The following is a 115,343-nucleotide window of genomic DNA, read 5'->3' on the forward strand; positions in this document are numbered from 1 at the left end:
GCTGGAAAAAAACTTTTGAAGAATTAAAGACAGGCGTTTGGGGCGACTGATTTTTCAGTTAAAAAAATCTTTTGGAATTTCTGATTCAATTATAATTTTTTCTTTTGAAACCGGATGCACAAATTCCATTTTTCTTGCGTGAAGTTTTATTCTGTCCGATTTTATTCCGCCGTAAAGTTCATCGCCCGCAATTGGAAGATTCACACTTGAAAGCTGAACTCTTATTTGATGTGTCCGCCCTGTGTGCAGCTGGCAGTCAATTTGAATAAAACCGTTTTTTTCTGAAATTATTTTAAAGTCAGTTTTTGCAAAAAGTCCGCCTTTTGATTCTGGAACAATTCCCATTTTGCAAGCTGAGCTTTTTGGTGAAATTCGCGCGATGAAATTTTCAACTGTGAATTCTTTTTGTTCGGGAAGTTTTCCAGTGCAGACCGCTCTGTAGATTTTTTTTATTCCGCGGGTTTTAAACATTTCAGAAATGTCTTTATTTACGCTTCGGCTTTTTGTGAATAAAAGAATTCCGCTTGTCTCTCTGTCCAGCCTGTGCATTATTCCAACGTATGGCGGATTTCTAAGAGCGGGATTTTTCTGCCACAAATATTTTACTGCGCAGTCGTGGGCATTTTTTCTTTGACCTGTAATTGTCTGCTCGGTCGGAAGAAAAGGCGGCTTGTTTATTGCGATTAAATATTCATCTTCAAAAAGAACATCGTTTTCTGTAAGTTCGAAATCTGCATCTTCCGGCTGTTTTTCAAAAAAGAATTTTTCCTTGTTAAGCAAAATTTTTATTGCGCTTCCAGAATTTATTTTAAATGAAGGAATTCTGCATTGCCTTGAATTTATGTAGACTGCGCCGGAAACAATTAAGCGCCTGATTTTGCTGTTGGAAATTTCGCCTTCAAGGAGCTCTGGAATTTTCTGACGAAGAAATTCGTTTAAAGTTTTCTTTTCGTATGCCGTCCAAGTTTTTTCAATCATCGTTTTATAATAAACTTCATTTTGAATAAATTCAATTTCCGCCGAATTTTAATTTACAAAAAAAATGCAAGGTTTTATAATCTTCGGATATGGAAAAGCAAGAAAATTTAAAGCTTGGAGTTTGCTGGATTTTATTTTCCGCATTTGGATTTGCGGTAATGGGACTTTGCGTGCGTTTGGCAGGAAACCTTCCTTTTGTTCAGAAAACTCTTTTTAGAAATCTCATTGCGTTTTTTGTTGCTTTTTCAACTTTGTGCATGAAGGCAAAAAAAGACAAGTCTGTCCTTTACGTTCCGCGTGGAGCTTGGAAATTTTTGCTTTTAAGATCGGCAGTTGGTTCTCTTGGAATTTTCGGAAACTTTTACGCTTTAGGTTTTATGAATATTTCTGATGCCGCTATGCTGAATAAAATGTCGCCGTTCTTTGCAGTTGTTGCAAGCATTTTTATTCTTGGTGAAAAACCGAATTTAGTTTCTGCATTTTCATTGATTGTTGTTTTTGCCGGTTCGCTTTTTGTCATTAAGCCTACATTTGATTTTGTAAAAGTTTTTCCAGCTCTGTTTGCTTTTGTCGGCGGAATGGGAGCAGGCTTTGCGTCTTGCTTTGTAAGAAAACTTCATTCGTATAATGTTTGCGGCGATCTTATAATTGTGTTCTTTTCAATTTTTTCGAGCGTGCTTGCAATTCCATTTGTTTTCTTTTTCCATGCGCCTATGACTTTGTTTCAAGTTCTGATTTTGCTTTGCGCTGGGCTTGGTGCCGCTTGCGGTCAGTTTGGAATGACAAACGCTTACTTCAATGCGCCGGCTTCAAAAATTTCAATTTATGATTATTCGAATATTGTTTTTGCAGGAATTCTTGGATTTGTTTTTCTTGATCAGATTCCGGACGTTTTTAGCATTGCAGGATATTTTATTATAATCGGAACTGCAATTCTTGTTTTTATTTACAATTCAAAAAATGTGGCTAAAAGTCAGGCTGGAAATTAGCAGGGCGTTTTGCTTTCCGCAAGGGATTTTAAAATCGATTCCATTACTTTAAAGCTTGCCGGAGTCAGAGAATCTATGTTGTCATTCTGTGTGTGGAAAAGTCGCCAAGTGTAGGGCAGGTGCTCTTTGTATGAAAAATCCGGAATGTTTTCTGCAAGGCGTTTTTGCTTTGAAGATTCCCTGTTCATTACCGCGTCTTCAAGAGATTTGTCGCTGTTGATTTTTCTTGCATAAAGCGAAGCTTCTTCTGCTGGCAAAAGTGTAATTGCGACTGCCGGAATTCCGCAGGCAAGAAAAGATGCGTTGTCGCTGTACGGAACTGGAAGCGTCATCCATCTGCCGTCTGTGGCGCGTTTTAAAATATTTTGTGTTCTTGTGTAAAGGTCATTGAACTGCGATTTGAATTTTGCAGAAGCAAGAGAGCTTAATCCGCTTTTTGAAAGAATCGGAATTTCACCGCGTCCGCAAGCATCAAAAACATAAACATCATCGTTTGTAATTCCAAGACGCTGAAAAGTTTTTGCAATTCCAAATGCGCCTTGGTTTGTTACAGTCCAGCCAAGCTCTTCTCCGTCTGTAAAAAAAATTCTTACATTATGGAATGAAGGATAATTTTTTAGCCACACTGCCCAGTTCATAAGCTGCCAGTCAGCTGCGCTGTTGTCGTTTGCGCCAGGACTTTCTGGAACTCTGTCATGGTGGGCAATTACAGTTTTTATTTTAAACTGAGAATTATAGCTTGAAGAGCCGAACTGAACTAAAATGTGATTCTTTCCGTCTATTACAACACGGTTGGAAGTTACACCGCGGCTTTCAAGCCATTTCTGTATAAAGTCCGCTCGGTTGCAGTCTTGAGCTAGATATTCTGAAAACTCATTCGGAAGGAATACCATGATGTTCTAGTAGTCTCCGTTTCTGCGACAATCGTTTGAACCGAATCTTCTTCCGCCGTCTCTTGAAAATCCTGAACGCTCACGAGGCTTTTTTTCTTCTGCATAGTTTACGCGGATTTTGCGTCCGTCAACTTCTTTTCCTGCAAGCTCAGCGATTGCCTTGTCTGTTTCCGCAGAATCTTCCATTTCAACAAAGCCGAAACCTTTTGACTGGTTTGTGTCGCGGTCAATTATGATTGTTGAAGAAACAACATTTCCGTAAGCAGAAAACAATGAGCTTAATGTGTCTTGTGTTGTTGCGTAGCTCAAGTTTCCAACGTAAAGTCTTTTTGACATAAATAATTCCTTGCAGATTCTCAAAGCCTTGGCAAGGAATCATGCAATATTAAAATACTATGGAAAAAATGCGCTGTCAAGTAAAATTGCTTTTGGTAAATTTATCCTGTTGATTTTTAGCATTCTGTGTTATAATATCTTTTATATGAAGAAAGAAGAATTTTATGATTTGCTGGAAAGTATTCCAAAAGCCGAGCTTCATGTTCACGAGGAAGCTGTTTTAAGCAGGGAAACCGTAAAGAAAGTTTATAAGCGTAATTTCAATCAGGATATGTCAGATGAGGAATTCAACTCTCTTTTTGAATACGATGATTTGACGGGCTTTCTTTCTTCCTTTATAAAAATCCAGTCTTACTTTACAAACATAAATGACTTTGAATATATGTTCAAGGATTTTGAAGATTACTTAGACAAAAACAATATTGTCTACTGCGAAACTTTTTTCAGCCCGACTTCTCATTTAAAGAAAGGCTGGAGTTTCCACGACATGATTAGCATTGTTCAAAAAAACATTGAGCGCATAAAGAAAAATTCCGGGCGCACTGTAAAACTCATTGTTGATGTGAGCCGCTCATTTGGCGTTGAAAACGCAATGAAAAATCTGGATCTTGTGCTTGCTGAAAAAAATCCTTATATAGTTGGAATCGGGCTTGGCGGAGATGAAAAAAAAGGACCTGCCGCGGAATACAAGGATGTTTTTGTAAAAGCAAAAGAAAACGGACTTCATGTTGTAACTCATGCCGGAGAAAGCTGCGGCGTTTTTTCTATGAAAGACAGTTTGGAACTTTGCAAGGCTGAACGTCTTGGCCACGGAATCGCCGCTGCTCAAGATGCTGATTTTATGAAGTATCTTGCGGAAAATAAAATCCCGCTTGAAGTTTGTCCTACGAGCAACATTTTTATCCTAAAAGAATTTAATGGCGATATGAAAAATCATCCTGTAAAAAAACTTTACGATGCAGGAGTTTTTGTTACGCTGAATACAGACGATCCTACATTCTTTAAAGTTTCGCTTATTGATGAATACTGGAATATTTACAAAGATCAGAATTTCTCCTTGGATGAAATAAAAGAAATTATCAAGAACGGCTACAAGGCTGCTTTTATTTCCCAAGAAGAAAAAGACAGTTATTGCAAAAATGTTGATGCTGCATGGGATGATTGGTTTAAGAAACATCCGGGGGCAAACTAATAGAATAATCTGAATTTTGTTAGTGGCATTTTAATATTGTTGCCGTGCACTTCATAAGACTGATATGCACGGCAATTTTTTTGTCATTTCTTAATTTTTACAGTAAAATTAATCTTGGTTTCTTTTCCTTGCCAGTCGGTTATCTTTAGAGTTCCTCTTCCGGCTGTGCCAGTTGTTTTTACGTAAATGCCGGACATTCCGCCTTTAAGAGAAACTGCTTTCGGTCCGATTAGCTCAATTGCGCCTTCCGCTTCTGCAATTACAGCTTCCTGCATAAAAGGCTGAAGATTTCCGTTTTCATCTTCTGCCCGCAAATGAACTTCTGCAACATCATAAGTTTCTTCTTCTATTAAAACTGTGCGGTTGACGTTCGCTTTTAAGCTTGCGTTCTGGCACATTGACTTTACTAGAGTTTTTACAGTCTTGCCGTTTTTAATCGCTTCAAATTTATAAGAAGAAGATTCTCCGCCCCAGTTGCCTATGTATTTTCCAAAGAGCGCGATTAGTTTTTCTTTTGAAATAACGCGCATTGCAAAAAGTTTTGCGGCTTCCAGTTTGTACTTTGCCGGAAGATTGTTCTGTCCGAATTTTTTTATTGCAAAAATCAGCTCTTTTATTTTTTCACTGTGCTTTGCGGAAATTCCTTCTTCGTCGATGAGTCTGTTTCCAATTATGTCGTCAACACGAATCGGTCCGTGCGCAAGATTTTTAAACGGTGAATCAGATGCTTTGAATTCCTTTATAAAAATGTTGTTTACAAAAAGCTTTACGGAATCAGCGTTTGTAAAAATCCACAGGTCGCCTAAAAGTCCTTCGTTGTACTCTCCAATGCTCATGTTGGAATTTACTTCAATAAAATCCCCGGTAAAATCTTCCTGGCTTTTATAGACTGCCGCTGCCAGCTTTGGATTTCTAAACATATCCATTACGCCATGGTAGCAAATTCTGTCCCCGGAACCAAATTCCTTGTGAGTGTTGTAGTCGAATGCGCACCATCCGCTTGAGCCTGCGCAGTCATCGTGCAATGCAACGCTGTCAAGAACAGTGGCGTGCCTTATTGCGTGCTCGGTTCTTCTTTGCTCTGTGTCGAATGACTTTGTTGGGAACATGTGGCCAGAATGTTCTGTTACTAAATATCCGCCGTGGCTTTTTGTAATTTTGATTTTGTCTAGGCTTCCGGCGTTTTTACCAGAATGGCTAAAGTCGTTGTAAGTATACACGTCTTCCAGCAAGTTGCTGTTCTTAATGCATCTTACGCCACTTGTTGGACGAGTTGAATCTATTTTGTGCGCAAGGAAATTTGTTGCCTTGTAGAATTCATCATCATCTTTGCTTTCGTTTATTCTTACGCCCCACATAAATACTGAAGGATGATTTCTGTACTGCGAAATCATTTCATCTTCGTTTTCTAGTGCCTGCGCTTTCCAGGCATCGTCTCCAATGTGCTGCCAGCCTGGAAATTCCGTGAACACAAGAATTCCAAGCTCATCACATCTGTCTATAAAATATTTGCTTTGCGGATAATGCGAGGTTCTTACATAGTTTACGCCAAGCTCAAATTTTAAAATGTCGGCGTCTTCTTTCTGAATATTCTTTGGCATTGCGTATCCCACATACGGGTATGACTGATGTCTGTTTAGTCCGCGAAGCTTTATTTTTTTTCCGTTGAGATAAAATCCAGTTTCGTCAAATTTTATTTCCCTGAATCCGAATCTTACAGTTTTTTTGTCTGCAATTTTTCCCTTTGGATTTATAAGCTCCGTAACAAGATTGTAAAGAACCGGCTGCTCAAGTGTCCAGGGATGAACTGGCTGTGCGTCTGCCGCAGTAAGAATTTTGTTTCCCGGAACTCCTGTGTTTATCTGCGCCACTACAGAACTTGAGCTTTCAACTCGCTGAACAATTGAATATCCTTCCGCGTCAGAAGAATTCAAAGTTATTTCTGTTTCAAAATGGCTCGCCTTGGTTTTTATAAAAATGTCTTCTATATAAATAGGATTTTTTATATCAAGGTAAACGTCTCTGTAGATTCCTCCGTAAGTCATGTAGTCGATTACAAATCCAAACGGCGGAATGTTTAAAGACTCGCGGCTGTCCAACTTTAATGCAAGCAAGTTGTTTCTTCCTGCCGGCAAAAGTGAATCCGTCAAGTCAACTGTAAAAGCCGTGTAGCCGCAGCTGTGCCTTGCAAGAAATTTTCCGTTTAAAAAAACATCGCATTGATGAGCCGCGCCTTCTATTGTAAGAAGAATTTTTTTTCCTGCCCATTCCTTTTCTGTCTTAAAAATTTTTCTGTAAACGCTCAGCTTTTGATATGAGCTTTCGTCGAATCCGTTAAAAGGAGTTTCGCAAACCGAATGCGGAAGTCTTACCTGCTCGAATTTTCCTCTGTATTTTGAATCTAGCATCTTTTCATTGAATGACGGAGAAAATTCCCAGCCGTTGTTAAAATAAATTCTATCTTTCATTCTTTCAGTCTATTCAAAAGAATTTTTATCGTCAAGGTTGAAACTGTCAGTTTAATTGTAAAAAAGTCGCTTGTTTTGCGACCTTTTATGAAAAAAGGTTCTTATAATTTGTAAAAAATCGCTTCTTTCCTCTTGACAAAAGTCGGGGGGGGGTAGAATGAAGTTATATTATTTTTATTGGAGGGCTTTTATGAAAAAGCTATTGGTTGCTGGGTTTTGTCTTTTGGGAGTTTTGTGCTTTATGCAGGCGCAGAATGTTGACTGGAAGAACTATGGAGCGGGAATTGAGGAAGGAGATTTTATTGTCCGTGGCGACATTGGATTTTCTAGGCACTGGAAAAGTTTGCCTTATGACGGCTCTATGAAAGTTCCGTATCTTGAAGCTTCTGTTGAGTACACAAAAAAACTTGGCGGGCTTCCTCTTGGATTCGGCGGATTCATAGGATATTCTCAAGACAAGATGAAAGAAAGCGCTTCAGTTGCTGGTTGGGTTGATGCTCCGGATATTGAATGGAAAGGCGAAATGAATTACATCAATTTGGGTGCGCTTGCAAATTATCATATTCAAGTTCCTGTAGAAAAACTTGATGTTTATGCCGGGCTTCGTCTTGGACTTGAATTCTGGAACTGGAAAGTTGATTACAAGCAACCTGTTCTCGTATCAATTTGGGGTAACGATGGCAGTCTTGACAACCAGTGGTATGAAACTAAGAAAGAATCAATCAAAGAGAATGGAACAAATTTCTATGCGGGAATAAACTTTGGAGCTTCATATTTCTTTACTGAAAAATTCGGCGCGAATATTGAAGTAGGTTATCCTTCACTTATAAAAATCGGCGGAACTGCAAAGTTCTAGAATTGAAAATTCTGCGCCTTTACAAACCGTGTTTTTTTACGATTTTTTTTATATCAGTTTTTAAAGCGCGCAGGATTTCAGATTCAATCAGCTTTAGTTCTTCCGCGGAAACAGAATCATTGCTTGAGTCTTGCGGCATATAAAGTCTGTAAGGCTCAACTTTAAGTGCCGATGCGATTTTTTCAACAAATGAAAGAGAAGGAAAACGTTTCTTTGTTTCAATCTGCCCGATGTAGGAAGTGTCTGTTTTGCAAAGTTCCGCAAGTTTTTCCTGAGTTATGTTCTGCTCTTTACGGAATCTTTTCAGATTGCTAATAAATGTGTCTTGTAAATCCATTATTTATATTCTAAAAGCTACTTTTTTCTTTTTGTATATGCTTGACGCTAAATGAAACTGTGGTTTAATATATGCTATAGGCTAATAAAATGTATATTTTCTACTAAGCAACTAATTAAAAGGAGGTTAAGAATGGGTGAAATAACATTTTTTATGACTCAAATGTGTTATGAAAAAGCAAAAGCTATTTATCCACATTCAGAAATGATAAATAATGTTGCAAAACATATTTCTTCAGAAATAAATATGAATGTTGGCTCTGCGAGAGATTATATAACGGATTTCTTCCTTATGAGAAATGGGAAGCCTTTGAAACATGCGATGAGTGAAAGTGCAGCGAAATATTATTTTGAATGTATTTACAATGATTTTGGAGAGGATGCATTGACTAGTGCATTGGATTCTCTCCAATTTTACTTAAATTATGATAAACAAAATCATCCTGGATTACAGGACTTAATTAATCGTTTTAGGGAAAATAAATAAAAAATATATTCAGTAAAGAATATAAAATAATGGAGGTTTTATATGAAAATGAAAATTTTGGTTGTGGCAATGGCGATGAGTTTGCCTTTTGGAATGTCTTTGTTTTCACAGAGTGAAATGGATGAGGAAAAGCCGGCAATAGAACAAAAGGCTTCGTCTGACATTGAAATATTGCAGACTGCAAATTCGCTCGCAAAATATGGGTACGAAAATAATTCTGCTTCTGCTCTTATTGAGGCTGCTGAAATTATGGCTCAAGTTCCTACTCAAAAACTTGATGCAACTGTAGAAATTCAAGGTGAAAAATCAAAAGACGGAAAGGCAGCAAGTGAGTCAGGATATACAGCTGAAAAACTGATTGAAGATGCAAAAAAACTTGTTGGTAAAGACAAAACTTTTGCAAATTGGATTAAAAAAGTTGAAAAGCTTATAAAATCCAGCAATACGAGAGGCGCTGTTGGCGGTCCAAAATATCAGTATAGCTGGGCTTATGGATACAATGGAAAAACACAATTCAATGTTCCTTTTTACGCGAATTCTTTTGCTGAAATTTATGTGGAATCAATTGATTACGCCGACTTGGATTTGTATGTTTATTATGAGAACTGGAATTTTATCGCAAGAGATACAAGCTATAATATGAACTGCTATGTCAGCTTTTACCCTCGCTGGACTGGACGTTTTTATGTAATCGTAAAAAATACTTCAAAGTGGGATAGCTGCTTCCAGATTTTTACAAACTAGCCTATTTTATAAATATTTACAGCCAGTAAATTTTATTGGCTGTATTTTTTATTTATAACATAGCTAATTCACATTTTATAACGGAGAGTATATGCGGAGTTTTAAGAAATTTATTTTGCTTTTAATTTTTGCTCTTAACGCGGCTACTTCATTTGCGCAGAACCAAAAAACAGATTTTGAGGTTGCGAATGAATATTATGATGCTGGAAAATATGAAGAAGCTATTAATTATTATGAAAGAAGTCTGCAATTTGACATTAAGAAGTATGGAAGCAATCATATTTACATTGGTATTGATTATTATTGTATAGGTTTTAGTTATTTACGGCTTAATAAATATAATGATTCTATTGAAAATTTTAATCAAAAATTGCAATATCAAATTGCACTATTTTTTGAATTTTTTTTTCAAAGCCTGTAGATTAAGTCAAGTTGCTCATTGAAAAGTTCTTCTGGAGTCTTATAGCCCAGTCTTTTTCTTGGCAGTCCGTTTATCAGGTCTTCAATTCTCTCAAGCTCTGCCTCGGAGATTTTGTTGATGTCTGTACCTTTTGGGATGAAACGTCTTAAAATTCTGTTGTGCCGCTCGTTGATTCCTCTCTCGTATGACGAGTACGGATGCGCGAAGTATATTTTTGTGCCTTCATTTTCAACCTCCGCAAGCGATGCAAACTCAAGGCCTCTGTCCGATGTCAGCGTCCTGAATATTTTCTCTGGGTTTTCTCCAAAGTCTGAGAACAGCCGCTTGATTTCCGAATTGACCGCACTGGCTGCCTTCGCTGGAATCTTCCGCGTTATGTAGAAATCCGTCTTGCGCTCGGCGAGCGTCAGGACGACAGCGTTCTTTCCTTTCTTTTTTCCGATTACAGTGTCGATTTCCCAGTGTCCGAATGTGTTCCGTGTTGCGACTTCCGCTGGCCTGTTTTCTATGCTGTTTCCCAGCCTCATCTTTCCTGTTCTATTTTTATGGATGTGTCTTTTCCGTCTCAGGCTTTCAGGCAGGTCTGAGACTCTCACTTCCATAATTCCTTTGTGAATCCAGTTATAGAGCGTTTTTGTGCAGACTGAATTTTTCTTTGTGAAAAATCGTTCTGTTTTGAGCCTTCCGGCAGAGGCATCCACCGACCATTTTTTCAGAGGACTTGAAAAATCGCTTTCAACACATTTTATGAACTCCGCGCATTCACGGAATTTTCCGGTTCTGTGGCAGCTAGTGCGGTTTGCCTCATATTTTTCCTGCCCTGTTTCCGCGCGGTAGCACAGGCGGCGGCTTCTGTACATTTTCTTTGAGCCTCTTCTGATTTCGTTCTTGATAGTGTTGTACGCGCAGCCTATCTCCTTTGCGATTGAGTAGACCGTGTGTCCGTCCTTGAGCCTGAGCTGGATGAGCGTGCGCTCGCAGATTGTCAGGTGCTTGTTTCTGACGTGTTCAAGTGTGTATTTCATTCTGGCAGATTCCTTGTCGGGCTGGCTATACAGCTGTCAAAAGAATTTGCAGGATTTTGTTATTCTCCGAGCCTAATGTTTCGCCGCATATCAATGTCCGATTCGTTTAAATAAGCACAATAACCTTGATATGTCAAACTGTTTTTTCAAGATGAGAAATGAGGGCTTATGGAAAACTCGCCGTGCTTAGGCACGGGCGGCATCTGGAAGTGCCTCTGAGTTTCCTACAAGCCTTGATGTTATTTACGACCGACACGGGGTGAGTTCATTTTTTCTTCTTTTTCTCAAACACTGGCTCAATTTCCCATGAGTTCTCTTTGTTCAGGATGAAGCGGCACTCGTAGCTTCCGCCGTCTTTCTTCGTGCATTTTTTAAGAGAAGTTTTTTTTCCCTCGCATAAGGCCTTTATGTCTGACTTTGTGAATTTTGCTCCGCGTGTTTCTTTCCATAGCGACTTGAATTTGCAGCCGTCCTTGTAGCCTGTGCAGAACCAGCTTTTCTGGCTTTCCCTGACAGGCTTTCCGCAGACTGGGCATTTGATTTCATCCGCCGTGATTCCTGAGCGGTCGATTTTGATTTCAGTGCTGACAGCCTGCCTCACAAAGTCCTTCATTTTTTTCTCGAAGATTTCAGGATTTTCCGCAAGATCTTTTTCCCATTGAGTTGTCGCTGAGATGTCGGCGACCTGTTTCAGCGCGGAATTTCTCAAAGCTGCAAGGAGCGTCTCGCCGAGCTTTGTGCAGATGAAATTCTTGTTCTGGACTTCAATGTATCCGTTCGCTGTGAGTTTCGGAATGAATGTGTGCCGTGTTGCCGGAGTTCCAAGCCCGACAAGTCTTTCGTTTTGCTCATCATGAAGCGGCTCGTGTCGGTCGGGCTTCGGTTTTTCCATGAACGAGAGAATGCTTGCCTCGTTGAAATATTTTGGAGGCTTGGTCCATTTTTCTTTTGTCTCAATTTCTGAAAGGACAAGCGAGTTCCAGTCGATTCCGTCAAGGCACTGAGCCTCGTTTTCTGTTTCTTCACTTTGAACCGACACGTGTCGGTCGGACAGTATGTCAGAAAACTTTTTCCAGCCAGGCTCAGTTGTCTTTCTTCCTGAAATTCTGAAAGTTTTTCCTTCTGTTTCAAGAATATAGACCTGCTGGATATATTTTGCCTCTGGGAGAAAGGCCGCCATGAAACGCTCAAGAATCAGAGTGTAGACGTTCATCTGCTTCTCGCCTGCGTTTTCAGGAAGGGCTTTCAGCGGAATCAGGGCGTGGTGGGCTTCGAGTTTTTTGTCGTTGAAGCACCTCTTGTTTGATGCTGAGAAATCCTCGCATTCGGCAAGCTGCCTGTATTTAGGATATGCTTTGCAAAGCTCGTCAAACACATCGCGGCAAAGTCCTGTGTTTCCGCTTCCCATGACTTTGGACGGAGTGCGCGGATATGAAACGCATTTCAGGTCGTCATATAGCGACTGGATTATTGAGAGCGTCTCGTCTGCGCTGTAGCCGAAAAACCTGAACGCGTCTTTTTGCGCTGAGTTCAGGTTGTAGAGTTGCGGCGGCTCAACGGATTTTTCCTCTTCCTTTTTTTCTTTCAAGATTGCTTTCTTCCCGGCACATTCTTTCAGTTTTCGGCTTCTTGAATCGTCCGGGAATTTTGTCGTGCTGTTTTCAAAATATATTCCTGCGCAGCCTGCGTTGCTTGAACCGACACGTGTCGGTCGGAATATTCCATAGTGTTCAAAGTATTTTTGGCTTTTGAAATTCCTGATTGCGTCGCATCTTTCCGAGATTGCGCTTAGAATCGCTGTCTGGACTCTGCCGACTGGGAGCTTTTTGTTTGCGGCGCGGCTTATGTATCTTGAGAAGTTCATTCCTACAAGCCAGTCCGCGTGCTGCCGTGCGAATCCTTGCGCGGAGAGCGTGTTGTATTCTGCAAGCGGCCTTGCGTTTCTGATTCCGTTCTTTATGACTTCCGCAGTGAGAGCTTGCGAAACCCAGAACCTTTTTATCCTGCTGAAGTCTGTGATTCCTGCCATCATAAGGCATTCCCTTGCTATGACTTCTCCCTCGCGGTCTGCGTCGGTAGCAATCAGGATTTCATCGTTGCGGTGCTTTTTCAGAAGGCTGATTACAACCTTGGTTATTTCTGTTGTCTTTGGATTTGTTCGGTAGCCGAATCTGTCCGGAATGACTGGAAGATATTCGGAAGTGTAGTGTTTCGGCTCTTCCAGACTGAACAGATGACCCTTGCCGCTTGCGATTGTGATGTCGCCGCCGGAATATATTCCGCCAGTTTTCCTGCATGAGAGCGCGCTGGCGAATTCCTCTGCGACATTCGACTTTTCTGCGATGATAAGCATATTGAACTCCTTCGGGCGGGCAGAAGTTCAGTTCAATTTATAGACTGATATTCAGGATTTTTCAAGGGCAGGTGTGTCCGCTGCTGCTGTTGAACCGACACGTGTCGGTTCGTCTTATGAAAAAAAAGAAGTTTTTCCGATAAAGTCGTGCATTACAAGTCATTAGAAGAATTTTCTGAAAAAGAGCCGTTATTGAAAAGAGTGGAAATGAGCAAAAGAGAGAAAAGAGTAACTCTTGGACGCAAGATAAAGGTTTGTGCTACAAGCCGTGCTATTTTGTTTCCAGTTCTGGAATTATATGTATTACGTGCGTTTTTTGTGTAATGCGGCTGTCTGTTTTCTTCTATAATTGGCTGTGTAGTACGGCTGATTTATGTTGCATTTTTACATGAGATTTTTGAAATTTGTTTTATTGTGAGAAATATTTATACATTGACAATATATTTCTATAATGACATATTTATTACAGGTTTAGACGTGAAAATATATGTCATTGGTGGAAAAAAATGTATTTTTCAAAAAAGAGAAAGTTGTTGATAGCTCAGGTGATAAAAAATTCGCCGGATTTGCTGTGCAGGATTTCTCTTGATGCCGGATGGTGCGGACTTCAGGAAACTGTGGAGATGGCAGATATAATGTTCCGCGCCTGGAGAATATGGAGCAACAGCCGATGGTCTTTTTTCAGCAAGAAATATTCCGGCATTTTGAGAAAATTTCATGTGGATTATGACATCGACAAAGGAATGTGCAGGCCTCGATTCCGTCTTCTGGTTTTGGCTAAGCCTGATAATAAAAATGAAGAATGGCAGCTCAGAAAAAAAATATATTTGAGCTGGTATTCAGTCTGGAGTTCTGCGATGAGGAATTCTTCCGATGTCAGCGTCAATGTTGAATTTTTGGATAAGAAAAATGCAATGGAAACTGTTGAGAATTTCTGCAATCTGAATATGTTTGAAAGCTCTTCCGTAGATAATGAATTGATTGGAATTGAAAAGCGGATAAGGCAGAACCACCGCACATTTTCTGCTGGCGGAATATTCAGAAAAGCACTGAACCGACACGTGTCGGTCGAGGAGAAAAATGAAAATAACAGAAAATGAAATTCTTAATGCCAAATGTAATAACTGCGAAAGCGCATACCATGAATACGGAAAATTGTGCCCATGGCGGAGCATAAGCGGCGACTACTGCTTTGACGGAATGAATGCGGAAGAAGCGCACAGGGAAATTTCAAAACACGTTGATGAATTTCAGACAGAGATAGCGAGGGGGCTTGGGGGAAAATGAAACAGTTTGCGGTAAGCGGTCTTTCCAACCGCATTTATTACGGCACATCAAAACCGCTTGGCGGCGGAAGATTCAAATTCACAGGCAAGAAAGAAGATGTAACTGATGATGTTCTGGCTGTTGTTTTTGAATGGTTCATGGATCAGATGTCGGAGAAAGAGGAATTTTCAATCCAATTCCCGAACGTAGATTTTGAGCTTGTGATGAGGAGGAAAAAATGCTGACTTTTCCGCTTAAAAAGGAATGGTACGAGAAAATCAGAAGCGGCGAGAAAACTGTCGAGTACAGGGAAGTCAAACCGTACTGGACTAAAAGAATCGCCGCTGAAATCGCAAGGAATTATCCGAATGAGAACAAGAAATATTGCCTTGCAATGACTTCGATAGCGAGCCGTATCGGAAGCTCCATTGAGTTCAAGGTCGGAGAGTGCCGGCTTCGGCTTGGCTACACAGACAGATACCTATCCGCAACAGTTTCCAAAATAGAAACTGTTGACGGCAAGTGTACCGACCTGCGCATAGACAAGCCGGTGTATGCGATTCATCTTCAAGATGTAAAGGTTACTGAATGACAGAAGAGGAACTTGACAAAATAATACTGTGTGAAATAGAATTCATTTATGGAGGCGGGCCTATGGCTACAATAATGGAAAAGGATGTTCTTTTGGAGCTTGTTTCTTACAGCCTTGCAATGCTTCACAACAAAAACGATACTGATGACCGAGCAGATTCAGAAAGAGCGTTGTGCAGGCTGAAGCACACACTTATAAACACAGATTTCAATGATATAGACTATAAGGCCACGACCACAAGAATCAAGCAACTGAGAGCTATGTAGCCATGTATCTTATCAATGAACTGAATTGCACAAATGAAGAGTTTAATGACAAGTTTAAGATTGTCTGGAATCAGATAAAATTGATGAATCCATTTCTTGAGGCAGAGGAATCTCCTGAAGGTTTTGTTCTCGGCGGACAGCCTGGAGCTGGAAAAACAACGCTCACAAATATGCTTTCCGCAAGGCTGAACAAGAATATAATCTCCATCTCCGGCGATGATTTCCGTCCTTATCATCCTCATTTTGAGGAAATCCAGAATCTTTACAAAGAGGAATCCCCAAAATACACATCAAAGTTTTCAGGACGAATGACAGAAGTGCTTATAGACAAGGCGGTATCTGAAAAATACAACATTGTTGTCGAGGGAACATTCCGCACTTCCGCGACGCCAGTTTCAACCTTGAAAAAGATGAAGCAGGCTGGATATAAGACAGGAATCGCGATCCAGATATGCGACAAGGAGACCAGCTGGAAGTCTTGTCAGGAACGCTATGAAAAAATGAGGGAAACGAATCCGCTTCTTGCAAGGGCGGTTGACAAGGCTCATCATGACCTTGTGATAAGACAGCTTCCAGAAACGATAAAGGCAGTATACGAGTCAGGCTTTGCCGACAGCCTTGAAATATATGAGCGTTTCCCGAAAAATGGCACATTTGCTGTAAGAAAAATATTCTCTTCCGAGGACGGAAAATCTCTTGACATGAAAATGATTGAGGATGTTCTTGAAGGAAGAGCCAGTCATAATAAAAAGGCAAGAGAGCTAGATTCAAGCTTTGAACGCTAAGCTAGCCCATGAAATCACATTCAATAAAAGACATATTCTCTAGCCGTCCGACAAAGGAGAGTTATGAGGAAGACCTCTACAAGGTAAGAAAAGTTCCTTACAAGAAGGACGACATGTGGCGGCTCTCGAAGCTGCTTGCGGCAAAACCGACACGTGTCGGTCGTGGTGACGGCGGAAGATTCTCAGGCGGCGGACGAGGCGGAGCATTGCTCTCAAATTTTTCAAACCAGAAAGACCAGCGCGTGATGTTCAAGGTCTCGCACAGCTCCTCGATGCAGGCGCATGAAAAGTATCTCTCAACCTATATGCCGCAGGAAAACAAGAATGATGTCATGGACAGGCCAAGGCTTTTCGGCACTGAAAATTCCGAGTACGAGGCCGCGAAAGTTCCGGACCATTTCAAGTTCATAATCTCGCCTGAAAACCAGAACGTGAACCTGAAAGTCCTTGCCTCTGAGTTCATAAGGAGAACCGAGACCATGACAGGCTACAGGCTTTTGTGGCAGGGGGCGGTTCATACGGACACAGCTCACCGCCATGCCCACATCTGCATAAACGGCAGGGATAAAAACGGAAAGCGTGTCTATTTTCAGCCTGAGATGATTAGGCGGACAATGAGGGAGACTCTCTCGTACATCGCGACACAGATGGTCGGGGAGCGGACACAGCAGGAAATTCTTGCGGCGCAGAAAAACCTTGTTGTCGCAAGACGCTGGACGAGGCTTGACGAGGAGCTTGAGAAATATCCCGGAAAAATAAGCCCACGTCTTCTAAGCCCTGAAATGCAGAACCGTCTTGCTTTTCTTTCTGAAATGAATCTTGCCGTAAGAAAAGCCGGATTCTATGAGCTAAAAACTGAATGGAAGGATGTTCTTGTCGCTACAGGGCGGTACAACACATTCCTTGACGAGTATCGGAAATCTGGCGGAAAGCTTGAGCTTTACTCAGGCGGCGGAATCAGCGGAACTGTTGAGAATGTAATTTCGTTCGACAAGGACGAAAGCTGGAACGATGCGCTTGTCATAAGAAGCGGTGAATCCCTTGTCTATGTTCCTGTCTGGCAGCTGAAGAAAGATGACCTTCTGGGAAAGTCAGTAGAGATAAAGGACGGAACAAGAAGCCTCTCGCGCCAAGTCACGGACTCAAGCATACGTGTTGCAGGCACACCTAGAAGCAGAGGAAATTCCGGAAAGCGTGAATAAATTTCTTTTATTACAAAATATCTATATATGTAATAAAATCAATATTGACTGTAGTCTTGAAAATTTGTAATCTGTATCAAAAGTATCTGCCCGCCCTTTCTTGGAGATACTTTATGAGTACAAAACAATATCCTCCTGCTGGAAAAGTGCAGACACCGTTCTATCCGCAGCTTGAGCATTTCGACTGGATTACAGGACAGATTCGCCGGGAGAACCATATTCTTCGGATTGTGGCTGTCATCTCCTGCCTAGCGTTTTTTCTCTCAATCGGAATCAGCCTGTACGCGGTCGCCCAGCCTGACTCAATCCCTGTGATTGTGACGATGAATGATTTCGGGCAGACGTCATATGTCGGCCCTGTTTCGCGGAAGAACTACCAGGACTTCAATGTTCCGGAAGTCGCCGTGCAGTATCAGGTGAAGGATTTTCTTAACCTCTATCACACGCTCTCAACTGACAAGACTGTGATGAAAAAATCTGTCAATAAAATCTACCACATTCTGACTTCCACAACAGCGTCAAAATATTCATCCCTTGTGAAAGAGGAGAAGCCGTTTGAGTATTTCGGCACGCGCACAAGGGAAGTGCTTTTTCAGACAGAGCCGCTGAAGCTCTCAAAAGATTCCTATCAGATTGACTATCAGGTTCTGACGCGTCAGGTCTCAGGCTCTGTTGTCAGCAATGTGGCCTACCGCGCGGTAATAAGCGTGAAAACCTTGCAGCCGAGTGAAGATGACATAAAGGACAATCCGCTTGGAATCTACATAACCGCATTCGACATGAAGGAAATAAACACAAAAGTCTTATCAACTGGAGAACCAAAATGAAAACTAGAAAGAAAATCGACCGGCACGTGTCGGTTCTGGCGGCGGCATTCCTGATTCTGTCTTGCTCAACAACAAAAGACCTTGAGAAGAGCGTGAACCAGACGGACTTTGACGACAGCGGCGCAAAATCGCTTGAGGAAGAGGAGCTGAGAAACGAGGCGGAGCTTAACGGCTACTATGTTCAGGAGGAATTGAAAGTACAGGACATAGAGGACACAGTTGTTTTTGTTGACCGTCCTGTCTATATTCCTGAGCAGAAGGACGCTCCTGAGCTTGAGCGCGGATTTGAAACCGGCTATGACGCTGTAAAGGAAAGCCAGAAGAAAGCGACTGTAAAACCGGAGAACTATAAAAGCGGAACTTTCTTCTATCAATATAATGAGAATCTTGTGTACGAGATTTACGCCCAGCCGTACCACCTTACGGACATTGTTCTTGAGCGCGGCGAGACTGTGAAAGGAACTCCTTTTTTCTCAGAGGACGAGAGTGTGTGGGAGCTTACAGCAGGTGTCTCTGTTGATTCCGAGACAGGCGAGGAAGTCCAGCATTTTTTTGTGAAGCCCGCGTTCTCAAAGCTTGACTCCAGCCTCATCATCATAACCGACCGCCGTGTCTACCATCTGCGCGTGAAGTCGTTTGCCGACACACACATGGCGATTGTGAAATTCACATATCCCGGAAGAAAAAATGTCTATGCGAAAAAGTCGGTGGAAAAAAGTCGCTCCGTCGAGAACGACTTCATCAGAATCTCGAATCCTGAGCTTCTGTCATTCGACTACAAGATGAAATACTCGATGTTCAAGAAGCCGGAATTTTTGCCAAAGCGTGTCTACGATGACGGCCAGTCAACATATATTCAGGTGGACGAGATTGTGCTTCAGAAAAAGCTTCCAGTCCTCTTCAATGAGAAGAACGAGATAGAGAACTATTCCGTGAAGAAGAATGTGTTTGTCGTTCCGCGCCTTGTGAATAAAGTCACTCTCCGTCTTGGAAAGCAGAAAGTCGTGATAGAGAAGAAAAAGACAAGCCAGAAAATTGCGGAAAAAATCGCCGCGGAAGAGGAGGCTCAGGTTGGAAAATAATATCGATGAGGATGAGAACCTTGAGCTTGACGCCTCTCCTATGAACCTGAACGACGAGATTGAGAGCGAGGACGAGGAACTTCCGCCGCCTGAAGAGGAAAAGGATGAGGCGCGCGAGCTTAACGTGGGCAATATCCTTGCGCTAATTTTTATCGGGGTCGCAGTGATTTTTCTTATCGTTATGGCGGCAGGCTCGGCAAAGTCAAAGAAAAAAATCCAAAGCCGTGAGCTTGACAAGTCCGGCAGCAAGACAGCAATTGAATTCAAGGAGAGGACTGAGAAAGCTCCCGAGGTGAAAGATGATGTCCAGCAGATTTTTGAGGAAGAGAAGAAAGGCGATAAGCCGATGAGCGAAAAGGACGCGGACGATGTTCTTTCCACCTTGCCGCCTGAGCTACAGAGCGGAACAGCTCCGGTAACATCTGTAGGAAGCCGCTCGGCCTCATCCGCAAAGTCTGACAGACCGGACACAAGGAATTCAAAGTCGCCAAGAAAAATCGAGGGGATCGCGGGGCAGGACTACGCGGCGGTGAACGCAAACTCCAATATTGTCAGCGCAGTCATGAACGGAAATTTTCCGCAGACGGCAGCAACGTCAAGAATGACAAAGGAGGAATACATCGCGCAGCAGATGCAGCGCACTCAGCAGATTCAGAATTCCCTCTACGGCTCTAGCGGAAGTTACGGCGGCGGAAATCAGAACCAGAGCGCGGCTTACCAGTCTAACCGCGAGGAATTCTTCAACAATCAGGGAAGCGGAACAGGAAACGGACAGTTTCTTCCGTACAACACGCTCTGGGACGGAACGATTATCTCAGGCGCGCTTGTTACGGCGATAAACACGGACAATCCCGGCGTTGTGATTGCCAGAGTGACGCAGAATGTGTACTCAAGCTACGACCATTCGCTTCTTCTGATTCCCGAAGGCTCGCTTCTTTATGCGACCTACAACAGCTCTGTCAGCTATGGGCAGAACAAGGTGCAGGTGGCATGGAATCTTCTTATACGTCCTGACGGCTACAGAATCTCTTTGGGCAACATGAACGGAGTGAGCGCGCAGGGCGCAAGCGGATACAAGGGCAGCGTGTCTAACCATCCGTGGGCGACAATGAAGGCTCTTGGAATGATTGCCGTCTACTCGATGATTCAGACCGATATGTCAAAGAGCATAAACAGCCAGAACAACGAGTATATCCAGAACGCGATGACCGACGTGTGGGCGCAGTCGACAAAAATCGGGAACAAGATTATCGACCGCGCGCTTGACATAAAGCCTACGATTGCAGTTCCAGTTGGAAGAGAAATCAAGCTTATCACGAATGTGCCGCTTGAGCTTCCGCCGTGCAAGGTGAATCAGGCTGAGCAGAAATATGTAAGGACACGCTGAAAACAAAACGGATATGGACAGTCCGCAGTCACGAATAGAAATTTTATAGAAGCGGATTTTTCATTATAGAAAACTGAAACAAAAATGAGCGCACGAATAGACATTGAAAAAAAATTCTCTGGAGTTAAAGATGAAATTTTTAAGGAATGCTGTTCCGCTGCTCATGATTGCGGCGGCTCTTGTTTTTTCAGGCTGCCACTGGAACGATGTCTCAGACAGCGGCGGCGGTGATGACGGTGTGAAAATCAGCTCGCTTTCATTTGCGAAGTCAACGCTTTCAATGAAAGTCGGCTCGATGGATTACATTACAATAAAAGTAAATCCTTCTACAAGCCAAAGAGACTGCGAGTTCAAGTGGTCTTATGACTCGAAGATAATCAGCTGCGACACAGCCTCGAATTTCGGTGTGACGATAACGGCTCTTGCAGAAGGACAGACATCGCTCCGCTGTTCTTACGGCGGATTTGACGCGACCTGCATAATAACGGTCTCAGGCTTTGAGCAGGGATATGAAGAAACGACTGAGCCGTACATTTATTCAAACACTTCGATTATCCAGACAAGTCCGGGCGTTACGGAAAAGGTCTTTGTGTCTCTCTACGGCGGAGATGCTTCCGACATCGACGGCTATACCTGGACAATAGACAACTCATCTGTCGCCACAATCCAGCCGACCGGCCAGTACTGCCTTATAACTGCGAAGAATTCCGGCTATGCGAGAATCAAGGTTACAAACAGCAAGGCGAGCTATCCGTACTACATGGGAGTCTATGTCTTTGCCGACGCGACAAATGTTCCTTATATAACGACTTCCACGAACATTCTTACAATGAACCAAGGCGACGGAGAGCAGACGATAAGCTGCTCCTTGGTGAATGGAAAGGAAGGCTCTTTGGACAGCGCGTTCAAGTGGGAGATTGTCTCAAAGGATTCAGACGAAGTCCCTGTGGGGCTTTCATTCAACGGAAACAATGCGGTTGTAACTCCTCTCAAAGGCGGAAGCTGCACTTTAAGAATCACTCATCCGGATGCGGCATATCCTCTTGATATTCTTTGCCGTGTAATCACGATTGTGAAGAATGTCTACATAAATCCGGACAGGACAATGATTACCCTGAATGGAACTGACGAGCAGACTGTAACCTGCGAGCTTGAGAACATCGACATAGGCGAGTATTCGGTTGATGAGTACAGATATTCCCTCGACAACCTGAGCGCGGCGGAGATAGTCTCGTCTGTTGGAAACCAGGTTGTGCTGCGTGGCCTTGCAAACGGAAGCGCGAAGCTTGTCATTTCGCACCCGAAAGCCGCCTATCCGAGGGAAGTTCTCTGCATTGTGACAGGGCAGCTGAAGGACGCTGTTGATGCCTCTTGCTACATCACGACAAGCCAGAACTATATAAGAACGAAAGTCGGCGCGGATACGACATCTGTATCTATGAGCCTTCGCGGCGGCGATGACGGAGACGAGAAGGGTTTTGTCTGGACAGTGAAAAGCTCTCCGTCATCAGGAAGTGGAGATGTCATATCTCTTGAGACAACGGACGGAAGCGCAGTTCATTCAAGGGCGGCCGCGATGACCTATGCCTACGGAACTGCGTACATCACGCCGAAAGCCGAGGGAACTGCCGTAATCACCGTGAGCCATCCGAAGATTGTCTACGCGACTGAAATTCTCGTGAAAGTTCTGGACAAGGATGCGATTCTTGAGGAGCCTCTTTATTTTACAGGAAACGGCCTTGTGCGTGTCCTGAACGGAAGCGAGACTGAATATTCTGTCGGGCTGAACGGAAAGAACAAGTCCTCAGCAGATGAGCAGAACATAAAATGGAGCAATGACGATTCAAGGCTTTCTGTTGTGGGAAACGGAACTTCCGCCACAATAAAAGCTCCGTCCTACGGAACAGGTCAGACAATCTCGCATATAACGGTGAGCCACAGCAAGGCGGAGCAGGACAAGACAGTCCTTGTCATGACAGCCGATGACGAGAAGACGCTGATGAGCATGAAGGCTCTTTATTCCGACAAGCTCTATTACAACTTTGAGGCTGGAAAGGAAGCGATTGTCTTCTGTAATGCTGTCGGATTCGATGAGTACGACGAGGAGACAGACGAGACAAAAAGCTACGACTTCTCGATGTTCACCTGGACAACTTCCGACCCGGCGGTTATTTCAGTGGACAAGAATTCTTACAATCCTCTCTCATGCACGATAAAAGGATTAAAAGCCGGAACTTGCACGCTCACTGGTTCAATCGACGGATACTCATGCGACTTCAAGATAACAGTCTATCCTGTCGGAACAGTTCAGACAGACCCGGAGGTATATCTTACAACCACGCAGAACGTCGTCTCGCTGAAATCGGCCGGAAAAACTGCGGCTGTGAATGTGAGCGCGGTGAATCTTTCTGCAGGCAAGTATTCATCAATAAAATGGCAGGCTGAAGATGAGTCTGTTGCTACAGTACAGGCGAACGGAACTTCCGCGACAATAACGGCGGCAGGCGAGGGCGAGACTGTGATAAACATCTCGCATTCGGAAAGCCAGAACACGCTGAAAATCTATGTGCGTGTCGGAAGCGAGTACGTCATTCCAGAGGCAGAGCCTCTTGTCTATATTTCATCTCAGGACGTTATCACGATGCTCCGTGATGACTCCGCGCAGAAGCTTCAGGCTGTTCTTGCGAACTATTCCGGCGCAGACACGAACGGATTTCAGTTCTCAATCGACAAGGAGGACATCGCAAAAATTTCAGCCCAGTCCGTAAACGGAACTGCATATATAAAGCCGGTCGGAAGCGGCCAGGCGGAAATCACAATCTCGCATACAGCAACCGAGCTTACAAAGAAGGTTCTTGTCGTTGTCGGAAATTCCTCTGAGGAGCTTGCAGGATATGTCTATCTCACGACAGGCAGCAATGTTGTCGCGGTCGGCGAGGGCAACACAAAGAGCGTCTCTGTTACTGTGAAGAATTCTGATTCGGTTGTTCTTGACGGCTACAGCTGGAGTTCAAGCAATCCGAATGTCGTGGATGTAACTTCAAGCGGCGCGACTGCGGTTCTTCAGGGAAACGGAATCGGAACTGCGATGATTACAGTTACAAGCAAGTACTGCCAGTATCCGCTCCAGATTATCGCCCAGTGCGTTGACCCGGTTGCAGCCGCGGCAAATCCTTATATTCAGCTCACGTCAAGCGTGATGAACTTGAATGTCGGAACAACATACACGTCAATTACGGCGGACCTGGTCGGCGGAAAGCAGAGCGATTTCTCCGATTTCGTCTGGTCTACAAATGACTCTTCAATATGCGCTGTTTACGGACAGAACGAGGTCGGAAAAGTCCGCGCGCTGAAAGCAGGAACTACCTATATAACAGTATCGCACCCGAAAGCAGCTTATCCGGCGCAGATTCTTGCTGTCTGCGATGAGGTGAAGGAAAGCGAGTGCTCAATCAGCGTTCCGAGCAGCATAATCACGATGAAGCCTACGGACGGAGCAAAAACTGTAACGGCGACTCTTGTGAACGGAAGCGCCAACGACAAGTACAATTTCAGCTGGTCGCTTGATGTCTATGACATAATCGATTTTCAGTATTCAGCGAATGTCTGCACGATTACGCCGAAGCAGGCTGGAAGCGTCACGATAACGATTCACCACCCGAAGGCGGCTTATGACCAGCAGATAATCGTGAACGTGCAGCAGTATTCTGAATTCTCGTTCCCGAAGGAAAGCATGACGATTGAGCAGGGCAGCGTGCAGTTTGTGAACATGGAAGTTCCGACTACAACGGTTTCAACACACATTGAGTATTCTGTCGAGAACAGCAATATCTGCTCGATAGTCGGAACAAAGTCTGTTGCGCAGATTACGGCGGTCGGAGCTGGCACAACAACTGTTAAGGCGCGGCTTATTGCGACAAGCACCGGCGTTGAGCAGGCAAGCTCCGAGATGATGGTCTATGTAAAGGAGAAGTCTGTCGATGCTGTCTATATAACGGCCTCAACAACAATTTACACTGTGAACAAGGGAAAAAGCCAGAGCCTGAGCGCGACGCTTACAGGAACAGGTGTGACGAATTCCGACCAGTACAACCTTAAATGGACAACTTCCGACAGCGACATTGTTCAGGTAACTGGAATCAGCTCCGACGGAACTGTGAAAGGGCAGTCAATCTACATAACCGCGCTGAAGAGCGGCGAGGCTGTAATAACCTGCTCGCACGAGAAAGCCGCAAGCACATTGCAGTTCTATGTTGTTGTTCCGGGTACTGCTGAAAAGGCTGTAACTTTCGACAAGACTTACATGACGATTCTCAAAGGCTCAAGCGGAAGCCAGCTCAAGGCGACAATCGAGAACGCTGAAAGCAGCAACGACTACAACAATCTCATCTGGACTTGCGAGGGCGCGAACGGAGCGGAAGTGGCGCGCGTTATGGGAAACGGACAGAAAGTCACAATCTATCCGGTCTCAGTCGGCGAGGCGACAGTTATGGCTCAGCTTCCTGACAGCTCAAGCGTCGCAAAATGCACTGTCATTGTCGAGGCCGGAAAAAGCCTTGTCTTTGAGACGAACTCAAGAAAAGTCCAGCCGTTCCATTCAAAGATTCTGAGATACACGGTAAGCCCTGCGGACGCGATTCTTACCTGGACAATGTCCCAGGGAGTGGGCGAGGACTACTTTGAGTACCGCGACCTTGGCTGCGATGCTGAAGGAAACGGACAGGTCGAGATTTCAGGAATCAAGGAGGGAAGCGGAACACTCGCCTGCGTTACGGACGGCGGCGCGAAAGCCCAGTGCGCTGTAAGGGTTGCGTGGGACTATGAATTCAGTGTTGATACGACAAGATTGTCAGGTTCTCCAGATAAATCATATAGCGTAAAATATCATGTCAGTCCTGCTGATGCGGACATACAATTTTCAGGCGATGACTCTTTGTTTTCAAGTTCCGTGAAAAAGGATAATGACGGCAATGGGGAAATAACCATAGTTCCTGTGAAAGAAGGCAAATGTACAATAAAAATAACCGCTGAAAATCATCAGGCAGAAGACGGCAAGAAAGAAATAGGAAATGCAAATATATCCGTAAAATTCAACTATGACAGGCTTACTGTAAAGCCTGAGATAATATCAGATGTTTCCTCAATTTCAAATGAACGGGCATATTATTCAAGTCTTACGGATTCAGCCCTTATTATTGGCGATGGGGAGGTTGTGACGGTAAGTCTGCCGATTGAGGAGAAGAAAGCAGATCCTGTTATTTCCATAAGTACCAATCTTAACAATCAGGAACTTGATTTTAAAGACAACAAAAATGGTACATTTACACTGGCTCATAAGAATGATTATACAGAATCATGTTATCAGATTCTAAAGGGGTATGCTCCGACTTACAACGGTTCAAGGTCTTATCCGAATGGTCAGCCTATTAACCTTGATGACTTTGAGATAAGAATGAAACATGACTCCACAAATCATCACCCTTATATGAAGAGCCATGGGTGGATGAAATATTATCTCTACAACACACGTACCGGAAGTGAAGTCTGGGAAGTCGGGACAGATGAGCATGAACTGAAAAGCTGCTCTCATTCTTTTGATATATCCAAAAGAACTGCTGATTCTAACGGTTGGTCGTTTGAAAGGGACAGCTCCCTTGATGGTGAGTGTATGCCTGTAGACAAATTCATGAAAACAGCATGGTATTACACTACAAGAAAAGAGAATTCCTATAACGAGGATTTAGGGTCATCAGAAAGGGTGATACTGAATGAAGGCATAGATACTAAACATATTTCGGCTCAATACTTACAGTATAGCCGGGACACTTCGTTGAAAAGGCAAATCCCTGCCGGAACAATAAATGTCAACATAAGTCACGGAGACAACAGAACTTCAATAAATTTTATTGTTTATTTCGAGACCCGAAACTGTCTGAGTACATATAGATGATAACCAGCAGTACCGCAAGGCTTGATGATAGGCTTTGCGGTGCTGTTGGTTTATCCGGTTTTAGTTTTCCTTAGTCCAGGTTGTCTCCAGATTGCCAAAGACAACAAGGTATCCCTTTATTTTCAGTGTGCTGCTAGAAACTGATGTTATTGTATAATCCTTTTCAAGGTAATCATTTTTAGCGATAGTGTCGTTAGAGTCGTAGATTTTGAAGTAGTTGCGTTTGTTGCTTCCGCTTCCTTCGGAGAATGTTTTCCAACTGAAAGTCGCATCAGCCATAAGATTGTCTCCTGTATAAACTATAAGAGAGCCTGTTTTGTCTGAATTTAATACAAGACTGTTTTTTCCGTCTTTCCATTTTCCAATCATCTTGTAGTCAAGACCAGTTCCTCTGAACGAGTCCGATGTTACAGTGATGATGCAGTATCCTGCCTTTGAGGAATTGGTGCTTGATGTCATCTTGACCGTTGCTGTTCCTATTGTCTCGGCTGTGATTATGTCATTGTTCAGGGATATTGCGTCGTACTCATTTTCATAGATTGAATAATAGCATTCTTCGTTCCATGATGACTTGAGCTTTATCGTTTCTCCGACTTTCATTTTGTATTCAGCTGTTGTTGCTATGTCAAGGAAATCGCCGCTTTCAGAGTCGTCATTGTCGCTGTCATCTGATAATGAGGCTTTATATTGAGCGTAGAAAGTTATGTCCTCATTCAGTGTGAAAGAGTCTCCAGCGTTGTAGCTGATTCCGCTTCCGTCAGATTCTGTATTCCATCCTGAAAATTTGTAGTTGCAGATGAAAGTTTCTCCGCTCCATTTTGAGTAGTAGCACTCTGTTCCTGGAAGCGTTATTGAAGTTCCTGTTTCCTTTGTTATGTCGGAAATCTGCTCGTTGTTTGAATATCCGTACTCAAGGTTCGTGTTATCAGGCAAATTTAGGTCGAACTTTGCTGTTACATATGTTTTTTCCCCGGCGGATGGATTCTGGTTCTCGCTGCTGTCGTTGCTTCCAGAACTTCCTCCGTCCGAGCATGACATGAACAATGCCGCGGCGACAAGAGCCGCTATAGTGATTGCTGTTTTCTTCATTTTTTGTAAACTCCTTTCTAAGATAGTTTTAATCTATGAAAATTTAAATTTTCATCAAAGCTAGTATTCCTTGCGGATTGATGTATTTCCGCCGGTTCGCTGGTATTCCCTTTTTCTTTGCCGTTCCTGTCTTATCTCCTCGTCCATTCTCTGGAATCTTATGACAGGAAGCGCGCTGTAAGAAATGTCGAAGTCGCCTTCCTCAATTTTCTTATAGGTGAGGTTGTCGCCGAAAAAGTCCATAATCGCCATCTTGTTTCTTGTGCGGCGGTCGGTGTAGTTCATAGGGTCGCTTATAGGTTTTGAGAAGTCTCCTTTCCGGCAGAAGTCAAGCCAGTCATATCCGTAATACGGCTTTTCCTGCACACAAAGAACTTTGAGCTCGATTCCGCAGATCTGCATGTCGCTGTGTCCTTTTTTCCAGGAATAGAGCGTGCTGTACATCTGGTATTTGTAGTAGACTTTCTTTGCTCCGCCGATTCTCGGGAACGAGACAATCAGGTTGCTCTTGTCTCTGAATTCCATCTCAATCAGCTTGTTTTTATACCAGCCGAACACCTTGAACGGATACTGAATCGCCTTTTCTTCTTCAGTCTCCTCGTAAGGCTTTGTGTCGAAGAAACTTCTGCTTGTTGCGCAGGAAGATGAAAATATCGCTATGACTGCTGCGGCTAAAATTGCCATTGGTTTCTTGATGTTTTTCATTTGAACGCCTTTATGATTTCTGTTGCGCCGTTTCCGAAATTGCATCGATTCCTTCTTTTGAGAATTTGCTATATATGCTGTTCATCTCGTCGAGAATCTTGTTGCAGAAGTCAGGCATTTTTGCTTTTGCCTCCATGAGCTTCTTGAAAGCCTTTTTCCTCGGGCTGTTGAAAATCAGCACTGCTCCTATGTTTAAAAGCAGTGAAATTCCGACTGCGATGAGAAGCCATTTGAGGCTGAAATAAGCTTTCGGGAAAAAGTAGCCGTCTATCATCCATGCAAGGAATGTCGTTATTATGAACATAATCCAAAGAAATCTGAACCTCAGATGCGCAGTGAGGTTTCTCGGCGGCCACCATGTCGCTCTGCCTCTTGGAACTGAAAGATAGTTGAATCCGTACTGCTTCCGCAGGCTTTGAACTTTGTTTGTGTCTTTTCCCTGAATTGCGCTCATACGCTGCCTATGTATTTCACTTTCAAGCTCGACAGCGTATTTCTCCTCATTTTTGTTGCAGAGCTTTATTATCTGGTTGTAGTAGGTTTCATACCATCTCAGAAATTTGAATTTGCCGTCGATGTACTCGTCAGCTCCGAAAAACGTTGTCTTTGCCTCCGGGCATACGGAGCTGTGCAGATATTCGTCTTTATCGATTGCAATGTATGTCTCCCTTACGTGCCAGCCTTAAAGAAGCTTTATGTCTCCGTCAAGGGAGAAGCATTCGTTGTTGTCAAGGAAAACAGTGGTTTCTGTTGATACCGACTGTGAGCTTGCCCCAGTGGAATACCGTTGCTCAATGATTTTCTGTGTCTTCTCGATTTTCTGGATTGTATATTCTTTAAGAAGCAGCGATACTTCATCTCCGTACTCGTTTATTTTCCCAAATCCGATTTTTCTTTCTTTCATTTTTGTTTCCTTCCGAATTGTTTTATACTATACATCTTACCCCCCCCCGAAAAAGTTTCAAGCAGGGGGTATTTTTTCACTGTTAAAAATTTGATGCTGAATGATTTTTGCCTAGAAGTCCATCTCAAGATTTGCGAGGCAGCACTGGAAATTGTCGAGCGTAAGCTCCCATTTCTGCTGGAGACATTTTGTAACTGCCCATGCTCCGGCTTCCATCGCGCTCATTCTTCTGAGTACATTCGGATATGCGGTGATTGAGAGGGGGTACAGGCGTGTGTTCCCATTCAGCTGCTCCACGGATGGAAGAGGCGAGTCGTCCTCGGGAATGTAGGATTCCTTTATCAGCTGATAGCTCGGCTTGTCGATGAATTTTTTTGTCTTCACGAAAAAGGCATCCGGGAAGTTTTTCTTGAATTCCTGCGCTGTCATAAATAACTCCATTGTTTTGTTTTCTTGCGGTTATTTACGGCGCGGAGCTATGCTAGCTTTCCGGACAGCGGCGACGTAATTCGGCTATGATTCCAAGCGGAAATGAAATAAAAAAATAAAGCTTGTTTTCCGACCGGGAATGTTTTGAGGTCTCCTTAGCAGAGCCTTCTGTTTCCTGTTATGCTTTCGGGAAGCGATTCTGTGTTCTCCACGTGCTCAAGCCCGAACCTTTTTATCACAAGCTGGCTCACCGTAAGACCCGCGTTTTTGGCAAGCGAGCGCATTATCTCTGCCTGCCTTGCGTTCTGAAAAGTTAGAGTCATGTTCACGATGTTCTTTCCTGTGGGCTTCCGGCCTGAGCCTTCTCTTCTGCCGCCCCAGTTGCTTGTGTTCATGCCTAGCAGTCTATACCATTGTTTTTGATTTGTCAAGTTTTTTTTTCAAGTTGTTTCGGAAAGACATGTGTAGGATTGACTATGTAAGCTAAAAACAATCGTGAAGTTATACGGTTGCTTTTAGCTTTGGCTAATGCTGAAATTTATCTTCTGCCATTAAATAATGCTTTCAAATTATCCCAAGACCAAGTATAAATTTTATCTGAGAGTTTTGCTAATTTTGGTTTTTTACAATTCTTGTCAGGATAGCCTTGAAGAAGGAAATAAGGGATATTCTCTTCTTGTGAAATTGATAGTTCTGTAGAAACACCTGTGGCGGTATCAGTATGCTCTCCGCAAATAACGACTACTACATCGCAAGATTTTATTCTTTGTCTGGCATTATTTTTCCAGTTGTAATCAATTGCTTCTTTTATGGACATATCAATAATTTCGAATGGAGAATCTTCATTTCTTGATTGTCCGACAAGAAAATTTTTCAAGCAGGCATCATTATCATAATCAAAACTTATAAAAGTGCGTTTCTTATTCATATATAGAACTCCTTAAAATCTGTTGTCTTTTGAAAGTGATTTATAATACAAACCGAGCGGTGTAAGACGGCACGCTTTTGAATGCATTGCTGCGAAATACATGTGTTCTTCATCTACTGGTTCAACAAGACCGACACTTTCGAATTTCTGTAAAAGCTTCATTTTTTTTACATTGTCTTCGTTTGCGAAAGGTTTTATATAGTCATGTCTCTCATTTGGATTGTTTGTGAATTCAAATGATGGATCAAGATTTATGCTGTCACAGTCAGAAAATATTTCTTTTATAGCGATTAATTCTTTTAAAGCAATCGGTGGCATTGTTTCTCTTAAAGAAATAAATTCTTGTACATTTGTTTTGAAAACAGGTCTTTGTTGCCAGCTTCCAAGAGCTTTGTCAATATATGCATAAACAGCACCTGGCGTAATATGTCCAAGTAAATCTGCGGCGCCACCATTAAGAGCTCCGCATAATAAGGAAGTGAATACTCCATGACCATTAGATTCAGCGGCAGATTCATTTTCTCTGCTTGCTGAAAGAATAGTTACGCCTTTTGCTAATGAAGCACAGTCCCCATCAAAAGGGTTGTCTCCCATTCCGCCTGAAAAACAGCTATCTAAAATTACAATTTTATTTTTACATTTTGATTTATGAATAATTTTCAGAACATCTGAAAGTTGGATTTTATCAATTCCATTTGTTTCATTAGGAACGCAAATATATTCGCTCTCATCAACTCTTGAACCATGTCCAGAAAAATAGAGAAGAGCAATATCGTCGTCATTCTGAAAAAGAGTTCGAATAGCATTTTCCAATTTTCTTTTGGATTTTTGATTTGTTAGACAGATAGTGTCAAAATTCTTTGAGCCATCTGCATTTCTTTCTAATAACGATGCAACATTTTTTGCATCGTTAACACAGCCGCAAAGCGGACATTCTGGGTATTCATCAATACCTAGGACAAGAGCTTTTTTGCTCATTCTTGTCTCCTTCAGATGCCAATTGAAAGTCTAGGGAATTTATGATAACCTAAAAAATAGCTTATAGGTGGTTATCTCTTTTGGTATCTGCTTGTATAATTTTTCTGCACAGGTTGCCGCCTGTGCTTTTTTTTGCCTCAACGAGGACTTATGAAATTAATATAATAAAAGCTTTTTTAGTTGTCAATAAAAAAGGTTAAATTGAATTTATTTTTACGTAAAATGTGCAAAATTAAGTTCAATTTATTGATTTTTTTGTTAAAATTGTGCTATATTGAATTGCCTTATAAGGAGGTGTTGTATGATTTTAGAATTTTCTGTTAAAAATACATTTTCTATAAAAGAGGAACAACTGATCAGTTTTGAGGCTTCAGATACTGTTAATGTGGATGAAGAATTGCATTGTATTGATTTTGGTGGAAAGAAATTCTTGAAGTTGGCCTGTATTTATGGAGCTAATGCCTCTGGAAAGACAAAAATAGCAGAGGCTCTTACGTTCTATGTGAATTTTTTGGTTCTTTCATTTCATTCGCTGCAGCCAACAGAAAAGATACATTTTATTCCTTTTTTATTTGATCCAGTTACCGCAAAAGAACCTGGTGAGTTTAGGCTAGTTTTTTATGCTAAAGATTTTGATTCTGAAAATGTTATTCGCTATGAATATTATTTAAAGCTGAATGATGAAAAAGTTCTAATAGAATCTTTGTATTATTCTCCAAAGGGGCAGAAACGGCTGATTTTTGAAAGAACTGATAATATAAAATGGGGCGTATGTGTTACAGGTGCAAAAAAAACAATAGCTGAGTTAACTAGAGATAATTGTTCGGTTGTTTCTGCTGGGGCGCAGGCTAAACATCCGATATTTCTTCATGTTTATAATCATCTTAACGAACGTTTTAAGGGTATGATAGATAGTACTGATAATGCTCTCTATGGATATGTTGCAAAGCGAATGGATGAAGATGAGGATTTTAAAAGAAAAGTTATAAATATTCTTTCGTTTTCTGATTTTGGAAACATTAAAGATATTTCTATTACAAAACAAGAAATTCCTGATGAGATAATAAAAACTTTTCCTGAGGAAATTCGAAATCAAATTGCAAAGAGAGGAGAAAAGCCTATTGCTAGAAATGTAAGTCTTATACATCATTACGACAGTGATGTTTCTCTTCCTCTGCATTTAGAATCTGCCGGAACACAAAAAATTATGGAATTGGCTGCTCCATTGATAGATATAACGCAGGAACCTTCTTTTTGTGTTATTGATGAACTTGAATCATCTTTGCACCAGGAACTGCTTGAAATGTTTATTCAGTTATTTCTCGAGTGTTCTGAGGAATCTCAATTGTTATTTACAAGCCATAATCAAGAGCTGCTTGATTCAGGGCTTTTAAGAGATGATGAAATTTGGTTTTGTAATAAAACTTCAACAGGTGGAAGCAAATATAATTCGATAGTTGACTATACAGGGATAAGGAAAGAGACATCGAGAAAGAAATTGTATCAAGCAGATAAATTTGGTGCTTTGCCAAATGTTGATATAAATTCATTGAGGGAGTTGTTCTGTGTCAAGAAAACTAGGTAAGTTAAAAGCAAATAAAACATTTCTTCTTATAGTTGAAGGTCCTGTAGAAAAAATATATTTTTCGGATGTTAAGGCAAATGGGCGTATTCCTGGAGTGACGATTACACCTAAAGTTTCGAAACATAGCGATTTATATACTATTTTAAAATCAGCGTTGATTGAACATGAGTCAAGTGTTTATGATTCTATATGGTGTGTTTTTGATAGAGATACAATTATTGCAAATGGAATGTCAGAAGAAGCATCAAAACTTTACAAAGAAGCTATATCAAAAGGAATCCATTTTGCTGATTCTATGCCAGCCTTTGAAGTATGGTTTTTACTTCATTATACTATGCCTGATTTATTTTACAGTTCACAGGATAAGATTATTGCTGAGCTGAAAAAGCATATTCCTTGTTATTCGAAAAATCAGGTGTGGCTTTCATCAGCAAATTTATATTCGACTTTAAAGCCTTATTTTGATTTTGCAATGGAAAATGCTTTTGAACTGAGCAAGAAAAAAGAAGAAATAGAAAATGAGAAAGCCACGAGTTGTAATGTTTATAAGCTATTTAAAGAATTACAAGAAAATGTAAAAAATAAATAATACTTGTTACTTGCCATAATGATATATGATTGTCTAAAAAAGATTTCTATTGTAATGCGGTGTATTGTTGTTTTTACAAATAAATAGTATTGTAATTTAAGAAATAATCTTGAAATAAAAACAATATTTTCTGCCCGCCCGGGGAAAAGTTGTTTTGAAAGACAAAGAAGAATTCATCCGCACAGACCCTGATGCGGCCCATAAGGTCTACTGGCTTGCCGTGCTCAACTGGATTGTCCCGATTCTGTGTATTCTGGCAGGGCTTGTTCTGACCACGCAGAAATTCGCAGTCCTTATGAACCATGACTATAATGTCATAGGACGGCCGCTCTTTATTTTAAATGGCGCGTACCGCGTCTACAATCCGCTCATATTCATTCTTGGAATGTTCAAGTACGCCTTTGACGACGTGTACTCGTACTATTTTTTTCAGGCAGCCCCTGCCGCGTTCATCGGCCTTGTCGTTGCTGTGCTTCTGTTCCTCATAACAAGCGTGATTGTCTCCGCCCACCAGAAGAACCAGCACATACACGGAACAGCGAGATGGGCGACAAGAAAAGACCTTGAGAAGTTTGGAATGCTCCAGCCGCGCGGTGTAATCTGCGGACAGCTTTCAAGCGCGAATGTCGGCTACCATACTGACAAGGAAAAGATGAGTCTTGTTTTAGACCTTCCGAAGAATCTTGTTACCAGGAAAGTCCATGTCGCTCCGGTTGTCTGCCATTCAGGACGTACAAACACCTGGATGATTGCTCCGACACGAACCGGAAAGGGAGTCAGCACTGTAATTCCGACCTGCCTTAGCTACGGAGTTCCGTACTGGGGAACGGACAGCAAGACCGGGAAGAAAGCCGTGAAAGGGCGCGGCTCGATGGTGATTTTCGACCCAAAGGGCGAGAACTGGGAAGCCTCGGCAGGCTACCGCTCAAGGTTCAGCACATGCATTCCGTTCCGCCCTCTCGACCCGGATGGAGACACAGCGCACTACAATCCGATTCACGAGATTCTGGACAGCCCTAGCGAGGCGTTCTCCTGGGCTGACATGATTGCCGAAATTTTCTTCGGAGCTGAGAATGCAAAGGCGGCCTCTGACGGAGCTACGCAATACTTCAACAACACGGCGCGCGATATTTTCGCAGGCGTTGTCATGCACGTGCGCTTCTGCCGCTATATCGCATGGAAGGACAAGAACCTTTCCACAGTCCTTGATATTTTCAGTCAGGCAAGCAGCGATGACAGTAAAGGCGATGACGAGGAGAGCGGCGGACCTGGCTCTGCAATGCTTGCTCAAATGAGGGAGGATGGAGTCCATGTTGACGACTCGGGACACGAAAGCCTTCTTATCCACGAGCTTATTGTCAAGGCGGCGAACCGCTCGGAGACGCAGACACCGAAGGAGCGCGCCTCTACATACTCGACTGTTTTCAGCAAGATTTCCCTGTTCCAGGACCCGCTGCTTAAAAACGCGACCGCATACTCTGATTTCAGTGTGGATGACTTTATCGACGGAAAGAACGGAATCAGCCTTTACCTCATTGTTCCGTACAACCACATCAAGCGAATCAGCCCTGTGTTCAGGATGATAATCACTTTTATGATTAAGAAATTCTCAAGCGGAACGACGAACGCGAACGCCGTCAAGCTCAAGATTCCGTGCCTGTTCCTTTTGGACGAGTTCCCGGTTCTTGGATATTTCCCGGACATTGCATTGAACGCCGGAATTCTTGCAGGCTACGGAGTCACTTTCTTTATCGTAAGCCAGTCTCTGAACCAGATTGTTGATGTCTACGGCGAGAACCATCCGTTCCTTGACCACTGCAAGACAATCATACTTTTTGCCCCGGGAAACATAAAGGATGCAAGGCAGTTTTCAGAGACAATCGGAAACCGCTCTGTTCTTTTGGACAACATCTCTAGTTCCGGCACAAAGTGGCAAGTCGGATTCAGCAATATATCGCGAAGCTCGCAGGAAACGCAGACAAGCCTTGTGAACCCGGACGAGCTTATGAAGATGGACTTCTCGCGTTGCATTGTATTCAACGGTCAAATGCCGCCGTACAAGGGAAAGAAGGTTGTCTATTACGAAGACCCTAGATTCAAGGACAAGGCATTCGGAAAAGTTCCTGAGATGAATGAGATTTACTCAAGGCTAAAAAAACTCCCGAGCCACCGCAGAAAGCATTTCAACGTGGAAAGCTCAATCCAGAGGACAATCAAGCGCATTGAGAAAATCGAGGTTACACAGTCAATACCAAGCGACTTCGATATTTTTGCGGACGACGAACGCGAGACAAAATTTTAACGGAAGTGGAAGTGAGATATGGAAGATAATATTTTAAAAGATATTGATGAGCTAAAAAACTCTCTAAAAGATTCATTGAGACAAATTGCAAAGCCTATTAGACAAATAGATTTCACTCGTGAGAATTATAATATGCTGTTTCCTTACTCGCGGATAAAGACTCCTTTGGAAGAAGTGAAACTTGATGAGCACCAGTTTGAGAAACTGGAAGCAAAGGAGCGTCAGAGTATTTTACAGGCTGTCCATGACACATTGAAAACGCCTGATATTGTAATCAATGAAACTCGTCAAAGTGTATTCGGGGATTTCAATACAGCACATCTTTATGCAAAATCGTTTGAAATCAATGGAAAAAATAAAGCTGTTCAGTCTGTTGTTGTTGCTATAGAGGATGAAAATGTATCCATATCGACACATGAAAGGGACATCAACAATTTAGTTAATAAAATAAAAATGCCCGAGCAGCTGATTTATGCATCAGATGAAATCGGGCAAGTGATTGAGCGTGCAACTGGCAGGCAGCTGGTGACGGTCAATCCGACCAGAGCGAACGGCAAAACCGAACCTCCACGAGAAAATATAACACAAAACAACGAAAAGTCAACATCAGCAGAAAAAGGCTCGGAGTTAAATCTGCTTTACGAGAAAACAACCGTGAATGTTGACGGACTTGAGCGCGAGTGCGGGCACGGTGTATTGGACGGATTCAAGAATGCCGTGAAAATGGTTGACAGGCTGAAAGAAGAAAATATTCAGCTTAAAAAAGAAAACATCGAGCTTCACAAAAGGCTGGAGCAGAAGTCCCATTCAAAGAATCATAATGAAAAGGAGATTGAGCGGTGAAGAACAATAGGAAAGAAAGCTATGTGAAGTACGGTGTCCTGAAGCAGCTCCGCATGACTGAGCAGATGCAGAACCTGATAAAAAGCAAGGCTCTTGAGCACAACACGACTGAAAGCGAGATTATCCGCCATGCGTTGAACAACTATATCAACCGCAGCATGAGCGACTCGGAAATCGTCCATGCCTCGCTGGTGGAGAACTCAAGGAAAATCCGCTATCTGGAAAACAAGGTCGAGCTTCTGGCTCTTATCGTCATGCAGCAGACAAAATTCATCATGAAGATGTTCCCGAACAGGCAGATAAACAGCGACGAGCTTGTGAACATTGAATACGAAAGATTCGTCAGGGACTGCACGAGGATTCTCAAGACCAACCACTCAGGCGTTCTTGAGAGCATGATTCTTGACGCATACGAGCAGGGAGACGAGCACAAATGACAGGAATGGACGGATTCGGGCAGCAGGTGAAGCTCGACAAGTGGATAAAGAACCTTGAGGACGACATGAGGCTGATTGTGCCTTTTATCGAGGACAGGAATGTGACTGACATCGCAATTGGAATAAACGGCGAGCTTATTGTCGAGGGGCTTGGAATGGAAAAGACATTCACAGGAATTTTCTTTGACGACCAGACCACAACAAGAATAATCTACGCGACGGCCGCTGTTCTCGGCGTTACTGTTGATCCGGACAACCCGATTGTCGAGGGCGTTCTTCCGAACTGGAAAATCCGCGTGGAGGGAATCCTGCCACCGCGCGCCGCACGCAATCCCATGTACTTTATCCGCCGTCCTCCGGCAAAGATTTTCTCTCTTGAAAGCTATCTTGAGTCCGGGCGGATTACAAAGGAACGCTACGACCTTCTAATAGAGCATATAAAGAAACGCTCGAATATTGTCATCGGCGGCGAGACAGGAAGCGGAAAGACGACGCTGCTTAACGCGACCATAGACAAGATGAGGGAATTCACGCCGGACGACCGCTTCTATATTGTCGAGGACGCAGGCGAGATTCAGTGCAGGGCGCGCGACTTTGTTCCAATCTGGGCGGCAGGAAAGGACTGCCTTAAAGCAGTCGCGACAGCTCTCCGCTGCAATGTGTCGCGCATTATTTTCGGCGAGCTTCGCTACGGCGATGTGACAAACGAGGTCTTGAAGGCGTGGAATTCAGGGCATACCGGCGGAATCACGACAGTTCACGCTAACTGCGCGCTTACAATGCTCTCAAGAATCCGCGACCTTTTGCGCGAGGTGATTCCGGGAGAGCTTCCGGACGTGGCGCAGTCCGTGCAGCTTCTTGTCCACATGAAGCCGACAAGAAACGGCCCGGTTGTGAGCGAGGTTGTCGAAACCATGCAGATGGGAAGCTCGTCTTTCATGGAAGACCTTGAAAGCAACAATCTTATAAGTTGAGGAGGCATTTCAGGAAAATATATTTTCAGGCTGACGAATAGAAACTGATTTGTGAGGCGAGCCTCATGCACGAATAGAAATTTTTTGCCTTTTTTTTGAACAGAAATTGAGAACACGAAGAGAAAACTGAAATTCAACATTCTTTATGGAGTATTTTATGAAGTCCGAAAAAACTAAAAAAGCCGTCCAGAAAATCAAAGGCTTTGTCACAGACAGAAAATTTCTTATAACAGTTTTCATGCTGTTCATGATTGTAGCTCCGACATTTGCATCCGGCGGAGGTGGCGGCGACACTATCGAGCAGCTTGACACCTGGGGAGACAAAATCCTCTCTCTTTTGCAGTCAACCTGGGTGAAAGTCCTTCTTCTTGTCGCGCTGATAATCGAGGCAATCGGCGTGGTTGTCGCAGGGCAGCAGGGCGGTGGCGGACAGATTCTTAAAAAGTTCGCTCCGTGGATAATCGGAACTCTGATTCTTCTGTGCTCGTCAGGAATCTGCTCTTATTTTCTGGGCGACCTGAACTTTGAGATTTCAATGGCAGAAAAAGTCATTCCGGTGGCGGAAAACTTAATATCTGGAATTGCCTAGCGAAAAAACGGACGGCAGGAAAAGTCCTGCTGTCTGTCTGAATCCTATTTTTCTTGGAGGACAACTTGGAAAACGAACCTACGTTATATGACTATGCAGTTCCAGTCCACCGCGTGCTGCTTCAGCCGAACGTCGTGCTTGGAATCGGGATTGCTCCAGCGATGGTGATTCTTGTTCTTACAATTGTGCTGATGAACCTTGTGAGCGTTTGGTGCTTCCCGGTCGGAATCGTTCTGTTTGTGGCGGCTAAAATGCTCTGCAAGGACGACCCTTATATGATGACGATTCTTTTTGACAGGCTCATGCAGCCTAACTTATGGAGGGCAGTCTGATGGATGTTCCGTTTCTTGACTTTTTCAGGCTGAACAGGGAAAGCGCGAACATGCTCAAATATGTCAGCCCTTACTCGTTCATAATGTCGCCCGGTGTCTGCCTTTTAAAGAACGGAGCGTTGATGACATCTTATCAGGTTGAGTATCCTGACCTTGAGTCATCGTCTCCGGCTTCAACTGCGGCGATGGCATCTCTGTTCAACCGCACAACTATGGCTCTGGCACAGCAGGAGGGCTGGGCGATTTTTTTCGACTGCAAGAGATACAAGACAAAGGACTATCCGGCAGGAGAATTCTCAAACCTTGCGGGCTGGCTCATAGACCAGAGGCGCGCTGAGAACTACCACAAGTACGGCGAGCATTTCACGACCGACTATTATATTTCGTTTGTATACCAGCTTCCGGGAGACATCGAGAACAAGGCTGCATCGATTTTCTTCAGAAGCGGAAAGAGGAAGAGCGGCGGCGGAAGCCATTCCCACGGTGCGGAAAATCTTTCCGGAATGAAAAAGGAAATCGAGAATTTTCTTGATGAGACAGACAAGGCGATGGGGACTCTCTCAACAAAAATATGGTGCCACAGGCTTGATGACTCGGAGCTTTTCAGCTACATAAAGTCGTCGGTGAGCATGAGGCGGCAGGATATGTTCTATCCTGAGAACACTTTCTTCTTCCTTGACAACTACATCTGCGACATGGACGTGAAGACCTCGATGCCGCTAAAAATCGGGGACTATTATGTTCCCATAATCGCCGTGATGGATTTTCCGAGCAGCACTTATCCAGCCGTCTTTGACAAGCTGAACAGGACAATGCAGGAGTTCCGGTGGACGACAAGATTCATTCCGATGAGCAAGGAGATGTCCTCAAAAGAGGCGGACAAATATCAGAAGCGGATGTACTCCGCAAGAAAAAGCGCGGGCACGATTATCACAGAACTTGCCGCGAATGTCGAGATTGACCGGGAGAATTCAGGAGCTGCCGCGATGGAAGGCGAGGCCAGCCAGATTCAGGCGGACATCGCTATGGGAAGCTATGTTCTCGGATACTACACAAGCAGCCTTATGTGCTGGGACAAGAAACTCTCAGCGGCAAAGGAGAAGTCGCGGAAGCTCCAGCAGGTTGTGCGCTCATGCGGCTTCTCGTGCATGGAAGAAAAAATGAACAACATGGAGGCGTGGGAGGGAATGATGCCCGGAAACGTCTATGCGAATATCCGCCGTCCTCTTATCTCCACTCAGAACATGGCGAATATCATTCCTCTAAGCTCCGCATGGCAGGGAATGCTTTACAACGACTTCACGCTTGAGACCTGCGGCTCTTCTGTTCCTCTTGTAACCTGCTCGACAAGCTATGGAACTCCGTTCTTTCTTAATCTGAATGTGCGCGATGTAGGGCATACTTTTATTTTCGGACCGACAGGAGCAGGGAAGTCAACACTCATGGCTCTGCTTATGGCGCAGGCCACAAAGTACAGGGACGCGAACATTGTCTGCATTGACAAGCAGCTCTCAAGCCGGGCGTTCATGGTCGCATCCGGCGGAATTTATGTGGAGCCTGGAAAGGATGATGTGGCGTTCCAGCCGCTGAGCGAGCTTCTGAACCCGGAAGAATGCAATAAAAAAGAATACCGCGAGAGCCTCATGTGGTGCCAGCAGTTTATTGAGAGCCTCCTTGCCCAGCAGAATATTGAGACGACTCCGAAAATGAGCAAGGCGATAAGCGAGACTCTTATGCTTCTTTCTGAGAAGGACAACTCTATGCACGACCTTACATCGTTCCAGCAGTATGTGAACTACACAGACCCGGACACAGGCGACAACACGATAAGAACAGGGCTTGACCCGTACTGCCGGGGAGGAGCTTTCGGCTCAATATTTGACGCGGACAGGACTACTCTGAATCTTTCCAAGCTGATGACAATAGAGATGGGAAGCCTCATGCGCCTTTCAGAAAAGGCTGTAGCGCCGGCTTTGATGTATATCTTCCGCTATCTTGAAAAGCTCTGGACAGTTCCGCACGGCGAGAGACAGCCTCTGACTTTTCTGTTTCTTGACGAGGCGTGGCTTTATCTTCAGCATCCGGTTTTCTCGGGATTTATCCAGGAATGGCTCAGGACTTTGAGAAAGAAGAAGGTGTTCTGCATATTCGCGACACAGGAGGTCAGCGCAGCGAGCAAGTCGTCTTTGCGCGACACGATAGTCCAGCAGTGCCTCACAAAGATTTATCTTGCTGACGAGAATGCGGTTCAGACCGCTGAAAGCTACAGGGATTTCGGGCTTACAGACAGCGAGATAGCCGCTTTGTCCGAGGCGGTCATGAAAAGGGACTATTACTTCAAGAACCCGAACGGAAGCCGGATGTTCACTCTCGACCTTGACGCGTTCCAGCTCGCGCTGATTTCAAGCGACCATGAGCTTCTGGACAACCTTGAGAGCAGGTACGGACGAAACACAACAAGGGAGCTTGCCTTTGAGCTTCTTGACGCGGTCAAGGAAAAATACAAAGAAATCGGAAAAGATATTCGCGGACTTGACTACTCGAAATACAAGGAAATGCTTCTCTCATCATAAAATCAAAAAAAACAGAAAACGGAGTTTATATGGAAAATATCAGAAAAAAAATCGGCAGAATCATTCTTGCCTTTGGAATGGCGCTTTTCAGCGTTCAGAATATTTCAGCGACAGGCTATCCGGTTTTTGATGTTTCAGGCTGGCTTGCCGCGATTGACCAGGTCTATCAGGGATATGACATGGTGATGAACACAATCACGCAGATTGAGAACCAGTACAACATGATTCAGCAGCAGGTTGAGAGGGCAAAGAGCATCGACTGGGACAACATCTCGTTTGACGGCGACTTTGACATTAGAAACGACATAAGGGACGCGACAAAGCGTGTGAACAGGCTTCTCACTTCCGCGCGGAACATAAAGAAGATGATGACAACTCCGTCGATAAGCTGCGGAAACATTAAGTATTCAATCGCTGACCTGTGCGGAATAAGCCCGAACAATCAGGACGACTTGTGGGAGAATGACAAGAATCTTCTGACTGCCTGCAGGGACTATAAACAGTTTATGTCCGAGACAATGCAGAAAACTGTCAGCAGCCTGACGGACGGGCTTGATGAGGATCAGAAGAAGGCTATATGGGTGAAGTACGGAATAAGCCCTCAGAACTACGCTTTCGTTCAGCAGAGCGTGAACTCCGTGAAGAAGCAGTGCAGCGAGGTTATGGCGGCTGCAACAGAGGAGGCTAAGAGAATGAAGCTTGAGGAGATTGCGATGAAGAACAACACGATTCTTCAGGCGGCTCTTGAGGGCAATCTTGACTCCAACGGAAACCCGACGGAAGCCGGAATTGCCGAGGCTCAGGCTCTTCTTACAGACCAGCTTATTCAGGAAGTTACACAGCTGGGATTCGGAATAAACGACCTGTGCGCGATTACAGCCTCAAAGATGATTGCCGACCAGAACAAGGCGGACGCGGAGCAGGCGAGCAGCCGCGAGGCTCAGGAGACTGACTACTACAGAAAGAAGACAATCAGCTCGCGCTACAAAAAATAATGCGGATGGAGGTGTGATTTATGGATGCGTTTGACCTTCCTCTTGTGCAGACACTTGAGTATTTCGGCGGCGTTATGGCGCAGGGCTACAAGTGGGCTGCTTTTTATGGAAATCTGTTCGGTCTTATCGGTCTTGCCTGGTCAGGCTTCAAGGTTGCCATGTCGCGCATGACGGTCAAGGATTTCTGGTGGGACACAATCTTTAAATGGGTCGGCTATCTTCTTCTTTTGAACCTTTACCCGGCGATTGTAATTGGAATCGGCGGAATTGCAGGCGAGATAGGGATAAAGGCAGGCGGCGCGAAGGACGCTATTGTGAGCGAGCTGAAAGCCATGCGCTCGTCGATAGAGGCTGACCTTGCGACCGTGAATTCAATCGAGGCCGGAAATGACGAGGACGCGAAATCAAGGCTTGATGATTATTCTCCAAAATCGCTTGGCGATAAGGACAGCTACAATGATTTTGTAGGAAAAGCCACAAGCTCGATTCCCGGCTTGAAAGGAGGCAACAGATGGGATTCAAACGAGATGAACAGAAAGCTGTCAGAGCAGAAAAATGACAAGTCTGATGATGAAAAAAGAAAATTCAAAGACCTGTTCAAGGTGGAAACTCTCAAGGCTATAAATGCTGTTCTTGGCGACAGAAATCTGGACGGAACGAAAATCGGCGACAACACGGACACGTACATTTCTCTTGACATATTCATAAAGGATGCCGACGGAAACGAGAGTTTCTACTTGTCTCCGGGCGCGCTCTTGAGAATGACGCTTCTTGCGGCGAACATAATGCACTCAAAGAATACTTCGGCTTTTCTTCAGCGAAACGAGGAAATTGATTCGGCAAAGCTGAATCCGTTTGTTTCCGCCGGAAGAACTATCCAGAGCGGCATGCAGTTTGTTCTTGACGGAATTGTTGTGTGGTTCTGCGTGATTGTGCTTGCGCTCTGCGTGATATTCGCGCTTGTTCAGTACATAATGACGGTGATTGAGTTCACGATTGTGGCGGCTGTCGGAGTTATTTTTATTCCGCTTCTTCTTTTTGACGGTACTAAGGACATTCCGAAAAAGCTCGTGCCGGTTTTCATAAGCTTCATGGTCAAGATGATTGTGATAACATTGTGCCTGATGTTCGTTTACTACCTGATAATAGAGTTCACGGTGAACACAATCACGTCGGACGGATTCGATATTGTGTGGCTTCTTGTTGATGTCGCATTCAATGCGGTCTTGAGCTATGTGATGACGCAGAACGCTCCGAAGATTGCGCAGACAATCCTGACAGGCCAGCCTCAGCTGAGCATGGGCGAGGCATTGCAGGGCATTGGAACTGCGGCTGCGACAGCAGGCGGAATGAAGGCTGCAAGCGCGAATGCTGTAAGAGGCGCGGTCAATACAGGCACTAATTTAAAAGGTGAAGCTTCAAAAATAAAGGCGGCAGGAAAAGGTGTCAAAGAATTGGGCGGAAATAAAAGGCAGGCACTTAGAGCGATGGGGGCTGTTGCAACTGCTGACTTGAAAGACCGTGCAAAAGCCGGATTTGAGAAATTCTCAAAAGGGCATGATTCCATTCCTGGCTGGGACAAGTTTAAGCAGATGGCTGGCTTTGGAGGCGGACACGGAGCTTCCGGCGGTGCAGGAGGCGGTGCTAGTGCCCATGGAATCTCAGGACAAGGCTCTGCTAAAGGGCATGAGGGAAAAACTCTTGGAACATCTTCAAATTCTAATTTCAAGACTGCCACTAAATATGATGAGCGCACTGGAGGCCAGCGCAATATGACGCGTAAAGAATTTTATGCTGAAAAAAAGAAGCAGGGAGAAGATGTTGCTCTTGAAATTATGAAGCGCGACCAAGACAGAGCCAATGCTAGGCAAAATGCAGAAAATGCAAATAAGTCTGACTCATCAGAACTTGGCGACAAGGTTACTGACGGCGTAAGGGCGAACAAGTAAAAAAACAACTACTGAAAATTCCTGTGGAAAATCAAATTTTCGTTTACTTTGCCACAGGTTTTACAGCCGCCTGTTATCTTGAGACTGAAGTTGAATTCTGCCAGCTGTTTGTGTTTGACCGCTCCTGAATTTCTCTTTTTCCGAAAACTCCGAAGCCGTTTCCGCCTGCAGCCTGAAATTCCCAGCCTTCCTTTCCGAGCTTGTTCAGATAGGCGTTGAAAGTGCCTGAGAATTTCTCTACACGCTCAAGCCGTCCGTTTGCCGTTGTGTAGCCGGTTTTCGCGTCCTCGTAGGACTTTACGACTGTTTCCGGCGTCATGTACTCGAACTGTTTCATTTTTGTCTCCTGCTGAAAGTTTTTATCTTCATTTTTTTGAAACCAGATTTACGACTTCTTTTGCAGCTTCCTCTACAGTCTCTGCTGCTGCTTTTCCCAGAATCAGCGGATTTGCTTCAACCGGAAATGAAGTGATTCTGCATGCCTGGATTTTTCCGCTCACATTGCAGCCGCAGACAAGCGGAATTCCGTCTCCGTCGGATGTCAAAGGGCAGGCGATGAATGTTCCGTTTTCCTCATTGGCGTTTTTTTTGGACAGAACAAGAAAATTCTTTCCCTTTATGCTTGCGATGTCTCCGCGCTCCGGCACTGTGATTTTCTTTTCAGCCTCGTCCGACGGAATGAAGAACTCAATCGGATTCACCTCGCTGCACGTCTGCCTGATGAAACCGAGATTTGGCTTTTTTCTTCCGATTATGATGTTGTACGCCTGGATTTCCGTAAGACCGTATTTTTTCGTCATTTCCCTGTAGTCCTTTCTGTGGGCGGCAACATATCTGCATTCTTTTCCCGGCTCAAGAGGAAGAACTGTCTGCGCCTCGTAGGGAATCTGCTCGTCGGTGTAGAAGAGCCATTCAATCGGCGGAACAAGGTGCGACATCGAGCAGACAATCGGGTACGACGGAAGTTTTTCGCCTGTCGCCAGTTTGTAGATTGTCGAGTGCGACAGTCCGTTCTCAAGACACCATTTTCTGAGCTTTCTTTCCTCAATCAGCTTTATCAGCTTCTCCTGGGCATACGTTATTCGTTCCGGGATTTCTTTCAGCATACTGTTTCCTTCCGCAAAAAATTAAATATTGATTCAGTTACAATATATTGCAAAAACGGCTTGACTTACAAGTTCTTTTCGGATTCAAGCAGTTTTATGACACGTTCTTTCCATGCGAAGTGAATCGGCTCAAGGAGCTGGCAGGAGATTCTCGCATAGATTTTGCTTTCAGTTTTCTTCAGCTGGGCGTGGACTTTGTGGCATTTTAAAACAATTGTCTGCTCGGGGCTTACGAAATTCAGCATCACATTGAAGCTGTCGCAGTCCTTCATTCTCTGGTCGGAGCAGGGCGTGATTATGCAGATTCCGTGTATGCTCGCGTCAACAACGGCGCACGGCTGCTGCATTTTTATTCCGTTCACAAAGACAGTTTGCTCTGGAGATGAAAGTCCGAACCTTGCGGAGTTGCGTTTTCCGATTTCAATTCGCTCCTCTTTTCTGCGCCCATATTTTGTGTATTTCTCGTCAAGGTTCTCAAGTGCTGAAATAAACGCGGCTGTCCTTGCCTTTTTCTCCGAGCCTGAAATTTTGACATCGCAGAAATCCTCTCCAGATTCAATTACAGTCGCAAGAAATTCTTCGCTCTCTCCGTCTGAAAAATTTATCTGGACGGAAATCTGCTCATTTTGCAGAAAGCCGTGCTTCTGCAGCATTGTAAGCGTCCAGATTTCAGAAGTGAATCTTGCAAGAAAGCTCATTATGTCCGCTTCGTCTTTTCTGATAACTATTGATGACACTTTTAGCCACTCAAGAATTTCCTTTGTTACGTTCATCTTTTTCTTCCTCCGTGTTTCTTGAATTTTCCGTATAGATACATCACATCGCTTCTCTTTGCGCCGCAGAACTGAATCAGAAACGCCAGCCTGTACCAGAATATAAGCGGAAACTTGAAGACCTTGTACTCATCTTCCTGTGTAAGAAGCCACACGCATCTTTTCAGATGGTCAACTTTCCGTCCCCTTGCCGTAAAAATCAGGCACAGCTTCTCGTCTATTCCCGGAAGAGAGACCGCCTCGCCGTCCTTTTCTGATTCCCAGCCTGTGACAATGTACGCCCGGCGGAAACGCTCGAATGTGTAGAAAAGTACGATGACACTGCCTCCGACGTATTTGAAATGCACAAAGTCAGAATTCTCGTCCACGTGCGGAACGTCTATCAGGAATCCCTTTGAATAAAGCGTGTACGGCAGCTTCTTTCCGTAAGGCACATCGACCGTGATGTTGTATCTCATTGCAAAATTATACCAAAATATTTCTAAAATTACAAAAAGTGTATTAAAATATTTATAAAATTGCAGTATATAGGAATTGTTTTGTAAAGAAATAAATATTTTGTTTTCTTTGCAATATTCCTGTCAGGAATTAGAATATTTCGGTTTTCCATGCCAATTCAGCTGTGTCCGGCACTCCTAGCACACAGCCTGGGTGGAATTCCAACAGAAAAGGAGGCGCATAATGTCAGACGCCATCACCTTAAATCCTTCAAAAAACGACTGGTTCGGCTCTCTTGTTCCGAGGCACACCGCAAAGCTCATCTCTCAGGGAATCGAGGACAATTCCCTTCCGCTTCTTCCGAACAAGGACGGAAAAATTGAAATCAAGCCCATTTACAACGCGAACAACGGCTGGATTCTGAATGCGAAAGACCTTGTTCCGGCTCAGATTACAAGACAGAAATCTGGCTACGAGAGCAACATTGTCGCGACAAAGAATTCAATCGACAAGGCCGGAACACGCGTTAAGTCCGGCGAGAAAGGGCTTTTCTATAATTTCAAGGACAAGGAAGGAGAGTTCCGGCACTCGCAGTATTTCTTTGCCGAGCAGCTCGAGCATCCTGACCGCCTTATTGAAAGCGCGAAAATCCGCCAGCCGAACAAACTTAAAAATGAGACACTCAAAATTGACTCCGCCGAGAACTATCTTCCGATGTACATTGCCGCCTGCAAGAGCGGAGCAAGCCTTGAGGTTTTGCCTGAAGTCGCTGAGCAGTTCAAGCAGAACATTTCGGCTGTATGCAAGAACGAGCTTGCAAAGACGCCGGAGGAAAAAATACAGGACGTGCCGTCTCTGAATGAACTTCTCTATAACGCTGATGTAAAGGCGAACGAGATTGTGAAGTCCGTTGAAAAGGAAAAGGGGCTTGCTCCCCAGCAGAAAAAAGACGAGCGGAAAATCGACCGCAGCGAATCGATGACCTATTAGCAACAGGCGAAGTTACCCACAGTTCCCACAATCCTACAGGCTTTTTATTGAGCCTTCCGTCATGTGGAAACTGATGGATAACTTTTTTTATTTTTCAAGGAGCAGATGCGGTGTCTGAAAAAGACTTAGAAATCAAGGCGACAGAAATTCTCGGATATTCCGACAGCGGCAATATAAGCGGTGTTGTCTATCAGATTATAACGGGCAGCGATTTTGGAAAGAAGATTGCGCCGAACATCAGAGAGTTGAAAAATGGCGAGAAGCTTTTATTTGAATTCCGGGACTGGGAAAAAGAGGGAAAATGGAATCCTTATGACCTCAGCGTTCAAATTGTAAAGGAAGATGGAAAAGGCTTATTTTCTCGGATTCCTTATCAGTTTAAGAATGAAAAATCCGATTCCCTTGAGGAAACGGAATCTGTAAAAGCATTCAGAAAAGAAATAAAAAAGTACATAAATGAGAACAAAGAGAAGCTGCTTTCTGATTTGGAAAAGAAAGAAAGCCTTGAGCTTTTTTCAAGGCTTGCCACTGTTCTTGACGAGGGAACTGTCTACACGGCGAGCAACAAGACGCTCGGGGAAATTCAGCTTAGGCATGGAAACAAGTCAACCGGCCTTGCGCATATCATAAACCGCCGCTATGAGGAGCGTGTCTTAAACAAGGCTGTTCAAATGCAGCCGGAAGATGCTCAGAAAGAAATCACGGCAATATGTTTTTTAGTTGCGGACAGCCTTGATAAAGGAGCTGCATCACAAACTCCGCGCGGAAACTGGGAGATAGAAAAGGATGGAATTCAAGCAGTTATTGATAAAGACAGAAATGGAAAATTTGTTCTTACAGGTTTCGCTTTGAATGACAGAAAGGAAGAAGCAGAGAAATCCATATCTACGGTGATCGGTCAATATGGCTACACGCCTGAGTTTCTTGAGATGTACGCTCAAGTGGGAGCTGTGCTTTCTTCCTACGAGCATAGTACATCACAAAATCAGGAAAAGTCAAATGAAAATCCAAGCCAGAATCTGCTTGAAGGCTGCGTGAAAATCGAAGTGAACGGCAAGGAGCGTGAATGCAAAAACGGCGTGCTTGAGGGCTTCAAAAATGCCGTGAAGCTCGTTGACCGTCTTGTGGACGTGAACCACCAGCTTGCGGATGAGAACGAAAAACTAAGAAAACAAATTCACAACCAAAATAAAAACAAGAAAACGGACATTGAGAGGTAAAGCATGACAAATTTCGCTTCTGACTGGAAGAACTTCGACTCGAACGGACTGAGCGCAGACCAATTTTTCTATGACCAGCTTTATAAGTCGTTTGCGGAGAACACAAGGAACGGAACATTGCCGTTTTTCAGCAGAGAGCCGGATTCTGTTCCGCGCGAGCTTTCCACCGGAAAAATCATAAACGATGAGAATCTTATTGCCTTGGAGCAGGTCGCGGCTTCAAGAGGCTACAAGTCCAATGTCTGGATTTACGGAAACGAGCTTAACCGCATTCAAAAAGAAACCGGTCCGCTCAACTGGAAAAAGAACGCATCTCCTGTTCTGTGCCAGACAAAATATTTCGGCGCGACACATCTCAATGAGCAGAATCTTTACATTTCGGAAGGAGGCTCAAAGCAGAAGAACCAGTATCTGTACAACATCGAGTCTCTTGATGAGCGTTCACGCAGGGCTGTGCTCAAATACTACGAGCGGACGCAGGAAGTGAACAGCGCATATCAGAAGGAGAACCTGAAATCGTTCAGGGCGAACTGCCTTGAAAATCCCGGGCACAATGAGAACTTTTCGAAGGCTCGTGAGCGTGTCAAGAAATACAGCAGCATTGACGGAATTGATTTTTCAGCCGCGGTTGACTGCCACTTCAAGCACTGCCTGCAGAACTCTATCGGAAACGGACTAAAGGACAACAGGGAGGCTAACCGGAATTCTTGCTACCGGCAGTGCATGGAGCTTGTAAAGAAAGTCGAGAGCGGCGAGTACAAGCCTTATGAAGCCGGACGGAAAATCGCACGTGCGCTTGAAAGCGGAACTGAATTCCAGCGGATTGCGGTCGCAAAAAACTACAACCTCGAGAACGCGAAGAAAATCGAGGAGCTGAAAGTAGCGGAAGCGAACATAAACAGACCTTACAGTCGGCGTTCAGACATCGAACGGTAAAAAAGCATTTTTACAAAAACTATTTTAAGAGGAAAACAACATGGCAGACATACATTTTGAAATTTTTGACAATGCGGATTTCGGAAACAAGAATCTCCGTTTTTCAGAAGCGCCGGCACAGGAACAGAGAGATTTTCTGAAGCAGAACGGCTACAGCTTTACCTCAAGATACGGTGGCGTATGGTATCCGCGCACGCAGGAAGCGAAAGACAGAAACGCGGACTTTGTGAAAGAATTTGCGGAAAAGTTTTATCCTGAAAACAACAAATTCCAATCGCAGAAACAGATTGACCACCTTGCGGAACAGGCTCTTGAAAACAGTTCAGCGGAAATCAAATCTTCAAGTGATGACAGAATCGCGTATCTTGAAAATCTTATTGCCGAGCTACAAGAGGAGAGAAAGCGCGACCTTGAAAAAATCTCACGACTTGAGGCTGCTCTTGAAAACCAGAATGAAGAAAATTCAGCAGAAATTGAAATGCAACAGGAACAGGCTGCGCTTGATGATGAGGCTGAATGGGAAAAAGAGAACACTCTCACCGACGCGGAAGAAAAGGCGTACATTGAAAAGCAGTTTGAAACAGAAATTCCTTCAGAAACAATAGAACTCACTTCTGAAATGCTGGACACTCTGCACGAATCGGCGGAAAAAGAAGCTCTGGAAGAAGAGACGCAGGCTGAGAAAGAAATTCTTCATGCCGCAGAAAAATCGGATGATGACCTCATGGTTTCCCCTGAAGACCTTGCCATTGCAAAATCCGTGCTTCCGACAGTTCAGTATGTTTCTACGTTGAAATTCGCTCAGGGCGAGGAGCGTGAATTCTTTGTCCACAAGATTAAGGAAATTTCAGCTGCTGTTGAGAATGCTCCAAAAATCGGCGGCACAGACGGCCTTGAGGAGCACAGAATTGTTCTCCGCTATTTTCATCCGAGCGGAACCCAGTCATTCATTACAGAAATCGGAAAGGACGGAGACGCATTTGGATTCCAGTGTCTTAACGATGACTGGAAAAATGCCGAGTGGGGCTACCTTAACCTTGATGAGCTGAAAAACATACGCGGAATGGAAGTTGATTTCCATGTCCCGGCCGGAATGACTGTAGAAAAATTTATCCAAAAGGAAAGACTGGAACAGTATTCAGAGGAAAATGTAACAGCAGAAGCTCCAAAAGAAACAAGAATTACATGGAACGATATTTTGCAGGCTGCGGAAGGCTCTCATTGGAACGATGAGGAGAATGCTGTTTACAACAATGCAAGAAATCAGATTGCGGAATACGCAAAAAAACTTGGAGTTGACATTGAAAGCTCAGAAAGCCCGGAAGAAGCTGCCGAAACTTTTGCGGCAGCACATGAAGAAATTTCATTTTCAGAAGACGGAAGCCTTGTAATTGATGAATCCCTGAAGCCTGTTTATTTCAATGACCTGAGCGATGAGCAGAAAGAAGAGGTTATAAACGGCTACCGCTCAGCTGATGACCAGCAAATGCTTGAGGCTTGGCAGAAAGAGCTTGAAAACTCTTATGAATTTGACAAGGACATTGCCACAAATCCTCCGACAGATGAATGGATTTCAAACTACCTTTCAGAAATAAAAGCGGACTTCAATACAGGCTACTGGCATGACATTTTCAGCGACTTGGAAAAAGAGGAAAATCATGAAAAAACTATTTCTGATTTATCCGCAACTGAAGTGAGCCGACTTTCGGAAGAAAAGTACGGATTCTACTTTGAATACAGCGACGATGAGAATGTCGCTGACATCTACTCCGCAAAGGACGGCGATTTTGTCGGAAGCTACGGCGAGGGCGGATTCGGCTACGCTGACGACTTGAGCGGCAATGACCCGACAACAAAAATTCCTGACGAGAATTTCCGTGAAGTGCTGGAACTTGCGGAAATTTTCTACCAGAAAAAATCAGATGAGTATGAAAATTTAGTTGAAGCAGAAAACGGACAGATGATGACTTCTGATGAAGCCCACGAATGGAATGAAGAGCAGAAAATGCAGCATTCTCAGGAAGAGGACGAGCGCGATGCGGAAAAAGCAGACAAGGATTTTGAAATAACAAAAAGACTTGATGAGATTGTTTCTGAAATCAAAAAGTCAGATTTCACGCTTGAATCAAAATATGAAAACAGTCTTCATTCAGTTTCTCTCAAAAACAAGGACGGAAAAGTTGTTTTTAGCGCGAAGGAAAACGACAATGTTGTGATTCCTGTGGAGCATACAATCGCTGCCTGGGCAAACGATGAAGCTTCTGAAAAATCGAAAAGCCTTGCCGATGAATTTTTCAATCTGGTCTGCGATGACGGAATCCGCGGCGGCGACTATGTGAATGCGGTTTTCAAAAGAGATGTCCCTGTTGAGGAAGATTATGAAACTGACCTCTCGGAAAGTAACATTTTATATACGGCTGAAAACTATTATCAGGTGAACGACCGTTTTGCGATTGAGATTGTTCCGGCGGAAAGGCCTCTCTCATCAGGAAAAACAGGCGATGACTGGACTGTAAGATTTTACGACATAAAGGACAGTGAGAAATTCGGCGAAAAAGGGCAGTTTGTAACAAGCTATTACGCAAGCACTATGCTTGAGCATAGAAAAGGAACCGGGCTTTCCCTGCAGGGAGATGTTCCAGCCTGGACTTTAGACGCAGAAACAATGGACTATGTTCACGATATAACGTTCATGTGGGTGGACAGACATTCCTCTGTTCAGCAGAAAGAAGATACAGAAGTTTCTCAGGAAGAAATCGAGCAGGAAAAAGCATTTGTCCAGAATAGAATCCAGCAGCTGAAAGATGAACTGAACAATCCAGAAAATGCGGATGATGAGCAGCAGAATTCTGAAGCAAAGAAAAATATAGAAAATCTTGAAAGCCTGACGAACGATGACATAAAGAAACAGGTTCTTTGGAGAAAAGAAAATCAGAAACGAAATCAGGAAGCTCATAATCAGGTTGTCGAGCAGATGATGGAAGAAAAGCTCCGCAACAAAACTCCGCAGGAAGGCGAGCTGCTTTCCTACAACGAAAAAAATCCGGCATATTCCGTGGCAAACAAGGAGACAAAAAGAGAAACTTCAATTCGTCCAAATGGCAGACTGGATAAAAATGTCAAAAAATTAGGAAGACTGAAAAATATTTCAGAAGCGAATGAGATAATCGGGAAAATCAAGTCTTCCGGGTTCGACATTCTTTCAACAGAAAACAGAATAATCATATTCGATGAAAATAAATACTACGATTTCAATGCCTATGCAGATTCAGGCTACTTCAACTACGAGACAAAAAAGTTTGAATTCGACTTGGACAGAAGAAACCTGAACGAATGGGATTTCAGGGAGTATGTAAAAAACGGACTGAAAATCACAAAGCGCATGAAAGATTTTGCGAAAATCGAGAAGCAGGATTTTTCAAAAGAGCAGGCGGCGACGAATTTTGTTTTGGAAAAGCTCAAGTCCGCAGGAATCGAGGTCATCACTGACAAGGAAGAATTTGACAGAATTCTTCAGCGTGAGGAGTTTCTCCAGAAAATGACAAAGAGCCAGTCTCCGAAATATCTCAATTCGGAAGACCTGAGAATGCTCAAAGGCTGGGGATATAAGACTTCGGAAGACCTTGAGCAGATTCAGACGGCAATGCTTCTTAGCGACATAAAGCTCAACGGCAAAAAAACAGGCGTGAAGAAAGCAGTGGAGATTCTCGGACGTGAGAAATTCTTAGGCGGCATTTCAAGAAGCGCATTCCATTCTACCAGCGCAAACGAAGCCGGCGGAAACTACGTGGAATTCGACTCATCAGTTCTCTTCAGCGACAAGAGGGAAGATTTTGAGAAACTGCGTGCGGCGGAAAAGGAATCCAAAGAGCAGATTTCAGTTCTGAATGAGATTGCCCGGAAAGAAAGCTACTTCCAGTTCAACGAGGAGGACTCAAGAAAATTCATCAGGAAGGTCGATGAATGGCAGAAAGACAGCACGAATCCACGAAAACTGATTGTTGTAGGAAAGATTCCGCCTGTGATGAAAGTTCTCGGCATCGCAGAAAATCTCATAGAAATAGAACATTCTACATTGGACAAGATAGTCCGTGAGAATCCCCTTTATCCAGATGATAAGCAAGGACATCAGCTTTCTGTCGATGACATCTATGCGATTCCAAGCCAGCTTGCAGACCCGGTAATGGTATTCAAGTCACGCACAAGAGATGACAGCTACGTTTTCTTTACGGAACGCAGGAACAGCAACGGAAACTCTATATTGATTCCAATGGCGGCGAACAAGCGAGAAGGCAGAATTGTCATCAATAAAATAACCTCGATGTACGGAAAAGACAATGAAATTGGATTTGTGAAAACAAACATCGATGAAGAGAATCTTATTTATGTTGACAAGAAAAGAAGTCTAGAATGGATAAATGAAAAAAGTTTCAATGGTAAGCTTGAATCTCAGGTCCAATTCCTGAGGCAGAGACTTACTGACATCGAAACTTATAACTTGAATATACTCACAAAAGAGCGTCTTGTCAACTTTATTTCCGCCGGTGAAAGCAAGGCTTTACAGAAGATGTCAGTGTCAGACGGCGAGACTTACGGCTTCGCATACAATGGAAAAATCTATCTGAATCCTGACGTGATGAACTCAAACGTCGCTGTCCACGAGTATACCCACCTTTGGGACGAGTACACAAAGAAAACAAATCCTGAACTGTGGCAGAAAGGAAAAAGCATTTTCAAGAACACTCATTTCTGGGAGGAAGTCAAAAGCGACCCGAATTATTCAAACATTGCCGATGATGACGACCTTGTTCTGAGCGAAATTCACTCAAGAATTTGCGGAGGTCTTGCCCAGAAAGTGCTTGAGCATATTGCGGAAATAGACGGCGAAATCACAAAGGACAAGGCGATTGACTGGAACGCAGAAACAGCCGTCTATATTCTGGACTTATATAAAAAGGCACAGCCGGAGAATGAGCTTATTCAGAATATGGACGCATCGGAAGTCAAAAAGGAGATTGTTGAATTCCTTTCAATGCCGATGAAAGACCTGATGGCTGGAAAGAATATTTCTGTTTCACTGTCTGATGAAAAGACACTTTCTGGCAAGGACTTGGAAGAATATAACTACTACAAAGAAAACTTCAAGACAAGCTCCATGGACAGTCTTAACGAGCTGCTTTCTGATTCAAAGAAGTTTAAGCGGCTAGGTCAGCAGAGAGCCATTGAAGACTTGATTGAGCTTCAAAGTAGTAAAACGCAGAATAAAAAAGATTATTCCCTTGAAGAATACTGGAGAAATTCTATCAGCGGTATGACAATGCAAGATGTAAAAGACGGCAAGGTTCATATTATCGACTTAACACAGAAAGGAACAGAAAACACAAGTAGCAATCTGCAATCCCAAGACATCTCCGCTCCAAGAACAAAATCCAGCCAGAAGAAAATCCGCGAGCAGTGCCGTGAAATTCTAAAAAAGCCTGACTCAGAAATCACGGAAGATGACAAGAATATTCTTGCCAAGTATGAGGGCGGCGGCGGACTTGATGAGAATAACCGGACAAATTCTGAAGTGCTGAACGCTTTTTACACGCCGGACAATCTTATTGAGAAAGTCTGGGAACTTGTGGACGCCTATGCTCCGGACGCAAAGACTGTCCTTGAGCCGTCTGCCGGAGTCGGCCGCTTTGCAGAAAACCGCCCGAATAATAAATTCACAATGCACGAGCTTGACAAGACTTCCGCCAGAATCAATAAAATTCTTCACCCGGAAGCGGATGTGATCCAGGGTGCTTTTCAGAAGCAGTTCCTTGATGACGGCGAGCGTTTCCTTAAAATCGGATATGAGCAGCCCAAGCATGACGTTGTAATCGGAAATCCGCCTTACGGAAAATACAACGACAAGTACAAAGGGTTAGGAGAGGGAAGAGAATTTGACCGCTACGAGGAATACTTTATCGCAAGGGGACTGGACGCTCTCAAAGATGAAAAGTCGGTTCTTTCGTTTGTTGTTCCAAGCGGATTTTTGAATACGGCAAGCGACAAGCAGAAAGAAATCATCGCCTCGAAAGGTGAAATTCTAGACGCATACAGGCTGCCGGAAGGAACTTTTTCAACAACGAAAGTCGGAACTGACATTCTGATTATGCGGAAAAAAGAAGGCATTGACGGAAAAAATATCTCCGGCGAGCTTCTGTCAAACGGAGAATGGTTCAAGGCTCATCCTGAAAAAATCTTGGGCGAGGTAAAAACACGCACAAACCGGTTCAGAAAGGAAGATAAATATGTCGCCGTCCACGAAGGGCTTTCAGTTCAGGAAGAACTGAACAAGATTGACAGCTTTGTTGATGAAATAAAAAAGGTCAACCAGACTAAAAAATTAAAAGCCCCTTTGCCGGAATACAGCTCAGCCGAAGAAAAAAAGGTGGAAAAATCTTTTGAAACGCAGCTTGATGAATACAATAGGAAATACTGGGGACCAGTCGGGTTGGGGAACACGAGATATGACGTTTCGCCTGTTACTGAAGAAAGGCTTTCTGAAATAAAAAATCTAAGCAAGGAGCTTTCAGAATACTTTGAAAACGGAATCCGCCCGAAAAATGACCGTTTTGTAATTGGAAAAACGCCTCGTGTCTTGCAGGAGACAGGAAGCGAATACACGGACGTTACTGTTGCTGTTTCTGTTATAAAAAAGGCTGTTGAAACACACGGACTTTCAGAAAAAGAAATCCTCAATGCCCTTACAAGGCTTTCAACTCCGATACTTGTCTTTGATTCTGACAAGGCTGCGACAGAAAACAAGGCGGATTCAAAACTCGTTCTTACAGATGTGTTCAAGGATGAAAAGCCTGTCGCGCTTGCAGTCAATGTGAATGATTCAGTTCAAAAACAGGAAAACGGACACCGTAAACAGGTTGAAGTCCAGAATATCCGTTCGATTCATGACAGAACTGTTGTCGCTAAAAATGGCGTTGATTTGATTCAGAAATGGACTACTGACGGACTTTGCAGATATGTAGACGACAAAAAAATAACCGACTGGAGCACAATCGCAAGGGTACAATTCCCTATTGAGGTTCTCCAATCGGCTGATTCAAATATACTCACAAGAAGTGCTCTTGTCAACAGTGTTTTCTCAGAACAAATTCTGCTTAAAGAAAACGGAAAAACTGAGCCTGAAAAACAGAATCCTTCTTCTTCAAAATCCAGAAAAGAAAAATGGAACATCGTAAAGTCAAAAGGCGAAGTGATGAGCGCGGAGGAATTCTCCCATCTTTACGGACGCGACTTTGACGAGAGAGAATTCCCGATTTGGAAGGCTACGGACTGGCAGGGCAATATCGACCTGTCAAAACTTTCCGGCGATGACATCCAGTATCTTTCTGAAAGCGGAAAATATGTTGAAAAGAACATCGGAGAATGGACGCACAGGGAGCTTTTCGCGAGCGGTGATATTTACGCAAAAATCCAGGAGCAGAAAGAGCTTTATGAAAAATCCAACGGAAATAAAATTTTTGCGGACAACATAAAAATTCTTGAATCCGCAATGAAATCTCCTTTGGAAATGGAAAGAATTCATTTCGGCGTGAAAACCGCACTTGCGGAAGAATTTAAAATTGGACATATCGATGCGGAAGGAAACAAGATAAATCTTAATCTTCAGGAATCTTTCATCCTTTGGGCGCAGAACGCGAGACTTTCAGACCAAAAATGGCGCGGCGACATAGACTTTGCGACAGCGAACATCTCACGAGAGGAGCTAGGAGAGGAACTCAGCTTCTATGACATCGTGAACTACATCGACGGAAAGCCTGTAAAAGCCGAGCCGGTGAGAGGCTGGCGCACTTATGACATGAGCGAGGAGGAGAAGGCGGCGGAAAAAGCGGAGCGCAGAAAAGAAGCCGACCTTAAACGCCAGGCGCGCAGCGACACTGCAAACCGCCTGTTTGACCGCTATCTGCATGAAGGGCTTTCAGACGCGGACAAGGCAAGGCTTGCCGCTGAATACAACCGTCGGTTCAACTCCTATGTAGCTCCTGACTACTCAAAACTGCCTCTTTTTGTTGACGGAATGAGCGCGTACAAGGGCGAGTCGAAATTCAAGCTGTATGACCAGCAGATAAAAGGAATCTCATTCTTGTGCAACAAGGGAAACGGACTTTTAGCATACGATGTCGGAGTCGGAAAAACCGCCGCAGGAATTGTCGCGACAGTGAACCAGATTCAGACAGGAAGAAGCATGCGGCCTCTAATCGTTGTTCCGAACCAGGTCTATCCAAAATGGTACACGGACATAAGACAGCTATTCCCAAATGTGAAGCTGAACGACCTTTATAATTTCGGTAAAGATTCCGTTGAAAAATATATTGATTCTGAAAAACCGCACAGGCTGAATATTCCTGAAAATTCGATTTCTCTCTGCACTTACGAAGCCTTGAGAAACATCACTTTCAACGACAAGTCCTGCGAGAACGAGCTTTATGAGGACTTCGCAAGCCTTCTGAGCGCGGACATGGACGGAAGCGCAAGGGAGAATGCGGAAAGCTCCGACAAAATTAAAGGTGTAATCGGCTCTGCAAGCCATGTTAAGGATGAGAGCTATTTCTTCTACGAGGACTGCGGATTTGACAATCTTACAGTGGATGAGGCTCACAACTTCAAGAATTTGTGGGTAGTTCCACGTCCGAAGAAAAAAGGCGAGTCAAATGAGTATGCAGGAATTCCGAGCGGAAAGCCATCCGCACGCGCGCTGAAAATGTATGGAATGACGCAGCTCACACAGCGGCACAATGACGACAGAAATGTTTTCATGCTTACAGCAACTCCATTCACAAACAGCCCGACGGAAGTCTACTCAATGCTCTCTTATATCGGACGCGAGCGTCTGAAGCAGGCTGGAATCACTTCTTTGCGAGCGTTCTTCGATGAATTTGCGCAGACTAAGCAGGAACTTGGCGTAACCTCGACAGGAAACATCGACACAAAGCAGGTTATGAAGAACTGGAAGGAACTTTCCGCGCTGCAGAATATTCTTACAGAATTTATCGACAAGGTTGACGGAGAGGAGGCTGGAATTATCCGCCCGAACAAGTTCACCCATGTGAAGCCGCTTGATATGTCGGACTTGCAGAAACAAATGCGTGCGATTGACGAGGAGCGCATGGCGGAAGTAAAGGAAGGCAACAGCGCGGCTGTTATTGTCGCAATGAACAATATGCGTCTTTCCTGTGTAGCTCCGGCTCTTGCGAATCCTGCTATGTATCCTGGCGTTGAGCTTCCTCCGCTTTCAAGACTTGTCGAGACTTCTCCAAAGCTGAAATTTGTATGTGACGCAATAATCGACATGTACAAGGGCAACCCTGAGAAAGGTCAGTTCATGTATGTTCCGCTTGGAAAGGAAAGCCACGGAATAATAAAGGACTATCTTGTAGCTCACGGAATTCCAAAGAACGCTGTAGAAATCATAAACGGCGAAGTGAACAATACTCCTGAAAAGAAAGAGAAAATCACATCGTGCTTCAATGACGAGAAAAATCCGTGCAAAATCATTATCGGCGGACGGAATACTGCTGAGGGAATCGACCTGAACGGAAACAGCTTTGTCATGTACAACTGCTCTTTGGGCTGGAATCCGAGCGAGACAATCCAGGCGGAAGGAAGAATCTGGCGGCAGGGCAATCTTCAGGGAAATGTCCACATTGTCTATCCTGTAATGAACGACTCAATCGACTCTGTTCTTTACCAGAAACATGACGAGAAGCGAAGCCGAATAAACGAGCTTTGGAACTACAAGGGCGATTCTCTCAATGTGGAGGACATAAATCCGGAGGACTTGAAACTTGACCTGATAAAAGACCCGAATAAAAAAGCGAAGCTCATCCTGCAGGAAGAGACAAAGGAAGCGCGCGCGGAGCTTTCAAGACTGAACCTCAAAATCAAGTCGTTTGATGAGATTATCGAAAAGCGAAAGCAGCTTGAGTTTGACTTCTCGAATGCGAAAGAAACTGTTGACTATCAGAAGAAGCAGATTGAATCCTACAAAGAAAGCGGGCTTGAAGTTCCTGAATGGATAAAGTCTGAGCTGAAAGACTGCAACAAGAAATTCGTTAAGGCTGAAACAGGTCTTGAAAAGGTCAGGGAAAAGCTTTCTTCACTTAAAATCACGGACTCAGAGAAAGAGGCGGAATACATCCACAATTTGAACAAGCAGAAGCACGCCTGCGAGAAAAAAATCAATAATATTGAAAATACTTTGCCGCAGATTCTCAAAAAACTTGAGATAGAGCGGATGGAGCAGAAGCTCATTGAGTATCCTGTCGAGAAGCAGCGTGGAATTCTTGAAGCCGACATCCTGAACAATCTCCGTCCGATGAAGGAAGTCGAATATGAGATTAGGACAATGCGCCACGAGGCTATGCTTTCTGAAAAACTCAAGACCGGTGAAATCACAGAGGAAGAATTCAGCCTTTACAAAAATGCTGGGTATGAAAAATACGAAAAATGGCTGAACGGCGAGATTGAATCTCTGGAAGAAAGCTCCGTAAAAAATGAAGCCGCCAATGAAAACTCTTCCATTAAAAATGAAAACGATATTGAAAAAATCATCGTCTACTACGACGGACACTGGGCGGAAGAGCGCGGTGAAAAAGGAAAAGGCTGGAAGTACCAGGAGAAATCATTTGACAATCCGAAGAATGCGTTGGACTTTTATAATACCGCAAAAATCCCTAAGGACGTTGGCGCAGAAAATAAAAACGGCTTCCGCTTCAATTTTATGAATCCTGAAGAACAGCTTCTCAAGATGATTTCTGGGCAGGACAAGACGGAATCTGTTCAAAAAGAGAATGTCTCAGAAAAAATAGCTGCTGAAAAGTCGGAGCAGAAAGACTTGAAAACTCCGGCAGAAAAAACAGAGCCTGAGAAACAGCCAGCGCAAACAGACTTAAAAAAAGCCGCTGAAAAAATAGAGACTGCAAAACAGCCTGAACAGGATACGAATTCGCTTTATGCGGAACCTGGAAGCCTCTTCTTCGGGCTTGGCGGTTCTGATGTGCTTTCTGTTTACTCGACTGAAAACGAATACAGAAAATCCGTTCCGTATGACGACTTCTCGATAACCGAACGTCAACTTACGGAATCGGAATTGAAGCGCGACGAGATTATATTCCCTGTTCTGAACGGAAAAGAGTCAGGAATGTACAAGTCTTTTAAGGATTTTGCCGAGCACGGCGTTTTTGACGTTCAGGGAAAAAGCGTTGAGATTGACGACTCTGGCAGAATTTCAGAAACAGGATGGAATCAGCTTCAGGCAGCAATGGAAATCTACAGAAACAAGAAGTTCGAGACATTCCGCTATGTCCTGATTGGACGTGAGGACGGAAAGATAAAAGACCAGCTTGCTGTAAAGTCGTATTCCCCAAACAGCTGTGCTGTTTCTGCTCCAGATTCCAGAACAATAAAGCAGGTTATAACACGCGCGGAGGAACTTGACTGCATGATTGCCGCTGTTCATAACCATCCGAGCGGAAACACGCTTGAAAGCTCTTTCGATGTGGATACGACAGAGGCTTTGAGAAAAATCTGCACAAAGGAAAACGGCCAGAGCCGTTTTGCAGGACACATAATTCTTGACCATGACACGTTCAGTCTATACACACCGCAAAACGGCTGGAAACTAAAGCTGAATTCAAATGCCTATGGAAATTCTGAAGATAAACTTCTGAACAAGAATTTCGCATTCTCTGAAGATTCTGTTGACTATACCTGGCAGCTTGAGAATGTCGCCAAGAAGATAAACGACAGAAACAGCTGGAATGACAATTTTATCCCTGTTGTCTTTGCTGATTCATTGAACCATGTCTCAGGAATCAAGCTGTACGACAAGTCATTTTTTGACAACGAGCCGCAGAAAATCAGGAACGAGCTTCAGTTCTCTGGTCTTGAGGCGAATTCTGTAAAGGCGTTTCCGGTCATCACAAAGAACTTCGCGGAAACAATGTCTGCAGTTGACGAGCTTCTGTTCGAGGACAAGCTGAAAAATCTTGTGGAGCACAGCGCGTTCATAGATGCAGTCTTGCCTGAATCAACTGTTACGGAGAAATTCAATATTCTTCCCGGAAGACAATACTTTGATGTCCACGGAGCGAAATTGAAAAATCCAGACATAGAGGCGACATGGCAGACAAGAATAAATCCTGCGCTTTTCAGCGAGCCGGAACAGAAGCCAATGCGTAAAAAAGAAATCGCATTTGAAAGATAAAATTTTACAAGGAGAAAAATATAAAAATATGGATGAAGAAAACGAGAAAAAGCAGAAAATTGCGGAGCTGATTTCTGCAATAAAAAAGGCAAAGGGAATTGATTCGGAAAGTATGGAAAAATCTATAAGAGCTGCAGATATTTGGTTGTATTTAAGAGAGCAAGAAAATATCAAAAGCCTGTCTAAAAATGATTACGCAGGCTTGAAGTTTCAAGTTCTTGATTATCTCTATGAAAGAGGGCTGGACGATGCTGCTGGATATGAAAACTCTTTTAAGAAACAAGAGAATCGTTTTAATCAGTTGAATGAAAACACAAAAAACATAATTGAAAAATTCGCTGGTTCAAATACAAAAATTGAAATTGATGATGAATTTTTAGCAATAAAAATAGCAGGAACTATGAATAATAGCTTGTTTGCTGCAAAATCAGATTTTCAAAAATAAGTTGAAAATAGAAAATATTTACGAAAGATAATGAACATTCCATCTCAAAAGGAAATTATTGACAACGGAATAGAATCACTCCAGGAAAACGGCGGAATTTCCGAGGCGGCAATGGAAGCGGACTATGAGGCTGAACAGAATCCAAGGCCTGACTATCTTGACGAGAACGGCAATGCTCACTGGTTCGATGAGGAGGAAAATATCGTTGCGGAAAATGAAAGGGAATACCAGAAAGCGGAAGATTTTTCCGCCCGCATGTTCACATACAATGACTTTAATTTTGTCGCTGTCAGGAAATTCTCAGAAGCAGAAAAAACTTTCGTGGATTCAGTGGTTTCCAATGAGCAGAACAAAAAACTCCTCTCAAAAAATGCGCTGTATTATGCAGGCTATCTTGAAAGGCAAAAGCCAGTTTCGGAACAGAAGTTTGAGAAAGCCTTGAAAGTTTTTAACAAGGCGGACTTCCTGCAAACTTCAAATTCTGATGCGGATATTTTTTATTGCCGGGAAAAAGGAACTTTTTATACAGCCTTGAACAATGATTTTCTTGTTCCGCTTGAATTTGTTTATAGCTCTGATAGGCAGGAAAAAGATGTTTTTGAAAACCGTTTTTCTGATGAAATAGAATTGTTCCGAAACGATAATTATGATTTTCTAAAAGGCACATTGCCTTATGAATTTGATGAGGAAAAAGATTTTGCCCTCATGTCTGATATTTCTGATGTTCTTTCAGAAGGTGATGTTTTTACAAGAAAAAATGTGAATATTGACGGCGATATAAAGATAAAACTCGGCGATTTGTTCGACAAGAAGAATCCTGAGAAAATCCAGCCGACAGGACTCCGGCATCTTATAAAGCACAGAATGGAAGAACGCCTGAACAATGGATTTTCAATGGAAGAAGCTCAAAAGGAAACAGCAGCAATACTTTTTCTTGCCCTAAACAACATTGACAAAGCTCCCGCTGTAAAAGAGCAAAATGGAAGATATGCTATTTACAAAAATGGAATCAAAACCTTAATCGGAAAAGACAAGAAAGGAAAATACGTTGTAAGTGGATTTGATTATATAGATACAAAACGTGAGGCGACCGATTCCATAGGTACGGGGATCGCTCGCTATGGATACACGCCTGGCTTTCTCGAAATATACGACCAGGTGGGCGCAGTCGCTTCTGAATTAAATATACATAAGAAAAATTCCGTTGTCAATGACAAAGCAGATGAGAAAAATCAGCAGAATGAAAGCAACTTTGACAATGCCGTTAAAAATCGTTTCGAGTCGGCGGCGCAGAAACTCAGCTCGCTTGATATAAACTCTGAAAACTACAAGGAGGCGTTCGAGCTTCTGAACAGGATTGAGAAGCTGACAGGAATATCAGAACCGTCTGAAAAAATTGATTTTGCTGAAAATGAGACGAAAGAAAATTTTCAGTCCTCTCCGAATGTTAAAACTCCAGAAGAATTTGAAAGGATGAAAAAGGAAATTGACAATGCAAAAATTGTCGATGAGAAATCTGAAAGTCATCCAGCGCAGACTGTTTCTGAATCAAACTCAAAATCTGTAGAAAACGGCAATCTGGTCGAAAAAGCAAGTCTTGAAGAAAATGTAGAAATTCAAAAGGAAGATGTTTCCTATCAGGATTACACAGACGGAAAAGTCATATATGGAAAGATGGTGCTTCCGCCTTTCGCTTCAATGACTTCTGACGGCCATCTTAAAACCTGCGAGAATTTTGTTGTCAAAAGCTACGACAACGAGAACGGAACATACTTGGTTGAGAATGAAAATGAAAAACTTTCTCTGCCGCGTGAAACTTTCAATTCTCTTTTGAATCCGGCAAGTCTGTACAAGGAGCAGCAGGAAGAAAAGACTTTCCGAATGGAAGGAAACGGAATTGTGTTTGACAATCCTGAAAATGGAGTGAAGGGAACTGTTATCCCGGAATTCTCTCTTATGACGCAGAACGGATTGCAGACTTACAAGGGCTGCGTTGTTGCAAAGTTCAATGAGAGCGACAAGACTTACATATTGCATAACGGCGACAGCATTATTTCTGTTACGGAAGAACGATTCAAGGAAATCACTTCGCCGGAACGTTTTGAGAATAAATTTGACGAGAATACTCCTGCTTACAAGAAAATGCTCAAGACTCAATATGAGGATTTTTTCAAGGAACGTTCAAACACAGCATACAATTTCAGGCACAATCTGTCGGTGTTCTGCCGAAAGGAGGCGAATTCTCCGTGCGATGCATTGAAAGTTGCAAAAGGAATTATTCAGAAAATGTCTCCGGCAGAGCAGGACAAGACAAAGAAGCTGCTGAAGAAAATCGCAAGGGAAGGCGAGAGCCTGAACCAGCTCATAGTCCGCACTTACCACGAGGCGATAAAAGAAGTTCCTCTTAACGAAGAGTATATAAAGCAGTACCAGCCAGAAAACCGGATTGCGCGTCCGTTCTATGATACGCTTTCTTCCAACGGACAGAAAATCGACAGCGACCCGCAACTTTTAAGAACTGACAAGGACTACAACCTTAAAATCGGAGATACCTTGAAAGACATCGATATTAAGTCAGACAAGATTTTTGGACACGGAAAAGAGAACGTTCATTTTTCCGAGCTGAAAGTAATATCCGCCTCAAAAGAGGGAAACACCGTAACCCTCATGGACAAGGAAAAATCCTTTATAGAAATTCCGCGCGACACAGTCCTAAAAGCCTACAAGGAGCAGCAGCTTAAAGAGATGAAACATCAGCAGTCTCACAGCCGCCGCAACAGCATGGAAATTTCTTACAGGTGATGTTTCATAGGGCCTTCACAGGACAGCCAGCATTTCATTTTTGAGATGCTGACTTCAACAAAAATATGTGGCTCATTAAATTTGTCAGCAAATTTGTTTTTGACAGTTATTGAAGCAATGCTCTTATAGTTATATGTTCCTTAAAAAATGTTTGTGATGGATACATTTTACATAATTTTTTCCACCATTCACTAGGATATTCTGGTACTAATTTATGCTTTTCGGCGCTTTTAAGAAGATAAAGAAAACCGTCAAAAAGTGCCTCATAATATCCGTCTTTTGTATAGACAAGAACAGTTGTTGCGTTATTGTGTTTTACAAATTGTTCAAATCTGCAAATTTTCATTTTATGAGCTTTATGATTTAATATTAAGTAAAGTTCTTTTTCTATTTTCTCTATATTTATTTTGTTCATTTAGTTTTCTCCTATAAAATTTTATCTCACAAAAATCTGCACAACCATGCTTGCGATTGCGGCGACGGACATTCCGTAGATAATCATGTCCTTTACGGAAAGTTTTTTGTTTTTTACCCCGGGAACGCTTTCAATCAGCTTCTTGTTTTCGGCGGCGCATTGCTTCAGAAAGTCAATCGACTGCTTTTTTATTGTCTCAAGATGCGTCTGGCATTTTTCGGTGTAGGCTTTTATCATGTCCGAGGACTGCGCTTTTAGGATTTCATACTCGTTCTTTGAGTTCGTAAGAAGTGTTGTCGAGACTTCGGCGATTTTCTTTTCAGCCTCGTTCATGCAGCTTGACGAGGCTTTTTCAGTCTCTTCCTTAAATTCCTTGATGCTGTCTTTTATGATTTCGTCCGCCGATTTCAGCTCTGTGATTTTTGCGTGGATTTCCGCTGTGCAGGTGTCCATGCTTCTTGTCATTGACTGGATGAAAATCGAGACTTCCATTTTTTCTTTCTGGAGCTGCTTTTCAAGAGCAGCGACTTCCGCCGAAAGATTCGCATTCTTCACGCGCTCCTCAAGGTAGTTCTCGTATGATTCTGCAGTGTCAAGTTTTTCTTTAAGGTCTGTGGTTGACTCAATCAGCGCGTTGAACTTTGTGATTGTGTCGTCGCGGAAATGCTCAAGCTCGCTGTTCTTTGATGTGATAAGGCTGTTTGCGACTTCTTTTAAGTCCTGGACATCGTCAAGAGTTTCCGCAAGTCCGATAAGAAACTTTTCCGCTTCTGCCTGCGGAATTGTTATCATTCTTGCGTCTGGTTTTTCTTCTGTTTTCGGATTTTTACCCGGCTGTGTTTCTGTTTTTTGGTTTGAGAAGTTTTGAATAAGTGCCATTCTGTTTTCCTTTCGACCGACACGTGCCGGCCGAAACTCTATTTTCTTCTTTCTGAAAGATTCTTTTCAATTCTGACAGGAACACCGTTTTCCCAGTATTCCTCTGTGTCTCCGCCTGCGTCCACGATTTTCTCGATGAAGCCGTCCTTCCAGTATTCCCAGTGGTTCGGATATTCAACGGCAGGCTCATCATTTTCAGAATTAATAAGTCCGTTCTTGAAGTTGAAAATGACAAGCGTGTCAGCTCCGTTTATCCTTATTGACTTGCTGTTCTGTCCGTTCAGCGGAATTCCTTCCATGACGAACTGCTCCATCTGGAACTCCTTGAAAGGCGAGCTTGATTCCTTGAAAAGGTCGTTTTGGGCGAATTCAGCTCTTTTTTCTTCAATCTCTTCTTCTGTCATTGCTTGCTCCTTGTTACTTTTTTGATGGCACTTGAAGCCCATTATGCCACCATTCCTCGTAGTTGTCGATGTGGTCGATTACCGCAGGCTCGTTGTCGCAGTGGAGAACTCCGTCTTTCCAGTGCTCGATGTGAGTCCCATCCGTTGTCTCGATTGCCGGAAGAAGATTTCCTTCCTCGTCTGCCGCATCGTTCAGAAAGCCGTTTTTTACCCTGATTGTTACAGAATCTTCTATTTTATAGTCGCCGTCAGCAACCTTGTTTTCCTTTGTCATTATGCGTCTGTACTGATACTGCTTGAAATTTTTCATTTAGAACCTCGTTATCATTTCGCTTTTGTCTGTCTTTGGTCTTGAGAAAGGATTTTCGCTGTTTATTTCTTCAGCGATGTCCTTTCGTTTTTCCGCTGTCTCATGGGCAGATTTCAGAATCCGCTCCAGAATGTTTGCAAGCTCCGATGAGCCTGAGTCGCAGCTGTTCAGCTCGTCGGCAAGAACTGAAATGTCGTTTTTTGTAAGCCTTACAGGAACTGTCATAGATGTCATTTTGTTTCCTCCATTTTTGTGTATTTCGGACACAGCGTCACATACTCAGCCGAAATGTAGTATTTGCTTCTTTCCTGGTTTGGATTTTCCAGAGTTTCATATTTTTTCTGCCGCAGAAATCCAGAAACAACAATCTCCTTATCCTTTTTAAGATAGTCGAAGATATGGCTTGCGGCTGCCTTCAGAAAGTGGACTTCAATAATAAGAGGCTCGCTCTTCTGATATGGAAGTCCGTCATCCTGGGCATTGAATGTTACAAGCGGAATTTCTCCAGCTGAAGTCTTTACGAGAAATATTTGCGCGTCGGAAACAAGCTTTCCGTGCAAAGTTATTGAATTCAATTTGTTAAGCTCCTTAAAGTTATTTTTATTGCTATGAGCGTGAGGCACCAGCAGAACGCCTTTGACACCGCTCTTTTTCTCCAGTTCCAGTAGTCATAATTGCTGTAGCGGAAAACGTATGACATTATGAAAATCAGAACGCTTCCTGCTGTTATGAACACTAGAAGCGCGAGCGGCGTGAAGTGCAGGTTCAGGAAATGAAGAATATATGCCAGCCGTGCGTTGAGAAGTCTTATTATGCCTGACGATTTCAAGGCTGACAGAATCCTGTTCATTTTCAGACAAGCTCCTCTGTGTCAGAATAGATGTCTGAATCAAAGTCCGGATCATCCTCATAAATCATGGTTTCCTCATTCTGTGTTTCCACTTGTGGAGCTGCGTCGTTTTCGGAAGCCGGAACATTGCTCTTTTCCGCCGAATCTTTCGTGTCGAAAATAAGCTGGATGTTCCTTACGCCGATTGCTGTCGCGCTTTTCTTCACTCCGTCCTTTTCCCATCTGTCCTGCTTCAGGTAGCCGTCAATAATAACCTTTCTGCCTTTTGTAAGATAAGGAAGAACTTTTTCTGCATAGGAGTTGTATACGGAAAGCGGAAAGAAATTTCCGACCTGCACAAATTCGCCTTTCTCATCCTTGTAGCTTCTGTTTGTCGCTATGCTGAAAGTCGCGATTTTCATGCCGTCTGGCAAGGTCTTCATCTCCGCATCCCGGACTACGCGTCCGAAAAGTTTCACATCGTTAAGCTCCATTTTTTGCTCCTCGACCGACACGTGTCGGTCTATCTGATATTGTTTCTAATTCGCATCGCAATGCCGAACACTGCCGCGCAGACTAGTATTGCCCAAAGCGCTATTCTTACAGTCCATACAATTTTGTATTGCAGGCTCTGGCTTTTGAAATTTTCCATGAACCGCATTATCCGCTGAAGGACTGCAAGATTTTCGTTTCCTTCGTCTGGATTCTTGTTCTCAAAGAAGCTCAGAAAGTCATCCAGCCGTTTTTTCTTTTTTCTCATGCCTCTATTCCGTATTTCCTGTATATCTCGCTCATCTCCGTTTTCAGTTGCTCGCGAGTGTCCTTGTCTGCAAGCCTTGCGAATCCGAGAGATATTTTCCGTCTGATGAAATTCTCCTCGTCTATTTTGAAAAGCCTTTTCTTTTCTGCTGGAAGATTCCAGATTCTACGCGCGATTCCAAGTTTCTCCTCGTCGTTCGCGCTTGTCATGTCAAAGCCGCATTCAGGGCAGCTTGCGTAGATGTTGACTTTCTCTTTTCCGCAGACCGGACAGACGCAGAAATATTTTTCATTTTCAGCCGCTTTTTCTGAAAGTTCTGTCTGACAGTTCCTGAATTCCTGGAGAATGTCATTCTGGAAGAAAAGCCTGTATGCAAGCCCTCTAGGATTCGCAGGCTTCTTTTCCGCGACACGCTTTCTGATGAACTCAAGATAGTTTTCCGCTGATTCTGTTTTTATTTTGTTTTGCAAAAAGAATGCTGCTGCTTTTTCCGGGAAGCTCTCGTCAAATGCGTTCTTTCCGAAAACTTTTTCTGAGGCAGCCTTTAAATCAGCAGCAGAATTTCTGAATTCATTTTTTAAAGAATCAGTAACTGGATAATCACTGGTAAGAGAATCGTTTAAAGCATAGGAACTGGAGTTCCCTTGCGCATAGGTATTTCCGTTCCTTTCCGCAAAGGTAGCGTAGTTCCTATGCGGAATTTCAGGAGGCTTTTCTGATTCCGCATAGGTCGTTTTTGTCCCTTGCGGATTTTCTTTTGTCGCAAAGGTAGTGGAATTCCTTTGCGGAATTTTTCCGTTTCTGTCAGAATCTTCTTTTTTTGATTCTTGCCGTTCAGCAGCCTTTGTGTTCAGAAGCGTATCGTAAGCTTCCGTTGTCCTGTAGTACGAGCGTTTTCCGCCCTGTGTTATGACGGTTTCTCTCTGCATGAGTCCTTTTTCCACGAACGCATCGAATCTGCGCCGTATACCTTTTTCTGATGTGATTCCGATTACCGGCAGGTCTTCCATTATCTTGGAGATTTTTACCCAGCCGAAAATTTTCGCATTGTCGGTGGAATCCTTGAAAATGCGCTTCTCCATTTTTCCGATGAAGAAATTCGCGAACCAGTCGAGAATCAGTGCGTCCGTTACATCAAGTCCGTATTCGAGAAGTTTTTCCTGAGAGTATGCGAAGACAGAGAACCTCATGCCTTTTCCTCCTTCTGGAGATTCCTGCCATGCTCACGGAGAATCCCCTTGAGTTTTTCCTGCATCAGAATGAATTTTCCGTCCGGAATGTCCCTGTCGATAAACGGAAGAAAAATTGATGTTATTCTTGCGGCGAAGTCATCGTCGGTGGGCTTCTGCGCATGGACAGTTTCCGTGCGGTTTGAGAGAGTCTCGATGTATCCTTTCTGCTGGAGTGTAGATATGTAGTTCATGGCTGCTCGCTGTATTGCTCATATTCAGCAAGTTCAAGAATCTTGTCGCAGTTGTTTTCAATGCGTTCAAAGCAGTATCCGGTGTCATAGTTGAAGTTTCCGGCGCATGAATTCGGGATTGATTTGCAGAAACTCTTCAGACTTATTATCCATTTCATAAAGCTGAGAAACATTTTTTCGTTTGTCATTTAATAACCTCCTGATTCAAACATTCTCTTTATCTCTTTTTCAGCAAATTCAGAATTTTCCAGGAAATCTGACGGATTCATTCCTGTTTCATAAACTTTTTTGCCAAAAAATATTTCTAACGGATTGAAACATTCAGTTTTTGAGTTTGCTGGATTAAGTTTCAAAGGATTGAATTTCAAAAATATTCTGCTGTTTTCATCTTTTTCATTCTGCATTCTCTCGATTTCCTCCAGGTCTAATCCGTTATTGTTTATTGATTATTTCTGAAATGAGGTTTTGATGTATAATACGACCGCAATAACTGTAATTATGATTGAAACAATCAGCTTGATTGTTTCAAGAAGCATTTTTTTTCTCTTCTTTTTCCTCTTCATTTCTTGTTCTCCTCAAACAGGTTAAGCTGTTTTTCCTTTTGCATTGCCTCTCTTATTGCGATGATGTCGTCAACGGTTTTCTCAAGTTCCTTTGACTTTTTAAGGGATTTCTGTGAGCGTGTCCGAAAATAGTTTTTCTGTGCCGTCCTCATTTCTGCGACAATATCTGCAAACTGTCCTGCTGTCATTTTTTATTGGCCTCTCTTGTCTTATCTCTTTTGCGGCATTTTTCCAGATAGAATTCTGTCATCTCATATCTTTCTTTCGCCTCAATAATTAGAACTTGATAAATTGCAATTAGAATTTCCTTTATGAAATTGACAGCTCTAATCATTTGTTCTCTCCCTCTGAAAACTCTATCCGCTCTTTGATTTTTTCTTCATATTTTGGAAATGAAGTCATGTCAAATGAACCAAAACTAAAGCTTTTTCTCTTCCGTTTTTCTATAATCTGAATTTCAGTTATTTTTGTTGTTTTTACTATGCCAATCAAAATCCATAACATACTTCTTCTCTCCTTGCTAATTTAGTTTTCTTATCTCATATTCTGAAGCACGGATTACGATTGCTATGAGGAAAAGACCAAGTAAAATAGAACTGAAGGAAGTTGCCATACTTACTCATCTCCTTCAAAGACATCATAAAAATCAGAAATATCCGAGTCATTATTTTTTGAATCAGAATGTTCTTCTTCTTGATTCTGCTCATCGTCCAGATTGAAAGCTCTGTAGATTCTTGCCGCAGAGAAATCATCGAAATGGCTGTCGTTGCGGATTTCCTCGGCAGATTTTCCGCTCTCAATTTCAGACAGAATGAAGTCGTAGATTTCATAAGCAAGGTCGCTGCCCTTTTTCAGCCCGGCTTCGTAAGCGGCTTTGCGCTCCCTTGTCCGCTCGGAATCCTGTTCAGGAGAAAGTCTGTATGACGGACGCTCGATTCCGTCCGAATGGTTGAAGTTCAGTCCGGCAGGCGTTCCCTCGTTTGTGGAGAGAGATTCTGAAATGTCGTCGTCGGAAGATTTCTTCTTTGACGCTTTGCGTGATTTTCTCTCAGCCTTGATTTCCTTGCAGATGTCCTTTACTGTTGCTTCGCCTGATTCAATCCTGTCCAGCTGCTCATCGGTCGCCTCTTCGTCAACGGTTTCCTGCTCGACGATTTCGTTGTAAATCTGATTCGGGGAAGCCTCTCCGCTCTCGATTCTTTCAATCTGCTCGCCGCTCGCCATGCTGTTCACTTTGTTCGCGCGCTCGACTGTTTTTTCAGACACTCCAAGTTCTTTTCCTATAGCCTCGTTCTTGTTTCCCTCGATGCTCTGGATATAGTCGCTTCCCATAAGCTCCTGGATATTTTTCAGAAGGTCGATTCCGCTAAGGTTTCTTCTGTCGGTCTGCAGGTGGAGCGCATAGCGGTGTGCCTCGTCGAAAGTCGCGAATGTATGCTTGAAGTACGGAATCATGGTTATTCCGGCCATTTTGCAGGCGGTGACTCTTGTGTATCCGTCTATCAGATAGTTGTGCTCAGTTCCGCCATCGTCTTTTGTTACCCAGATATGGACAGGCTGGCTTGAGTCGAATTTGTTCTTCTCCATGTCTGATGCAATCCGGTCAAGAAGAGCCTTGTCTATCGAGAACAGGTTCTTGAATTTCTCATGCTCCTCGATTTTCTCGATGAGAATATTTTCAGACAGTTTAAGTCCGTTGTTCGCGAACGGAAGATTTTTTCCTGCGGTTATTATGTTAAGCGTCTTTGCCATAGTTTTTATTACACTCCTTGTAGGAAGAGCCGGCACGTGCCGGTCAGAATATTTCTGCTTCAGCGCTGTTCTCTGCGAGCATATTCACAAGCTTGTTGATTTCCACAGCGAGTCTTCTTGTGCCGACAATCCTGCTTTTCGTGCTGACTTTCTCGTTTGTCTGAACATACTTGTCAGCGGCGGAAGTCTGCGGAATGTGGACATCGAGGATGTTCTGGAATTCGCTCTCGAACACTTCCACGAACTGGGACTGCGTTGATGTCGGAAAAACAGACATTCTTTCCTGCCAGTGAGAGTAAAGCAGAAACCATTTTCCGGCCTGCTGAGGACAGTCGTCGTAGATTTGGCGCTGGAGAAATTTTGTTGTCGTAAGATTGAAGGATGTGAATTCTAGCGGAGTGAGGATTATGTCGGCTGCAATCAGCGCGTTTATGACGATGTTGTCATAATTCGGAGCGGTGTCAATCACGACATAGTCATAGCCGTTGTCCCGGAGAGTTTTCTGAAGCTCGTTATAGCCGATTCCCCTTAGTTTATGTATGTTCAGGTGGCTGGGAATGATGTCGATGTTCTCGACTCGTGATTGAACAGCGTAGTTCTTTATGCTGTTGTGGCTGAGGCTTTCAAAGACATTGCATCGCTCGATAGTCTCCGTGATGTTCTCGATTCCTGCCGTGAAGTACATTGTGCCGGAGTTGTTCGGGTCGAGGTCGAAGTAAAGAACCTTGAATCCTCTTGCGGCGAGGTTTGTCGCCGTCAGAATTGAGTCGGTTGTCTTTCCGACTCCGCCTTTCATGCTTGAGTACGTGATTACCATATTATTTCCTTCCGAAAGACTCTTTCAAAAGGCTAGCCGTTTCTGCCCGCCCAAGACGTTTTTTAGCCGCCCTTATGAAAGAGAAAATATTCAGGCCTTTTAAGCCTTCATAGGCAAATGCCTAAGCCCAAGCCCCGGGAATCGAACCCGGAAATCCCTAATAGGATGAGATGGGCAAAAAAAAACAAGAAAACAACCTGAATCTGCCTGAAAGAGGGTGTCTTCTTGTTCAAAATTGAGAAAAAAGATATAGAAGCAAGCAGATTCCAAGATAAAGCCGCGCCTCACATGGAAATGCCGCTTAAATATCTTGTTTCAACTTGATATTACAATCTACCATTATATGGATAACGATGAAATTGCAATTTTTTATAATAAAAAAGCACTTGAAATTTACAAAAACGAACTTGGTGAAAATTCTTTATCTACAGCAAACTGTCTGAATAATTTAAGTCTTTGCTATAAAAGTATAAATGACTATGTAAATTCAATAGATTGCATTCTTGAATCGTTAGAAATAAAAAAGAATTTGCTTGGTGATAATAATTATGACATATCACTAGCTTATTATAATTTTGCAAGTTTGCTTGGTTATTTGGATTCACAAAGTGCTATCTATTATTTTAAAAAGGCTTGCGATATTTGGAAAAAATCTCAACGTTATTATAATATACTTAATGCTTTAAAAAGTATTATTTTTTATAAAGAAATTCAAGATTTAGATGATTTACCAGAATCTACAAAAAGGGATTTAGGTGATTTGTTAGAAGCTACAAAAAAAGAATTGGATAATTTGAAGAAACAAAATGGAATAACAGAAAAATTTGATAAAAAAGATTTTTTAAGGCAAACAATTTGTTTCACCACCGAAACTGCAGAACGTGCATCTCTTGATTTAACTTCCTTAAAATCTGATATTCTTCCCGTTTATTATTATGGTGTGGGCTTTGAAGCAGAAAATGGAGATTTTGAAAAAGCGTTTGAATATTCAGAAAGTTTACGAAGCCGCAGTTTTCTTGACCAAGTTGGAAAAGAGCGTGTGCTTTCTCTTAATGGCATTACAGATTCAGAAAAAAATCAAATAAATGAATATATAACTCAAATTTCAATTGCAAGAAAAGAAATTGAAGAAGAAGGGAACAAATCAATATTGGAACGTAATAACAAAAAGCTTTCTGATGCAGAGAACAATTTGTCAAATGCTGAAAAACAGCTAGCAAAACTTGATTCAGAAATTGGAAAAAGAATACCAGCTTATTCGGCTCTCAGAAATCCGCAAGTTGTAAAGGCTAAAGATGCTAAAAAATGGTGTGGTAAAGATAAAGCTATTGTTGAATATGTTATTTGGAATCCAAAAATTTTAGATGAAGTTGGATATAAAAATGACATGAGATTTGCTGAACGTGTAAAATTCGGTTCTTATTGTATTGTCATCACAAATAAAAAAATTACAGTAGTTCCTCTTGATGTGAATTACGATTATGCAGCCGCGGTTTCAAAGTTGAGAGACGGAATAATTCCAAAGAGAATTTCTCCTCAGCCTGAAACTGTTTTTGAAGATGTTCGTAATGAACTTTACGAAAAACTAATAGAGCCAGTTCTTCCTTATGTAAAAGGTAAAAACAATCTTGTTGTTGTTCCGGACGGAAGCCTTGCATTTTTACCATTTGACGTTCTTAGAAAAAATGAGAATTCAAAAATGCTTTGTGAGCAGTTTGCACTTTCATTGTCGCCGTCTGTTTCTGTAAGCATGGTTTCTAAGAGTTCAAAATCTAATGGAAATAAAGTGCTGGCTTTTGGCGGAGCTTGGTATGATTCAAGCCTTTCTTTTGATGAACACAGGCGGACTTTTTCTTTGGAAGATAAAGACAGTGGCAGTAAGCGAGGTTTTCAGTCTTTTGAAACTGAAATGCTTATTGAAAATCAGCAGCAGAAAGAAGCAATTATTCAAGACATAAAACTTAATGGACCTTTCAATTATTTTGAGAAGAAAAACTTGCATTGGAAAGATTTGCCTGGAACGTTGACAGAACTGAATCGCCTTCAAAAAATATTTAGAAGCAAAGATTTTTTTGAGTTTGTTCAAGAAAATGCTTCGGAAAATAAATTAAAGGAACTTTCAAAAAATGACGAGCTTAAAAATTTCTCAATTTTGCATTTTGCTTGCCACGGATATTTTGACAGGCAGATTTCTGATATGTCCAGCATTTTATTTTCAGAAGTGAGCGGCAAACTTTCTGCTTCTTCATCAAACGATGGATATTTGACAATCCCGGAAGTTTCAACCTTAAATTTAAATGCTGATATTGTGTGTCTTTCTGCCTGCGAAACTGGGCTTGGCGAAGTGAAATTTGGCGACGGAATGACAGGACTTTCCCGCGCATTTATGGTTGCTGGTGCAAGACACGTCGGTGTAACTTTGTGGAGTGTTGATGACGAGGCGACTTCGGAATTTATGTCAAAAATGTACAAAAAGATTTCCGGCGGAAAAACTTACGAGCAGGCTTACCGTCAGACTAAAGCAGAGTTTATGAAAAGTGAAGATTTTTCACATCCATATTATTGGGCGGCTTTTGCTTTATATGAATGATATTGTGCTAGAAATAAACCGATATTTCTAAATAAGCGATTTTATAGAAATTGTTTATGTTATATGAGGCTTGGATAATCAAATTTATTGAAACTAACATTTTGCACGGAGGTAAATATGGCAAACGGTATTTTTGATCCAAAAAATGGAAAGGTAATTTTTGTATGTATAAACAAATCATACGAAAAATTGAGCAAAGGCGTAAAAGTTGCAGAAAGGGCATCTCGCTGGGACTGTGTTCGCAAATATTGGCCGATTGATGACGTAAAAAAGGCGAACGAGGCGGATTTTATTTTGGGTGTTTGTCACAAAGAAATTGTAGTGGTATGTAAAATGGACGACAGAGGCTGGAGAAAAATTTCAGAGGATAGCCAGTTAAGAAATGGTTTTAAGAATGACGCTGAAATAATTGAATGTCCTAGTTTGCTTTCCCGATATGCATTTTCTGGTGAAATTATTGATGATTCTCCATATCTAGGAATGGAAATTCCAAGTGAATGCGGATTTAACCAGTCAAGAATAGTAACTTACAATTACTGATTTGTAAAATATTTTATTTATTAAAAAACTGATTTTATATTTATATTTTAAACTCATAGAAACAGGAGATGATTGGCAATGGGCGGAAGTTATATTGAAGACTGGAATTTGTTGGTGGCTCAGCATTCACAATTCTATAATCAGCCTGAATGTAAAATTCAAGTGCTTTGGGAAACTTATTTTTCTGAAATATTTGGTTTCAGTAAGCTGTCTAATGAAATTGATTCGCAGCGGAAACTTCACATTGGCTCTACAGACAGGGAAATTCCCGACATCATTTTGAAAAATGGCACCAAGGATTTATTTATTGTGGAACTAAAGCAGTATTCACTTTTAAAAAATGATGACTTTGAAAAACAGCTTTTAAACTACATGAGCCACACAGACCTTAGACTTTCAATCGGTATTCTTGTCTGCGAAAAACTTTATCTGTATTTCTACAATCATTCTGACAACAAAAATGATTGCCTTGAAATTCCTTTTGAAAACGACAATGAACTTGGAATAAAATTCATGGAACTTTTCAATAAAAACAATTTTGATGTAGAGAAGGCAAGAGATTTCATTCAGTCTGAAAGCAAAAACAAAAACGATGCTTCCAAAATAAAAAAAGAAATTTCAGCGGAACTTGTAAAGCAGCTTTTAATACAGCATTTCTCAAAAGATTATGATAAAGATGTTGTAGAATCCGCATTGAAAGATTTTTCATTCATTTGCTCCGAAAGAAAAAATGTAAATTCTGGAACGCCTGTTGCAACTCAGAATTTTTCTGCTCCATTTACTTCAAGTGGAAAAAACAATGCCCAGTTCACGGTGAATGGAATTCCTACTGGAGGAAAATGTCCTACTGTTCGCTATGTAATTGAATCTTATGTAAAAAATAATCCTGATATAAATTTTGCTCAATTACAAAATGCTTTTCCTGACGCAGCCGCAAAACCTGGATTTGGAAAAGTTGTAAGACGCCTTGAAGATGTAAAGGAAAATGAATGGGGTGGACACAGATTTAGCAAACATCCAATAATTTTGTCCGATGGCCAGCAAGTTGCTGTGAGCACACAATGGGAACCTCAAAATATTAAAAACTTTATAAGAGCAGCAACTGAACTTGGATTTGACATTTCTTCCGATTCATAGTTTTTAAAAGTCCCCCGTTTTGCGACTTTTTTAGTTTGACTTGCCGTACAATTTGTCAAAACTTAAAAGAAAAGAGAGATTATTTTATGTTTGAAAATTTGGAAGAATCGGACGGAAAAAAAGTGCCTATTGTCTTTGAGGATGTCAAGGTCTACGTTGAAGAGCTTGGCAAAACCTATGAATATTTTATGACAGATGACATAAATGTTCTTTGCAGAAAACTCAACTCGCTTGGTTACCGCAATGTAAGGGAATCTGACTGGCGGCTGAATTCTCATCTTGCAAAATCTGTGCGGAACAAAATGGTTGAGCTTGGCTGCCGATTTTCAATGACATTTTCCCATGATTCAAATATCTTGAATTTCTGGGCAAAGAATTCAACGCGTCCTTATTTTGTTAAACTTGATGAGCTTCTTCCTCTTGATTCTGTGCTAAAAAAGCAAATGAGTCGCATAAAAGAAAGTATTACTGGAACTGAAAATTTGAAGAATCTTGCAGAGCAGAATTCATGGACTCCGTTTATGATTGCAGTGATGATGAATTCTCAAGAGTCCGTAAAAGAATATATTGCTGAAGGATTCGATGTAAACTGTTCTGACAAAGACGGCATAACTCCACTTATGATTGCGGTATCCAACAGAAACAAAGAGATGGTGGAGCTTCTTATAAAAAACGGCGTGGATGTAAATTACTGCACGAACCGTGGCATTTCTGCTCTTATCCTTGCAACCATGAATAACAAAGATGATTGCTATACTGATATAATAAAAATTCTTCGGAATGCGGGCGCGCGGACTGACAATATCTGTCTGAACTCAAAAACTCCGGAAGCAAAGCTTACTTTCAATCAGACTTTGGAGTATTTTATTTCGCAGTTTACTTTGAACGGCCGCGGAAAACCAAGTCTCATCTACAAGAACACAAGCATTGGAGGCGAGGGTGGAATCGACAAGCGTGCATTCTCAAAAATCAGAAGCCAAAAAAATCCAAACTATCATCCCAAAAAGAACACTGTTTTTCTCCTTGCGCTCGGAATGAATCTTACTGTTGAGCAGACCGAGCAGCTTCTATTCAGCGCAGGCTACGCTTTTGACGAAAAAAACAAATTCGACATGACAATCAAGGATTTTATTCAAAAACGGAATTTCAGAATCGAAGAAATTGAAAACGCTTTGTTTAAAGCAACCGGAAAATACCTCGGACAAAAAGAAGACTCAGAAAAATAACGGAAAAAAGACGCATAATACAGGGCAAGCGCATTATAAATAATTTAAGTAAAGTTTGCGCGAAGGAACGGTTTCTGGGGCAAAAACACTCTGATTGTTGCGACCGCATGAGCGGACAATTCTATAGTTACTTTGCAACAATCAGCGTGTAGCGCATTATTGCGCGATTTTGAACCAGGAAACCGTGTCTGAAAGGCAATTTTATGCTGAATACATTTATAATGCGTTTGCCCTGGCACATAATAAATATAAAATTGCAATTTTCCTTGAATGCAATTATAATTTAATTGATTTGTAATTTTGAAATTATGCGAGGTTTGTATGCCGTTAAAGCTTATAGGAATTTTATTTTTAGTTGTGCTTGTAGCTCTTCTTACAGGATTCAATCTTTCTAACAAGTGCTCGATCTGGTTTTTTCATAGCTTTGAAGATATTCCGGTTTTTGCAGCTCTGCTTTCCGCTTTTTTGGCTGGCGTTGTAATTACGCTTCCGTTCACATTTGGAAAAAAACGAAAAACAGATTCGCTGCCTGAAACAAAAAAGAAAGAAAAAAAATCCAAGCAGAATATTCAGAGTGAAGAAACACCTTTGCAGCAACCGCAGGAAAATGCTGAATGAAAAAATTATTGCTTGCATTTTGCGCTTGTGTTGCTTCCGTTTCAGTTTTTGCGCAGAATAAAAAATCCGCGGAAATCATAAAAAAGGAAGCCTTAAAGCAGGAAAACGTCCTTGATTCAATTGACTATTTAAAGCGCAACCTTGACTTTGCCGATACTGCCGCGGACACTCGTTCTCTTCTATATTATACTGGAACTTTGCAGGAGCAGCTCGGGCTTTATACCGACGCCGGAAATTCCTATGCAAAGGCGGCTGGCATTGCGGCGCACGACGCTTCAAATATGCCAAAAGTTACTTCTGAGCAACTTGTGCTGAATGCGGTTAGGGCAAATCTTTGCGCTGGCAACTGGGAAACAGCCGACTCTTACTTGAACAGCGCGGTAAGAAATTCCAAGAATGAAACAGTTTCAGCCACAGTCAAACTTTATTCTGTTTGGAGCGAACTTTGCAAGGCATCTTCTGTTCCCGGCGCAGATATTTCCGATTCCGTGGAGCTTTTAAAGGCTTACAGTTCAATGCAGTCCATGAAAAGCGTAAAGGCGCAGGTTCTTTTTACTTTATGGCATTTGACATCTGCAAGAATATATGCGGAAGAATTGAACCGTGAATTTCCTTTAAGCCCGGAAGCTTCTGTTGCAAATGGAAAAAGCCAGATAATGCGCGTTCCGTTCTGGTACTTTGTGCCGAAAGAAAATTCCGCTTCAGCTTCACACAACCGCTACACTGAAAATTCAGAATCACAAAAAAAAGAAACTTCCGTTCAGTCTGAAATTTCTTTATCGCAAAAACATCCCGGAAAAAAACAGCAGCTTGGGCTTTTTAAGAAAAAAGAAAATGCCGATGACTGCATAAGAAATGCAAAACAAAAAGGCTTCGATGCATACTGCTACACAGAAACTCGCTCCAGCGGAACAACATATTTCATAGTCGCCGTGGACGAAAACGCCAGCATGACAATGGGGCAAAAACTAAAAAACGCCGGCATAGACTGTTATACGATTGAATAAAAGTTGCCACACGGATTGGAAAAGCATGAAAAAAATCATTAATTTCATATTGGTATTTTTATTGTTCTCGAAAATATTTGCGTATGAAGTTAACGATTTTTCAGATTGCGAATGGTTTGACAATATATCTGTAGAATATATCATTAATTATCAGAAGCCGATTTTTGATAAATACGATATTGTAAGTTTCAGTTTTCCTAAGAAAAATAATTCGTCTGATTATAAAGACTGGGGATATTACAGCATTTCCGGAATAGGAGGAGTTGGAGCTATTTATTCAGTAGAAAAAAAGGATGATAATAAGTTCGTTTTCGAATATGGCTATTTTCCTTCTTCAGATAATCAAAATGAGAAACCTGTAAAAATGTCTGAACCTAATATATGTACAGTTTATGTTCAAAATGAAAATACTTTAATTCTTGTAAATCCTCCGCTTGGCATATACAGAAAAACTTTGTATAGAAAAAATTTGGGCAAGAATCCAAATGTAAAAATGGAAGACGGCGTTGTAAACGATTTAAATGTAAGAATTAGACTTGAACCAAATACAAAAGGACTTGTTTTAGGCAAATTGCAAACTGGAACTAATGTAAAAATAATAAAGCAATCAGAACCATATATAGCTGATGGAAAAAATAATTGTTGGTATCAAATACAACTGGATGGCTATCCTGTATGCTGGATATTTGGAGAGTATATATCCAAGAGAGAAGATTATTTCAAGAATTTCGGAGTAGTAGAATAATATCATATAATGAAAGAAGTTTTGATATTGAAGGAAAGCAAAGAAAGGCAAATAAAAAAAGCCGCCAAGCGTTTTAGTTCTTAGCGGCAATTTTGAAATATATTGGCTTAAAGTCCTTTTACAAATTCTTTTTTAAGGAAATCAAGGTCAAGTTCTGGATAAAGAACGTGCTTTGAAAGAAGCTCCTGAACTTCTTTTTCTGCCTTTGCCTGAACTGATTCATCAAGCTCTATTTTTCCCTTTGCAGGCTTTCCGTCTTTTGTAAGTCCTGGCTTTGTTCCCTTTAGGACAAGGTCAATAATTTCCGCGACTTTCTTCATGTCGTTTTCATTCATGCCCAAAGTTGTAAGCCCCGGAGTTCCAATGCGGATTCCAGAAGTCCACCAGGCTCCGTTCTTGTCATAAGGAAGAGCGTTTGCGTTTGCTGTAACACCGCATTTGAACAGTGCCGCCTCCGCCTGTTTTCCTGTAAGACCGTAAGTTGTAACGTCAACGAGCATAAGGTGATTGTCTGTTCCGCCGGTCTGAAGTTTCATTCCTTTTTCAATGCAGGCAGCAGCAAGAGCCTGGGCGTTCTTTACAACATTCTGCGCATAAGCCTGATATGCAGGAGTTTTCGCCTCTTTGAAAGCAACAGCTTTTGCCGCGACAATGTGGTTCAGAGGTCCGCCTAGAACCATAGGGCAGCCTTTGTTCACATAGTCTGTGAACTCTTTCTTGCATAGAATGAGCGCGCCGCGTGGTCCGCGTAAAGTCTTGTGTGTTGTAGTCGTAACAACATCAGCCCATTTTACAGGGTCGTAGTCGCCTGTGAAAACTTTTCCTGCAACAAGACCTGCAAAGTGCGCCATGTCCACCATAAGAACTGCGCCGCATTTGTCAGCAATCTCGCGGAATCTCTTAAAGTTGATTTTTCTTGGATATGCGCTGAATCCTGTAAGAAGAATAAGAGGCTTTACTTCCATCGCCTGTTTTTCTATTGCATCGTAGTCCAGAAGCCCGGTTTCCTTGTCAACTCCGTAAGGATGGCTTTCAAACATACGGGCGGAAACATTCATTTTGTATCCGTGAGTAAGGTGTCCGCCGCATGAATAGTCAAGCCCCATAAGACGCTGGTTGCCGAATCTTTTGCGCAGAATGTCGAACTGCTCGGCATTAAGCTCCGCAAGAGACTTTACGCCCATTTCCTCAAGAGTTGGAGTTTCAACAGTCTTTGAAAGAATTGCCCAGTAAGCAACAAGGTTCGCGTCGCATCCGGCATGAGGCTGAACATAAGCGTAGTCTGCTCCAAAAAGCTCGGCGGCTTCTTTTGCGGCAGTTTTTTCTACTGAATCGATGTTTTCGCATCCGCCGTAGTAACGGTGCTCCGGAAACCCTTCCGCGTATTTGTCTGTAAGAAGGTTTCCCATTGCGGCCTGAACATTGAGCGAGCAGTAGTTTTCACTTGCCACAAGCTTTAAATGCCGACGCTGGGTTTCAAGCTCCTTTACAATGTCTTCTGCAATTTCCGGGGCTACATCAGAGACAAGCTGAAGATTCGCAACATAGGAAGTCATGGCAGGATTCAGTTTTCCGCCGCATTCCTTTACATAGTTTTCAAGTGGAGTAGGCATTGGACTCACCTCGCTTTATAAATTTAAACTTGAAGTATTTTAGTTGAATCTCGCTCTTTCCGCAAGTAAGCTGAATTTTTGAAGCACAGGCAAGGTTTCTAGGCTTTAGCACAAGGCGCACCAGTCTGCACCGTTACGCTTTATATGTAATGAACAAGGTATGTATGGATTATGAAATTAAGCTGATTTTTATGTGGAATTAACTTAAAAACAAAACAAAATTAAGTTAAAATTAAAGTGAAATTAAGTTAAAATTAAAACAAAATCAACTTAAAATTAAAGTGAAATTAAATTAAAAACAAAGCAGAATTAAGTTGATTTTAGAATGAAATTAAGTTGATTTTGCACTAGTATTAACTTAAAAATTGTCTCAAAAATTGTCTGTTTTTAACTTTATTTTAAGGACGCTAAAGCAGTAAGCACGGTCTTCACAAGGTGGTGGATGGACTGTAGGAAAGCTTGGTATTAGAACATTATTGCTGATAGAAAGAGCTGCCTTGCTAATTTTTAATTGTAAAAGACAGCTCTTTTTTTTAACTCGACATTCGACCTATAAAACTTTTGTTAAAACGCAAGCAGATTGTTTTTCTTGACACCATAAAATTTGTATGGTAGCTTTAAAAAATTATACGGGGGTGGTAAAAAATGAAAACCTTAAAAAAATGTTTTAGCGTGGCTGGCGACCGTAAAAGCAGGCTGTCTTTTGCGACTTTTGTTATCTGCGGAATTATACTGCTTGCTGTTCCCTTGCAGATTTCATGCTCTGACTCAGGAGACGACAGTGGAGATTCAATTGTTGAGGGGGGGGGCTGACAGAAACAATTCCGATGACTCTGTCAAAACTGCCTTGGAAGAGGGCGTTACGTCTGCAAATGTTGACAAGCTGATGATTGCTGTTCCGGGGAAGAATTTTTCTATTCTTGCAACAGAAGTTACACAGGAGCTTTACAAGTCAGTTATGGGAGAAAATCCGAGCTCATTCAAAGGAGAAAAAAATCTTCCTGTGGAAACTGTGAGCTGGTATGACGCAGTTTATTTTTGCAACAAATTAAGTAAGATTTGCGGTTTGACTCCAGTCTATGATGTTGATGGCGAAACTGATGTAGAAAAATGGAGCTATGTTCCTAATAAGGGAAATGAAATAACAAAAACTGTAAGCCAAAATGAAAATGCCAACGGCTACCGCCTGCCAACAGTAGCTGAATGGCAGTGGGCTGCAAAGGGAGGGCAGGAATTCACGTACAGCGGCAGCGGCAACCTTGACGAAGTAGGCTGGTATAACGGCAACAGCGAGGAAAAAACACATCCTGTAGCACAGAAAGATCCTAACGGCTACGGTCTTTACGACATGAGCGGCAATGTTTGGGAATGGTGCTGGGATTCCGACAGCGGCGACGGACGCTATGACTGCGGCGGCTGGCTCAACTACGCCGGGCTCTGCGGGGTGGTGGGCTACGAGATCTGGGATCTCGCCGGCTACAGGAGCGGCCGCCTGGGCTTCCGCATTGTCCGTAGTACAGGCAAGTAATAGCGAGCTGCGGCTGTGCAGTGCCAGCACAATGAGGCGTTAAGCCGAATGGAGCAGGCTCGCAACAGATGCAGCGAGCAGGTACTGTTGTAAAAAAAAAGATAGATTCCCGCATCGAGTGCGGAAATGACATACAAACAAGCACGGGAATGACAAATTAGCAAGAGTGTGAATGTCATATAAGCAAGTGCGGGAATGACATATGGGGAAGCGCAGAGTGGAATCATAGAACTTGTTAGATATACCTTGAATGTCTCATCTTTATCTTTTCATTGCAAACATCAAAAAAAAATATTATAATTTTGCTTTATAAAAAAAAGCACAGGTCTGTGTGTTGATAGAGGTTACGATGAAAGCTATTGAACTTGAAAAATCATACAATCCAAAAGATTTTGAAGATAGAATTTATGCTGAATGGGTTCAGACAGGATGCTTTAAGCCTGCGTCCGACAAGGATTCTCCGGTGCATGAATGTTACTTGAACAAGTCTAAAAAATCAGCGGTTTCAAAGTATACAGTCGTAATTCCTCCGCCAAACGTTACAGGCGTTCTTCACATGGGGCATGGACTGAACAACACGCTTCAGGATATTGTTGTGCGCTATCACAGAATGAAAGGCGACGACACTCTTTGGATTCCTGGAACTGACCACGCCGGAATTGCCACGCAGAATGTTGTTGAAAAACAGCTTAAAAAAGAAGGAAAGACCCGCAATGACCTTGGACGTGAAAAATTCCTTGAGCGCACTTGGCAGGTAAAAGAAGACCATCACAACACAATTGTTAAACAGCAGCGCAAGCTCGGAAATTCCGTTGACTGGAATCGTGAGCGTTTTACAATGGACGAAGGTCTTTCTAAGGCTGTGCGCAATGTTTTTGTTACTCTCTATGAGCGCGGACTTATCTATAAAGGACATTATCTTGTAAACTGGTGTCCTCGCTGCGGAACGGCTCTTGCCGATGATGAAGTTGAGCACACAGACACAGATGGCTTCATGTATCACATTTACTATGAGTTTGAGGACGGCTCTGGAAAAATTGAAATCGCCACAACCCGCCCAGAAACTTTGCTTGGCGATACTGCGGTTGCCGTAAATCCAGAAGATGAGCGTTACAAGTCTGTCGTCGGAAAAAAACTTAAGCTTCCGCTTACTGACCGTGTAATAAATTTGATTGCAGATTCTTACGTTGACAAGGAATTTGGAACTGGAATGGTAAAAATCACTCCGGCGCACGATCCTAACGACTGGGAAGTTGGAAAAAGAAACAATCTTGAAGTTATAAACATTTTAAATCCGGACGGAACATTAAACAATAACTGTCCGGAAAAATACCGCGGTTTAAAATGCCCTGAAGCACGTAAGCTTATTATAGAAGATTTAAAGGAACTTGGACTTTACAAGGGCGAGGAAAAAATCAAGCATTCAGTTGGCCATTGCTACAGATGTTCAACTGTTGTAGAGCCGTATTTGAGCGACCAGTGGTTTGTAAAAATGAAGCCGCTTGCAGATAAAGCTCTTGCCGCTTGGAAGAACGAGGAATTTGTTTTTTATCCGCGCAAATGGGAAAACACATTCTCTCACTGGATGGAAAATATCCGCGACTGGTGCATAAGCCGTCAGCTTTGGTGGGGACACAGAATTCCTGTATGGTACTGCGACTGCGGACAGACAATTGTAAGCCGCGCTGATCCTGAAAAATGCCCTAAATGCGGCGCAGATGCTTCTCATCTAAAGCAGGATCCTGATGTTCTTGACACTTGGTTCTCTTCTTGGCTTTGGCCGTTCAGCACTCTTGGCTGGCCTGAAAAAACTTCCGACCTTGAGCATTTCTACCCGACTACGGCTCTTGTTACAGCCTACGATATTATTTTCTTCTGGGTAAGCCGCATGATTATGGCAGGCCTTGAATTCACAGGAAAATCTCCGTTCCATGATATTTATATTCACGGACTTGTTCGTGACAAGCAGGGCAGAAAGATGTCCAAGTCGCTTGGAAACGGAATTGACCCGCTTGAAATTATCGACCTTTACGGCGCGGACGCTCTTAAATTTACTTTGAGTTATATGTGCGCGCAGGGTCAGGATGTTCTTGTAGACAAGGATTCATTCAAGATGGGAAGCCGCTTCTGCAACAAGGTATGGAACGCAAGTCGCTATATTCTTGGAAATCTTGAAGGCAGGACTCTTATTCCTGTTGCTGATTCAGACCTTAATGAGCTTGACAAGTGGATTTATACTTGCCTTGACAACGCCGTAAAAAATGCAAGGGCTGCTTTTGAAGGCTACCGTTACAACGACGGTGCTTCTGCAATCTATGAATATTTCTGGAACGATTTCTGCGACTGGTATGTTGAAGCCACAAAGCTTTCGTTTAAGAATGGAGATGACCACGAAAAAGACCGCGCGGTTTCTGTTCTGCTGAATGTTCTTGAAGAAAGCCTTCGTTTGCTTCATCCGTACATTCCTTTTGTTACAGAAGAAATTTATTCAAAATTGCCTTTGTCTCAGATTGTGGAAAACCGCAAGAAAGCCGGCGAGCAGAAAATTCTTCCTTCCGATGAATACACAGGACTTCTTGTTACAGCTCCGTATCCAGAGGAAAAAGCAAGCCGTGTGAACAAAGAAATTACAGAGCGATTTGAAACTTTAAAGGAGCTTATAAGGACTTTGCGCGGACTTCGTGTTGAATGCGGAATCGATCCTGCAAGCAAACTTCACATTGCCGTAAAAATTTCCAAAGGCTCAAGCGCGGAAGTAATAAAAGAAAAGACAGACATGGTTTGCCTTTTGGCTGGAATCAGCAAGGTTGACTTTGTGGAATCAAATCCTGAAAAATCAATTGGAGCTGTCGGTACTGGATTCGAAGCGTTCCTTTTGGTTGATGAAAGCGTGAATAAAGAGCAGCTAAGGCAGAAGTTTACACGCGACATTGAATATGAAACAGAAAATGTCCGCAGAAGCACAAACAAGCTGAACGGAAAATTTGCCGAGCACGCTCCAGCCGAAGTTGTTCAGGAAGAAAGAAACCGCATGGAAGAAGCTCAGCGCCGCATAGAAAAGCTTAATTTGTACTTGAAGAATTTGTAGCCGGAACTTTTTCAAAAGATTTGCCTTCAGGAGGATTCTTATGAAAAGAAAATACGAAATGGCGGTGGAAAAGCCCCAGCAGATGGACAACGAGCATATGCTTCAGCTTAAGAACATCTATCTTGCGCCTTATATGCAGATTGCCACAGCTTTGATTGGCAAGGCAAGGTTCGCAGGAGGAAATATGTTCCGCCATCAGCTTGATACAATGAGCATTCTCATTGACTACGGCTACATCGACAATATCCTTTTGAAGGCGAGCTGCGTGCATGATACAATAGAAGACATTCCGGGATTTGATGAAAATCTTATCCGCAATGCTGATTCTGACGGCCCTGAAGTTCTTGAGCTTGTAAAGGAAGTTACAAAACGTCCGGGGCAGCTAAAGAGCGAATATTTAAAGTCGATTATAGACAACGGAAGCCAGCGCGCAAAAATCTTAAAATGCGCCGACAGAATTTCCAACATGATAAGCCTTGGCTTTGTAACGAGCAATGAATTTATTGAACGCTATTGCGATGAAACTGAATATTTTATTCTTCCGATTGCCGTTGAAGTTGACTTCAATATGTATCAGGAACTTATAAGCCTTGTTGTAAGCCGCCGCGAGCATCTTGAAAAGTCCGGCTATTTTGACAGGAAAGAAGAAAAGGATGAGTAGTCCTTTTGTTTGCGCTCTCCAAATTCTTATGCTACAATTCTTCAAATAGAAAACGGAGATTTTTGCGCAGTGTCCTCGTATACGATTATTGTTCCCGACTCATCTTATCTTTCACGTATCTGCGGAACAAATGACAGCAATCTAAAACTCATGGAATCTTTTCTTGGAGTTCCTGTTTTTGCCAGAGGAAACGAGCTTTCCATTGACTGCGGAGATTCTTACATTGAACAGCAGTTCCGTTTTGCAGTTGACCGCATTCTTGATGAATTTTCTGCGGCAAGCCAAAATGTTTCTGATTCAGAATTGATTCAGTCTGTATTGAATAACAATGCTGATTTGGATTTGTCTATTTCAATTCCGGGCGGAACAAAAAAAGTTTTTCCGCGCACAAAAGGCCAGTCTTCATTGATTTTAAAGATGCGTAGTTCTGATTTGGTTTTTGCAAGCGGACCTGCAGGCTCTGGAAAAACTTTTCTTGCTGTTGCGGAAGCTTTGCGGCTTTTGCTTTCCCACAAAGTAAAGTCTATAGTTTTGACGCGCCCTGTTGTTGAAGCCGGCGAAAGTCTTGGTTTTCTTCCGGGAGACTTGCAGGACAAAATAAATCCATATATAAGACCGCTGTTTGATTCAATAAATGCGGTTTTGCCTTCAGATACTATAAAAAGACTTACAGAAAACGGTATAATAGAAATTGCGCCGCTTGCCTATATGCGTGGACGGACTTTAAGCAACAGCGTTATAATTCTTGATGAAGCCCAGAATACAACTTCTGAGCAGATGAAAATGTTTTTAACTAGAATGGGAGAGACGTCTAAAGTCTTTGTAACAGGAGATCCTTCGCAGGTTGACTTGCCAAAAAGGACTCCTTCTGGTTTTCTTCATGCCTTGAATCTTCTTAGAGGTGTGGAAGGAATTTCGATTGCTGAGCTGACTTCGGAAGACGTTGTAAGAAACGGGTTGGTTAAAAAAATTATACAGGCTTATGAAAATGAAGAAAGATGAAAATAAACAGACTTTTTTTTCTGTTTTAACAGGAGCTTTTTCAAAATATCTTAAGAAGAATTATCCGGTGGTTATTTTGACCTTTGTGACTTTTCTTGTTACAGTCGGACTTGTCTTTGTAAAAATTTCCACAGCTTCGACAGTTTCTTCTTTCAATATAAATGACTATGAAATCGGGCAAATTTCCGACGTTACAATAAAGGCTGTAAAGTCGCTTCCTTCCGATTATGAAAATCCGATTGAAGTTCAGGCTGGAGAAAAAGTCATAAGAAAAGGATTTCCGATTACAGAAGAAGGCTACGCAAAGCTAAAAAAAATGTCAGAGTCTGCTGTTTACGTGGATTACAGGGCTTTTGCAAATTCTGTGATTTACCACATATTGATGTGCGCCTTGCTTTTCTTTTGCTGCAGTAAAATTTATTTTAAAGTCAAGATGATTGAATTCAAGGAGCTTGTTACAGAGTGCTGCTTTTACATTATGATTTTTAGCTCTGTGATTTTTGGCTCCAAGTCCGTTTACTTTGCGTCTCCTTATGCAATCTGCGCTGTTATTCCGTCTTCCGTTTGCGTGTTCCTTGTGGCGATTTTGTTCGGGCAGCTTAATGCGGTTTTCTTTTCGCTGATTATTTCGCTTTCGGTTTTAAATGCTTCTTCTTATCAGATTGTTCCGTTTTTGTTTGTGCTTTCAACTTCTTTTGCTTCCGCGCGTCTTGTAAGAAAAATCAACAGAAGAACAGACATGGTTTTGGTTTCTGTGCTTCAGTCTTTGCTGAATGTTGTTTTCCTGATGATTTTCAAAATTATTTTCAGCGATTCTTTGTATGACGGGCTTGGCGCGATTGTTGGAGTTGCCCTGAACGGATTTTTTTCCGGCATTCTTTGCCTTGGACTTCTTACGCCTCTGGAACTTTTGCTGAACACGGCTTCTCTTTTCCGTCTTATGGATTTGAGCGACTTGAATAATCCTACGATGAAAAAAATGCTTGTTACTGCGAGCGGAACTTATAACCATTCGCTTATGGTTGCAAGCTTGGCGGAAGCTGCGTGCAATGAAGTCGGAGCGAATCCTCTTCTTGCCAGAGTCGGCGCATATTATCACGACATTGGAAAACTTGATAATCCTGAGTACTTTGTGGAAAATCAGACTGCCGGAGAAAATATTCACACTGAAATAAATCCGTCTCTTTCTGTGAGCATAATCAGAAGCCATGTTAAGCGAGGTGTTGAAAAAGCGCGTGCGTTGCGTCTTCCAAAGCAGATAATCGACATAATAAGCGAGCATCACGGAAATCAGGTCATTGCATATTTTTACAATGAGGCAAAAGCGATTGACCCGGATGCGAACCCGGAAGATTATTCTTACACTGGAAATCCGCCTACAACAAGAGAAAGTGCAATCGTCATGCTTGCCGATACAGTTGAAGCCGCCTGCCGCAGTTTGGAAAAGCCTTCTGTTCCGCGCCTTGAAAAATTTATAACAACTTTGATTTACGGAAAAATCGAGCACAAGCAGCTTGAAAACTGCAACCTTACTTTCCGCGACATTACAAAAATTCACGACGCTTTTGTTCAGATTCTTGCAGGCTACTATCACAGCCGCACAAAGTATCCTGACCAGAAAGACCCGGACACAAACGAAGTTCACCAGATTCCGCTTCCTCCTCAGGCGCAGGCTCAGCAGCAGGAAAATTCAGCTTCCGCGGAAAATAAAAAATCTGAAAAGCCAGAAAAAGAAAAAATTGTGAAGGAAGATAAAAATTCCAAGAAATCCTTAAAAGACAAGGCTGAAAAAATTATAAAGGAAAAAAAGTAATGGGAAACCAGATTTTTGTGGGCATGGAAGACGGAAAAACTTCTCCTGTCTGGATAGAAAAAATTGAGCCTTTCGCGCAAAAAGTCATGCAGAAATGCGGCTGGGACGGCGAGGAATTTTCTATTCTTTTCTGCTCCGATGAATATATTCAGTATTTAAATAAAACTTACCGAAATATAGATAGCCCCACTGATGTCTTGAGTTTTGAAAACGGCGAAAAATATACTGACGAAGACAATGTTGTTTGGCTTCAGGCTGGAGATATTGCAATAAGCGTTGACACTTTGCCGAAAAATTCAGAGTATTTTGAAGTGAGCCAGAACGAAGAGCTAAAGCGGCTTATAATCCACGGAATTCTTCATTTGAACGGATATGACCACGGAGAAGAGCACGTTGAAAAAAATGTGGAGCCAAAATGCGAAATGCTTGTTCTGCAAAAAAAACTGATGAAAGAATTAGAGCAGGAAATTATAATAGAAGAAACTGAAAAATAGGAAATTGTATGTTTGGACTTAAAAAAGAAAATTCAAAGAAAAACGATCAGAAAATCTCTGCCGCAGAAGAAGCCCAGCAGGAAATTTTAGCTGAAGAAAAAAACGACATGATTCAGGGAGTTGAAGAGCTTGCGGTAACGACCGTAAAGGAAGTAATGGTTCCTAGAATCGATGTTGATTTTATTTCAATGGAAACTCCAGAAGAAGAGCTTCTAAAAAAGGTTACAGAAAGCGGTCATTCCCGCATTCCGGTTTATTCCGGTTCAATAGACAATGTTGTTGGAATTCTTTATGTAAAGGACTTGATAAAAACTCTTGCAGAAAAACTTCCGATTGACTTGGAAAAAATAATCCGCAAGCCTTATTTTGTTCCAGAAAGCAAGCACATCGACAGCCTTTTGCGCGAATTTAAAAGACGGCACGTTCATATTGCGGTAAGCATTGACGAGTACGGCGGAGTTTCCGGGATTGTCTGCATGGAAGATATTATAGAAGAAATTGTTGGCGACATTCAGGACGAATTTGACAATGAGCATGAGGACATAATTTCGCTTTCTGAAAACGCCTGGATTTGCGATGCGCGTGTTGACCTTGACACTTTAAATGAAGAAATCGGCTCGGATTTTCCTACAGAAAACTTTGATACTTTGGGCGGATTTGTGTTCGACTTGTTCGGAAAAATTCCTGTAAAGTTTGAAAAGATTTCATGGAACCAGTGGGATTTTATTATTCAGGAAATGGAAGGCCACAAGGTTGACACAATAAAAATAATGCGGAAAAAAGAAGACTGATTTTTCCAAGGTTTCCACGGAGTTAAAATGAAAAGAAATATTTTTCATAGTTTTACGCTTGCTTTTCTGCTTTTGATTTTTGCGTATCCGTTATGCGCCCAAAAGAAATCTGCCTTGGAGCTTTTTAAGCAGGCGCAGGAACTTCAGCAGCAGAGCAGGTGGTTTGACGCGGTTGACCTTTATCAGGAAGCTCTTTTGCTGAATCCGCAGTATGGAGACGCTCTTTACAATCTTGCGCTTTGCCATTATGCGCTTGGAAGCTATGATCTTTCCGTTCAGTATGCGGACGAAGCTTCAAAATATGCGCGCAATTTCAGCGATATTCAAAATTTAAAAGGCTTGTCTTTGATTTCTCTTGGAAAAGTAAACGAAGCAAAAGACGTTTTCAATCAGATTTTAAAAAAATATCCAAACGATGTAAACGCGAGATTCGGACTTGCAGAACTTGATTTGCTTGACGGCCGTCTTACTGTTGCGGAAAACCGTTATCAGGATGCTTTAAAACGCGACGCTTCAAATAGAAAAGCACTTTTAAGCCTTGCTCTTGTAAGCGCGGAAATGGGAAAGTCAGAAGTTTCTGAAAACTACATAAGGCAGGCTCTTTCCTTTTACAGCGGCGAGCCGGAAGTTCATTACATGGCGGCATATCTTTCTGCGAAAAACGGCGACTACAAAAGTGCCGAGCAGCGAGCAAGAAGCGCAGTTCTTATCAACGGAAACTTTGACAAGGCGTATTCTCTTTTAGCTGGAATTCTTTATGCGCAGAAACGATACAATGAAGTCACTGATATTTGCGACTTTAGAATCGGGCGGAACAGAGATTCTGTTGACGCTTGGTATTTAAAAGGTCTTTCACTTCAAAAGCTTGGCAAAAATGAAGATGCGATTGAAACTTATGAAACTGGACTTTCAATTGCGCCGCAAGATGAAATTATGCGGAATGCTCTTGAGCAGCTTGCAGGAAGTTATCTTTCAATTGAAGATTCAAGGCGGAACACTTGGGCTGTTTTTCATTCGGCAAAGGCGGAAGAATATGGCCGCAACTTTGATGGAATTGCAGAACGCTACGAATATCAAAAGGCGCTTTCTGTTTCTCCGCTTAACAATAAAATCAGGCAGTCGTTTGCCGATATGCTTGAGCGCGACGGACACTACGAGCTTTATCTTCAGCAGCTGAAATTCATAAGAGAAAATGAAGTTTCCGCAGAATCAGAAATTCAGACAAACGAAAATTCACCTGCGGCAAAAAGAACTCGCGAGCAGATAAAGAACGATGACGCGATTGAAGTTTACGAAAGTCTTTTGCGGAACAACATTGCTTCCCGCTGGAATGTAGATCCATTTTATTTGGACAAGACAAGATGGAACATTGGAATTTATTATACAAAAAAGCCAGTCCAGCTGTTCCATGCCGACTTGGAGGAAATTTCCGCGCTAGCTGCAAAAGATGTTTTTAACGGAGTTCCTTCCGCTTATGTTGATGTTCAGTCTGAGCCAGTTAGCGGCTACGGCGAGGCGTTCCGGCTTGCAAGAAATTCCGGGCGCGACTATTTTATAATTTTGACTGCTTCTGAAACTGAACGCACATATTCGCTTGATGCTGTTATTTATTCGGCTAGAACAGGAACAAAAACTTCCGAAGTCCATGTTTACAGAACTGGAAACGACTGTGTGGCGCGCGCTTTGCAAAGATTCCGGCAGGGAGTTTTGGATATTCTTCCAATCCGCGGAAAAGTTTTGCGCAATGTTCACGGACAGCTTCTTGTTGACCTTGGAAAAAATGACGGAGTTTCAAAAGATTCAGAGTTCGACATTGTCCGCAAGGGAAGCGTTATAACAAAAGATTCAGGTCCCGGAGTTTCGTATAACAAAAAAGATTTTCTTGGAACATTCAAAGTTGAAAATGCTGACGAGGAAATTTCAGAAGGCGTTTATAAGAAAAACGGATTTTATGACACGCTGAATGTTGGCGATGAAATTGTTCTTACAAAGAATCCTGAAAAAGAAACTTCTACGCTTGGCAACCGCCCGGCTGCAAATGCAAGCGGAGATCCTGCAACAGAAGAAGCAAGAAAAGCTGAGCTTGAATCATTGAAAGAATCGCTTCGTCCGGCTTCAAGAGAAAACGATTTGATTCACTTGATAAGAACGATTATTTAACATGAATATCGTTTATTGTCATTATCGGGCTTGACCCGATAATCTATGAAAATTTACAGTAGATTGCTAACCGGGTTTGCTTCGTAAACATCGCAGTGCCAGACACGGTAATGACAGTGATTTTATAAAAGCAATTATTTAGCATGAGTTTCTTCGTATTGAAAAGTTGAAACAATTGCGGATTTGTTATATTATTTTTGTAACATAAGTACAAAATTCCATGGAGGATATTTTATATGATTAAAACAGTAAAAGACGTTGATCTTAAAGGCAAACGCATTATCATGCGCGTTGATTTTAACGTTCCTATGAAAGATGGTGTTGTCCAGGATGACACACGTATTATGGCGGCTCTTCCTACAATTAAATATATTCTTGAGCAGAAACCGCGCTCGCTTGTTCTTATGAGCCATCTTGGTGACCCTAACAAAGATGTGAAAAAAGCAAAAGAGAAGGCTGAAAAAGCTGGAAAAACTTGGACAGATGCTGATTCAGAAAAATTTATCAACGGCAAGAACCGCATGAAGCCGGTTGTTGAATATTTTGCCGCAAAACTTGGAAAACCAGTTACTTTCCTTCCTGATGCGCTCGGACAGAAGGCTGCAATCGATGCTCTTCCAGAAGGCGCGGTTGCAATGCTTGAAAATGTCCGCTTCCACAAAGAAGAAACTTCAAAAGATTCTGCAGAACGCGATGTTATGGCAAAAGAGCTTGCTACTTACGGTGATATTTTTGTAAACGATGCTTTCGGAACTGCTCACCGCGATCAGGCTTCTACAGCTTCAATTGCTAAATTCATGCCTGTTCCGTCTGTTGGCGGATTCCTTATGGAAAAAGAAGTAAAATATATCCAGCCAATGGTTGAAAATCCTCCAAAACCGCAGGTTGCAATTATCGGCGGTGCAAAAGTTTCTTCAAAGATTGCGGTTCTTGAATCACTTCTTAAGAACGCAAGCGTTCTTGTAATCGGTGGCGGTATGGCTTACACATTCCTTAAGGCTCAGGGACACAAGGTCGGAATCTCTTTGGTTGAAGATGACTTTATCGACACAGCTAAAAAACTTTTGAAAGACGCTGAAGCTAAAGGTGTTAAGATTGTTCTTCCTGTTGACCATGTTGCTGCAGATAAATTCGACGCTAATGCTACTCCAGTTGCTGTTGACGGTGTTGATATTCCGGACAATCTTATGGCTATGGATGTCGGTCCTAAGACTATCGCCCTTTACAAGGATGTTCTTTCAACAGCAAAATCTGTTGTATGGAACGGACCTGTAGGCGTATTTGAATTTGACGCATTCGCAAAGGGAACTGAAGCTGTCGCAAACCTTGTCGCAGTGGCAACTGGACGCGGCGCAATGACTGTTGTTGGCGGTGGTGACTCTGTTGCCGCTGTGAACAAGTTCCACCTTGCAGACAAGATGAGTCACGTTTCAACAGGCGGTGGTGCTTCACTTGAATTCCTTGAAGGAAAAACATTGCCAGGAATCGCTATTTTGGCTACAAAATAATTGCAGAATTCCGTTTAAAACAAAATGTCATTCTCCTGTTTGACAGGGGAATCCGGCAGAAAAAGAAAAGCTCTGCGCAAGCCGCAGGGCTTTTTTTTAAGGAATATTAAAAATGAATAAAACTGTAAGAATTATGTTAAAGCCTAAAGAAGACCGTGAGATTTCTCAGGGATTTCCGTGGGTTTACGATAATGAAATTTCAACTGTAAAGTTTCCGCTTGATGAAGGCATGAAAACTTCGTCTCTTGAAGAATGCGCTGTGGAGGACGGAACTATTGTCGAAGTCTGTTCCAATGCCGGAGGATTTCTTGGCAGCGGAGTAATAAACAGAAAGTCAAAAATTACTGTGCGCATGATTTCTTCCTTGCACGCGGATAAAATTTTGGAAGACATGAAAGGCTTTTGGGCAAAGAAAATCCGGGATGCCGTAAATATCAGAAACCTTAGCTTTAAAAGCGATGACAGCTGCCGTCTTGTTTTTGGCGAGGCTGATTTTATTCCCGGACTTATTGTGGAAAAATATGTTTCAAAAGGCAAAGTTTATCTTGTCGTTCAGTTTTTGGCTCTTGCGTGTGAAAAGTTTAGAAATGAAATTCTTGGCGCGCTCAAAGATTTTGTAAAGCCTGATTTTATTTTTGAAAGAAGCGATGCGGCTGTGCGTGAAAAAGAAGGACTTGCAGAAAAATCCGGCTGGATTGGCAAGGCAGGGCAGGAAGTAATTGAAATAGAAGAAAACGGAGTTCATTTGCTTGTTGACATTGCCCGCGGACAAAAGACCGGCTACTTTCTTGATCAGAAATTCAACCGTGAAAAAATTAAAAAATTCTGCCATGGAAAAAAAGTTTTGGACACTTTTACGCATACAGGAGCGTTCGGGCTTAATGCTGTAAAGGCTGGTGCGCGTGAAGTTGTAAGTGTGGACATTTCGCAGGAAGCCGTGGATATGGTTGAAAAAAATATTGCGCTTAACGGTGCTGAAGAAAAAATGAAGGCTGTTTGTGCTGATGTGTTTGACCTTCTTAAGCAGTACGAAGCTAGCGGCGAAAAGTTCGATGTGATTATTCTTGATCCTCCAGCGTTTACCAAGAAAGCTGGAAAAATTGAAAAGGCTTACGGCGGATACAAGGAAATAAATTTGCGCGCTATGAGAATTCTTAATGAAGGCGGAATTCTTGTTTCCTGCTCTTGCTCTCATTATTTTGATGAAAATACATTTTATTCAATGCTTATGCATTCAGCGATGGACAGCCATAAGCGTGTTCAGGTTTTGGAAAAACTTGGAGCGGCTCCTGACCATCCAATTCTTCTGGGCTATCCTAAGAGCGAATATCTTAAATGCGCTGTGTGCCGGGTGATTTAATTTGATGCAGGATAAAAATGTAAACTGCGTAGTTCTGCTTGGACCTACCGCTGTGGGAAAAACTGCCATTGCGGTTCGCCTTGCAGACAAATTCGGCTGGGATATAATTTCCGCGGATTCAAGGCAAGTGTACAAAGGGCTTGATCTTGGAAGCGGAAAAGATTTGTCTGAATATTCCATAAATGGAAGGCAGATTCCCTATCATCTTATAGACATTGCAACTTTGGACTCTGAGTACAACGTGTTTTGTTTTCAGCAGGATTTTTACAGAACTTTCAATTCTCTTAAGTCGCAGGGAAAATTTGCATTTGTAGCAGGCGGAACTGGAATGTATCTTGATTCCGTTGTGCGCGGCTACGACCTTCTTACCGTTCCAGAAAATCTTGAGCAGAAAAATGAACTTGAAAAAAAATCACTTGAAGAGCTTGGAGCTATGCTTTTGTCTCTTAAGCCTGAACTGCACAACAAAAGCGATCTTGCTATAAAGGAACGTGTTGTAAAGGCTTTGCAGATTGAACTTTTCAAGGCAAGTCCAGAAGGAATAAAAGCAAGAAGTGAACTTTTGAGCCGCCCTAAAATTGAGCCTCTTGTAATCGGCACAACTTTAAACAGAGATGAGCTTTACAAAAATATTGAAATTCGCCTGCGCCAGAGAATTCAAGAAGGCATGATTGAAGAAGTTGAAAATCTTCACAAGCAATTTTCGTGGGAACGCCTTGAAAAACTTGGGCTTGAGTACAGATTTGTAAGTTTCTATTTGGAAGGAAAAATCAATTCAAAGGAAGAAATGGAAAGCCAGCTGTGCGCTTCTATACGCCATTTTGCGAAACGGCAGGAAACTTGGTTCCGCGGAATGGAGCGTAAAGGCGTAAAAATACATTGGCTTCCCCGCGAAACAAGCAAGGAAGCTAGGTATTTGGCTGCTGTTGACTTAATTGAAAAGTTTGTGCCGGGAGCTTAGGCGTTTACTGCCATCTTTGCGGCTGGCTCTTCAATTTTTGTAAGATAGCCGGTTCTAAGGCAAGATTCGAACAATGTGCGGGAGATGAAGTCTGTTGTTATTTCATCGTAGCCGTCTTTGTCTCTTACAATGCGCACAACGTATCCGTCTTCTGTTTCTCTTAGAACTGCCATGTAATCGTTTGTCTTCGCTATGGTTTTAAGTGTGTAGTATGCCATAAATTGCACCTCGCTTTAGTATTATAAGCAATGCTGCTTGAATACGGAAAAATTCCTTAGCCTTATTATATTTTCGGTTTTTTAATGAATGTGTTTAGCTTTTTATTTATTTGGAGGCTTTGATTAATGCTTTGCGATTCTCATTTGCATATTGCCGAATGTGAAAACTTTATTCCGGCTCATTTTTGCTGCTCATGCGCTCATTCAAAAGAAGAATTTTTTGTTCAGGAAGAAATTGCTTCAAAAAGCGGCGGAAAAGTTTTATGCGCATTTGGTCTTCATCCGCAGAAACCTTTGCTTGAAAATGCTGATTTTTTGGAAAGCCTTTTAGTTCAAAAAAAAATTCTTGCAGTTGGAGAAACTGGATTTGACTTTTTTACACCGGAATTAAAATCTTGCGCAGTTCAGCAGAAAAAAGCATTTGAAGTTTGCCTTGAACTTGCCACGGAGCATAAAGTTCCTCTTGTAATCCATGATAGAAAGGCGCTGGATCTTGTGTTTTATTATTCAGCCGGATTAAAAAAATGCGCTTCGGTTGTTTTTCATTCATTTGCTTTCACTGCAAGAGATGCCATTTCAATTTTGAACCACGGAATAAATGCGTATTTTTCTTTTGGAAAGCCTTTGCTAAACGGAAACAAAAAATCAATTGGCTGTGTAAAAGAACTTCCGCAAGAAAAAATTCTTTTAGAAACGGACGCTCCGTACCAGACCTTAAAAGACGAAGAAAAAACGTCTCCGCTGCAAATCAAGCAGGTTTATGAAAAGACTTGCGAAATCCGCGGCATAAATGTGGAAGAATTTGAAAATTGCATGCTGAAAAATTTCTTTAATGCGTTTGATCTTGCTGAAATAAATTGTTTCTGAAAATTATTTAATCTAATAAAAAAGGAACTGAACTATTTTTCATAGCTAGTTTCCATAAAAAGTCAAGATAAAAACTTCAGTTTTAGGATTGACTTTTTAAGTTGTTTCGCAACGAAGTGAGAAACAACTGATGATAAGAAAGTTTGCAACGCAAACTTTTAAAGATAAAAACAGACGCTATTTTCGTCTGTTTTTATCTTAGCTCCTTTTTATTTTATTGCAGATTTTTTATCTCAAACTCCTTGGAAGCTTTATTACATAAATCACGTCGTCGTCAATGCTGCCTGTTCCGGGGAGTTTTTTCTGCACAAGCTGGTTGTTTTCAACATTTATTGCAAAGTCGTTGTCGTTTGCCACGGCGATTGTGCTGCTGTCTAAAATCCAAAGGCCTTCAAGCTTGTCGTGCGGATACTTGTTCGGAAGATATTCCACAAGGTCAACAAGGAATTCCTTTTTTACAGGCTTGATTCCAGCCGCCTCAATCTCTTCCGTGCTGCACTGCTCAAGAGTTTTGCCGTTTATTAAAAGTCCTTCTTTAGATTCTGGATTTTCTCCTGTTATGTCGGTCGCGCCTTTAATGTCAATCTTGAAAAGATACTTATGCGCTTCCTTTTCGCCAGAAAACTTTCCGTCACGCTCAATCACAGCAAATTCTGTGTCTGAAAGAGCCGTAATTCCGCAGGTTGAGTCTGTCTCCTTGTTCTGGATATAAGCGTACTGCTTTGTGCTTCCAGTTCTAATGTCAAAAGTTACAATGCGCACAAGCTGCTTGTTTGAAATCTCTTTTTTTGAGGGATTGAAAAGTGTGGACTGCATGATTCCGACAAGAGTTTTTCCGTCAGGAGTTGCCGCAAGCCCTTCCATTCCGCGGTTTGCACGGCGGCGCGCAAGAACTGCCGGAAGATGTCTTTTTCCTGTGTCCATTCCGAACGGGCTTATTCTTTCAATCTGCTTTCCGTCCGCGTCGTAATGGACAATGTGCGGCCCGTATTCATCAGAAATCCAGAAAGTTCCGTCTTTCATAGCAACGATTCCCTCGCTGTCAAGTCCGTACTCGTCTGTTCCAAGAATGTTTCCGTCAAGGTCGTAGGCGATTTCTCCGGTCGCGCCTTTTCCGGCAGGATTTGGAAGCCCGGTTATATCTTTTCCGTCAGGAGTTTTAAGAGTGATTTCCTTTACAAGCGAAACTGAGCCGTCATCGTTCATCTTGAAAAGCCCGATTCTTGGCGCGTAAGAAGGAACCGGGAACATTTTTCCTTTTCCGCTTCCGCCCTTAAAGTCGATGTTCGGCCCGCGGTCTGTCAACAGATAGAAGAGAGTTGAATCCGTTGGATGGGCGCATGCGTCCGAGCCGTATCCGCCGTTCTGGATTTCAACTCCGTCTGCTGTCTTTGCAAGAATTGTGTATGGAACTTTGCTTCCGTCCAGGCCGACTTTTTCAAACGGAGAAGCTGAGTCCAATCCAGCCTTTGATGTTGAGGCGCAGGAAACCGGCAGAAAAGCCGCCGCTGCTGCCAAAGCATAAAATAATTGCCTTTTCATAAAGAACCTCTTTGATTTTGTTTTACAAAAAGATAAATGTGAACTGTAAAATTCCGATTAGAAAATTGTTAAGTTAAGGATAATTTATTTTTTCTATGATTAATTTTGTAGTTGCTGCTTGGAATCTATTGTTTTTATAATTCTTAATTGACCTAACGGAAATATTTCATTATTATAATGAGACTAAAAATGAATTTTGCCGGGAATGTCCGGTGTTTGGAGTAAAAAATGGCTGTTTTAAAAACAATCCTTCTCATTGCGTTTGTAATTATTTGTGTGCTTTTAGTTCTTCTTGTTCTTGTTCAGAATGAAGAAAATAATGGCATGGGAAGCGCTTTTGGCGGCGGACAGTCTACAGCTTTTGGCGCCCGTTCAGCGAGTGTTCTTACAAAAACAACTGGTGTTCTTGCCGCATTGTTCTTTGTAACTGCTTTTGGAATTTCACTTTTGAACAAAGCTCCTGCAAAGGAAGACTTGTCATCTACTGTAAAGGAAATTCAGGGAGAACAGGCTTCTTCTGAGGATAACGGAAGCTGGCTTCAGGAGGAGCTTAGCCCTGCTGAAAAATAAAGCTGCTTGTTTTTTGCGGCTCTATTGTTAAGGATGGTAATATGGTTTTTTCAAAAATATTCTCTCCTAAAAGCATAATTGTAAACCTTGAAAGCGAAGACAAAGACGAGCTTTTTGAGGAAATGGTGCAAGTTATCCATTCTGAACACCCGGAAGTTAGCAGAGACGACGCTCTGTCTGTTCTTCATGCACGTGAAGCTCAAATGAGTACTGGCATAATGCACGGTGTCGCAGTTCCGCATGGAATTTGTAGTTCTGTAAAAGGCTGTGTCGGAGCAATAGGAATAAGCCGCAAAGGTATTGATTATGATGCCTTGGACGGTTCTCCTGTAAATCTTGTATTTATGCTTTTGTGCGGTCTGAACGACAATAATATTCTTCTTGAGATTTTAAAAGAACTTGCCGTTGTTCTGCAAGATCCTCTTTTTATAACAAAACTGTTTGAAAAAACTTCACCGCAGGAAGTATTCGATGCTTTGTGCGAGGCTGAATCTCAATAGAAAGCTAAAACTTTTATTTGGAGTACATAATGGCTGCTGAAGAAATTGATATTATTACACATCTTCTTGATGTAGAAAAAGAAGCTTCTACAACAGTGCTTGACGCGCAGAAAAGGGCAGATGAAAAAATCGCAGCTGCACGTGCTCAGGCTGAATCTGAATTCAAGGCTAAGTATTCCGCTGTTGTTTCTGAAATTGAGCAGAAAGAAAAAGATACAAAATCCGCTATAGAAAAAAAACATTCCGCAGACATAGAATCTTATAAACAGAATTTGAATTCAAGCGAAAAGGATTATACGTCTTTTAACGCTCTTATGGATAAAATTCTTTTTTCATAGGAGAGCGATATGGCAATGGATAAGTCCGCCGCTGATTCTTATGTTTATGCAAAAGCCAGCGGTATGCTTGCCCGGTCTTATGTTGGGGAACGCGCAAGGCAGTTGTTTTCTTTTCACACATTGCAGGAATTGTGGGCTTTTTTGTTTAAGAAAGAAGTTCCTGTTGTTCCAGAAACTCTTTTGGCTCACGCCTTGGAGCAGGAAGCTTTTGAGCGTTTTATTTACGACTATAAAAAACTTGTTGGGAATTATTCAGAGCCGGACAGCATTGTTTTGACTTTGCTTAGAAGTTTTGACTATGAAAATCTTAAGGACATTTCAGCTTCTCTTTCACTTGGAGAAAAGAAAATCCCTGATGTTCAAAAGATAACTCCTTTTAATATAATAAATTATGATAAATGGCCGGACATCGCTTCAATTACATCCGGCGGACCGCTTTCTTGGTACAATAATATTCCCCCTGTTTCCGAGCAGCATCTGGCGAATTACAAGCTTGACTGCCATTACATTATGTCGCTTTGGAATGCCGCCAAGCAGGTTCATTCGTCTTGCAGGGAAGAAATTCTTAAGTTGATTGGTGAAAAAATCAGAATAGACAATATTGTCTGGGCAATCCGGCTTCGTTTTTACTATAAAATGCAAAAGGAAGAAATTATTCCGCTTTTGGCTTATTCAACAGAAAAAAAGGAAAATTCAGATCCGCTTGCCTATGAAGCTATAAGGACGCTGGACTGGGAACTGGACAATTACGATGCCTGGAAAAACTGGAAATACAGCAAGCTTTTGAATCCGCATGAGGAAGGCGTTGTATGGACAATAGATCCTAGGTGGATTTCTAATTCGTATAAAAGTCTTTATGTAAAAAAAGCGTACAAACTTTTCCATAAATATCCGTTTACGGCTTGCCCGATTGTCTGCTGGTTTATTATAAAAAGAAACGAACTTGACAATATCCGCACGGCTTCTGAAAGTCTGCGGCTTAGCATAGATTCATCGCAGGCTATGCAGATGACTGGAGCCTTGGAGGTAATAAATGGCTAGAACAACCACAATGCGTCTTATTGAGCTTATGGTTTTGCGGGAAGACATACATTCTGTTCTTAAATACCTTGGCGAGCTGGGCGAATTTCAGTTCCAGCAGGAATTTGCCTCTGATTCTTCTGACTCTGCAAAAAGACTTAACCCGGATGCTTCTGTTTTTGAGCGGCTTCAGCAAGTTAGGGCGGCTTTGGATTTGCCTGATTTGGACGGATACAAAGGTTCTGTTCCGCTTCCTTCTGATGCTGATTTTGAAAGCGCGACAAAAATTATTGATTCAGTTGAAGATATTCATAAAAAAGAGCTTACCGCCGCTGACGAGGAAAAAAGGGCAGTTTCCGCATACAAAGAAGCTTTGGCTTTTGCAAATCTGAAAGTTTCTTATTCAGATCTTGAATCGCTTTCTTTTCTTACTTTGCGAATCGGAAAAATAGATCCTGAAAAAATTGATGATTTAAAAGCCCGGCTTGGTTCACGCGGAATTATTGTAAAGCTTGGCGATGATGATTCAAGAATTCTTGCCGCTTCGTCAAAAAAAGCCCGCTTTGCCTTGGACGGAGAACTTAAGGAAGCCGGATTTACAGAGCTTCAAGTTCCAAAGGATTTTAAAGGAATTCCTGATGAAGTTCTTCTTACTTTGGAGCGGAATAAAACTGAAGCCGCCGCTGCCCTTGAGGAAATTCAGACTGAACGCCGTAATTTTGCGGAAACTCACAAGGATGAGCTTTACAGGCTTTTGCAGATTTATTCGATTGGAAGCCAAATTTATTCTGTGGAAAATTCTCTTGAGTCCACGGAATTTGTTTATAGAATAACTGGCTGGATTCCCGCATATCTTATTAGAAAAGTAATGAAAGATTTGGACGAGCTTACGCAAAGCCGCGCTGGAATACGTGAATTTTTGCCAACCGAAGTTCCGTCTGTTGTTTCAGGGCAGGAAAAAGTTCCGGTTCAGGTTAAGCACGGAAAAATCGTTTCAAACTTTGAGCGCATGATTTTCAGTTATGGCTCGCCTTTGTATGGAACTGTTGATCCGACTCCGTTTGTTGCTTTGTTCTTTACAGTTCTTTTTGGAATTATGTTTGGAGACGCGGGCCAGGGATTGTGCTTCCTTATAATAGGAATTCTTTGCTGCCTTAAAAAAATCAAGATTTCAGGCTGGGAAAAGTTCGGCGGAATTTTCTGCTGCATAGGAATAAGCAGCACAATTATGGGACTTCTTACCGGCGAATTTTTTGCAAATGAAACTTTGCTGCGTCCGTTCGCTTTGTGGGTTACAGGACTTTTTGGAACTCCGCACGCTCCGATTCTGCACATGATGCCTTCAAGCGATCCTGCTTCTATAACTAGAATGTTTGCGTTCTTTGGCTTTACGATTTCAATAGGCTTTATAATTAACAGCTGTGGACTTATTATAAATATAATAAATCAGTTTTCGTTGCGCCGGATTGGAAAAGCTTTGTTTGGAAAAACTGGAATTTCAGGCGCGGTTTTCTTCTGGTATGTGATTATTTTTGCGGTTAGAGTTGCGCTGTTTAAGCATTCTCCTGCCGCTTATGACTGGATTGTTATAGCTGTTTCGCTGTTTTTAACGGCTTGCTCTGAAATATTCCAGAGGCTTGTTGACGGCGAGCGTCCTATTTTGGAAAACGGACTTTTTAGCGCGGTTATTGGCGCTGTAGTTGAAATCATTGAAGTCATTTCTTCTTATCTTTCAAATACAGTTAGCTTTGTCCGTGTAGGCGCATTTGCTCTTGCCCACGCAGTTTTGGGATACATTATCAACACTTTTGTTGAGCTTGCTCCTGGCGCAGGCGGAATTGCTGTGGCAATTTTGGGAAATGCTATTGTTGTAGTTCTTGAAGGAATGATTGTTGCAATTCAGGTTGTTCGTCTTCAGTACTACGAGTTCTTCTCGAAATTCTTTAGCGAGACAGGACGTGAATTCAAGCCGTTCTCTTTTGTTTATAAAGAGACAGTTTAGTTTGTGGACAGCTGCTTTTTGCAGTTTATTTATAGAATTTTTAGAACAAGAGGTTTTTATTATGAACAAGAAATTTTTGGTTGCTCTCTCAATGATGCTTTTGGTTGCTGTTGCTGGCGTTTTTGCACAGGCTTCTTCTGTTCCTGAAGAGCAGGCTGTAGAACAGGCGGCTTCTAATGCTGGAGCTATAAAATATGTAGCTGCTGCTCTTGCTGTTGGAATCGCTTGTATTGGCGGCGGTTCTGCTGTTGGAAAAATCGGTTCAGCTGCTATGGGCGCAATGAGCGAAAACGCAGAGCTTTCTGGAAAGGCGCTTCCTTTCGTAGGTCTTGCTGAAGGTATTTGTCTTTGGGGATTCCTTGTTGCTTTGTTCATTATGATAATGTAATAGAATTTTTTGCTGAAGGCTGAATTTTTGGCAGTTTAACTGTTGAAAATTCAGTCTGGCATAAAAAGCAAAACCATGGAATATTTTGTAATTGGAGAACGGGAACTGATTCTTGGCTTTATGCTTGCGGGCGTAAAAGGCAAAGCTGTTTCTAACAGACAGGAAGCTTTGGATGCTTTTAACAAGGCAACCGGACAAAATTCTTCCGTAGGTTCCGTTGGCGACATACCAAAGGTTCTCATCCTTACGGAAGACATAGCCGATATGCTGTCCAAGGAAATTCAGTCTTGGCAGATGCACGGCAAAGCTCCTCTTATTGTGGAAATTCCTGGGCTTCAGGGGCATATTCAGGGAAGAAAAACTCTTACTGATTCAATCCGGGAAGCAGTTGGAATTCAAGTTTAATTTTTATTCATCGATTTAGGATTTTAAGCGAAACTAAAAAATCCAGTTGCAAGATTTTATTGAAGCAGAAAAAATTGCCCTTGCTCTGAATTTTAAGGCTTATAAAACTAATCATTTTGTGCGGAAGGTTCATACCGAAACCATACAAGGAAGATTTTTTATGGAAGAATTACGTTCAACGGAAGTTCTGGACAAAGAAATTCGTTCTGACAGTGTAAAAAAAGCAGAAAAAATTCTTGCAAAAGCGGACGAAAGCGCAAAGCAGCTCATTGACGGAGTTCAAGACCGCATTGAAAAGGCGAAGTCAGATGCAGAAAAAATCTCCGCAGAAGGAATTGCTGTTTATGAAAAAAATATAAATGCGTCGCTTCCTCTTGAAAAGCAGCGTTATCTGGTTTCTTACATTTATGGCTCTATTATAGAAGCTATGAATAAGTATTTTGAATCTATCGGAGACAAAAAACGTCTTCTTGTTATACAAAGTCTTTGCGAGCGTGCAAAAAAAGCAATTCAGGAAAAGAAAATTTCAGCGGTTGTTGTTGGATTCAATCTTTCTGATGCTGAATCTATGCTGAAAAAAGTTTTTCCGCAGAATCTTTCTTCATGCGAGGCTGGAGACGTTCATCTTGTTTCCCGCGAAACCCTTGAAGGATTCAATTTAAAGGAAGGAATTATACTGAAAGCTTTGGACGGTTCTGTTACTTGCCGTTTGACGCTTGATGAAAAAATAAAGGAAATTTTAGACGAAAAAAGAGAACTTCTTGCAAAGACTCTTTTTGGCGGGAGGTTGCCTGAATGATTACTGGAAAAATAACCCGAATTTCAGGTCCTATAGTCTATGCTGAAGGCCTTGAAAAATGCGGACTTTACGATGTTGTTGATGTTGGCGAAAAAAAGCTTATTGGTGAAATAATCCGCCAGAGTGAAGGAAAAGCTACAATTCAAGTTTATGAAGATGTTACAGGAATGCACGTTGGCGAGCAGGTTGTTTCTAGCGAGCGTCCTCTTTCACTTAAACTTGGACCTGGGCTTGTAGGCACAATTTACGATGGAATTCAGCGTCCTTTAAAAGAAATGTATGAAGACGGCGGGGTTTTTCTGCTCCCTGGCCAGCGTACAGAACCTATTGACAATAAAAAGAAATGGGAATTTATTCCTGCAGCTCATCCTTCCGACGGAAAAGAAATGTGCGAAGGTCTTTCCATTGCTCCGGGAATGGTTCTTGGAACTGTTCAGGAAACTGGTTCTATTGTTCACAAGATAATGGTTCCTCCGACAATCCGCGGACGTGTTCTAAAAACTTTCGCCGGAAAAGGCTCTTATACAATTGATGAGACAATCGCTACTACAGAGCTTGGTGAAAATATTTCGATGAGCCAGTACTGGCCTTTGCGAAAACCTCGTCCTTTTGCTCAGAAACTCGAAGTAAGCCAGCCGCTTGTTACAGGTCTTCGTGTAATTGATGTTTTCTTTCCGCTTTCAAAAGGTGGAACTGCCGCAATTCCGGGCGGATTCGGTACTGGAAAAACAATGACCCAGCATGCGATTGCAAAATGGTGCGATGCGGATTTGATTGTTTACATCGGTTGCGGTGAGCGCGGAAACGAAATGACGGATGTTCTGACTGAATTTCCGACTTTGATTGACCCTAGAACTGGACGTTCTTTGATGGAACGCACGATTTTGATTGCAAACACTTCAAATATGCCGGTTGCGGCGCGTGAAGTTTCACTTTATTCTGGAATTACGCTTGCCGAATATTACCGCGACATGGGAATGCACGTTGCAATCATGGCTGACTCGACTAGCCGTTGGGCAGAAGCCTTGCGTGAGCTTTCAGGCCGTATGGAGGAAATGCCAGCTGAGGAAGGTTATCCTGCGTATCTTCCGACTCGCCTTGCTGAATTCTATGAGCGTGCCGGTCGTGTCAATTCTCTCTGCGGAAAGGAAGGCTCAGTTTCTGTTATTGGAGCTGTTTCTCCTGCGGGCGGCGACTTTTCCGAGCCTGTAACCCAGCACACAAAGCGTTTTATCCGCTGTTTCTGGGCGTTGGATCGTGAACTTGCAAATGCGCGCCATTATCCTGCTATTGGCTGGATTGATTCATATTCAGAATATGCTGCGGAAATTAAAGGCTGGTGGGACAAATTTGATCCTCGTTGGGCTTCAATTCGTGTTCAGGCTTTGGATTTGCTCAAACGTGAACAGCGTCTTCAGCAGATTGTCCGTTTGATTGGCGCGGATGCTTTGCCGGACAGCGATCGTCTTATTCTTACTGTCTGCGAAATGATTAAAAACGGATTTTTGCAACAGAATGCGTTTGATTCAATTGATGCCTATGCAGTTCCGGAAAAACAGGTGAATATACTTTTGCTTATGATGATTTTCTATGAAAAAGCGCTGAAGGTTATAAAATCCGGCTGTCCGCTTTTGAAAGTTACCGAGCTTCCTGTTCGAAATGAAATAATCAGGGCAAAAAGTGAAATTCCAAACGACAAGCTTGACGAGCTTACAACTATTCAAAATCACCTTGACGACCAGATGGCGGAACTTGAAAGAATGTACCGCAAGGATGTTGCACTATGAAAGGAATTGAATATACAGGACTGACTTCTGTTGACGGACCGATTGTAGCTGTAAAACGCAGTGAAAATTCCTCTTATGATGAAGTTGTTTATGTCCGCGATAAAAACGGTGAAAAAAAGACTGGACGCATTATCGATTTGAATGAAAAAACTGCGATTGTTCAGATTTTCGGAAGCACGACTGGTCTTGACTTGGAAAATACAACTGTGGAATTTCTTGAAGAACCGATGGAGCTTCGTGTTGGAAAAGGGCTTCTTGGACGCATTTTCAACGGACTTGGCGAGCCTATAGACGGTTATCCGCAGATTATTTCCGACAAAAAAGTAAATGTAAACGGAAATCCGATAAATCCTTATGCACGTGTTTATCCGCGCGATTTTATTCAGACTGGAATTTCTTCAATTGACGGAATGAACACGCTTATCCGCGGACAAAAGCTTCCGATTTTCTCTGGAAACGGACTTCCGCACAACAAGCTTGCCGCCCAGATTATCCGCCAAGCAAAAATCCTCAATAGCAACGAAGAATTTGTTATGGTTTTTGCCGGCATGGGAATAAAATACGATGTTGCGCAGTTCTTTAAGCATACTTTTGAAGAGTCTGGAGTTTTGTCAAAAGTTGTAATGTTCCAGTCGCTGGCTGACGCGCCTTCAATTGAACGTATTATTACACCGAGATGCGCTCTTACCGCCGCTGAATATCTTGCTTATGAATGCAATATGCATGTTCTTGTTGTTATGACAGACATGACAAACTATTGCGAAGCCTTGCGTGAAATTTCAACAACGCGTGGTGAAGTTCCTGGAAGAAAAGGTTATCCGGGCTATCTTTACTCAAATTTGGCGGAACTTTATGAGCGCGCAGGAAAAATTCAGGGAAGCACAGGTTCAATTACGCAGATTCCTATTCTTTCTATGCCGAACGATGATATTTCGCATCCAATTCCTGACCTTACAGGATATATCACGGAAGGTCAGATTGTTCTTGACCGCGAAATGAGCCAGAAGGGAATGTATCCGCCGGTATCAGGACTTCCTAGCTTGAGCCGCCTTATGAAAGACGGAATTGGCGAAGGCATGACCCGCGAAGACCACGCTCCTGTTTCAAGCCAGCTTTTTGCCGCTTACAGCAAAGTAAAGTCAATCCGAAACCTTGCTTCCATTATTGGCGAAGAGGAACTTTCTGAGCTTGACCAATGCTACTTGAAATTCGGAAACGAGCTTGAGGCGAAATTCTTTACCCAAGGCGAATACGAAGACCGCTCAATAGATCAGACTCTTGATTTGGGCTGGAAAATGCTTAGTATTCTTCCGCGCGAAGAGCTTTACAGAATCAAGAATGAAATGATTGACAAGTATCTTCCAAAAGCTTTAGAGAACTGACTATGGCAAAACTGAATATTGCTCCGACAAAATCGAATCTTCTCGCAATAAAAGAGCAGCTTGCAATCAGTACTGAAGGCTACGACTTGCTTGAGCAAAAGCGCGAGATTCTTGTAATGGAGCTTATGCGGATTGTTGAGCAGGTTAAGCTTCTGGAAAATCAGATTGACAAGTGCGTTCAGAAAGCCTATCCTGCGCTGAAAAAAATGCTTGTTTCTGTCGGCGGCGACCGTGTTGAACGTATTGCGCACGGAATTGACTACAACTTTGAAATCACAAAAAAGCCGGCTGTAATCGCAGGAATGTCTTTTACAACAATCGATGTGAATCTTCCGCAGAGAAGACTTTTTTCTTCTTTTATGGGAACTTTTGCAGACAGCGATGAAGTTATGGCGGATTTTTTTGAGCTTTTGACGCTTCTGACAAAAATGGCGAGCATAAGAACTGTCGCCTGGAGGCTTGCTCTTGAAGTCAAGAAAACCCAGCGTCGTGTAAATGCTTTGGATAAAACGGTTATTCCGCAGGACAAGGAAACTGTGAAGTATATTGAAGGTGTTCTTGAGGAACGGGAACGTGATAATGTTTTCGTTATGAAGTCTTTAAAAAAAAGGCAGGGTGAAAAATGATAAAACCTCTTTTTCAACGGGTTGTAGTTGGCTACAATGGTTCCCGCTCTTCTCTTCATACAGTTTTGTACGCAATTCTTATGGCAAAAGTCTACAAATGCGCAGTAAAAGTTGTAAGCGTTGTAGACACAGCTTCCATAAAGTATCTCACTTTGCAGAAATTTATGGTTTCGCAGGAAGGCGAGTCTATTGCAAAAAGCCTTGAATCTGACAGTGAAAAAAATCTGGATTATGTGACGGATCTTGCAAAGTCAAAAGGCGTAAAGATTGAAACTGAAATCCGCAAAGGCGCAGTTTGGTCTGAAATTATTACGGCCGCAGATGAATTCAAGGCTGACCTTATACTTTTGGGCGGTGCAAAAAACCTTGACCATCTTTCTTCACTTTCACGCGATGTGATTTCTTCCCAAGACAGCGAAATAATTGGAAGCGCGCACTGTTCTGTAATGGTTGTCCGCGAGCCTTATGTCGAGCAGAAATTCAAGCTTGTTTAATTTTTTATAGGACTTTTTTGGCTGTCTGAAATAACTTGTTTTGGACAGCTTTTTTGTTTTTAAAGCTAAAATCACAATTTTTATATTCGCCCTTTTGTTTCCTGAAAATTTGTCTTATAATAAATTTTATGCGAATTTTACTTGCCGATGACAATGTAAGAAATTCCCAGGCTTTGGCTGAGTTCTTGCAAAAAAATCATTTTGGAACTGACACAGTTTATACTGGAACAGAAATTATTGAATATGCCTCTTCTGAAATTTATGACGCGCTTGTTATTGAATCTGCTCTTCCAAAAATGAGCGGGCTTGAGGCGGTAAAAATTCTCCGCGAGAAAAAAAATTTTGTTCCGGTTCTTCTTATGTCCGAAAATCCTTCTGTTGACGAAATTGTTGAAGGTCTTGATTCCGGCGCGGACGATTATATTAGGCGGCCTTTTTCTTTTGAAGAATTTCTTGCAAGAATAAAAGCTCTTACAAGGCGAAAAGGTGAATTCAAGTCGAGCACAGTTTCAATAGGAAATTTTCTGCTGGATAAAAATTCGTGCGAAATTCAAAATTCCAGCGGCGAATCCATGAAAATTTCTTTAAAGGAACTTTTGATTCTTACACTTTTGTTTGAATTTTCGCATCAGATTGTAAAAAAAGAGCTTATTATAGAAAAGATTTGGGGCGGAAACAGCGCGGCGGAATATAACAACGTTGAAGTTTATATTTCTTTTATCAGAAAAAAAATGGAGCAGCTCAATGTCAACGCACGGATAAGAACTGCGCGCGGCATAGGCTACTCCTTGGAAGAAATTTCTTAGCTTTTAGAATTTTGTTTTGAATCCGATTGTAGCTGAATAGCTTTTTTCCCGGTCGCTTTTAAGATCCAGCAAGTTTACAGAAACTGAAGCGTTCAGTGTTCCGCCAAGAATTTCAATTCCTGCATAAGGCGAAATGCAAAGGCTTTTTTCTTGCTTGTCATCTCCGTCTGGATCAACCCGCGAAACTGCAAAAGTCGTGTGCGCTCCAACGGAAAGTTTTGTTGCTCCTGCATAAAGTCTGTCTGTGTGGATATTTAAATTCATTCCAAAAACATTTTCAGTTCCCGGGTATCTTCTTATTATATTTCTAAGGAAAATCATATCTTCTGCCGCTTCCGCCGGAAAAACAAATCCAGAAGTGTCAATTGAAATGTATTTGCCCTGCGCTCTTGGCTCAACAAACGCCCAGACATCTTTCATTTCTATTTTGTCTTGATCTGAATCGCTGTTACCTTTTCTTAGAATGTATTTGTTTACGCCGCCTTGAATCAAAAGTGAAGTTGTGTTTCTGTTTCCTATTAAGAAATTCAATCCGCCGTGAACCTGAAGCTCTTTGATGTACACAAGCGCGTCATTGTCTTCGCTGTTTACTTCGGAAGGAAGCGCAAGTCCCGCTGAAAAATCAATTGTTGAAATTCCGACAAGAGAAGCAAGCCGCAAGTCAAGGTTCAGAACATCGTCCTGATTTTCATCTTCCGCCGCCTTGTTCTTGTAAAGATTTATTCCCGCCGCAAAATTTCCTTCCGGGTGAAATGTGTAGCCGATTCCCTGCGCGTAAAGAGGGTAGTAGCTGGCTCCTGCAAGTCCGTGGAAACTTTCTGTAAATGAAGAGCGGATTGGCTTTATTCCGAACTGACGCTGAAGAAACAAATCCGAGCCGACAGGTTCAAAATTTCCGTAGTAAAGGCTTATGTAATGGGAAGCGTGCGCGGAATTGACTGTGTATGTCGCAGAAACTTCTTCAACTCTAAGATACGAGTTTGGAGTGTCTCCGTTCAAAGAGTCGTATTTGAAAATGTCGTTTGCCTTGGCGTAGAATTCGCCTCTTAGGAAAAGTTTTCCGCCAAAATCAATCTGGCCTGCAAAAAAAGTTTCTCCTGTAAAAGCCGGATCAAAATTTTCAGAGTCGTATTCGTTTTGAATTCCGGCAATAAATCCTGTGTATCCGTTAAAATACGGGCTTTCAAATGCAAATAAATTTAAAGCTGCTGAAATTGAAATGGCGGCTGCGCAAAGAAATCGTTTCAATTAGTCCTCCGTGCGGAAAAATTCAGTGCAAAAAAATAAAGAAAAAATCTTCCGTCCTTTGATTTTCGGAAGAATAAAAAAAAACTTAACATTTGGATTTTTTAAGATGTTCCAATAAAAAAGATTAAACTTTACTTGATTTTTTATTATATTCGATTAAAATATATTCTATGAGTGATTATCTTGATGCCAATAATGAAGAGCTTCTGAAGGATTTTTTTTCGGAAGCTGAACAGCAGGTAGAGACTCTTGAAAGCAACATTCTTGTAATAGAGAATGACCCTTCAAATCATGATGCCATAGATGAAATTTTCCGGGCGGCACATACGTTGAAAGGCGGCTCGGCTACTGTGGAAATGAATGAGCTTGCAACATTCTGCCATGATGTAGAGGATTTGCTTGATGCGCTTAGAAGCGGTCTTGTTTCAGTTTCTGAACCTATTGTAGATGTTTTATTGTCTTCTATAGATACTATAAAAGCTATGCTTGATGCAAGAAGCAATGGTTCTGTTTATCAGGAAGATATAACTCCTATTGTCCAGAAAATCAATTCATTTATACCGGCAAAAGCTCCAAAAAAGAGCGCGCACGTAAAACTTCCATCTGGAATGCTTGGCGCTGCTCCTGCTGAAAAACCAGCTGCTAGTGAGCCAAAGCCAGCGGTTCAGACTTCTAATGGAATGCCGCCTGTTCCGCCGTTATCTGATGACGAATATACGGAACTTAAAAATGCAGTTCCAGAAGGCCAGAAGCTTTGGTCTGTAAATGTTACTTTTGATGAATCAAATCCAATGAACAGCGTTGGCGGAATTCAGGTTTTTGCGGCTCTAAAGAACTGCGGAACTGTTTTAAAGACTGTTCCTGATTTTGAAGAGCTTTACGAAGATGAATTCCATCCGCAAGTTGTTTATTACGTTTCTTCTGCAAATGAAGGTTCTGCTCTTGAAGATGCGGCTTTCTTGGATGACGTAACTCTTGCAGTTGATGCTCAGCCGGTTTCAGGTGCTTCTTCTGCCGTTCCTGCTACAGAACAGACTCCTGCGCCGGAAAAAGTTCAAGCCACCGCTCCTGTTGCTGAAGAACAGCCTAAATCTGCGGAAACTCCAGCTGCTCCTGTAGAAAACAAAACTGAACCTGCGCAAAATACTGCGCAGCCTGTAAAAAAGCCAGCCGCTGGTCATGCTGTAAACCAGTCTTCAATTTTAAGAGTTGACTCAAAGCGTGTTGACAATCTTATGAATCTTGTTTCTGAAACTGTTATTACAAAAGCCGCGTTTAATCAGAATGGACTTCACATGGCGGACTTGCAGGTAAAGCTTCAGAATTTGAATCTTTCTTTCAAGGAAAAACACCGCCGTCTTATGGAATGTATGCCAAAGTATATTGAAGAACTTCAAAATGGCGTTCCGATGAAAGAAATCATGCAGAAGATGACAGAAGAATTCGGCTCTATGTCTTCTTGGTTTGATGCTTTTGAAAGTGACTTCAAGTCTTCTTCTACAAAATACCGTTCTACAACGCAGAATCTTGGACGCATTACGGGCGAGCTTCAGGAAGGCGTTATGAAAATCCGAATGGTTCCTATTGGAACTATTTTCAACAGATTTCCGCGCGTTGTCCGTGATTTGAGCCGTGATTTGGGCAGAAAAGTCAACCTTGTTATTGAAGGTGAAGATACAGAGCTTGATAAAACTGTTGTTGATGATTTGCTAGATCCAATCATGCACTGTGTACGAAATTCTGTTGACCACGGAA

109 protein-coding genes (2 of these 109 cut by a window edge) are annotated in these 115,343 nt (G+C 42.4%); 69 read left to right on the top strand and 40 right to left on the bottom strand.

Annotation, left to right across the window (positions count from 1 at the left end):
- Positions 1-50, top strand: partial view of a ribosome small subunit-dependent GTPase A gene (rsgA, locus tag Q0H92_RS03370; protein WP_296011950.1) — the 3' end only. It extends 907 nt beyond the left edge of the window; only the last 50 of its 957 coding nucleotides appear in the window; the start codon falls outside the window, past its left edge; it ends in the stop codon at positions 48-50.
- 4 nt (positions 51-54) lie between these two features.
- On the opposite strand, the gene Q0H92_RS03375 is transcribed toward rsgA, so the two are convergent.
- Positions 55-978: an RluA family pseudouridine synthase gene (locus tag Q0H92_RS03375; protein WP_296011954.1), complete on the bottom strand. Its 924-nt coding sequence runs from the start codon at positions 976-978 to the stop codon at positions 55-57.
- A gap of 89 nt (positions 979-1,067) precedes the next feature.
- Between Q0H92_RS03375 and Q0H92_RS03380 the strand changes: the two genes are divergently transcribed.
- A complete protein-coding gene (locus tag Q0H92_RS03380; protein WP_296011957.1) occupies positions 1,068-1,967 on the top strand; it encodes a DMT family transporter in 900 nt (299 codons plus the stop codon).
- On the opposite strand, the gene Q0H92_RS03385 is transcribed toward Q0H92_RS03380, so the two are convergent.
- Positions 1,964-2,860, bottom strand: coding sequence for a M28 family peptidase (locus tag Q0H92_RS03385; RefSeq protein ID WP_296011959.1), 897 nt, complete (start codon positions 2,858-2,860; stop codon positions 1,964-1,966). The genes Q0H92_RS03380 and Q0H92_RS03385 overlap by 4 nt on opposite strands.
- 6 nt (positions 2,861-2,866) lie before the next feature.
- Entirely contained in the window at positions 2,867-3,196 is a 330-nt protein-coding gene (locus Q0H92_RS03390) for an RNA-binding protein (protein WP_296011961.1), read from the bottom strand.
- 145 nt (positions 3,197-3,341) lie between these two features.
- On the opposite strand from Q0H92_RS03390, the gene add reads away from it, so the two are divergent.
- Positions 3,342-4,388 (top strand): adenosine deaminase, encoded by a 1,047-nt coding sequence (gene add / locus Q0H92_RS03395; protein WP_296011963.1) that lies wholly within the window; start codon positions 3,342-3,344, stop codon positions 4,386-4,388.
- 83 nt (positions 4,389-4,471) lie between these two features.
- On the opposite strand, the gene Q0H92_RS03400 is transcribed toward add, so the two are convergent.
- Entirely contained in the window at positions 4,472-6,856 is a 2,385-nt protein-coding gene (locus Q0H92_RS03400) for a glycoside hydrolase family 2 TIM barrel-domain containing protein (RefSeq protein WP_296011966.1), read from the bottom strand.
- 190 nt (positions 6,857-7,046) lie between these two features.
- On the opposite strand from Q0H92_RS03400, the gene Q0H92_RS03405 reads away from it, so the two are divergent.
- The gene (locus Q0H92_RS03405) at positions 7,047-7,712 is read left to right on the top strand and encodes an outer membrane beta-barrel protein (RefSeq protein WP_296011968.1); all 666 of its coding nucleotides are present in this window, start codon (positions 7,047-7,049) and stop codon (positions 7,710-7,712) included.
- 19 nt (positions 7,713-7,731) lie between these two features.
- Here the strand turns inward: Q0H92_RS03405 and Q0H92_RS03410 are convergent, their stop codons facing one another.
- Positions 7,732-8,049, bottom strand: coding sequence for a helix-turn-helix transcriptional regulator (locus Q0H92_RS03410; RefSeq protein ID WP_296011970.1), 318 nt, complete (start codon positions 8,047-8,049; stop codon positions 7,732-7,734).
- A 132-nt stretch (positions 8,050-8,181) separates the two neighbouring features.
- Between Q0H92_RS03410 and Q0H92_RS03415 the strand changes: the two genes are divergently transcribed.
- The 3 genes from Q0H92_RS03415 (at position 8,182) to Q0H92_RS03425 (ending at position 9,700) form a co-directional block, all read left to right on the top strand.
- Complete coding sequence (locus Q0H92_RS03415; RefSeq protein ID WP_296011973.1) at positions 8,182-8,535, top strand: hypothetical protein; 354 nt, start codon at positions 8,182-8,184, stop codon at positions 8,533-8,535.
- A 42-nt stretch (positions 8,536-8,577) separates the two neighbouring features.
- Entirely contained in the window at positions 8,578-9,279 is a 702-nt protein-coding gene (locus Q0H92_RS03420; RefSeq protein ID WP_296011974.1) for a hypothetical protein, read from the top strand.
- A 91-nt stretch (positions 9,280-9,370) separates the two neighbouring features.
- Positions 9,371-9,700 (top strand): tetratricopeptide repeat protein, encoded by a 330-nt coding sequence (locus tag Q0H92_RS03425; protein WP_296011975.1) that lies wholly within the window; start codon positions 9,371-9,373, stop codon positions 9,698-9,700.
- Here Q0H92_RS03425 and Q0H92_RS03430 read toward each other — a convergent pair.
- Positions 9,688-10,725, bottom strand: coding sequence for an IS30 family transposase (locus Q0H92_RS03430; protein ID WP_296011978.1), 1,038 nt, complete (start codon positions 10,723-10,725; stop codon positions 9,688-9,690). The two genes, Q0H92_RS03425 and Q0H92_RS03430, sit on opposite strands and share 13 nt — an antisense overlap.
- A 265-nt stretch (positions 10,726-10,990) precedes the next feature.
- On the bottom strand, positions 10,991-13,078 hold the full coding sequence (locus Q0H92_RS03435) for a DNA topoisomerase (protein WP_296011980.1): 2,088 nt from the start codon (positions 13,076-13,078) through the stop codon (positions 10,991-10,993).
- A gap of 506 nt (positions 13,079-13,584) precedes the next feature.
- Here Q0H92_RS03435 and Q0H92_RS03440 point away from each other — a divergent pair.
- The 11 genes from Q0H92_RS03440 to Q0H92_RS03490 all read left to right on the top strand — a co-directional run bounded on the left by Q0H92_RS03440 (position 13,585) and on the right by Q0H92_RS03490 (position 26,435).
- On the top strand, positions 13,585-14,178 hold the full coding sequence (locus Q0H92_RS03440; RefSeq protein WP_296011982.1) for a hypothetical protein: 594 nt from the start codon (positions 13,585-13,587) through the stop codon (positions 14,176-14,178).
- Positions 14,159-14,365, top strand: a complete 207-nt coding sequence (locus Q0H92_RS03445; protein WP_296011985.1) for a hypothetical protein — start codon at positions 14,159-14,161, stop codon at positions 14,363-14,365. The genes Q0H92_RS03440 and Q0H92_RS03445 overlap by 20 nt, the downstream gene beginning before the upstream one ends.
- Positions 14,362-14,589: a hypothetical protein gene (locus tag Q0H92_RS03450; RefSeq protein WP_296011988.1), complete on the top strand. Its 228-nt coding sequence runs from the start codon at positions 14,362-14,364 to the stop codon at positions 14,587-14,589. Before Q0H92_RS03445 ends, Q0H92_RS03450 begins: the two co-directional genes overlap by 4 nt.
- Positions 14,583-14,936 carry a hypothetical protein gene (locus Q0H92_RS03455; protein ID WP_296011991.1) on the top strand — a complete coding sequence of 118 codons (354 nt, stop codon included), beginning with the start codon at positions 14,583-14,585 and terminating at the stop codon, positions 14,934-14,936. The genes Q0H92_RS03450 and Q0H92_RS03455 overlap by 7 nt, the downstream gene beginning before the upstream one ends.
- Positions 14,937-14,998: 62 nt before the next feature.
- Positions 14,999-15,202: a hypothetical protein gene (locus Q0H92_RS03460; protein WP_296011995.1), complete on the top strand. Its 204-nt coding sequence runs from the start codon at positions 14,999-15,001 to the stop codon at positions 15,200-15,202.
- A 2-nt stretch (positions 15,203-15,204) separates the two neighbouring features.
- Entirely contained in the window at positions 15,205-15,987 is a 783-nt protein-coding gene (locus tag Q0H92_RS03465) for a zeta toxin family protein (RefSeq protein ID WP_296011998.1), read from the top strand.
- Between the two features lie 8 nt (positions 15,988-15,995).
- Positions 15,996-17,189, top strand: a complete 1,194-nt coding sequence (locus Q0H92_RS03470; protein WP_296011999.1) for a hypothetical protein — start codon at positions 15,996-15,998, stop codon at positions 17,187-17,189.
- 113 nt (positions 17,190-17,302) lie between these two features.
- Complete coding sequence (locus Q0H92_RS03475) at positions 17,303-18,016, top strand: type IV secretion system protein (RefSeq protein ID WP_296012001.1); 714 nt, start codon at positions 17,303-17,305, stop codon at positions 18,014-18,016.
- Positions 18,013-19,098, top strand: a complete 1,086-nt coding sequence (locus tag Q0H92_RS03480) for a TrbG/VirB9 family P-type conjugative transfer protein (protein WP_296012004.1) — start codon at positions 18,013-18,015, stop codon at positions 19,096-19,098. The genes Q0H92_RS03475 and Q0H92_RS03480 overlap by 4 nt, the downstream gene beginning before the upstream one ends.
- The gene (locus tag Q0H92_RS03485; protein WP_296012007.1) at positions 19,088-20,485 is read left to right on the top strand and encodes a TrbI/VirB10 family protein; all 1,398 of its coding nucleotides are present in this window, start codon (positions 19,088-19,090) and stop codon (positions 20,483-20,485) included. The genes Q0H92_RS03480 and Q0H92_RS03485 overlap by 11 nt, the downstream gene beginning before the upstream one ends.
- Positions 20,486-20,615: 130 nt before the next feature.
- The gene (locus tag Q0H92_RS03490; protein WP_296012010.1) at positions 20,616-26,435 is read left to right on the top strand and encodes a hypothetical protein; all 5,820 of its coding nucleotides are present in this window, start codon (positions 20,616-20,618) and stop codon (positions 26,433-26,435) included.
- Between the two features lie 60 nt (positions 26,436-26,495).
- Here Q0H92_RS03490 and Q0H92_RS03495 read toward each other — a convergent pair whose 3' ends face one another.
- From Q0H92_RS03495 to Q0H92_RS03530, 8 genes are all read right to left on the bottom strand, one after another.
- Entirely contained in the window at positions 26,496-27,524 is a 1,029-nt protein-coding gene (locus Q0H92_RS03495) for an InlB B-repeat-containing protein (protein WP_296012013.1), read from the bottom strand.
- A gap of 60 nt (positions 27,525-27,584) precedes the next feature.
- Positions 27,585-28,229 (bottom strand): hypothetical protein, encoded by a 645-nt coding sequence (locus Q0H92_RS03500; protein WP_296012014.1) that lies wholly within the window; start codon positions 28,227-28,229, stop codon positions 27,585-27,587.
- 10 nt (positions 28,230-28,239) lie between these two features.
- Positions 28,240-28,683: a hypothetical protein gene (locus Q0H92_RS03505; RefSeq protein ID WP_296012016.1), complete on the bottom strand. Its 444-nt coding sequence runs from the start codon at positions 28,681-28,683 to the stop codon at positions 28,240-28,242.
- Between the two features lie 228 nt (positions 28,684-28,911).
- A complete protein-coding gene (locus Q0H92_RS03510; RefSeq protein WP_296012019.1) occupies positions 28,912-29,133 on the bottom strand; it encodes a hypothetical protein in 222 nt (73 codons plus the stop codon).
- Between the two features lie 111 nt (positions 29,134-29,244).
- Positions 29,245-29,562 (bottom strand): hypothetical protein, encoded by a 318-nt coding sequence (locus Q0H92_RS03515; protein ID WP_296012022.1) that lies wholly within the window; start codon positions 29,560-29,562, stop codon positions 29,245-29,247.
- 155 nt (positions 29,563-29,717) lie between these two features.
- A complete protein-coding gene (locus tag Q0H92_RS03520; RefSeq protein ID WP_296012023.1) occupies positions 29,718-29,957 on the bottom strand; it encodes a hypothetical protein in 240 nt (79 codons plus the stop codon).
- 143 nt (positions 29,958-30,100) lie between these two features.
- Complete coding sequence (locus Q0H92_RS03525) at positions 30,101-30,490, bottom strand: TIR domain-containing protein (RefSeq protein WP_296012027.1); 390 nt, start codon at positions 30,488-30,490, stop codon at positions 30,101-30,103.
- Between the two features lie 12 nt (positions 30,491-30,502).
- Positions 30,503-31,468: a caspase family protein gene (locus tag Q0H92_RS03530; protein WP_296012031.1), complete on the bottom strand. Its 966-nt coding sequence runs from the start codon at positions 31,466-31,468 to the stop codon at positions 30,503-30,505.
- A 301-nt stretch (positions 31,469-31,769) separates the two neighbouring features.
- Here Q0H92_RS03530 and Q0H92_RS03535 point away from each other — a divergent pair, with 301 nt between their 5' ends.
- From Q0H92_RS03535 to Q0H92_RS03585, 11 genes are all read left to right on the top strand, one after another.
- A complete protein-coding gene (locus Q0H92_RS03535; RefSeq protein WP_296012034.1) occupies positions 31,770-33,053 on the top strand; it encodes an ATP-binding protein in 1,284 nt (427 codons plus the stop codon).
- Positions 33,034-33,642 carry an RloB family protein gene (locus Q0H92_RS03540; protein ID WP_296012037.1) on the top strand — a complete coding sequence of 203 codons (609 nt, stop codon included), beginning with the start codon at positions 33,034-33,036 and terminating at the stop codon, positions 33,640-33,642. The genes Q0H92_RS03535 and Q0H92_RS03540 overlap by 20 nt, the downstream gene beginning before the upstream one ends.
- A gap of 154 nt (positions 33,643-33,796) precedes the next feature.
- The gene (locus Q0H92_RS03545) at positions 33,797-35,944 is read left to right on the top strand and encodes a type IV secretory system conjugative DNA transfer family protein (protein ID WP_296012039.1); all 2,148 of its coding nucleotides are present in this window, start codon (positions 33,797-33,799) and stop codon (positions 35,942-35,944) included.
- 18 nt (positions 35,945-35,962) lie between these two features.
- Positions 35,963-36,787: a PBECR2 nuclease fold domain-containing protein gene (locus tag Q0H92_RS03550; RefSeq protein ID WP_296012043.1), complete on the top strand. Its 825-nt coding sequence runs from the start codon at positions 35,963-35,965 to the stop codon at positions 36,785-36,787.
- On the top strand, positions 36,784-37,224 hold the full coding sequence (locus Q0H92_RS03555; RefSeq protein ID WP_296012044.1) for a hypothetical protein: 441 nt from the start codon (positions 36,784-36,786) through the stop codon (positions 37,222-37,224). Before Q0H92_RS03550 ends, Q0H92_RS03555 begins: the two co-directional genes overlap by 4 nt.
- Positions 37,221-38,198 (top strand): ATPase, T2SS/T4P/T4SS family, encoded by a 978-nt coding sequence (locus tag Q0H92_RS03560; protein ID WP_296012046.1) that lies wholly within the window; start codon positions 37,221-37,223, stop codon positions 38,196-38,198. The genes Q0H92_RS03555 and Q0H92_RS03560 overlap by 4 nt, the downstream gene beginning before the upstream one ends.
- Positions 38,199-38,355: 157 nt before the next feature.
- Positions 38,356-38,787 (top strand): TrbC/VirB2 family protein, encoded by a 432-nt coding sequence (locus Q0H92_RS03565; RefSeq protein ID WP_296012049.1) that lies wholly within the window; start codon positions 38,356-38,358, stop codon positions 38,785-38,787.
- A gap of 65 nt (positions 38,788-38,852) precedes the next feature.
- A complete protein-coding gene (locus Q0H92_RS03570; RefSeq protein WP_296012051.1) occupies positions 38,853-39,119 on the top strand; it encodes a VirB3 family type IV secretion system protein in 267 nt (88 codons plus the stop codon).
- Positions 39,119-41,692 carry an AAA family ATPase gene (locus Q0H92_RS03575; RefSeq protein ID WP_296012054.1) on the top strand — a complete coding sequence of 858 codons (2,574 nt, stop codon included), beginning with the start codon at positions 39,119-39,121 and terminating at the stop codon, positions 41,690-41,692. Before Q0H92_RS03570 ends, Q0H92_RS03575 begins: the two co-directional genes overlap by 1 nt.
- Before the next feature lie 29 nt (positions 41,693-41,721).
- Positions 41,722-42,687 carry a hypothetical protein gene (locus tag Q0H92_RS03580; protein WP_296012057.1) on the top strand — a complete coding sequence of 322 codons (966 nt, stop codon included), beginning with the start codon at positions 41,722-41,724 and terminating at the stop codon, positions 42,685-42,687.
- Positions 42,688-42,707: 20 nt separating this feature from the next.
- Positions 42,708-44,636 carry a type IV secretion system protein gene (locus Q0H92_RS03585; RefSeq protein ID WP_296012059.1) on the top strand — a complete coding sequence of 643 codons (1,929 nt, stop codon included), beginning with the start codon at positions 42,708-42,710 and terminating at the stop codon, positions 44,634-44,636.
- Between the two features lie 73 nt (positions 44,637-44,709).
- On the opposite strand, the gene Q0H92_RS03590 is transcribed toward Q0H92_RS03585, so the two are convergent.
- The 4 genes from Q0H92_RS03590 to Q0H92_RS03605 all read right to left on the bottom strand — a co-directional run bounded on the left by Q0H92_RS03590 (position 44,710) and on the right by Q0H92_RS03605 (position 46,973).
- Positions 44,710-44,973: a hypothetical protein gene (locus tag Q0H92_RS03590; protein ID WP_296012061.1), complete on the bottom strand. Its 264-nt coding sequence runs from the start codon at positions 44,971-44,973 to the stop codon at positions 44,710-44,712.
- 28 nt (positions 44,974-45,001) lie between these two features.
- The gene (locus tag Q0H92_RS03595; RefSeq protein ID WP_296012063.1) at positions 45,002-45,742 is read right to left on the bottom strand and encodes a hypothetical protein; all 741 of its coding nucleotides are present in this window, start codon (positions 45,740-45,742) and stop codon (positions 45,002-45,004) included.
- A 65-nt stretch (positions 45,743-45,807) separates the two neighbouring features.
- Positions 45,808-46,515 (bottom strand): PilZ domain-containing protein, encoded by a 708-nt coding sequence (locus Q0H92_RS03600; protein WP_296012065.1) that lies wholly within the window; start codon positions 46,513-46,515, stop codon positions 45,808-45,810.
- Positions 46,512-46,973 carry a hypothetical protein gene (locus Q0H92_RS03605; protein ID WP_296012068.1) on the bottom strand — a complete coding sequence of 154 codons (462 nt, stop codon included), beginning with the start codon at positions 46,971-46,973 and terminating at the stop codon, positions 46,512-46,514. Before Q0H92_RS03605 ends, Q0H92_RS03600 begins: the two co-directional genes overlap by 4 nt.
- Before the next feature lie 223 nt (positions 46,974-47,196).
- Between Q0H92_RS03605 and Q0H92_RS03610 the strand changes: the two genes are divergently transcribed.
- The 6 genes from Q0H92_RS03610 to Q0H92_RS03635 all read left to right on the top strand — a co-directional run bounded on the left by Q0H92_RS03610 (position 47,197) and on the right by Q0H92_RS03635 (position 65,602).
- Positions 47,197-47,943 (top strand): hypothetical protein, encoded by a 747-nt coding sequence (locus Q0H92_RS03610; RefSeq protein ID WP_296012070.1) that lies wholly within the window; start codon positions 47,197-47,199, stop codon positions 47,941-47,943.
- 110 nt (positions 47,944-48,053) lie between these two features.
- Entirely contained in the window at positions 48,054-49,163 is a 1,110-nt protein-coding gene (locus Q0H92_RS03615) for a hypothetical protein (RefSeq protein ID WP_296012071.1), read from the top strand.
- Between the two features lie 3 nt (positions 49,164-49,166).
- Positions 49,167-50,099 (top strand): hypothetical protein, encoded by a 933-nt coding sequence (locus Q0H92_RS03620; protein WP_296012073.1) that lies wholly within the window; start codon positions 49,167-49,169, stop codon positions 50,097-50,099.
- Positions 50,100-50,139: 40 nt separating this feature from the next.
- Positions 50,140-62,355: an SNF2-related protein gene (locus tag Q0H92_RS03625; RefSeq protein ID WP_296012075.1), complete on the top strand. Its 12,216-nt coding sequence runs from the start codon at positions 50,140-50,142 to the stop codon at positions 62,353-62,355.
- A complete protein-coding gene (locus tag Q0H92_RS03630) occupies positions 62,345-62,800 on the top strand; it encodes a hypothetical protein (RefSeq protein ID WP_296012077.1) in 456 nt (151 codons plus the stop codon). Before Q0H92_RS03625 ends, Q0H92_RS03630 begins: the two co-directional genes overlap by 11 nt.
- Before the next feature lie 30 nt (positions 62,801-62,830).
- Positions 62,831-65,602, top strand: a complete 2,772-nt coding sequence (locus Q0H92_RS03635; RefSeq protein ID WP_296012079.1) for a hypothetical protein — start codon at positions 62,831-62,833, stop codon at positions 65,600-65,602.
- 106 nt (positions 65,603-65,708) lie between these two features.
- On the opposite strand, the gene Q0H92_RS03640 is transcribed toward Q0H92_RS03635, so the two are convergent.
- The 17 genes from Q0H92_RS03640 to Q0H92_RS03720 all read right to left on the bottom strand — a co-directional run bounded on the left by Q0H92_RS03640 (position 65,709) and on the right by Q0H92_RS03720 (position 73,754).
- The gene (locus Q0H92_RS03640; protein WP_296012080.1) at positions 65,709-66,017 is read right to left on the bottom strand and encodes a hypothetical protein; all 309 of its coding nucleotides are present in this window, start codon (positions 66,015-66,017) and stop codon (positions 65,709-65,711) included.
- Between the two features lie 21 nt (positions 66,018-66,038).
- Complete coding sequence (locus Q0H92_RS03645; RefSeq protein ID WP_296012083.1) at positions 66,039-66,896, bottom strand: hypothetical protein; 858 nt, start codon at positions 66,894-66,896, stop codon at positions 66,039-66,041.
- A 38-nt stretch (positions 66,897-66,934) separates the two neighbouring features.
- The gene (locus tag Q0H92_RS03650) at positions 66,935-67,300 is read right to left on the bottom strand and encodes a hypothetical protein (protein WP_296012085.1); all 366 of its coding nucleotides are present in this window, start codon (positions 67,298-67,300) and stop codon (positions 66,935-66,937) included.
- A gap of 13 nt (positions 67,301-67,313) precedes the next feature.
- Positions 67,314-67,610, bottom strand: a complete 297-nt coding sequence (locus Q0H92_RS03655) for a hypothetical protein (protein ID WP_296012087.1) — start codon at positions 67,608-67,610, stop codon at positions 67,314-67,316.
- Complete coding sequence (locus Q0H92_RS03660) at positions 67,611-67,844, bottom strand: hypothetical protein (RefSeq protein WP_296012088.1); 234 nt, start codon at positions 67,842-67,844, stop codon at positions 67,611-67,613.
- Positions 67,841-68,185 carry a single-stranded DNA-binding protein gene (locus tag Q0H92_RS03665; RefSeq protein ID WP_288303245.1) on the bottom strand — a complete coding sequence of 115 codons (345 nt, stop codon included), beginning with the start codon at positions 68,183-68,185 and terminating at the stop codon, positions 67,841-67,843. Before Q0H92_RS03665 ends, Q0H92_RS03660 begins: the two co-directional genes overlap by 4 nt.
- Entirely contained in the window at positions 68,182-68,460 is a 279-nt protein-coding gene (locus tag Q0H92_RS03670; RefSeq protein ID WP_296012093.1) for a hypothetical protein, read from the bottom strand. The genes Q0H92_RS03665 and Q0H92_RS03670 overlap by 4 nt, the downstream gene beginning before the upstream one ends.
- Before the next feature lie 2 nt (positions 68,461-68,462).
- On the bottom strand, positions 68,463-68,933 hold the full coding sequence (gene ssb, locus Q0H92_RS03675; RefSeq protein ID WP_296012096.1) for a single-stranded DNA-binding protein: 471 nt from the start codon (positions 68,931-68,933) through the stop codon (positions 68,463-68,465).
- A gap of 29 nt (positions 68,934-68,962) precedes the next feature.
- Positions 68,963-69,199 carry a hypothetical protein gene (locus Q0H92_RS03680; protein WP_296012098.1) on the bottom strand — a complete coding sequence of 79 codons (237 nt, stop codon included), beginning with the start codon at positions 69,197-69,199 and terminating at the stop codon, positions 68,963-68,965.
- On the bottom strand, positions 69,196-70,389 hold the full coding sequence (locus tag Q0H92_RS03685; protein WP_296012100.1) for a hypothetical protein: 1,194 nt from the start codon (positions 70,387-70,389) through the stop codon (positions 69,196-69,198). Before Q0H92_RS03685 ends, Q0H92_RS03680 begins: the two co-directional genes overlap by 4 nt.
- A complete protein-coding gene (locus Q0H92_RS03690; RefSeq protein ID WP_296012102.1) occupies positions 70,386-70,622 on the bottom strand; it encodes a hypothetical protein in 237 nt (78 codons plus the stop codon). The genes Q0H92_RS03685 and Q0H92_RS03690 overlap by 4 nt, the downstream gene beginning before the upstream one ends.
- Entirely contained in the window at positions 70,619-70,810 is a 192-nt protein-coding gene (locus tag Q0H92_RS03695) for a hypothetical protein (protein WP_296012104.1), read from the bottom strand. Before Q0H92_RS03695 ends, Q0H92_RS03690 begins: the two co-directional genes overlap by 4 nt.
- Complete coding sequence (locus Q0H92_RS03700) at positions 70,811-71,026, bottom strand: hypothetical protein (protein WP_296012106.1); 216 nt, start codon at positions 71,024-71,026, stop codon at positions 70,811-70,813.
- Positions 71,027-71,181: 155 nt separating this feature from the next.
- On the bottom strand, positions 71,182-71,373 hold the full coding sequence (locus Q0H92_RS03705; protein WP_296012107.1) for a hypothetical protein: 192 nt from the start codon (positions 71,371-71,373) through the stop codon (positions 71,182-71,184).
- A gap of 142 nt (positions 71,374-71,515) precedes the next feature.
- A complete protein-coding gene (locus Q0H92_RS03710) occupies positions 71,516-71,689 on the bottom strand; it encodes a hypothetical protein (RefSeq protein WP_296012108.1) in 174 nt (57 codons plus the stop codon).
- Positions 71,690-71,800: 111 nt separating this feature from the next.
- Positions 71,801-72,937, bottom strand: coding sequence for a ParB/Srx family N-terminal domain-containing protein (locus tag Q0H92_RS03715; protein ID WP_296012111.1), 1,137 nt, complete (start codon positions 72,935-72,937; stop codon positions 71,801-71,803).
- A 43-nt stretch (positions 72,938-72,980) separates the two neighbouring features.
- Positions 72,981-73,754, bottom strand: coding sequence for an AAA family ATPase (locus tag Q0H92_RS03720; protein WP_296012114.1), 774 nt, complete (start codon positions 73,752-73,754; stop codon positions 72,981-72,983).
- A gap of 343 nt (positions 73,755-74,097) precedes the next feature.
- On the opposite strand from Q0H92_RS03720, the gene Q0H92_RS03725 reads away from it, so the two are divergent.
- From Q0H92_RS03725 to Q0H92_RS03755, 7 genes are all read left to right on the top strand, one after another.
- Positions 74,098-76,344, top strand: coding sequence for a CHAT domain-containing protein (locus Q0H92_RS03725; RefSeq protein ID WP_296012117.1), 2,247 nt, complete (start codon positions 74,098-74,100; stop codon positions 76,342-76,344).
- Positions 76,345-76,461: 117 nt separating this feature from the next.
- Positions 76,462-76,884, top strand: a complete 423-nt coding sequence (locus Q0H92_RS03730) for a hypothetical protein (protein ID WP_296012119.1) — start codon at positions 76,462-76,464, stop codon at positions 76,882-76,884.
- Positions 76,885-76,962: 78 nt separating this feature from the next.
- Positions 76,963-78,021, top strand: a complete 1,059-nt coding sequence (locus Q0H92_RS03735) for a hypothetical protein (protein WP_296012121.1) — start codon at positions 76,963-76,965, stop codon at positions 78,019-78,021.
- Between the two features lie 86 nt (positions 78,022-78,107).
- A complete protein-coding gene (locus tag Q0H92_RS03740; RefSeq protein WP_296012123.1) occupies positions 78,108-79,247 on the top strand; it encodes an ankyrin repeat domain-containing protein in 1,140 nt (379 codons plus the stop codon).
- 321 nt (positions 79,248-79,568) lie between these two features.
- Complete coding sequence (locus tag Q0H92_RS03745) at positions 79,569-79,865, top strand: hypothetical protein (protein ID WP_296012126.1); 297 nt, start codon at positions 79,569-79,571, stop codon at positions 79,863-79,865.
- Positions 79,862-80,872 carry a hypothetical protein gene (locus Q0H92_RS03750; protein WP_296012129.1) on the top strand — a complete coding sequence of 337 codons (1,011 nt, stop codon included), beginning with the start codon at positions 79,862-79,864 and terminating at the stop codon, positions 80,870-80,872. The genes Q0H92_RS03745 and Q0H92_RS03750 overlap by 4 nt, the downstream gene beginning before the upstream one ends.
- A 25-nt stretch (positions 80,873-80,897) precedes the next feature.
- On the top strand, positions 80,898-81,617 hold the full coding sequence (locus Q0H92_RS03755; RefSeq protein ID WP_296012131.1) for an SH3 domain-containing protein: 720 nt from the start codon (positions 80,898-80,900) through the stop codon (positions 81,615-81,617).
- Positions 81,618-81,724: 107 nt separating this feature from the next.
- Here Q0H92_RS03755 and Q0H92_RS03760 read toward each other — a convergent pair whose 3' ends face one another.
- Complete coding sequence (locus Q0H92_RS03760; RefSeq protein WP_296012133.1) at positions 81,725-83,230, bottom strand: glycine hydroxymethyltransferase; 1,506 nt, start codon at positions 83,228-83,230, stop codon at positions 81,725-81,727.
- A gap of 645 nt (positions 83,231-83,875) precedes the next feature.
- Between Q0H92_RS03760 and Q0H92_RS03765 the strand changes: the two genes are divergently transcribed.
- From Q0H92_RS03765 to miaA, 12 genes are all read left to right on the top strand, one after another.
- Positions 83,876-84,043 (top strand): hypothetical protein, encoded by a 168-nt coding sequence (locus Q0H92_RS03765; RefSeq protein WP_296012135.1) that lies wholly within the window; start codon positions 83,876-83,878, stop codon positions 84,041-84,043.
- Positions 84,012-84,758, top strand: coding sequence for a formylglycine-generating enzyme family protein (locus tag Q0H92_RS03770; RefSeq protein ID WP_296012137.1), 747 nt, complete (start codon positions 84,012-84,014; stop codon positions 84,756-84,758). Before Q0H92_RS03765 ends, Q0H92_RS03770 begins: the two co-directional genes overlap by 32 nt.
- A 349-nt stretch (positions 84,759-85,107) precedes the next feature.
- Positions 85,108-87,846 carry a valine--tRNA ligase gene (locus Q0H92_RS03775; protein ID WP_296012138.1) on the top strand — a complete coding sequence of 913 codons (2,739 nt, stop codon included), beginning with the start codon at positions 85,108-85,110 and terminating at the stop codon, positions 87,844-87,846.
- A gap of 58 nt (positions 87,847-87,904) precedes the next feature.
- Positions 87,905-88,507, top strand: a complete 603-nt coding sequence (locus Q0H92_RS03780; protein ID WP_296012530.1) for a hypothetical protein — start codon at positions 87,905-87,907, stop codon at positions 88,505-88,507.
- Positions 88,508-88,576: 69 nt separating this feature from the next.
- Entirely contained in the window at positions 88,577-89,509 is a 933-nt protein-coding gene (locus Q0H92_RS03785; RefSeq protein WP_296012532.1) for a PhoH family protein, read from the top strand.
- Positions 89,490-91,322 carry an HDIG domain-containing metalloprotein gene (locus tag Q0H92_RS03790; RefSeq protein ID WP_296012140.1) on the top strand — a complete coding sequence of 611 codons (1,833 nt, stop codon included), beginning with the start codon at positions 89,490-89,492 and terminating at the stop codon, positions 91,320-91,322. The genes Q0H92_RS03785 and Q0H92_RS03790 overlap by 20 nt, the downstream gene beginning before the upstream one ends.
- Positions 91,322-91,816, top strand: coding sequence for an rRNA maturation RNase YbeY (ybeY, locus tag Q0H92_RS03795; RefSeq protein WP_296012142.1), 495 nt, complete (start codon positions 91,322-91,324; stop codon positions 91,814-91,816). The genes Q0H92_RS03790 and ybeY overlap by 1 nt, the downstream gene beginning before the upstream one ends.
- An 8-nt stretch (positions 91,817-91,824) precedes the next feature.
- Complete coding sequence (locus Q0H92_RS03800) at positions 91,825-92,607, top strand: hemolysin family protein (protein WP_294012227.1); 783 nt, start codon at positions 91,825-91,827, stop codon at positions 92,605-92,607.
- A gap of 27 nt (positions 92,608-92,634) precedes the next feature.
- Positions 92,635-94,767 carry a tetratricopeptide repeat protein gene (locus Q0H92_RS03805; protein WP_296012145.1) on the top strand — a complete coding sequence of 711 codons (2,133 nt, stop codon included), beginning with the start codon at positions 92,635-92,637 and terminating at the stop codon, positions 94,765-94,767.
- A gap of 236 nt (positions 94,768-95,003) precedes the next feature.
- Entirely contained in the window at positions 95,004-96,275 is a 1,272-nt protein-coding gene (locus tag Q0H92_RS03810) for a phosphoglycerate kinase (RefSeq protein ID WP_296012146.1), read from the top strand.
- 112 nt (positions 96,276-96,387) lie between these two features.
- On the top strand, positions 96,388-97,635 hold the full coding sequence (locus tag Q0H92_RS03815) for a class I SAM-dependent rRNA methyltransferase (protein ID WP_296012148.1): 1,248 nt from the start codon (positions 96,388-96,390) through the stop codon (positions 97,633-97,635).
- 4 nt (positions 97,636-97,639) lie between these two features.
- Entirely contained in the window at positions 97,640-98,596 is a 957-nt protein-coding gene (miaA, locus tag Q0H92_RS03820) for a tRNA (adenosine(37)-N6)-dimethylallyltransferase MiaA (RefSeq protein ID WP_296012150.1), read from the top strand.
- On the opposite strand, the gene Q0H92_RS03825 is transcribed toward miaA, so the two are convergent.
- A complete protein-coding gene (locus tag Q0H92_RS03825) occupies positions 98,593-98,814 on the bottom strand; it encodes a hypothetical protein (protein ID WP_296012152.1) in 222 nt (73 codons plus the stop codon). The genes miaA and Q0H92_RS03825 overlap by 4 nt on opposite strands.
- 126 nt (positions 98,815-98,940) lie before the next feature.
- Here Q0H92_RS03825 and Q0H92_RS03830 point away from each other — a divergent pair, with 126 nt between their 5' ends.
- On the top strand, positions 98,941-99,681 hold the full coding sequence (locus Q0H92_RS03830) for a TatD family hydrolase (protein ID WP_296012155.1): 741 nt from the start codon (positions 98,941-98,943) through the stop codon (positions 99,679-99,681).
- 228 nt (positions 99,682-99,909) lie between these two features.
- Here the strand turns inward: Q0H92_RS03830 and Q0H92_RS03835 are convergent, their stop codons facing one another.
- Positions 99,910-101,223 carry an esterase-like activity of phytase family protein gene (locus Q0H92_RS03835; RefSeq protein WP_296012157.1) on the bottom strand — a complete coding sequence of 438 codons (1,314 nt, stop codon included), beginning with the start codon at positions 101,221-101,223 and terminating at the stop codon, positions 99,910-99,912.
- A 228-nt stretch (positions 101,224-101,451) separates the two neighbouring features.
- On the opposite strand from Q0H92_RS03835, the gene secG reads away from it, so the two are divergent.
- The 13 genes from secG (at position 101,452) to Q0H92_RS03900 (ending at position 112,340) form a co-directional block, all read left to right on the top strand.
- Positions 101,452-101,793 (top strand): preprotein translocase subunit SecG, encoded by a 342-nt coding sequence (gene secG / locus Q0H92_RS03840; RefSeq protein ID WP_273352404.1) that lies wholly within the window; start codon positions 101,452-101,454, stop codon positions 101,791-101,793.
- A gap of 41 nt (positions 101,794-101,834) precedes the next feature.
- A complete protein-coding gene (locus Q0H92_RS03845) occupies positions 101,835-102,293 on the top strand; it encodes a PTS sugar transporter subunit IIA (protein ID WP_296012160.1) in 459 nt (152 codons plus the stop codon).
- A 29-nt stretch (positions 102,294-102,322) separates the two neighbouring features.
- Positions 102,323-102,631 (top strand): hypothetical protein, encoded by a 309-nt coding sequence (locus Q0H92_RS03850; RefSeq protein WP_296012162.1) that lies wholly within the window; start codon positions 102,323-102,325, stop codon positions 102,629-102,631.
- 9 nt (positions 102,632-102,640) lie between these two features.
- On the top strand, positions 102,641-103,672 hold the full coding sequence (locus tag Q0H92_RS03855) for a V-type ATPase subunit (RefSeq protein ID WP_296012165.1): 1,032 nt from the start codon (positions 102,641-102,643) through the stop codon (positions 103,670-103,672).
- Complete coding sequence (locus Q0H92_RS03860) at positions 103,665-105,653, top strand: V-type ATPase 116kDa subunit family protein (protein ID WP_296012167.1); 1,989 nt, start codon at positions 103,665-103,667, stop codon at positions 105,651-105,653. Before Q0H92_RS03855 ends, Q0H92_RS03860 begins: the two co-directional genes overlap by 8 nt.
- A 61-nt stretch (positions 105,654-105,714) precedes the next feature.
- Positions 105,715-106,041: an ATP synthase subunit C gene (locus Q0H92_RS03865; protein ID WP_013701803.1), complete on the top strand. Its 327-nt coding sequence runs from the start codon at positions 105,715-105,717 to the stop codon at positions 106,039-106,041.
- A 75-nt stretch (positions 106,042-106,116) separates the two neighbouring features.
- Positions 106,117-106,446, top strand: a complete 330-nt coding sequence (locus Q0H92_RS03870) for a V-type ATP synthase subunit F (RefSeq protein WP_013701802.1) — start codon at positions 106,117-106,119, stop codon at positions 106,444-106,446.
- 160 nt (positions 106,447-106,606) lie between these two features.
- Entirely contained in the window at positions 106,607-107,245 is a 639-nt protein-coding gene (locus Q0H92_RS03875; RefSeq protein WP_296012169.1) for a hypothetical protein, read from the top strand.
- Positions 107,242-109,032, top strand: a complete 1,791-nt coding sequence (locus tag Q0H92_RS03880) for a V-type ATP synthase subunit A (RefSeq protein WP_296012170.1) — start codon at positions 107,242-107,244, stop codon at positions 109,030-109,032. The genes Q0H92_RS03875 and Q0H92_RS03880 overlap by 4 nt, the downstream gene beginning before the upstream one ends.
- Positions 109,029-110,414 (top strand): V-type ATP synthase subunit B, encoded by a 1,386-nt coding sequence (locus tag Q0H92_RS03885; protein WP_013701799.1) that lies wholly within the window; start codon positions 109,029-109,031, stop codon positions 110,412-110,414. Before Q0H92_RS03880 ends, Q0H92_RS03885 begins: the two co-directional genes overlap by 4 nt.
- A 2-nt stretch (positions 110,415-110,416) precedes the next feature.
- Complete coding sequence (locus tag Q0H92_RS03890; RefSeq protein ID WP_273352371.1) at positions 110,417-111,040, top strand: V-type ATP synthase subunit D; 624 nt, start codon at positions 110,417-110,419, stop codon at positions 111,038-111,040.
- A complete protein-coding gene (locus Q0H92_RS03895; RefSeq protein WP_294012182.1) occupies positions 111,037-111,534 on the top strand; it encodes a universal stress protein in 498 nt (165 codons plus the stop codon). The genes Q0H92_RS03890 and Q0H92_RS03895 overlap by 4 nt, the downstream gene beginning before the upstream one ends.
- Positions 111,535-111,662: 128 nt before the next feature.
- Positions 111,663-112,340, top strand: a complete 678-nt coding sequence (locus tag Q0H92_RS03900; protein WP_296012174.1) for a response regulator transcription factor — start codon at positions 111,663-111,665, stop codon at positions 112,338-112,340.
- A 3-nt stretch (positions 112,341-112,343) separates the two neighbouring features.
- On the opposite strand, the gene Q0H92_RS03905 is transcribed toward Q0H92_RS03900, so the two are convergent.
- Positions 112,344-113,588, bottom strand: a complete 1,245-nt coding sequence (locus tag Q0H92_RS03905; RefSeq protein WP_296012176.1) for a hypothetical protein — start codon at positions 113,586-113,588, stop codon at positions 112,344-112,346.
- 170 nt (positions 113,589-113,758) lie between these two features.
- On the opposite strand from Q0H92_RS03905, the gene Q0H92_RS03910 reads away from it, so the two are divergent.
- A protein-coding gene (locus tag Q0H92_RS03910; protein WP_296012179.1) for a chemotaxis protein CheA crosses the window boundary here: on the top strand, positions 113,759-115,343 show its 5' portion. Its footprint extends 845 nt past the window's final position; only the first 1,585 of its 2,430 coding nucleotides appear in the window; the start codon lies at positions 113,759-113,761; its stop codon lies beyond the right edge, outside the window.

Source organism: uncultured Treponema sp. (assembly GCF_934725225.1).
Classification (GTDB): domain Bacteria; phylum Spirochaetota; class Spirochaetia; order Treponematales; family Treponemataceae; genus Treponema_D.

Bases quoted from the DNA above. Each gene is read 5' to 3' on its own strand.
- Q0H92_RS03810 (WP_296012146.1), top strand. From the start codon at position 95,004: ATGATTAAAACAGTAAAAGACGTTGATCTTAAAGGCAAACGCATTATC.
- Q0H92_RS03710 (WP_296012108.1), bottom strand. From the start codon at position 71,689: ATGTTATGGATTTTGATTGGCATAGTAAAAACAACAAAAATAACTGAA.
- Q0H92_RS03585 (WP_296012059.1), top strand. From the start codon at position 42,708: ATGGATGCGTTTGACCTTCCTCTTGTGCAGACACTTGAGTATTTCGGC.
- Q0H92_RS03755 (WP_296012131.1), top strand. From the start codon at position 80,898: ATGAAAAAAATCATTAATTTCATATTGGTATTTTTATTGTTCTCGAAA.
- Q0H92_RS03375 (WP_296011954.1), bottom strand. From the start codon at position 978: ATGATTGAAAAAACTTGGACGGCATACGAAAAGAAAACTTTAAACGAA.
- Q0H92_RS03430 (WP_296011978.1), bottom strand. From the start codon at position 10,725: ATGAAATACACACTTGAACACGTCAGAAACAAGCACCTGACAATCTGC.
- Q0H92_RS03605 (WP_296012068.1), bottom strand. From the start codon at position 46,973: ATGAGATACAACATCACGGTCGATGTGCCTTACGGAAAGAAGCTGCCG.
- Q0H92_RS03475 (WP_296012001.1), top strand. From the start codon at position 17,303: ATGAGTACAAAACAATATCCTCCTGCTGGAAAAGTGCAGACACCGTTC.
- Q0H92_RS03705 (WP_296012107.1), bottom strand. From the start codon at position 71,373: ATGACAGCAGGACAGTTTGCAGATATTGTCGCAGAAATGAGGACGGCA.
- Q0H92_RS03560 (WP_296012046.1), top strand. From the start codon at position 37,221: ATGACAGGAATGGACGGATTCGGGCAGCAGGTGAAGCTCGACAAGTGG.
- Q0H92_RS03620 (WP_296012073.1), top strand. From the start codon at position 49,167: ATGACAAATTTCGCTTCTGACTGGAAGAACTTCGACTCGAACGGACTG.
- Q0H92_RS03405 (WP_296011968.1), top strand. From the start codon at position 7,047: ATGAAAAAGCTATTGGTTGCTGGGTTTTGTCTTTTGGGAGTTTTGTGC.
- Q0H92_RS03720 (WP_296012114.1), bottom strand. From the start codon at position 73,754: ATGGTAATCACGTACTCAAGCATGAAAGGCGGAGTCGGAAAGACAACC.
- Q0H92_RS03660 (WP_296012088.1), bottom strand. From the start codon at position 67,844: ATGACATCTATGACAGTTCCTGTAAGGCTTACAAAAAACGACATTTCA.
- Q0H92_RS03635 (WP_296012079.1), top strand. From the start codon at position 62,831: ATGAACATTCCATCTCAAAAGGAAATTATTGACAACGGAATAGAATCA.
- Q0H92_RS03855 (WP_296012165.1), top strand. From the start codon at position 102,641: ATGGCAATGGATAAGTCCGCCGCTGATTCTTATGTTTATGCAAAAGCC.
- Q0H92_RS03815 (WP_296012148.1), top strand. From the start codon at position 96,388: ATGAATAAAACTGTAAGAATTATGTTAAAGCCTAAAGAAGACCGTGAG.
- miaA (WP_296012150.1), top strand. From the start codon at position 97,640: ATGCAGGATAAAAATGTAAACTGCGTAGTTCTGCTTGGACCTACCGCT.
- Q0H92_RS03625 (WP_296012075.1), top strand. From the start codon at position 50,140: ATGGCAGACATACATTTTGAAATTTTTGACAATGCGGATTTCGGAAAC.
- Q0H92_RS03835 (WP_296012157.1), bottom strand. From the start codon at position 101,223: ATGAAAAGGCAATTATTTTATGCTTTGGCAGCAGCGGCGGCTTTTCTG.
- Q0H92_RS03765 (WP_296012135.1), top strand. From the start codon at position 83,876: ATGAAAACCTTAAAAAAATGTTTTAGCGTGGCTGGCGACCGTAAAAGC.
- Q0H92_RS03565 (WP_296012049.1), top strand. From the start codon at position 38,356: ATGAAGTCCGAAAAAACTAAAAAAGCCGTCCAGAAAATCAAAGGCTTT.
- Q0H92_RS03470 (WP_296011999.1), top strand. From the start codon at position 15,996: ATGAAATCACATTCAATAAAAGACATATTCTCTAGCCGTCCGACAAAG.
- Q0H92_RS03380 (WP_296011957.1), top strand. From the start codon at position 1,068: ATGGAAAAGCAAGAAAATTTAAAGCTTGGAGTTTGCTGGATTTTATTT.
- Q0H92_RS03515 (WP_296012022.1), bottom strand. From the start codon at position 29,562: ATGACAGCGCAGGAATTCAAGAAAAACTTCCCGGATGCCTTTTTCGTG.
- Q0H92_RS03775 (WP_296012138.1), top strand. From the start codon at position 85,108: ATGAAAGCTATTGAACTTGAAAAATCATACAATCCAAAAGATTTTGAA.
- Q0H92_RS03480 (WP_296012004.1), top strand. From the start codon at position 18,013: ATGAAAACTAGAAAGAAAATCGACCGGCACGTGTCGGTTCTGGCGGCG.
- Q0H92_RS03880 (WP_296012170.1), top strand. From the start codon at position 107,242: ATGATTACTGGAAAAATAACCCGAATTTCAGGTCCTATAGTCTATGCT.
- Q0H92_RS03805 (WP_296012145.1), top strand. From the start codon at position 92,635: ATGAAAAGAAATATTTTTCATAGTTTTACGCTTGCTTTTCTGCTTTTG.
- Q0H92_RS03900 (WP_296012174.1), top strand. From the start codon at position 111,663: ATGCGAATTTTACTTGCCGATGACAATGTAAGAAATTCCCAGGCTTTG.
- Q0H92_RS03595 (WP_296012063.1), bottom strand. From the start codon at position 45,742: ATGCTGAAAGAAATCCCGGAACGAATAACGTATGCCCAGGAGAAGCTG.
- Q0H92_RS03520 (WP_296012023.1), bottom strand. From the start codon at position 29,957: ATGAACACAAGCAACTGGGGCGGCAGAAGAGAAGGCTCAGGCCGGAAG.
- Q0H92_RS03645 (WP_296012083.1), bottom strand. From the start codon at position 66,896: ATGGCACTTATTCAAAACTTCTCAAACCAAAAAACAGAAACACAGCCG.
- Q0H92_RS03790 (WP_296012140.1), top strand. From the start codon at position 89,490: ATGAAAATGAAGAAAGATGAAAATAAACAGACTTTTTTTTCTGTTTTA.
- Q0H92_RS03885 (WP_013701799.1), top strand. From the start codon at position 109,029: ATGAAAGGAATTGAATATACAGGACTGACTTCTGTTGACGGACCGATT.
- Q0H92_RS03725 (WP_296012117.1), top strand. From the start codon at position 74,098: ATGGATAACGATGAAATTGCAATTTTTTATAATAAAAAAGCACTTGAA.
- Q0H92_RS03875 (WP_296012169.1), top strand. From the start codon at position 106,607: ATGGAAGAATTACGTTCAACGGAAGTTCTGGACAAAGAAATTCGTTCT.
- Q0H92_RS03700 (WP_296012106.1), bottom strand. From the start codon at position 71,026: ATGCAGAATGAAAAAGATGAAAACAGCAGAATATTTTTGAAATTCAAT.
- Q0H92_RS03445 (WP_296011985.1), top strand. From the start codon at position 14,159: ATGAAAATAACAGAAAATGAAATTCTTAATGCCAAATGTAATAACTGC.
- Q0H92_RS03695 (WP_296012104.1), bottom strand. From the start codon at position 70,810: ATGACAAACGAAAAAATGTTTCTCAGCTTTATGAAATGGATAATAAGT.
- Q0H92_RS03895 (WP_294012182.1), top strand. From the start codon at position 111,037: ATGATAAAACCTCTTTTTCAACGGGTTGTAGTTGGCTACAATGGTTCC.
- Q0H92_RS03680 (WP_296012098.1), bottom strand. From the start codon at position 69,199: ATGAGAAAAAAGAAAAAACGGCTGGATGACTTTCTGAGCTTCTTTGAG.
- Q0H92_RS03440 (WP_296011982.1), top strand. From the start codon at position 13,585: ATGTATTTTTCAAAAAAGAGAAAGTTGTTGATAGCTCAGGTGATAAAA.
- Q0H92_RS03735 (WP_296012121.1), top strand. From the start codon at position 76,963: ATGGGCGGAAGTTATATTGAAGACTGGAATTTGTTGGTGGCTCAGCAT.
- Q0H92_RS03730 (WP_296012119.1), top strand. From the start codon at position 76,462: ATGGCAAACGGTATTTTTGATCCAAAAAATGGAAAGGTAATTTTTGTA.
- Q0H92_RS03580 (WP_296012057.1), top strand. From the start codon at position 41,722: ATGGAAAATATCAGAAAAAAAATCGGCAGAATCATTCTTGCCTTTGGA.
- Q0H92_RS03410 (WP_296011970.1), bottom strand. From the start codon at position 8,049: ATGGATTTACAAGACACATTTATTAGCAATCTGAAAAGATTCCGTAAA.
- Q0H92_RS03530 (WP_296012031.1), bottom strand. From the start codon at position 31,468: ATGAGCAAAAAAGCTCTTGTCCTAGGTATTGATGAATACCCAGAATGT.
- Q0H92_RS03825 (WP_296012152.1), bottom strand. From the start codon at position 98,814: ATGGCATACTACACACTTAAAACCATAGCGAAGACAAACGATTACATG.
- Q0H92_RS03610 (WP_296012070.1), top strand. From the start codon at position 47,197: ATGTCAGACGCCATCACCTTAAATCCTTCAAAAAACGACTGGTTCGGC.
- ybeY (WP_296012142.1), top strand. From the start codon at position 91,322: ATGGGAAACCAGATTTTTGTGGGCATGGAAGACGGAAAAACTTCTCCT.
- Q0H92_RS03845 (WP_296012160.1), top strand. From the start codon at position 101,835: ATGGTTTTTTCAAAAATATTCTCTCCTAAAAGCATAATTGTAAACCTT.
- Q0H92_RS03465 (WP_296011998.1), top strand. From the start codon at position 15,205: ATGTATCTTATCAATGAACTGAATTGCACAAATGAAGAGTTTAATGAC.
- Q0H92_RS03495 (WP_296012013.1), bottom strand. From the start codon at position 27,524: ATGAAGAAAACAGCAATCACTATAGCGGCTCTTGTCGCCGCGGCATTG.
- Q0H92_RS03890 (WP_273352371.1), top strand. From the start codon at position 110,417: ATGGCAAAACTGAATATTGCTCCGACAAAATCGAATCTTCTCGCAATA.
- Q0H92_RS03415 (WP_296011973.1), top strand. From the start codon at position 8,182: ATGGGTGAAATAACATTTTTTATGACTCAAATGTGTTATGAAAAAGCA.
- Q0H92_RS03780 (WP_296012530.1), top strand. From the start codon at position 87,905: ATGGCGGTGGAAAAGCCCCAGCAGATGGACAACGAGCATATGCTTCAG.
- Q0H92_RS03525 (WP_296012027.1), bottom strand. From the start codon at position 30,490: ATGAATAAGAAACGCACTTTTATAAGTTTTGATTATGATAATGATGCC.
- Q0H92_RS03510 (WP_296012019.1), bottom strand. From the start codon at position 29,133: ATGAAAGAAAGAAAAATCGGATTTGGGAAAATAAACGAGTACGGAGAT.
- Q0H92_RS03575 (WP_296012054.1), top strand. From the start codon at position 39,119: ATGGATGTTCCGTTTCTTGACTTTTTCAGGCTGAACAGGGAAAGCGCG.
- Q0H92_RS03800 (WP_294012227.1), top strand. From the start codon at position 91,825: ATGTTTGGACTTAAAAAAGAAAATTCAAAGAAAAACGATCAGAAAATC.
- Q0H92_RS03870 (WP_013701802.1), top strand. From the start codon at position 106,117: ATGGAATATTTTGTAATTGGAGAACGGGAACTGATTCTTGGCTTTATG.
- Q0H92_RS03750 (WP_296012129.1), top strand. From the start codon at position 79,862: ATGAAAAAATTATTGCTTGCATTTTGCGCTTGTGTTGCTTCCGTTTCA.
- Q0H92_RS03490 (WP_296012010.1), top strand. From the start codon at position 20,616: ATGAAATTTTTAAGGAATGCTGTTCCGCTGCTCATGATTGCGGCGGCT.
- Q0H92_RS03385 (WP_296011959.1), bottom strand. From the start codon at position 2,860: ATGGTATTCCTTCCGAATGAGTTTTCAGAATATCTAGCTCAAGACTGC.
- Q0H92_RS03860 (WP_296012167.1), top strand. From the start codon at position 103,665: ATGGCTAGAACAACCACAATGCGTCTTATTGAGCTTATGGTTTTGCGG.
- Q0H92_RS03390 (WP_296011961.1), bottom strand. From the start codon at position 3,196: ATGTCAAAAAGACTTTACGTTGGAAACTTGAGCTACGCAACAACACAA.
- Q0H92_RS03640 (WP_296012080.1), bottom strand. From the start codon at position 66,017: ATGAACAAAATAAATATAGAGAAAATAGAAAAAGAACTTTACTTAATA.
- Q0H92_RS03715 (WP_296012111.1), bottom strand. From the start codon at position 72,937: ATGGCAAAGACGCTTAACATAATAACCGCAGGAAAAAATCTTCCGTTC.
- Q0H92_RS03670 (WP_296012093.1), bottom strand. From the start codon at position 68,460: ATGAACAGGATTCTGTCAGCCTTGAAATCGTCAGGCATAATAAGACTT.
- secG (WP_273352404.1), top strand. From the start codon at position 101,452: ATGGCTGTTTTAAAAACAATCCTTCTCATTGCGTTTGTAATTATTTGT.
- add (WP_296011963.1), top strand. From the start codon at position 3,342: ATGAAGAAAGAAGAATTTTATGATTTGCTGGAAAGTATTCCAAAAGCC.
- Q0H92_RS03850 (WP_296012162.1), top strand. From the start codon at position 102,323: ATGGCTGCTGAAGAAATTGATATTATTACACATCTTCTTGATGTAGAA.
- Q0H92_RS03460 (WP_296011995.1), top strand. From the start codon at position 14,999: ATGGCTACAATAATGGAAAAGGATGTTCTTTTGGAGCTTGTTTCTTAC.
- Q0H92_RS03420 (WP_296011974.1), top strand. From the start codon at position 8,578: ATGAAAATGAAAATTTTGGTTGTGGCAATGGCGATGAGTTTGCCTTTT.
- Q0H92_RS03400 (WP_296011966.1), bottom strand. From the start codon at position 6,856: ATGAAAGATAGAATTTATTTTAACAACGGCTGGGAATTTTCTCCGTCA.
- Q0H92_RS03740 (WP_296012123.1), top strand. From the start codon at position 78,108: ATGTTTGAAAATTTGGAAGAATCGGACGGAAAAAAAGTGCCTATTGTC.
- Q0H92_RS03535 (WP_296012034.1), top strand. From the start codon at position 31,770: ATGATTTTAGAATTTTCTGTTAAAAATACATTTTCTATAAAAGAGGAA.
- Q0H92_RS03655 (WP_296012087.1), bottom strand. From the start codon at position 67,610: ATGAAAAATTTCAAGCAGTATCAGTACAGACGCATAATGACAAAGGAA.
- Q0H92_RS03425 (WP_296011975.1), top strand. From the start codon at position 9,371: ATGCGGAGTTTTAAGAAATTTATTTTGCTTTTAATTTTTGCTCTTAAC.
- Q0H92_RS03650 (WP_296012085.1), bottom strand. From the start codon at position 67,300: ATGACAGAAGAAGAGATTGAAGAAAAAAGAGCTGAATTCGCCCAAAAC.
- Q0H92_RS03550 (WP_296012043.1), top strand. From the start codon at position 35,963: ATGGAAGATAATATTTTAAAAGATATTGATGAGCTAAAAAACTCTCTA.
- Q0H92_RS03590 (WP_296012061.1), bottom strand. From the start codon at position 44,973: ATGAAACAGTTCGAGTACATGACGCCGGAAACAGTCGTAAAGTCCTAC.
- Q0H92_RS03830 (WP_296012155.1), top strand. From the start codon at position 98,941: ATGCTTTGCGATTCTCATTTGCATATTGCCGAATGTGAAAACTTTATT.
- Q0H92_RS03450 (WP_296011988.1), top strand. From the start codon at position 14,362: ATGAAACAGTTTGCGGTAAGCGGTCTTTCCAACCGCATTTATTACGGC.
- Q0H92_RS03505 (WP_296012016.1), bottom strand. From the start codon at position 28,683: ATGAGCGCAATTCAGGGAAAAGACACAAACAAAGTTCAAAGCCTGCGG.
- Q0H92_RS03760 (WP_296012133.1), bottom strand. From the start codon at position 83,230: ATGCCTACTCCACTTGAAAACTATGTAAAGGAATGCGGCGGAAAACTG.
- ssb (WP_296012096.1), bottom strand. From the start codon at position 68,933: ATGGAGCTTAACGATGTGAAACTTTTCGGACGCGTAGTCCGGGATGCG.
- Q0H92_RS03690 (WP_296012102.1), bottom strand. From the start codon at position 70,622: ATGAACTACATATCTACACTCCAGCAGAAAGGATACATCGAGACTCTC.
- Q0H92_RS03435 (WP_296011980.1), bottom strand. From the start codon at position 13,078: ATGCTTATCATCGCAGAAAAGTCGAATGTCGCAGAGGAATTCGCCAGC.
- Q0H92_RS03600 (WP_296012065.1), bottom strand. From the start codon at position 46,515: ATGAACGTAACAAAGGAAATTCTTGAGTGGCTAAAAGTGTCATCAATA.
- Q0H92_RS03455 (WP_296011991.1), top strand. From the start codon at position 14,583: ATGCTGACTTTTCCGCTTAAAAAGGAATGGTACGAGAAAATCAGAAGC.
- Q0H92_RS03745 (WP_296012126.1), top strand. From the start codon at position 79,569: ATGCCGTTAAAGCTTATAGGAATTTTATTTTTAGTTGTGCTTGTAGCT.
- Q0H92_RS03500 (WP_296012014.1), bottom strand. From the start codon at position 28,229: ATGAAAAACATCAAGAAACCAATGGCAATTTTAGCCGCAGCAGTCATA.
- Q0H92_RS03865 (WP_013701803.1), top strand. From the start codon at position 105,715: ATGAACAAGAAATTTTTGGTTGCTCTCTCAATGATGCTTTTGGTTGCT.
- Q0H92_RS03685 (WP_296012100.1), bottom strand. From the start codon at position 70,389: ATGAGGTTCTCTGTCTTCGCATACTCTCAGGAAAAACTTCTCGAATAC.